The following is an 89,909-nucleotide window of genomic DNA, read 5'->3' on the forward strand; positions in this document are numbered from 1 at the left end:
GAAAAAAATGTGCCTCAAATTTTAAGACTGAGATGTGCGTATTTAAATAATGACATCAAGCTAGGTATTTCTACTTAGTCAAAAAGTGGGATGCTCCCAAAACACGTATTTGAATGAGCTGGTTGAAAAAGCAGGGGAGAAAATCTTCTTTATATCGGCTTATCAGTCAGCTTCCAAAGGATTGAATCCGATTATTAAAAATCCTAACGGCGATGAAAAAGATTTCGACTCTTTAGCTTTGTTAATGGACAGTTACTATACAGTAATGGGCCCATCGCTGAACAAATCAAAAGATTCTGGATTATCTATGACGCTTTACCATTTTGCGTTGATGAAAAGTATTGTAAACTTGGGAGACTCTAATATTGAAATCAAAGATTTCAACCAATACCTCAGCCGACCAGAAGCTGGAGAATTTCGACAGCAGCAACACCAGATTTTATTAGGGAAACAAGTTTTGCAAGCGATCGGCAGATCTGAGAGACGCGATTTTCCTAACCAAGTGGTAAAAATATTTGTTAATGAAGAAACCAGAAAAAATTTAGTGAATTTTTACAGATACCTGGAAGGGAAAGAAAAGGAGGAAATTCGTAAATTTTCCGTTAACAACCACAAAGTTTACTTAAGCGTTCGAGAAGAAGAAAAAAAACGCTCGATTAAGGATTATGAAGATCATATTCTTGATGAGATTGATGCCACTATGGCTTTCCAAGCGTTTAAAACACAAATGTTGGAGGAAATCGATCGCTTTCATCTTAATCAACATAGTTTTGACATCACAAAATCGTGGGATGCGTTGCGCGATCCAATTGTTTTCAAAGACCCAGCTAAGTATCTGGAAAAGTTGCGAGATTCAGGGCTATTTCCTGCTGATTTTATTGAGTCATTATTCTATCACAACCCAGAACAAGTTGAATTTACGCCCTATTTAGCTTCCGAGGAAGAAAGCGGTAAAAAATTCCAGATTATCAGCGATAGCATCAATGGGGAAAAAATCTATCCTTACCAGAAGCGGTTATATCCTGAATATCTAAAAATTAGCGAGCGAGGCTATGACTTAGAAGGTAATGAAATTGGCTCCCTAGATCCTTCGACTGATTTAATCTACAGACTCTACAACAATTTGATGCCACAACCTGAAGTTTTTAATACTTATATTCCGCGTCCGAATTTCTTTTACGATGTGTTGTATCCTTCACTGGCTGAAAATTTTGTGGAACGCTGGATTCAAGATGTAGTTTTCAAAGAAGGTAAAGACTGGAAAGCCATAAAATCCATCTATCGTTTTGAGCCATTGCGAGATTTAAAAAAATATTGTAAACTATACGAGCGGTTTGATTTGTACTATGTCAAGGAGAATACGTTATTTTGTATTGATGTTAAAGCTTGGAGCGTACCTTCGGGAAATCGCCTGTCAAAAAAGACGCTGGATAAAACCGAAAACAAGCTGAAGGAAATTGTTTCAGACTATCCAGAATTTAGCACCGCAAGGGGGTTACTTCTTAACTTGCACGCCGCCCAAGAAAAAAATCAACAATACTCACCCACGCTATTTTCGGGAAATTTAATTTTCTTTGACGATCGCAATTGTCCAGTAGAATCCAATATCCTCAAAGAGTTTTTGTTTACAAAGGAGAAATAAAATGAAAAATAAAACAGCAGCATTATCAGATATATCGCGAACCAATCAACTAAAAATTTTAGAAAATCCACAAGAAGTTGCCGAAAAACTGCGTAAGTATCTATTTAAAGAGGGACAAGGGATAGAACATTTTGAGCTTAAATATCCGATTGCTGAAGATAAAGATTCTGAAAATGAGGATTCACGGCCTACCTTTTATAAAGAGCGGCATAAATACATTAAAGCTCAAGTCCAAGAAAGACTTGCTGCACATGGGGAGAAACGAGAAAAATCAGAAATTCAATACTTCCTCTCATATACTGGGGGCAAAAAATATGTGTTCTTTTTATCCCCTAATAAAAATCATTCTGGATGGCAAAAGTTATTTACAGACAATTCTAGCGCTCGAGAAAGAATTTTCAACCTCATTTTCAAGTTTTATATTCTGTCTCAAGGCTTATACTTTGAGACACTGAATGGTTTTGAAGAATTACTGTTACTCCATTCCAGGGATCTCAGCAAATCGAAAGAGGCTCTTTTTGTGTGGGGACAAAACTTGTTAATCAAATACAATCAACATGGCGTACTCACATTAACCTTGTCTCGAAAACACCGACTCTTCTTACCAAAAGATAGCTACAGTACCATAGATGGTGATGATTTAGGAGATTTGTTGGTCTACAACGATAAGAACTACTACTTCGATCGTGACCTAGATGCTAGGAAAAAAAATAAAATAAATTTTATGCAATTTGGTAGCGATCCCAAAAATTATGACCAGTTCAAAAAGACTCAGCTTTATCATTACCAAAACCTCATGACAAAACTTGAGGACTTTTTAAGTGAGTGCCAGATTAAATTTAAATCTCTTGATTTTCACGCTGACCACTACTTAGAAAACCCTTTTATCAAAAACATAGAATCTGTAGAATCCTTAGAGATTATTAACAATACTGGAGTCGATTTAACAGAAGATGACCGACAATTTTTGCAATGCTTTCTGAAACATCAAGGGATATCTACGATCGCATTTTACAATGATGGAAAAACTGTTAGTACCTACGAACAAGTACCTGACGGTGAGGACGGGGTTTGCTGGAAAATTACGGAATCTATTAAATGGTCAGATATTCAACTCGAACCGAAAAAAAACTATTTGGTTTTCAATAAACTTTTGGAGGAAGAAGCGGGTTCGATGGCTTATCAAGCAAAAAACGATCTGTGGTATCCATCAACAACAATAGATAATAAATCGTCAGTAGATTTCTATTCACAGTTAAAGAAAAGATTTAACTATTTGGAGACGGGACTATTTTTTAGCACGCAGGGGATAGATATACCAAAATTTCGTGCTGTGGGAGATGATAAAACTGATTTTGCGGTTTTTAATTATACAAATTGGAAAATTGATAGAGATAGTCTCCACAAGGAGACGCAATCTTTTACAGAAGGGAAAATCTTGGATGTAGAGGGTTCTATTTTTTGTTATCTAAAAGAACAAGCAGATAGCAAACAATGGGAAAGTTTCTGCGATAAATACAAGATAAAGATTTCACCTAAATTTCAGAAAGTATTGATTGAGTTGGGAATTAAGAACTGGATCGCGCAGAGTCTTGCAAATCCGAACTTGGGCTTGCCTATTACTCATCAATCATTTCCTGAAAAACAATTTTTTAGTATTTATGTACGCAGCCCCAAAAACAAGGAACCTAAAGCGGTTGCGGTAGAATTTATCTACAAAGATGGTTGCATATATATAAAAAATGTAATGCGAGATATGAAACAAATAGAAACGAAATTTCGATTAATAAGGAAAAAAAATCAGTCAGAAAAATTAATTAACGATCAAAAATATTTTGTAGATGAATCAGAGAAGCTGTATATTAGTTGTTATACAGATGATAGGTATACGCCAACCTTAATTGGACGGATTGGTATTATTGAAGACTTGGAAAGCGGAGAATTAACAATAGACCGCAAAAACAAAGGTGAAAATAGTAGTAGATTGTTACCTTTGGTATCCCATTACAACAGCGAGATTAAACCTATTAACAGAATCCAAAATATGATAAGTTTGGATTTGAAGAACGAAACATTTATTCAGTATTATGTTCCTCCCGCACAAAATATCGGAGACTCGATTAAGAAAGGGTTTAAAGTCTATCATTTGATTGGGAAGAGAGATTCAGGAGAGTCAATTCCTAGATCTGAGCTTATCGAGCATCCCATCGCAGCTTTACATTTTAGTACGCTAACTCAAAATGTTTTAAAAATCGGTGATAACAGTCAATCGTCATTGTTACAAAAAGTAGCACAAGTATTAATTGAAAATTGAAACAAGGCTGAATTTGAATGCTGATTTCAGAAAAAATCCAGATATTTCAGCGATCGGAGAAGAGTATCGGATACACTCACATCTGGTGTGAGGCAGGAGAAAAGTATCAACGTCAGATAGCAAACCTGCTACTTAGAGCCGATCGCACTTCTCGATCGCCATTTAGACTGGTAACTGAGCAAACCATATGTGCCATAATCAGCCATATTATTTGAAGTGCGATCGCCCGAACCTATGGATGCGCTCATCGGCAAAACTTTACAGGGTGGAAAGTACACCCTCGAACAAGAATTGGGACGCGGTGGCTTTGGAATTACCTTCAAGGCAACTCACCGCTATTTAGGACAGCCTGTCGTTATTAAAACCCTCAACGAATCCCTGCGGCGACAACCAAATTTTGCCGAGTTCGATCGCAAGTTTCAAGACGAAGCAAGGCGGTTGGCTTCCTGCGTCCATCCGAATATAGTGCGCGTCAGCGACTTCTTTGTCGAAGACGGACAGCCTTACATGGTAATGGACTACATAGCCGGTCAGAATTTGGGCGATGTAGTCGGTACAAACAATCCCCTCCCCGAAAATCTGGCAATTCTCTACATCACTCAAATTGGGGCTGCTTTGAAAGCAGTTCATCAAAAGGGTTTGCTGCATCGAGATATCAAACCCCAAAACATTTTATTGCGCCAAGGTACTCAGGAAGTCGTGCTGATCGATTTTGGCATTTCCCGCGAGTTTACAGCAGGTGCAACTCAAAGTCACACTAATATGGTGTCCGACGGTTACGCACCACCAGAACAGTATTTCGCCCAAGGAAAATATACGCCAGCCACCGATGTTTACGGGCTAGCGGCGACGCTTTACACTTTACTCACAGCCAGGGTGCCCGTGGCTGCCATTTTGCGTACCAGTCAGCCGATGCCTTCACCCCGCGACTTGCGGCCAGACTTAAGTGTGACTGTGAGTCAAGCGGTGATGCGGGGGATGACGGTAGAGGCTCAAAATCGCCCTGCTAGCGTGGATGAGTGGCTGTCGCTGCTGCACGGGCAGGGTGCAGGGTCGGACACCGGGCCGACGCTGGCGGTGATGCCGGGACACGGCCCTCAGTCGCCTGCAACTCTTAAAACAGCGCCTGCTGTGGTGACGAATGGGGGCAGCAACCGCAAGGTTTGGTTGATTTTGGCGTTTGTGACGATCGCACTTATATTCGGTGGTTTAGTCGGGATTGCGAGGATTTTCTTCAACGGACAATCTTCGGAACCGGCACCGATGGCGAAGGACGATCGCACTTCCACCCCCGCAGATCCAGACGCGCGCACCAGCCCCGCACCAATTCCCACTCCCACACCCGCACCAATTCCCCCTCGCCGAGAAACTCCGTCGCCTGCTGCTGAAACTCCCGCGCCAACTCCAACTCGAACTCCAACTCCAACTCCCGCGCCAACTCCAACTCCGGCCCCAACTCCAGCACCAACAACAACTCCAACACCTGAGGCTGGGAAACCCACACCAGCGGAAAAACTGGTTGACAAGCAATTGCCGCCCGATCGATCGCCCCCACCCAGCGAACAACCAGGAACCGGTTATCAGAAGACTCCCACTATCCCAGGGTTTGCCGTTGGTACGCCGGAAAGTCAGATTGTAAGTGCACTGGGAGATCCCACAGACTCTCAATCCCGCGGCTATTGGCCGAATACTCGCACCGCACTTTATGAATTGCTGCCGAACCGGGTGACTCTGGGCTATATTTACGATCGCAATTCCGAACAACTCGTGCAAACAGAGGGTTCTTTTGCCCAGTCGGTGGACGATTTGGTAGTCCGAACCGCGTTAAACGGCATGGTGGGCGGCGCAGATAAGGAGATTTTGCAAGGGTTCCGGGACGTGCAGCAACGTCGCACCAATCGGTTTAATTTTCAGAAAGGTTCGCTGAAAGGGACGATCGAACGCAACAATCGCGATCGAATTTACATCGGCGTCTGGGACAAAACTTTGCATTAGAAATCTTCCACCGGTGTAGAGAAACCGGGTTTTTTAACGAAAATATTTGCCCAAAATGCTCATTCTCACAGTTGGCGATCGCAAGTGTCACAATACTTAAAGGTTTTTTAGGTACGTAGTTGCGCTTCAGCGCTCAAGCGCAACTACGTACCTTTTTGAATCTGTCTCGGTTAAAAAACCCGGTTTCTTGGTAGTGCGGCCTCTACTATTTGCCAAACAATCCCCAATCCCCAATCCAAAATCCCCAATCCTCAATTCAAAATCCAAAATCTTCAATCCAAAATCTAAAATCTAAAATCCAAAATCGATTGACGTTATACAAAATATTAGCTATGATTAGAGAACACGAGGGGCTGTAATGGTTTCGACAGGGTGGCGAAAGCTGCTCCGTGATGCAGGTCGAGAGGGAGTCTACTCTCGTTAATATCGGCTCAAAAAAAATAGTAAATGCGAACAACATCGTTCCTTTCGCTCGCAAAGCCGTAGCTGTAGCCTAAAAACTTCTCTAGCTTGGTTCAGAGTGTATGCCGCTTAACTCCGTTAAAGGCAGCATAACAACCCCCAACGGATGCCCTAGCTAAACGTTTCTAGTCGTCTAGCCGGGAAAGCAATCACTAGAAAATCCTCCCATTTAGGATAAAGATGGTTCCCGCCCCAAGGATCAGAGGGGATAAACCTGTGAACGATCGGAAGGTAAATACCCATTTTGGACGGCAGTTCGATTCTGCCCAGTTCCATAAAAAAGGTAGCGTAAAATCAATGGTTTAAGCCATTTGAAAGTTACCTTAAAGCATAAAAAGGGCAGAGAATTAATTCTCTGCCCTTTTTGTTTGGGCTATATCTCAAAGGAGTGATATCAAATCCGGTAGCATCGGAATTATTAGTAGCCAAAATCAGGAGACGGCAGTGCCGTGTCCCTACCGACAAATATTGTAGGGAGACGGCACTGCCCTGGACTCTATATCATTCTGGTGTAACCGGAATTGATATCATATCAATTTCATTAGTATCGCAATGATATAAACGGACGAAACGGCAGTGCCGTGTCCCTACAATTAATCATGGTAGGGACAGGGCACTGCCGTCTCCTCTTCATTCCTCAACCATAAGTTAGCAACCCATTAGTCAAGCTTGGGGATCAGATAACTATAACTTCCCCTCATCTATCGGTTCTTGGGGCCTGTCCGGCGATATACTGATATGCGGTAAAGCATTAAAAATCTTTACAAACACCCAAATCTCCAAGCCTACTCCTACTAAGGATGGGTGAAAAATTATATGGCGATCGCTCAAAAGCTGGAAACATGAACCCAGGAATTGACTTACAAGGAAGTTTTGTAGAAGCCCTGACGAATTTGGGCTTACCGGCGGACATCGCCCACGTGCTTTGGCTACCACTGCCAATGGTGCTGATGGTTGTCGGTGCTGTATTCGGGGTACTGACTAGCGTCTGGCTAGAGCGGAAAATTTCCGCCGCCGCTCAACAGCGGATTGGCCCGGAATTTCTCGGCCCCCTGGGAGTCCTAGCACCCGTTGCCGATGGCATGAAGTTGGTATTCAAAGAAGACATTGTACCGGCAAAAGCTGACGCGCTGCTGTTCACGCTCGGCCCGGTAATTGTCGTGATTCCAGTGTTTCTGTCCTACTTGATCGTACCCTTCGGAGAGCATATGCTCATCGCCGATATGGGGACAGCGATATTTCTCTGGATTGCTCTTTCTAGCATTCAGCCGATCGGCTTGCTGATGTCGGGCTATGCTTCTAACAACAAATACGCTCTCCTCGGCGGACTCAGAGCCGCTGCTCAATCCCTCAGCTACGAAATTCCCCTAGCTTTGGCAGTATTGGCAGTTGTGATGATGTCCAACAGCTTAAGTACGATCGACATCGTACACCAACAAGCCGGCTACGGCATCATCGGCTGGAACGTCTGGCGACAACCCGCAGGTTTCCTGATTTTCTGGATTGCAGCACTAGCCGAATGCGAACGTTTACCCTTTGACTTACCCGAAGCAGAAGAAGAATTGGTAGCAGGATATCAGACTGAGTATACAGGCATGAAATTTGCCTTATACTACATCGCTTCCTACGTTAACCTCGTCCTTTCTTGCCTGCTAGTAGCCGTTTTGTACCTCGGTGGTTGGGAATGCCCGATTCCCGTCGGAGTTATCACAAATGCCCTGGGATTGAGCGAAACAACTCCTTGGTTACAGGTAATTACCGGCACGCTGGGCATTACAATGACCTTGTTGAAAGCCTACTTTTTCCTGTTCTTGGCAGTTCTGCTCCGTTGGACTCTGCCACGAGTTCGGATTGACCAATTGCTAGATTTGGGATGGAAGTTTTTGCTTCCGGTTGCTCTAGTTAACTTGCTATTGACCGCAGCTTTGAAACTTGCCTTTCCCTTTGCTTTTGGCGGTTAATTCATAATAGGTAAAGGGCAACAGAAAAAATACCTGTTAACCAATTACCTATTATCAATTAGTAATTACCAAAAACTCAAGTACAGAGAGAGAACACGATGCTAAAATTCCTCAATCAAGTAGGCGCATACGCCAAAGAGACTGTTCAAGCTGCTAAGTATATCGGCCAAGGGCTAGCTGTGACCTTCGATCACATGAGACGCCGCCCGGTTACAGTGCAGTATCCTTACGAAAAACTAATTCCTTCCGAACGTTTTCGGGGCAGAATTCACTTTGAATTTGACAAGTGCATCTCCTGCGAAGTCTGTGTTCGAGTATGTCCAATCAACTTACCTGTGGTGGATTGGGAATTTAACAAAGAAACTAAGAAGAAGCAACTCAAGCACTACAGTATCGATTTCGGGGTGTGTATCTTCTGCGGTAACTGTGTAGAATATTGTCCGACTAATTGCTTGTCGATGACAGAAGAATACGAGTTGGCCGCCTACGAACGTCATGAATTGAATTATGACAATGTGGCACTAGGACGCTTGCCATACAAGGTTTCAGACGATCCGATGGTGACACCGTTGCGCGAATTCGCTTATTTGCCGAAAGGTGTGATGGACCCTCATGAAGTTTCCTACACCGATCGCCGTGCAGGCCTCCGCCCAGAGGAAATTCAGGAAAGTAAGTAATGGGAATGGGGAATGGGGAATCGGTAATTGGGAATGGGGAATGGGGAATGGGGAATCGGTAATAAGTTATTGGAACTAACAAACAACAAATTACCAACTACCAACTACCAATTACCAATTGCCAATTACCAATTGCCAATTACCAATTCTCAATTACCAATGCCCAATTACCGATGGCCAATGCCCAATTAACAAAGGATTAAATATTGTGAATCTAGCCGAAGGGGTTCAAATTGTTTCATTTGGCATACTCGCCGTAATGATGATTGGAGGAGCATTAGGAGTAGTCCTGTTCTCCAACATCGTTTACTCAGCATTTCTGCTGTGTGGCGTATTTACCAGCATTGCCGGCTTGTACCTATTGTTGAATGCTGACTTTGTAGCAGCAGCCCAAATCTTAATTTATGTTGGCGCTGTTAACGTCTTAATTTTGTTTGCCATCATGTTGGTAAACAAACGAGAAGAGTTCCGCACAATTCCTAACGCTTGGGTGCGTCAAGTCGCAACCGCAGTCGTTTGTGCTGGTTTGTTTGCACTTTTGGGCACGATGGTAGTGTCTACTCCTTGGGCAATTGTGACAACGACGGGAGCACCCGCCGAAAGTTCGATCGTGACGATCGCCAAACACTTCTTCACCGACTATTTGCTACCTTTCGAGTTAGCATCGGTATTTTTGTTGATGGCAATGGTAGGAGCAATTGTGTTGGCGCGCCGCGATTTCTTTGCGGATGAACTGTCCGTGAAGCAATCAGATACACCAGCTTTTAGTTTGCCTGAACGCCCCCGCGAATTAGTTTCAGCCGGTGATGTTTCTTCACCGGAAACAAAGTAATTGTAGGGTGTGCACTGCGTACCTATCTGTTCGTCAGGCGAGAAACCTGGTTTCTGTTCGCAGCCTCTGTATCTGCCTGTTTTGTAGTAATTTAGACTGAGAGCAACTCCCAAAAATTATGCAACTGCAACTCCAGTATTTCCTGTTATTAGCTGCTGCACTTTTCTGCATTGGCATTTACGGTTTAATTACCAGCCGAAACGCCGTGCGGGTATTAATGTCGATCGAGTTGATGCTGAATGCAGTCAATCTCAATCTGATGGGTTTTTCTAACTATCTTGACCCCGTACAGATTAAAGGTCAAGTATTTACTGTTTTTGTAGTAACCGTTGCGGCTGCTGAGGCTGCTGTTGGTTTGGCGATCGTCTTGGCGATTTACCGCAACCGCAATACCGTAGACATGGAAGAGTTTAATCTGCTGAAATGGTAATCAGCGGTCATTAAGCTGTCAGAATTAAGGTGGAGGGTTGACCAAATTGGGGAATTTCGGTGTTTTAGCTCAAATATCCCCAACCCTCAACCCAATAAATTAGAAGCAAAAGACCATCAAGGGCGATCGGCTAATAGAGATAAGCTTGAAATGTTTTCAGATGTCGCAAAACTATAAAATGTCTGAAAAGTATCGTGTAATACCACTTCAAACAACTTCAAACCAAAGCTCCCAGAGCAGTTGGTAAAAATCCTAATTACTGCCAATTCTCAATAAAGTCGCTGTAGAATACAGCAATACAGATAATTTTTCTCACCAATACTTCGGACGGGTGCATCTGGCGCAAGGCAAATATGTTTGTAGGGGCGAAGCATGACCGAAATCAATATGAGATGATAACTAATAACTTATATGCGGTCATGCTTCGCCCTCTTGAAAAGTGAGATGCACTCCTTCGGACAGTATTCGATCGCCAAGAAGAGCATCAAAGTTTCAAGGGGAGTCGGTAATCGAGTTGCCAACGGAAAATCAAGGGTTTCAGACTACAACTAAAAACTGTCCGGACTATTGCTCATAATTGTAGCTTATTTTAAATATCGCGATCCCGAAAGGGTGCAGTAGCGATCTGAATTTTGGAAACTTTGCTACTTGTAAGGAGTTTTTGTGTTACTTAAGTTCGGGTATCTTAAAAATTAGCAATTCCCGATTGTAACCTACCGAATTCATTGGGACTATCGTACCATTTTTTTAACTTATATTGAGTCATATCGGACAATCTAGTATGAGAAAAATTCAAAAACATACTGGTAAAGCCTTTGTAACTGCTGCGAGCGCAGCCTTATCAATTCTGGCGGCTACCATGATTCTCGATCGCTCGGAAACTCAGCGATTTCAGGAACAACAACAGGCAGATACTCTCAATCAACTAAGTACCGTGCGAGCCCGTTTGGAAGGGGCAATTAACACCAGACTTCTTCTCGTAGAAGCTTTAGTCACTCATGCTTCAACCCGTCCCGAACTCACCCAAGATGAATTTACCGCTATTGCTTCTCCTCTGTTGGAGAGGTATCGAGGGATTCGGAGTACGAACCTAGCCAAAAAATCGGCGATTAGTCATATTTATCCGGTTGTAGGCAACGAAAAAGCTGTTGGGTTAAACTTAGCAGCAACGCCGACCCAAAAAGAAGCTGTCGATCGAACTATTGCCTCCAAAAAATCGGTTGTTGCCGGCCCGGTTAAACTCGTACAAGGCGGTACTGCATTTATTAATAGATCGCCTATTTTTGTCAAATCAATAGAGGGAAAATCTGAATATTGGGGACTCGCGAGTATTTTGGTCAATCCCGAAACTATCTATGAAGAAGCCGGATTGTTACAAGAATCATCTAACTTAAAATATGTACTGCGTGGCAAAGATGGATTGGGGGAAAAAGGTGAGATTTTTTTCGGCAATGGGGCAATTTTTCAGGAAAAACCCGTTTTTCTTTCCGTCACGTTACCGAACGGTTCTTGGCAGTTGGCCGCCGTTCCTAAAACTGGATGGTATGACCATTCACCAGTTACTATTTGGTTGAGGGGAGGAGGTATGACGATCGCACTTGTGGGAAGCATCGGTGTCTTCATTTTAGCTAGCGAACCGGCACGGTTGCAATTGGCGATCGATCGCGCCACCGCCGCATTGCGCCAAAATGAAGAAACACTCAAACAGAAGAATACCGAGATGAAAGCCTTAAATTCAGCGTTATCTGAAAGCGAAGGCCGCCTATCGCAATTCCTCGATGCCATGCCCATTGGTGTTTTTGTCACTGACAGTCACGGAAATCCCTACTACACCAATCAAACTGGACAGCATCTTCTCGGTCAAGGTGTGGTAGCATCCGTTGCCGAACAAATTCAGATTCAATACAAAATTTACCAAGCTGGTAGCGATCGCATTTATCCTCAAGAATCAGATCCCCTGTTAAATGCGTTGCAAGGAAAAAGCGTGCGTCGCGAGGATATGGAAATTCATCATCCAGACAAAATTATTCCCATTGAAAGCGCAGGAACGCCGATTTACGATGCGGATGGAAACCTAAGTTATGCGATCGCAGCTTTCCAGGATATCACCGAACGCAAACAAGCTGAAAAATTGCGCGAAGATTACAATCGAACATTAGAGGAACAAGTTGCCGAACGCACAGCCGAACTATCCCAAACCTTAACCGAACTCCAACTAACTCAAGATGAATTAGTGCAATCGGAAAAAATGGCAGCATTAGGTCAACTCGTAGCAGGAGTTGCTCACGAAATTAACACCCCGTTAGGAGCAATTCGCTCTTCTGTTAGTTATATTACCGACTTTCTCAACGAAAACCTCAGCCAATTTCCCACATTATTTCGCGAACTTACCCCAGAACGAGAAACACAATTTTTGGAATTGTTGCAACGATCCATTACCAACACCACGATCGTATCCGGTCGCGAACGCCGACAACTCAGAAAAACAATTACTAGCCAACTCGCAGCCCAAAACATTGAGAAATCTGAAGGATTAGCCAATATCCTCCTCGACTTAGGAGTTCACGATCGCCTCGAACCTTTATTCTCACTTCTACGACAAAGCGACAGCGACCAATTTCTCAAAACTGTACGGGCCTTTGTGCGCTTGCAGGCCAGCACCCGAGATATTAACATCGCCAGCGATCGTGCCGCCAAAGCCGTGTTTGCCCTAAAAACCTACGCCCGACACGACTCTAGCGGTGAAACAATCGAAGCCAACATCCTCGACGGCATAGATGCAGTTTTGACCCTCTATCAAAGTCAGATCAGACAGGGTATAGAATTAACTAAAAACTACGAACATATCCCACCCATTCAGTGTTATTTTGACGAACTCAACCAAGTGTGGACGAATTTGATTCATAACGCCCTACAAGCGATGAATAACAAAGGATCTCTCACCGTTAACGCAATTCACAATCACGAAAATATCCAAATTAGCATTGCCGACAGTGGCACGGGGATTCCCCCAGAAATCCACTCGAAAATATTCCAACCTTTCTTTACCACTAAACCTCCAGGCGAAGGAAGCGGATTAGGACTGGATATCGTTCGCAAAATCGTTGCAAAACATCGGGGACAGATTACTTTTGAATCTCGTCCAGGTCAAACCACATTTACAGTTATCCTACCAATAGAGCGTTAAAAAAAAAATGAGTAAACCTATTGTGATTTGTATTGATGACGAGCAAATTGTTCTGGATAGCCTCATCCGAGAAATATCAGAATCTTTAGACAATGAATGCGATATTGAAACAGCACTGGGAGGTGCGGAAGCATTAGAGTTGGTGGATGAGTTAATCAAAGATGGTAGTGAAATTGCGCTGGTGATTTCTGACTATATCATGCCAGATATCAAAGGAGATGAAGTCCTACGATACGTTCACGAAAAACTCCCACAAACTCTAAAAATTATGTTGACAGGCGAGGCAACAGTTGAAGGAATCGTGAATGCGATTAACTCCGCAAAACTCTATCGATATATTTCCAAACCTTGGCACAAAGTCGATTTAAAATTAACAGTTAAAGAAGCAATTAAAAGTTACGTGCAGGAAAGAAAGCTAGCCGAACAGAATAAACGATTAATAGAAAATGAACAGCGATTGAGACATTTTTTAGAAGCTATGCCAATTGGTGTATCGGTTCATAACGCTCTGGGACAACTAACCTACGCCAATCAAAAATCTAAGGAATTGTTTGAAATCGCAGAAGGGACAATCTCGAATATCGAAAATTTACCCCATATTTATGCTTTGTATCAAAGCGAGCGCCAAGATTTGTGCCGATCGCCAGACTTGCCGATCGCGCGTTCTTTGTCAGGAGAAATAGTGCGAACTGACGATCTAGAAATTCATCAAGAAAAACGGATCGTTCCTTTAGAGATTTCTTCGACACCAATTCGCGATGAAACTGGAAAAATTTGTTATGCGATTGCCACTTTTTCCGATATTACAGAAAGGAAACAAGCCGAAAAACTTAGAGAGAATTACAATCGTAATTTAGAATCTCAAGTTTCCGAAAGAACGCAACAGCTACAGCAAAAAAACGAAGAACTTGCCAATACTTTAAAACAGCTAGAATCAGCTCAGCAGGAATTGATTCATTCTGAAAAAATGGCAGCATTAGGTCAACTGATTGCGGGAGTTGCCCACGAAATCAATACGCCTTTGGGTGCGATTCAATCCTCTGTTAAATATATTGGCGATTACTTCTCGGAAAATTTGGCTGCATTACCGACATGGTTTCGACAGTTGACACCCGAAAAAGAATTACAATTTAAGGAATTATTAGCGCGATCGCTGCTAAATCCTGCATTGATTTCTGGAAGGGAAAGACGACAACTGAGAAAAGCAATCGTCGCCCAACTAGAAACCCAAAATCTCAGTAATGCTGATACTCTTGCCAATTTGCTTCTCGATCTTAAAATCTACGAAAATATAGAACCTCTGTTCAATTTATTTCAAGAGCCCAGCAGCGAAATATTTCTCAAAACAGTCCGCTCTTTTGTGCGATTGCAAGAAAGCACTAGAGATATCAATACTGCCTCTGAAAGAGCTGCAAAAGTTGTATTTGCACTCAAAACCTATGCCAGACAAAATCTCAACGAGCAAAAAATTAAAGTCAATATTATCGAAGGATTAGAAGCAGTTCTGACACTTTATCAAAATCCAATCAAACATGGAGTAGAATTAATCAAAAACTATGAAGATTTGCCTCAGATCGAATGCTATTTCGATGAACTCAATCAAGTTTGGACAAACTTAATTCACAATGCTTTGCAAGCGATGAATTATCGGGGAATACTCAGAGTAGATGCCGCTCGATTGAATGGTAACATTGAAGTCAGTATTACCGATAGCGGTAATGGCATACCAGAAGAGATTCAAGATAAAATCTTTCAGCCATTTTTTACCACTAAGCCTCCAGGAGAGGGCAGCGGTTTAGGGCTGGACATCGTAAAAAAAATTATTGAAAAACATGGAGGGACAATTCATTTTCGATCGCTGCCTGGAAAAACTACTTTTATTGTGGCATTGCCAGCAGATCTTTAGAGTAATTTGATGTTAAATTGTTTGTAATTTCAGCAAAAAAAATAATTATGCCTAAGCTTGCAATTCTGTGTGTTGATGATGAAGTTGTTATTTTAAACAGCGTTTTGCGACAAATTCAAGAAGAATTTGATGACCAATATGTATATGAAACTGCCGAAAATGCAGAAGAAGCACTAGAAGTTTTAGACGAACTTTATGAAGAAGGAACTCAAGTCGTAATTATTGTTTCTGATTGGTTAATGCCGGGAATGAAAGGCGATGAATTGCTCGTTGAAGTCCAGAAAAGGTTTCCAGGAACGGTGAAAATTTTATTAACCGGACAGGCAGATGATGCAGCGATCGAACGAGCCCAAAAAGAAGCAGATCTTCATCATCTTATTCCCAAACCTTGGACAAAGCAAGAACTGATTAACTCCATCAAGTCGGGAATTGAAAAATTATAAATTAATCCCACCTTAGAGGAATATGAAAAAACCAGTCATTCTGTGTGTCGATGATGAGCAAATGATTCTTGATAGCCTCAGAAAAGAACTATCAGAAACCCTGGAAAATCAATATCAAATAGAAACAGCGCATGACGGGCATGAAGCGCTGCAAATGGTTGATGATTTATTAGAAGATGGTCATCAAATTGCTGTCGTGATTGCCGACTACATGATGCCCAGAATGAAAGGAGATGAAGTCTTAAAAGAAATTCACAACAAGTCTCCTTCAACAATTACAATCATGCTGACGGGGCAAGCGAGTATCGAGGGAGTCACCAATGCCATTAATACGGCAAAACTCTATCGGTACATAGCTAAGCCCTGGCAAGCTGAAGATTTATTTTTGACGATAACAGAGGCTACAAAAAGTTATATGCAAGCAAAAAATATAATTAAACAAAATATAGAATTAATTAAAATAAACCAAAATTTAATTTCTTTAAACACAGCTTGTTCTCGCTTCGTACCGGATGAGTTTCTAAAATTGTTGAACAAAGAAAATCTTGTCGATATTGAACTTGGTGATTCTGTGAAAAAAGAGATGTCAGTTATGTTTTCTGATATTCGATCGTTTACAAGTCTTTCAGAAACCATGCCTTTAGAAGATATTTTTAAATTTATTAACAGCTATTTTTCTATAATGGAACCCGCTATTATTGAGAATAATGGGTTAATTGACAAATATATTGGCGATGCGATTATGGCATTATTTGGTAGTGTTTATCATGCGGATTATGCCGTTAAGGCGGGAATTTCTATGCTCAAAAAACTTGCCGAATACAATCTAACCCGAAAAGCACGCGATCGCCCTCCCATTAAAATTGGCATCGGTATCAATACAGGAATGTTAATGCTTGGAACTGTCGGCGGAAAATTTCGTATGGACGGGACAACAATCGGCGATGCTGTGAATATAGCCTCCCGACTAGAAACTTTAACTAAGCTGTATGGCGTGCCTTTGTTGATTAGCGATTGCACATTTTTAGGGTTAAAAGATGCTAATCAATATTGCATTCGTTTAGTCGATCTTGTACAAGTTAAAGGCAAATCTAAAGTGGTATCCGTCTTTGAAGTCTTGGATGCAGATCCGCCGGAAATTCAAGAGCAAAAACTCGCTACTAAAACCGAGTTTGAGCAAGGGTTAGTATTTTACACAACAGAAGAATGGGAAGCTGCTTCCCGATGTTTTGAAAAATGCTTGCAGCATAATCCACAAGATACTGTAGCACAATTACACTGGAATCGATGCCAAAATAAATACTCGAATTAAAGGGCGATGAATGCTGGAAATAGTCGGATTATTGGTTATTTGAGAAGATATACCAATAACCAATAATCAATGATATCGTGTCCGATCAATTAACCGCAATTAGATTCGATCGCGCGTGGCCACGAAAGTCCGCAAAATGGAGCGGACTTGCGTGGGTACTACCAACTGTTTTTGTTATGGTAATTGACCGGAAATGATATGACTAATCACTAATGACTTCTAGTAATTTCTAGAGTGATTTTGCCTCCAAAATCAGGAATCGGGGCGGCAGGTTTTGAAAGTTGTAACTTAACTTTATCAACCAACGGTAGTTGTAAAAGCGCTTGGGCGATCGTATCTGCTAACCGTTCGATCAATAAAAACTTGGAGTTTTTGACTAACTCTTGAATCAGGGTAATGGCACTGCGGTAATCCAGAGTATGTTCAATATCATCACTTTTTCCAGCTTTCGACAAATCTAGCCAGAGAGTGACATCCACTTCAAACCACTGCCCCAAAACCTGCTCTTCCGGTAGGTAGCCCGTGTAGCCGTAGCAGCGAATTCCTGTAAGTTGAATACAATCCATTGTGAAATAAACTAAAAGTAAGTTGCCTATACCAAATTGTATTAAACCAGATAAAGTTATCCTGGGTGCATTTCAATTTGGAAAGGGCGAAGATATTTGCAAAAATGAGATGCACCCGTTCTCCTTCTCTTGTATCTCTTTCTTTCTCCCCTCTGCGCCCTCTGCGCCCTCTGTGGTTAAATAACTCTTATTCTATCTTAAATTTTACAACTGCCCTCCCTTCTCCAAATTATCCAGAAAATCCTCAGCAACTTCACACCATTTCTGCCTAATTTCTGCATCTTCGGGCTTGTCTGTCAATGTACGACCTTGTAATTCGGGATATTTATTGTAAAATAATTCATCTACTTTTTGATAGAATATATCTGGGTCAATGTTGAGATTTTTGCGACGCTTTCCAATTTTTTCTTGCCTAGCTATTTCTGCATCTAAAGACGTATTTGTGGGAAATTGTGGAAGTTCCGGAAACTTGGGTAATTCAGGCAGTTTGGGTAGGGTAAAACCAGATTTGACGGCACCAAAAGCTAACACTCCCGGCAATAAAACCACGCTTAAACTAGCGACAGTTTTCCAAGGAATTAATTTTAAAATATTGGTGTTTTTAACAATTTGAGGGTTTTGGTTGACAGGAGTATGATTGCTGGTAGGAGTTTGAGTGGCGTTTTTGAAGGGGCGGCCGACAAAATTCATTGTGACCATTTGGGAGATTATACTGCCAATTTGGGATAATTTTGGGTCTTTGAGTGCTTCACGGACTTCTTTTGCAGATTGGTAGCGATCGCCTGATCGATCTGCTAACATCCGATCCAATACCATCCCTAAGTTTTGACTGACACTGACGCGATCCCGCCAATCCCAAGTTTTTTGATTAACATCGTACAATTTCTGAGGCTTTTTCCCTGTCAGCAAGACTAAAGCGGTGACAGCCAAAGCATACAAATCGCTAGCCGGAGACACTTTACCCTGTCGCATCTGTTCCATTGGCGAATATCCCTGTTTGCCGATCGCCGTATCCGATTGTCCCTTAGACTGAAATAGAGCACTCGCTGCGATTTGTTTGACAGAACCGAAATCAATTAAAAATGGTAGTTTGTCAGCATCATGCTGAATAATATTGTCCGGCGAGATATCGCGGTGAATTAAATTTTTGGAGTGGATGTATTCTAAAACTGGTAAAAGCTGAAATAGCAGTTGAGTAACTTCGGCTTCGCTAAAATTTTTACCTTGTTGCTGGCGCGATATCAGTATTTCTTCGTAGGTTTGACCAGGGATATAATCTTGCACTAAAAATAAAGCTTGACTACCGCCGATATCAGTTCGCAGAAGCTCTCGAAAGCGGGGGATTTGCGGGTGTTGAAGGCTGTAAAGCATACTCGATTCGCGATCGAACAATTCGGCCGCTTTCGGGCTGTGAACCACCGGAGAAAACTCTTTGAGCACGCATTGTTCGCCGTAGCGGTTGGTATCTTCTGCGAGGTAAGTCCGCCCGAAGCCGCCGCGGCCTAATTCGCGGATGATGCGGTAGCGTTTTTCGAGGGTGGAACCTGGGGCTAGGGGGGAAGGGTTGGACATAAACCAGGGCGGATTGTTCGATTTGGGGAGTCGCGGGGGACGGTATAGCTTATTGTAGCTAAGTTTGGTTGGCTGTGAGGGCGATCGCACTTTGATGGTGTAGAGGTTTGTGATTTGATTAAATCAATTAATTAAATCATCTATATCTTCTATGAGAGTCATAGGAATAGATGATCGGAGAAGTTTGACTTAAAGTATAACTAAGAAGTAAGAAACGGCTTCACAAAAATACTAGATACCCGACTTTTTTTAAAGTCGGGTGTCTAACAGCCTACTCTTAAAATCATCCCAACTGCGATCGCGCTTATTCACCTGCTTTTTCTGCTAACTTATGCTCTTTCAAAGCTTCTAACTGCTTTCTGACTCTTTCCCGGCGACGCACGTAAAGCGGGCTATTTTGTAAATCGACTTCTGCTAGAGCCTGAGCCTGCGCCAACTTCATATTCAAATCTTCCAACATTAAATTCACTTCGCGCCAGCGAGCTATTGATTTTGCTCTCGTCTCTGCATCAGGAATTTTTTTTTCATTATTCATAATAAGTTCCAATTTCTTTTTGTTTCTTGAGCTGTTGCCTCTACAGCATAGGCTGTAGCGACTGCCTGTTCGATTGACTGATACAGTAAATTTAGTGTAGCAGAATTAGCTGCTGGTTGAGACTCAGCTATCTGCAACACTAACCCATAAATGCGATTGTACAAAGTCCTTAACCTTTCCTCTGCATTTCTGACTTGCTCTAGCTCATCAATCGTCTCATCTGTCTCGCCATATTGCTCAAACAAGCTAGACTCCGTTTCCGTCGCTAGGTTAATCACTTGAAACAAGCGAGGCAACAAGTTAGAGATTGTTGTTAAGGTTTCATCTGGTAAATTCGCCATAATGCAATTAGACTTTCACTCCTAGCACAGCACAGGTGATTTTACCATATAGCCGCGATTTCAAGCTCTAAATTCCCTCTCACATCCTGTGCTGTTCTTAATGATAACTCTGCGCGATTATTGACTTTTTACAAATCCCGATGAGTGAATTCCTTAGCTTCATTCCCCACATAACTAGCCGCAATATGACCATCTCCAACTACTCGATACTTATACGTCACCAACCCTTCTAAACCAACAGGGCCGCGAGGTGGCATTTGCTGCGTGCTAATCCCCACTTCTGCACCGAAACCGTAGCGGAAACCATCGGCAAATCGAGTCGAACAATTATGATAAACTCCGGCCGCATCTACTCCATTTAAAAATGTTTCGGCGGCTTCGCTATCTTCGGTGACAATCACATCTGTGTGTCTCGAACCGTAAGTGTTGATGTGATTAATTGCCTCTTCTACAGAGTCTACGATTTTGATTGATAAGATTAAATCACTATATTCTGTAGACCAATCTGTTTCTGTGGCTGCGGTAATATCCAGGATTTCGCGGGTGGTTTCGTCTCCCCGCAGTTCGGCTTTTTTCTGTTGCAATGCTTCGGCAACTATGGGCAGAAATTTGGGCGCGATCGCACTGTGAACTAACATAGTTTCAATGGCATTACACGCGGCGGGATATTGCGTTTTGGCATCGACGGCAATCTCTACTGCTTTGTTGATATCCGCAGCTTTGTCTGCATACAAATGACAAATTCCGTCGGCGTGTCCCAACACAGGAATTCGGGTATTATCCTGCACAAACTGGACAAAAGAGTTGGAACCTCTGGGAATAATTAAATCTATATATTCATCCATTTTTAGCAGTTCGATTGTTTCTTCCCGCGTGGTTAATAACTGGACTACTTCGGGATTGACTGCGGTTTCTGCTAATGCTTGGCGAATTACTTTTGTCAAGATTTCGCAGGAACGGACTGCTTCTTTGCCGCCTTTGAGAATTACGCCGTTGCCGGATTTGATTGCCAAGGATACTATCTGAATTAAAGCTTCTGGACGCGCTTCAAAAATAATCCCTAAAACCCCTAAAGGACAGGTGATGCGCTTCAGAATTAATCCTGTGTCTAATTCGCGGTGAATTTGGACGACACCGATCGCCTCTGGGAGCTTGGCAACGTCGCGCACACCCGCGATCGCACTTTGCAACTTGCTTTCGTCTAACTTCAGGCGATCGTACAGCGGTTTGGCAATGCCATCCGCCTCAGCAGCCTTGCAATCAGCAGCATTCGCCGCCAAAACATCCGGCGCAGCAGCTTCTAAAGCTTTAGCAATAGCTTCAATCGCTTGATTTTTGGCATCAGCGGACAAAACTGCCAATTTCCTAGCAGCTTGGCGCGTTTTTTGGGCAATTTCAATAATCGACATGGCGTTCATTCAGTTGACAGTTGACAGTTGACAGTTGACAGTTGACAGTTGACAGTTGACAGTTGACAGTTGACAGTTGACAGTTGACAGTTGACAGTTGACAGTTGATTGACAGTTGACAGTTGACAGTTGACAGTTGACAGTTGACAGTTGACAGTTGACAGTTGACAGTTGACAGCTTGAGGGCGACCTCGAATTGTCTGATTTTAATTTCTCCATACAAGGGTTCCGGCTTGAAACCAATTCTTTTTTGTAACTTTGAAATATAGCCTTTCTCAAAAAGATGAGGGATAACTGACAGCTTATATAACCAATTAAACCAAGAAGGGCCCAAGCCCAACAACGTACCTCATCTTTCTGATGACCGCTATAAATAGTTTTGATTGTTGAGTTTTGAAATGGGAATTGGATTTTTGGAAATAAATTGGGCGGGCGGTTTTCCATCTTAACAATTTACAGGAAATTATATATTTTTGTTGAGACTCCTTAGCGCGCTCCGTAGTGACAGGTTAAAACAGTGAAGTATAGATAAATTCCCACGGTAATTACCTTTTGTCAATAACCTTAGGAGAATATTATGTCATCTCAAGCTCCTTTACGCAAGGCAGGGCGATCGCCCAAAGCCGGGATTAAACTGATCCAGAAAACTGGCGGAAACCTCGTTTTAGCTTCCGGCGCCACTATCATCATGCTATTTGGTATGGTGTTCGTGTTATCCTTAGCCTCAGTTTTCATTCTCAACGGCCCCGATCCAGTTACCGGATTGGCGATCGCACTTCCCATAACTCTGATTTTTAACATTGCGGCTTTTTTCCTATCGCCTTACTTGATGGACTTAACTCAAAATTGGCTCTACAATACTCGCTGGGTTTCCCTAGCAGAAATTGACAGCCTGAGTCCAGAAACGGCGAAAGTTATTCAGAAGGTTTGCAAACAGAAAAACCTCAAACAGCCGCGTTTAGGAATTATCGACGACCAAAACCCTACTGCTTTTACCTACGGTTCCTTTCCTAACAGCGCTCGCTTAGTCGTCAGTCAAGGTCTTTTCACCTATTTAGACGACGATGAAATTGCCACTGTTTACGCCCACGAACTCGGTCACATCGTCCATTGGGACTTTGCAGTAATGACTTTAGCTTCGACTTTAGTGCAGATTACTTATTTAATTTACACTACAGCTCAAAGCCTCGGTCGAAGCGCTGGCGATAAAGCTAGAAGTGCGGCAGGTAGCGTCGCTGCTGTGGCTTATTTTTTTTACATCGCCGGCACTTATTTGCTGCTGTATCTGTCGCGGACACGAGAATATTTTGCAGACCATTTTGCCGCCGAAACTACCGGAAACCCCAACGCTTTATCGCGCGCTTTGGTAAAAATTGCTTACGGTATTTTGGAAGAAGGAGAAAGAGCAACGGAACCCAGCCGCTTGTTAGAAGGAACTCGCGCTTTAGGCATTTACGATGCAAAAGCTGCGGTATCTAGCGGTACTGCTTACCGGATTTCGTCGAAACCGGAAAAAATTGGACGAGTTTTTCTGTGGGATATGTTCAATCCGTGGGGTTGGTGGATGGAGTTGAATTCGACTCACCCGCTGACTGGTAAGCGAGTTCGCGCGTTGAGCACCTATGCGGAACAATTAGGCTTGGATATTGAGTTTGACATGGGTCGGATTGTGGGCGAGGGTCACCATTTGAGCAAGCGGAAATTGTACGGAAATTTCTTTTTTGATTTGCTGCTGTACAGTGCGGAAACTCTGGGTTTGGCGGTGGGTTTTGCGATCGGCATTTCCCTCTCGGCTGCGAATCCGATGATGATGGTTGCTTGTGCTTTAATCGGTTTGGGCGTGGGAATTTTAATCAAAGCTTTGGTGATGTTCCCGAATTACGCACAAGCAGAAGAGTTGGATGTTTTAACTTTAATGTCTGACCCTTATGCTAGTCCTTTACGCGGTCAACCTGCGAAACTACAAGGCGAATTAATTGGTCGCGGTGATGCGGGTTATGCGTTTGGTTCTGATTTGAAATTGCAAGACAGAACGGGAATGATGTATCTACATTATGCTTCTCGTTTTGGGCCGATTGGTAATTTTCTGTTTGGGATGAAACGGGTTAAAAGTTTGATTGGTATGGATGTTAGTGCTTTGGGTTGGTTCCGCCGGGGTGTGGCGCCTTGGATGGATTTGATTCAGCTTGAAAGCGATAGCGGTACGACGGTTAGCAGCTATCACCGTTTCTGGTCTTTTGTGATGGGGATTGGTGCGATCGCGATCGGTATTGCAGTTCTATTTGTGTAATTTCCAGCTTAACATTTGAAAGGACTGAAGTCCTTACTACAAACCTGGTTCGTAGTGAGGACTTCAGTCCTCTTAAGTCAGGGTTAAGGACTAGAGCATTAGTGTCAAATTAAGCAATATATGTCAGAAAGGGCGAGATCCCTACGGGATAGCTACGCTTCACGCTAAGAGTCTGCAATCAGTGCCCTTTGAGATGGTGGAAATCGATCGGATTGTCGGTGGAAAAAGAGGTTGGGGTGACACGAGCGTTAAGCGAATATGTAGGAAAGGGCGATGCCAAAGGTCGGCTTCGCCAACGCACTAATTTACCTCATCCCAGTTTGCACAAGCATAAAATCGCATTGCAATGACTGTGCAGCCTCTCTTCATTTCTGTATTGGGTAAACCTCAAAAGCTAACTCATGACGAAAAAAGCAGACATTAAACTCCGCAAAAAAGTTGAGGTGTCCAAGGATTACCGGCGCATCTGTCGATCGACTCCAGGCAAATGCAAGTAAGATCGGCGAAAATTGAGCAACTGTACCCGAAAGAACCAATCCCCTGGCCTCGCTGCTAGCCAAATTCCCGCTCAACTGAATAGGAACGGTTTGCTGTTCCCATATTGCCCCTAGTTGTAGACCAATCTCATAGGGCAAGACGTTGACACTCGCACCCGTATCCAATAATGCCATCACTTCTACAGAGTTGCTGCCATTGGAGAGTGTGATGGGCAAATATGGCAGAATGCTCGAACGGCCAAGGCTATCAATTCGTTCTGTAAATGCAAATCTTTGACGATTAAGCATTGGCTGATTCCTGGGTGGCAACTAGAAGTTCTGATAATGCTTTAACTCCTGCACTATCTGCCTGTGGAGACCATACAACTGCGCTGGTTGATGCTAGTTGATTCAGGAGTACATTTTTTGAATTACTATCTTCATTAGGTTCTAAGCTGCATCCTTCTTCCTTGGCAACTGCAAGCAGGAGAAAGTGAATAAGTCGAAGTTTATCTTGATGGGATAGTTGGTTGACGGTAGGTAAAAGTTCGCTGAGAGGCATATCGTTTATTTAAGATTATATACATCTAGTTTAGCCTCTAAACTCGCGTTCTCAGAATAATCGCCCTTTTTTTGCTGTGGCGATCGCCCTACGGGATAGCTACGCTTCACGCTAAGAGTCTGCAATCAGCGCCCTTTGAAATGGTGGAAATCGATCGGATTGTCGGTGGAAAAAGAGGTTGGGGTGACGCGAGGGTTAAGCGAATATGTCGGAAAGGGCCATTAAGCCAATACTAAGATGCTTTCTACTTCGCTATTCCAAAATTGAATTATAATGTCAAAATTATCTCTTAATATTTGAACAATCTTGGAGGTTGGACTGTTACCAATCCGAAGGTAGATAAATTTTGGTGGATGACCGTACAGCAAACTCCGTTGATGAAAATCAGAATCCTTGGAAACAATTACGAAATTATTCGCACGAGCATATTCCCAAATAATTGAATCATCAGTATTGGTAAGTGCCAAGGTTTTGACATGAGCGGAATCGGGATACAGATCGATAATCCTGTGAATAATTCCGTCTGATAAGTTTTCGTCCAGTAGTAGTTTCAAATCGATGCCAAAAATAATTTTCTCTCACGGTCAGCAGCAAAGGCAAGGCAAGCTTTGATATCTTGGGAAGTGAGTTCCGAAAAATCTTCTAGAACTTCTGCCTCTGTCATACCACCAGCTAGATACTCTAGGATATCGTACACAGTAATTCGCATTCCCCGAATACACGGCTTGCCGCTGCGTTTTCCAGGTTCAATCGTGATAATTTGATTGTATTCCATAGGTTTTTGAGAATAATTGCTTAAATCTATCATAGATCGTATTTTTCCCAATCTCCACTATCATCGTCAATATCTTTTTATAGGGCGATCGAGCAATAAAAAAGGGATCTCGCACTTTTTTGCTGTGGCGAGATCCCTACGGGATAGCTGCGCTTCACGCCCCTGTGTGCAATCAGCGCCCTTTGAAATGGTGGAAATCGATCGGATTGTCGGTGGAAAAAGAGGTTGGGGTGACGCGAGGGTTAAGCGAATATGTCGGAAAGGGCCGGGAACTTGAGCAAAGTCTCGTTGGTTGCGGGTGACAACGGTAGCACCGACGGACAACGCAATGGCTGCAATCCGCATATCTTTTTGCAGGCGATTTTTCCGCAGAGGCGGATGATCTTTTAACAGTTTCTTGAGACAACTATCAGCTTCTGCTGTAAAATCCAGTACCTCAATAGTTTGGAGATATTTTACAGTTGTCCAAAGTTTTGAATAGAGTGTAGGTAGGTTATGCAGCATCGACGGATCGTTAATCCTGCCAATCCAGCCATTAAAGAGTTCTTGAACCGTGACAATCGTGACAGAAACTTGATGCTTTGCGACGTTAGCGGTGACTTGGGGATGATTGTAAAGAATCAGCGAAACGCAATCGGTATCCAGAATATATCGACACACTTTAAGCCGCCTCTACAAGTAATAGGAAGGATCGACTTCCGAGTCATCATCTGAGGTTCGTTCGGCGCGAATTGATTCCATAATTGCCGCAAAATCGGAATCGTCTTTAAAGACACCTGCAAACTTCATCCAGGTTGGTTCTGAACCCTGAATTGGCACGTTCCAGGAAATCGCTTCTATATTTTTGAGCCGTTCTAAAAAGGTAGCTTGAATTTGGGCGATCGCCATTTCTCGTGTTTCTGCTTTCACTCGACAGTCTGGAAACTCTCTGACAGATGCCACAACTTGCCCGGATGTCAGTGCTTCTAGCAGGAGCGTCACTTTGAGGTTTGTGAATGGATCAGATGGCGGTAAGTCTATGTTTATCATGTTAATTTTTGAAAGACTAATCATGAGCTTTACGTTTATTGTAGCGCATAGGGCGAGATCCCTTTTTCGCTGTGGCGAGATCCCTACGGGATAGCTACGCTTCACGCTAAGAGTCTGCAATCAGTGCCCTTTGAGATGGTGGAAATCGATCGTCGGATTGTCGGTGGAAAAAGAGGTTGGGGTGACGCGAGGGTTAAGGGAATATGTCGGAAAGGGCGATCGCTCTGGTTTGAAAAAATAAGAAGGGCGCTGGCTCGCAGCCCCAGCGCACAACAACAATCAGGCTATCTGAAATTACCATCATCATATATTTTACACTTTCCTACTTCAATTTTTCCCATATCAACAATGCCTCCCAGCTCAATTGTCTTACCTCTACGCCGCACGGGAAATCCTCAGAGATTATGGATTAGCAGACATCGACAACTACTCAGCATTGATTCAGCGCTACCAAGGCAATCTCCTCTGGTTAAAAAGCGTCGCGACTCTGATTCAAGAGTTGGGCGGATGCGTCACAGAGTTATTACCAGATGATACTATATTGTTACCCGAAGATTTGAAAGATGTTTTACAGCAGAAGTGCGATCGCCTATCCGAACTAGAAAAACAAGTCCTCTCCTGGTTGGCGAAAGCAAGCGATACAATAAACCTCACCCAATTGCTAGAAAATAGCCGAATTCCCCCATCAGATTTGGTAAATGCGCTGCAATCTTTATCCCGGCGTTGTTTGATTGAACAACAAGCAAATTTTTACACAATTTCACCTGTACTGAGGCAATATGCGATCGCCCAGAATCATCGCAGTAATATTTGACCGTCAAATTAACTTTGATGAATAGTCCCTATTTAGGTTATACTAAGGCAGGGCTACTGATTTTTATTCGGAGCATTGCGCCCATGGTCGTACAAGTTTCAGAACCAATAACAATTGTTAAAGAAGAACGCTTTACCTTACCCGGTTATTATACTTGGGAGCAATTTGAGGCGCTACAAACCTTAATAGAAAATGCCCCAGGCTTGCGAATAACTTATTTAGATGGGTGTGTGCAGTTTATGACGCTAGGCGAAGACCACGAACAGATAAAAAGTGTTTTGGCTATATTTATAGGACTTTACTTTTTTGAGAAAGGGATTAATTTCATTCCTGTAGGGAGTGCAACTCGCAGAAACCAGGCAAAAGACGTATCCTTTGAACCTGACGAGTCTTATTATATAGGTTCAAGGAAAGAGCATCCCGATTTAGCCGTGGAAGTGACGATTTCTAGCGGTAGCACAAATAAACTAACTAAATATCTGCGACTTCGCATCCCAGAAGTTTGGTTTTGGGCAAATAATCAGTTGGCTATCTATCGGCTGCGCGACGATGATTACGAGCAAGTTTTAAGAAGTGAGTTTTTGCCGGAGTTGGATTTAGAATTGCTGGTACGGTGCGTTTTGATGCCTTCAATAATTGAGGCAAGAACGGAGTTTCTCAACGGGATTCAGCCGCAGTAATTCGGTTAATTAATAGGATTTACGCAACGGGCACCATTACTGAGGCAATATGCCACCATAAGACTCGGCGGTTGAAACCGTGGCTACTGTAAAAACGATCGCGATTGGGAAGCACTCGTTAACCGAATTCACATTTCGATTACAGTAGCATAATCTTTGCAAGGTAAACTGGTTCGTGTTGTGCGTCCTTCACATTCTTTCCCAATCTCAAATCTCAAATGGTATTAATTGCCCGCTTACACAAGTTTCTGACGGCGACTGTGGATGAAAAATCCCGATCGCGCACAATATTCTGGTTGATGCTGAGCTTGACATTTGCCGCAGTTTATGGTGTTTTAGGAATTGCTCAAGCTTTCAGCGCCGAGTATGTGGTGCAAGACGATGCGAGACAGCACGTTTTCTGGATGATGCGGTTTGTCGATCGACAATTGTTCCCCAACGATTTCATTGCTAACTACTTTCAATCAGTCGCCCCCGCCGGATACACCACGCTCTACAAAATAGCTGCAACCATCGGCATTCACCCGCTATTTTTTCACAAAATATTGCCGCTATTTCTCGGCTTAATCTCCACCTATTACTGTTTTGGGCTTTGCTTGGAAATGCTGCCAGTGCCGCTGACTGGATTTATCGCATCTTTGCTACTAAATCAGCATATGTGGATGACGGATGATTTGGCTTCCACAACGCCCAGAGCTTTTATCTATCCGATATTTCTCGGTTTTTTATATTATTTGTCGCGGAGTTCGTTGCTGCCCTGTTTGGGGACGATCGCCCTAATCGGATTATTCTACCCTCCCTACGCCTTGGTTGCTGCTGGCGTGTTAGTTTTGCGGCTGGTAAGCTGGAAAAACGGCCGTTTGCGCTTGTCGGGCGATCGCACAAACTACCTATTTTGCAGTACAGGTTTGGGTATAATCTTTTTAGTAATGCTGCCCTATGCCTTGGATAAATCGGAATTTGGCCCGACTTATACCGCAGCAGAAGCTAAGCAAATGGGCGTATTTGCAGCCGACGGCAGAAATGCTTTTTTTCGTCCAAATCCGGTAGATTATTGGCTGACTGGTAGGGGTAGCGGGATGTTTCCCAAGTCGCTGTTTACGCCTGTAACTCACTGTGTGGGGCTGTTTTTGCCGCTGTTGCTGTGGAGGCGATCGGCTTTTCCGTTAGCGAGTCGGATTAATAGCAAAATCTGGCTGTTGCTTCAGCTATTTTTAGCATCCTTGGCGATGTTTTTTGCCGCTCACGCTACCATTTTTAAGCTTTATCAGCCTGGACGCTATACTGCGTATAGCTTGAGGTTTATTGTTGTGTTTATAAGTGCGATCGCCCTGACGTTAATTATCGATGGCGTCGGTAACTGGGCATCAACAACCGAAACAAAATTTAAGTTAAAAAATCTAGTTGCACTAATTACAATGGTGATAATTGCGATCGCAGTTGTGCTTTATCCATGCTTAGTGGAAAAATTTCCCACAGTCGGGTATGTAGAAGGTAAAATGCCCGCTTTGTACAAATTTTTTCAGCAACAACCTCAAGATATTGTGATTGCTTCGATCGCCCCAGAAGCCGATAATCTGCCAACGTTTAGCCAGCGTTCGGTTTTGGTGGGAAAGGAATATGCAGTGCCGTATCAGAAAGGCTACTACAGCGGATTTCAGCAGCGAGCAAGCGATTTAATTCGCGCTCAATATACGGCTGATAAACCCGTATTGCTAAGCTTCATTAACAAGTATGGGATTGATTTTTGGATGCTCGATCGCAATGCCTTAACTCTTAAGTATGTAGAGGATTACGGCTGGATCGAAGACTTTGATTCTACACCGGAAGCTATACTTTCTCTCAAACAAGGGAAAGTTCCTATTTTAGCACAAACAATGACGAGTTGTGCGGTTTTTGAGAATCAACTTTTAGTAGTTTTGCAAACATCTTGCATTGCCAAATTAACCTCTTGAGTTGAAGCGGGCGGGCTCAGGGGCCTACCCCACAAGAAAACTAATTATTTGTGGAACAGGCCGGAAAGCCTGTTCTTGAGAACGGAGATGATATCAGTTATAATTCCCATATGGAGATAATGGTGCGGTTCAATGACACAAGTTCTCGATCGCGAAATTCTCGATGGGCGAGTGGTGCTCAATGGCACCTGGGAGCAATTCAAGTTAATCCAGAAGGGCTCCGAAGATTCCCCTGGGGTAAAATTGTCTTTTTTTGCAGGTGCGATCGAAATTATAATGCCGGGATTCCAACACGAAAATTTTTCGGAAATTATTGGTTACTTGGTGACAACTTTTTTGCTGGCGCAAGGCCTTAGGTTTTACCCTTCTGGTTCAATGACGCAGGAGAAAACGGGAGAAGTTTCAACCCAAGCTGATAAATCGTTTTGTTTGGGGCTACCTAAGTTGATTCCCGATTTGTCTATCGAGGTAGTTTATACTAGCGGTGGATTGAGCAAGTTGCCAAAATATCGGGCTTTGGGTGTGCCAGAAATCTGGTTTTGGGAGGATGGTACTTTGCGGTTGTATCACCTCCGCGAAGATGGATATGAAGAAGTAATTCAGAGTGAATTGTCAGGATTGGAAACCCTGGATATTGATTTGCTAAAACGCTGCATTTTGATGGGCGAAACTGATTTGGCTGAAGCGGTAAAGGTTTTTGGGCAGGGAATCTCGACTGTCTGCGATTGAAATAGAATACCCAGAACCCCGACTTCTTTAAGCAGTCGGGGATTTGCTATTTCTGGTAACGAGAAATCAAGTATTTTGTAGGGGCAATCCCCCAGGGGTTGTCATCCCCTATGGCTGTCTTCCCAATCAAAGCTAAATATATATCCGCAGTCAAATTCGTACAGAATGAAAATTGCCTAAAAGTCGATCGCAAATTATCCATACAGCAAAAACATGGCAACACTTTACGTTAACCCCCAAACAGGCAGCGATTCCGCAGCCGGCAGCCAATCAGCCCCATTCAAAACGATCGCCCGCGCAATCAGTCGCGCTGCATCAGGAACAGTTATTCAGCTAACAGCGGGAACTTACAGCGCAGCCAGCGGCGAACAATTTCCCTTAGACATTCCCTCTGGAGTCAAAGTTATCGGTAATGAATCCAACAAAGGAAGCGGTACTCTAATTCAAGGAAGCGGCAAATTTGTCAGTCCCACCGCTGCGAGTCAAAATATCACTCTACTGCTAGCAACTGATGCGGAATTGCGGGGAGTAACTGTCACCAATCTAGATATTCGCGGTACCGGAGTCTGGATGGAGTCAACTTCTCCTACTGTGGCCAACTGCACTTTTACGCTTTGTAAGCGCGAAGGTATTTTTGCTACAGGTACTGCTAATCCTGGGATTCTAGACAACATATTTCTGGAAAACTCAGCGGCTGGGGTAATTATGGCTGGAAGTGCTAAAGGTGTGCTGCGGCGCAATCTTTTTCAAAATACCGGTTTCGGCATTTCTCTACAAGCTCAATCGGCTCCTTTGATTGTTGACAACCAAATTGTCGCCAATCGCTCCGGTATCGTTTTAACGGGGAGCTCTAAGCCGGTTGTGCGGAAGAATCGCATTGAAAAAAATACCGAAGATGGTTTGACTGCGGTGGAAAAATCTCTGCCAGATCTTGGTACGGCTCAAGATTTAGGGGGAAATATTTTTGCTAACAATGGCGAATTTGATTTGCAAAATGCTACTACAGCTAAGATTTTTGCCCTGGGAAATCAGCTCAATCCTTCGCGGGTAAAAGGTTTATTTGAGTTGGGAAATGTGACGCCAACTCCAACTCCAACTCCGACTCCAACTCCGACTCCGACACCAACTCCGACACCTGGAGGTGTAAAGTTTAGCGATATCAGCACTCACTGGGCTAAGGATTTTATCGATCGCCTCGCTAAGATGAATATTATTAACGGGTTTCCCGACGGCACTTTTAAACCTGATGAGAGTTTAACTAGAGCTCAGTATGCGGCGTTGTTGGCGAGGGCGTTTCAGTTGGCGCCGCGCCGTGAGGCGACGGTTTTTAAGGATGTGGCGGCAGATTTTTGGGCCCAAAGTGCGATCGTCAAAGCGAATCGAGGCGGGTTTTTGGTTGGATATCCCGACAGCACGTTTCGCCCGGAACAGAATTTGACTAGAGCTCAGGCGATCGTATCATTGGTAAACGGCTTGCAGTTGGCGGGCGGCAATCCTAATTCTTTGAGCGTTTATGCCGATCGGGCTTTAATTCCCAGTTTTTCCACCGACTCCATCGCCACCGCCACAGAGCGCAAAATCGTAGTCAACTATCCCGCCCGCGACAAGCTTTCCCCCGCCCGCGACATCACGCGCGCCGAGATATCCGCCCTCGTCTACCAAACTCTGGTAGCCACAAACCGCGCAGAGCCCATTAACTCTCCCTACATCGTCTAAAGGTACGTAGTTGCGCTTGGGCGCTCTCTTTGGTACGTAGTTGCGCTTCAGCGCTCTTTGGGGATATCGGAAAAAACGAAGATAGCAAAACAGCGAATAGTGAAGGAGAGAGCCAGGGCTCAGGCAACTACGTACCTAAAAAATAGCCCCTCTCCTCCGATCCCCATCGGACAATCTCCGCAAGTCTTGCTTTCCGAGCGTCCAAATCGTTTTATGATAAAAATATTAAGAAATTCAGCAATCTTTAAGGTTCCACTCTCAGATTATGGCTAAAATTCAATTCTCCCGGGGTATAGACGAAGATACTGTACCCGAAGTCCGCCTAACTCGTTCTAAAAGCGGAGCTCAAGGCACTGCCACATTTATCTTTGAAAATCCGAAATCTCTCAGCAACGATAGTACCCAAGACATTACTGGAATGTACATGATCGACGAAGAAGGCGAACTTCTGACTCGCGAAGTTAAGGCTAAGTTCATCAATGGTCAACCTGCGGGTTTAGAAGCTCTTTATCTGATGAAAAGTGCCGCTGACTGGGAACGCTTTATGCGTTTCATGGAACGCTACTCGGAAGCAAACGGCTTAGGATTTAGCAAGGCATAATAGATAGTTAATAATTGGTAGTTGGTAATTGGTAATTGGCCGATAGCCGATTGCTGGTTGCCGATTACTTACGACAAGAAACAATGACGCAAATTCCTCACCCCGATTTATCTAAAATAACCGTAAATTGCGCTATCATGACTGTTAGCGATACGCGCTCTGCTGACACAGACAATAGCGGTTTGTTAACGAAAAAATTGCTAAAAGATGCAGGTCACTCTGTGGTAGCTTACACTGTTGTTAAAGATGATGCTGCAAAAATTGTATTGCAAATGCAGGCGCTTGCCCAGCGCGAAGATGTGGATGCGATAGTTTTGAGTGGCGGGACGGGTATTTCTCCACGAGATACTACCTACGATGTGATGGAGAGTTTGCTCGACAGGATTTTACCTGGATTTGGCGAGATATTTCGGTTTTTGAGCTATCAAGAAATTGGTTCTAGGGCGATCGCATCTCGCGCTGTTGCAGGCGTGTATCAAGGCAAGTTAGTCTTTTCTCTTCCTGGATCTAGTAATGGCGTGAAACTAGCTGTGGAAAAGCTAATTTTACCAGAGTTAGTTCACTTGGTCAAGCAGTTGAGGGGTGGATGAGGGCGGAAGTTGCTTTTTTCACTGAGGGGAGAGATTGGCGGTCGATCGAGCTTTACAGTCGATCGACCGCTTTGTTGTAAGTTAAGAGCGATCGGCTACACTTCGATTTTATAATTGAGTTGATGTTCGTCACCCGGTAAGCCTCGAAAACCCCAATTGTGTTTCGGATTCTCAAAAATCGTGATTTCTAAATCCTGTGTGGAAATTCCAAACGGCTGTAATCGCTCAAACAATAAACGCATCAACTGCTTTTTCATTTCGACACTGCGTCCTTCAATCATGCTCACCTCAATGATAGTGTAACGTTCTGTGCGCGCTGTAGGATAAAAGAAATCAGAGGAGTCGAACAGAAAGAATCGATGTGAACGTTTATCCGGTGGATATTGGAGTGCATCTACGACACAGGAATTAATGACATCAGAGAGTTGGGGCTTAATGGGATGGAGATGCTCTCTCAAGCCGGATATTTTGACCTGTACCATAATTCTATGTATGACAACAACTCTCTATTAAAACCTAATTGCCGCGCTTGAATTTGTCAAGATCACATAAATTTAAGGGTGCCAATAAGTTGGTAGTGAGGACTTCAGTCCTCATAGTTTTATGTTTTCTGAGGACTGAAGTCCTCACTACCAACCTGGATCTGACATCATGCTATGAAAATCCCAGCAACCTTGTCTCCATTCATAGTCATGCGTGCCACAAATTCATCTCCACCATCTGCAAAACTCAGCTTCCACAAATAAATCTGAAAACCATCTTGTGTCAACTCACCAAAATAACTAATTGAATATCCGTTTTGCAGGCGGGAACCGAGTTCATCGCTAACATTATCGAACATTTCTTGTGCAATTCCCGTTTTGTAGTCTGCATCGCCCACCGTGGTAAACAGCTCGTAATTTTTTGAGGCTGTGGCATCCAAAATAACCTGCAAACAATCAATGACCTTTTGAGGGGGGGCTGTCGGGTTCATGATGATATCCTTTTTTTAGGTTTCTCTCAACACGATCTAACTAAGACTGCTGTCTAAGTATTAATTCTACCACATTTGCGATCGCATCCAGTTTTAGAGCCTCATTGACCGCAACATTTTTGACATTAAAATACAGTAGGGACACAGCACTGCCGTGTCCTACCCAAGCATCTCAAATACAGTCAACTAAAAACCGCTATATTGCTTGAGCAACAATAGTCCGATGTCTGAGAGTATTGCAAGTGATTGTCGGCACCGCAAAACCCGAATCAACCAAAGCCTGCTCAATATCCAACCCAAAATACTGATCCAAATAAGGCTCCGTACTCTTGAGCAAAGTCAAAATATAAGGAGGCATTTTGGCATAAACTTCCGACTGAGGATTCATATCCATAATTGTCAAATGTCCGCCAGAGCGCAGCAAACGCCTCGCTTCCCGAAATACTTCCTTACTTGCTTTTTGTGGCAGTTCGTGACAAACTAAACAAATAGAAACTAAATCAAAAGAAGCCGCAGGTAAACCAGTAGATTCAGCAGCAGCGTGCACCCAAGTCGGAGATTTTTGATTAGAAAATTCCGCTTCTCGCTGTTGTGAACGGTATTGAGCAACCGACAAAAAATAAGGCGACAAATCCACCCCAGTCATCTTTGCTTCCGGGTAAACATCCCCAAGCGCAAACGTACTCATTCCCACACTGCATCCCAAATCGACAATATCTTGCGGTGTTTGGGAAATTTGAGCTTTGACGATTTCGTGATAGCTAGCGCGGAGTTTAGCATCGCCTTCTGCACCCGCTTCTGGCCAAATTCCCGCATGAACTGCACGGGCTGCAACTTCAACTTCTGTGGCAGCTTCCCAACTCATATTACCTTTTTCGTAAGCGTGGAATGAAGTTAGATAATATTTCGGGTAAACCAAATCGGGATTTTCTACGCTGAGCAATTCTGCATCCCAATTCCGGGACAAAAGTGTTTGCGCTTCTTCTCGCCAATGCACTCCGATTTTTTCGGCTCTGTTTATCATCATTTCCCGCGCTTGGTGCTTGGCTAGAGCGGCCAAAGGTTTGATGGAGAGTACGCCATTTACTAAACGCGATGCTAATCCCGGAGTTTTGTTAACTGCAACAGTCATATTTTATTGTTTTCGATTTAGCGCTATCGATTTTAACACACTTGGGTCATTTTTACTTATTTGATATAAGGAAACTTTACAAGGTTCGTAGTGAGGACTTTAGTCCTTTCTTGGATGCGGACTCGCATTCCTCACTACAAACCAATCTGTCCTTTCTTGGATGCGGACTAAAGTCCTCACTACGAACCAATCTGACTATTAGCATTAGATCTCAGATGAGATGGCCGGGAAATCTGGAATCGGATTTGTCGAAGTTGGAGTATTTGGAAGAACACTATCAAATATGGTTATTTAGGAGTTTGTTGTGAGCAAGTCAATTGTGGAATTGGTTGATAATTTGCCGGATTCTGGGATTACTGTGATGATGCTCAAATCCCTGGATTTTGTGGTTCCGGGAGAATGGAATAATTTATCTGGTTTTGATAATACTATTCGATCGCTCACAGGGGAAACCGATCGCGCTTTAGTGGAAAAAATTCGCGCCCGGGCGATCGAGCTTTACGCCAACTCCAACGAACCCTATCAAGGCGCAGTCAAGCTTTACCAGCTTGCAGACAGCGCTGACAGTGCCTTAGGAGCGACTGCTATGGCGAATAAAATCGGCGAAAAAATCGGCTTTCTGTCGTTTATGAGCCGCCTGACTCCCAAGGCTGACACCACTCAAACGATCGACTTATGCGTCAAAGTGGCGATCGAGCTCATCGTCTTCTGCAAACTCAACAAAATTTCCCTTGACAACGTGGGAAGCTTTGCCAATTACTTATCAGAATACAAAAGCGAATCTCTAATGCGGATGGCTGCATTAGTATGCGCTGATGGCTTAATTCCCCTCGGCCCGGACTTTATCAAAGTAGCGCAAAATACCCTAAGCAGCTTAAATCCTGGAACCTTGCAGCAAAACTCAACCTTTCAAAACATCAGCAACCTAATTCCCGGCGCCAACAATGCCCAAAAATTCGGATTCGTGACAGCAACCTTCGCCTCAGCCCAAGGTTGGATGAACAATTTAGTGGTATCTCGCGGCTTAACTCCCGCCACAGTTTTAGGCAATCTCAAGCAATACGTCGATGTTACCGATGACAAATTGGATTATGTCGCCGCGTTTTTGGACATGACTACCAATTATTACGAGCATACCGGAATTCAGACGGTTGCTCGCCAATTGATCGATCGCGCTTACGCCGAAACATTATCCGCCCGGATTTCATTCAGTTGACAGTTGACAGTTGACAGTTGACAGTTGACAGCAACCTCTACCTGGAAGTCCGAGGATTGGAGCAATGAATCGTCTGATTTTAATTTCTCCCTAAAACGGAGACGCTTTCAATCAATTATTTCTGGTAATCTCGTGAGATTAATCAAATGCGAGGAGCTATTTCAGGCACCTCGCATCTTTCCAGGATTGCTTATTATCCGTCTTATAAAAATAGCTGGACAGGCAAGATGCCTATCTCACATTTTTGTTGTGGGATGGGCATCTTGCCCGTCCCCAAAATTAGAGCAACGCACTAGCCAATCAAATTAAAAATTCAAGCAAAAACAACAGTGCGATTGCCATAAACCAAAACACGATTTTGTAAATGATATCGAACCGCCCTTGCCAAAACAATCCGTTCTAAATCTTTACCTTTCCGAACCAAGTCCGACACTTCATCGCGGTGACTCACCCGCACAACATCTTGCTCAATAATCGGGCCAGCATCTAAATCGGGCGTCACATAATGGGCAGTGGCACCAATAATTTTCACTCCTCTTTCATAAGCCCTTTCGTAGGGATTTGCCCCCACAAACGCGGGTAAAAATGAATGGTGAATATTAATCACATTGGGGAATTTACTCATAAAATCTTGACTCAAAATCTGCATATATTTTGCTAAGACTACTAAATCAATGTTATATTTTTTGAGAGTATCTAACTGTTGTGCTTCTTGAATAGCCTTGTTCTCTTTATTAATGGGAATATACTCAAAATCGATACCATATTGTTCGGCAATGGGCTTTAACTTTTCATGGTTACTGATAATCAGGGGGATTTTCCCAGGCATTTCTTTAGAGCGTTCTCGCCAAATCAAATCTAACAAGCAATGATCTTGGCGGCTTACCCAAAGCGCAATCCGTCGAACTTCCTCAGAGAAATGTAATTGCCAATTTGCTTGTAAATCCTTGGCAAGTTCACTAAAAGCATCTGTCATGTCTTCGATGCTTAAGTCAAAACCGTCTAATTGCCATTCTAGACGACTTAAAAATAATCCTGCGGTAAAATCAGTATGGTGATCCGCGTGGATAATATTGCCATTATGGGAAGCGATAAAATTAGCAAGTAAGGCGACAAGCCCTTTGCGATCGGGACAGGAAATCAAAAGAGTTGCAGTAGGGCTAGTCATGATCTAATGGCAAGGGTATTAATTTTTAATTGATTATATCAGGTCGGTCGTCCTATGGAGCATCTCAGTTTTACTTTTGTAGTGCTGTCGCGAGCTGGTGACAGCTTGCACTGTAAAAAATGATTTTTGTTAAAATGAGATGTTTCCGGTTTGATGTCTGATATTTAATTGCCAGTGAGCTCCAGGTAAGCATCGCGAATTAAATAATTTACACATATTTGTGGGATGGGCGTCCCGCCCGTCTAGAAAGGACGGGCGGGACGCCCATCTCACAAGAACAATAAAAACTGTAAGTTATTTAATTTTCATTCGTTAGTATCAACTTTCTACGCGACTGCGGCACTATCCGGCAGGGGTTTAAACCCCTGCTTCATACATAGCGAAAGTCGGTTTCAACGGACTGATTTTAAACATAAATTAAGGAGAGTAAGAGCGCAATTTCATAAAATAGTGGCTGTTAATTTGTGGGGTGTTTTAATACTACCAGTCCGTTAAAACGGACTTTAGCTAAAAGCCCCGTGGGTTTAAACCCCTGGCGGGCTTTCATAAGGACGAACTAACTGACTTTTAGGTAAAGAGAAATATTCAAGTTTGCACCGAAAACTCCTCCGGTTCAATTCCCCAGTTTACCCAACGAATTGCTTCTTGTGCAGAGGTCACATTTGGAGGAACTCGCAGCGCATGAACAAACCCGGTACTCGGACAGGTCATCTTTAACAAAAAAACTGGTAATGGCATCCCATCGGCGTCGAAATCGTCCTCAAAATCCATTTTTAACAGGGTATATTCCTGCCAAGTGTCTAACTCTGTGGCTGCTAGTTCTTGACAAATACGATCGCACCCGATGCCCTGAATTAAGGCTCGCCGAACCTCTGCGTTGTGCTCCTTCAACAGCCATTTAGACTGCCACTCGTGCGGTTGCAGCCTGCCGTACCATTCGGGTAAAATCACGCCGTGATAGGCGTAAATCGCAAAACCGTCGGCAAATTGTACGGCGGGTGCTGCTTCCGGCGTGCAAGCGGTGGTTGTTGTCTGCGGAAAGTGCGATCGGCTTTTCGCACACTACACAAACTTTGTCATAGGGAAAAATCCAGCCGCAAGTCTTGACAAGCGATTGAAAAATTGTCCAGATATTGCCGTAGGAGTGCGCGCAATTCAACACGGAAATGCAAAAATCTAACAAACTCCCGCCACTAGCCCACAATTCCGGTTGAATGCAATTATCTAGTTGTTTGTTGAGATGGGTGTAGTGCAAATACCGGGCCCGCTGTCCCCTTAAATCGATCGGCAATTTGCTCGCTATTTCCATCGCTAAATGATCGCGCAGGGGACTCCACAGTTGGCTTTGCAGTTGGGTGTAAAGTTCATTTTCGAGTTGATTTTGCAGTTGACGTTTTAGCTGGTTTTCTAGTTGTCCGCGCAGACAAGTCAGCAGTTGTTTTTCAAGTTCGCTGCGAAGTTTGCTCTCTAATTGGCTCCGCAGGTGACTCCTGGGCTTGTCTGCGTGGCTGGCGATGATGTTAGCGGCTTGGTAGGGACGATCGCAAAAAATGATTTCCGGTGCTGGTTTGCCGATCGCCCTGTAAGCTAATGTAATAGTTTCCGCAGCTTGAGAGCGATCGATCGGGCCAGTCGAAAGTGCGATCGCCTTCCACTTGTCGCGATAAACTCGAATCAGAGCCTCTTGTGCTGGCGTGAGTTTTTTAACCTTAGTCTGCGACATACCTCCAGCCTTGGGGTTCGTATTCGCGCTGAATCCGCACCATCCAATTACCTTCAGGAATTGCGATCGCTTTGTGCTCTTCGTGACTCAATAAAGCTGTCGGCGAAAGCACTCGCAAGTACAGGGTGCCGTCTTTTTCGTACAGTTCAGCTTGCCCCTCAATAATCTGGTGAGAATGTCCGGTGACTTCACCTTCGGCGAGGGTGAGATGAGGTTTTTTGTCACCTTGGATTTGCGGTACGGGGGTGAGAATTACGTCGCCTTGTCGGATTGGTTGCATAGGTTTTTATTAATTTTGTTTGCTGGTTTTGGTAAGTCGATCGGGCTTTTCTACCGTAATTATATACTACATTGGTAATACAGGAACGTCAATGGCGATCGATCGACCATATTCCATAACTGTTTGCTGTACTGACAGGGGTTAGGTTCGAGGGTGAAAGTGCGATCGACAATAGAAATGCTATAATTGATGCCAGTTTCGAGAAAGTCGCCTGGGTGGGGGCGGGTTTATAGATATTGTCGGTGTGAATGAAAGATTGTTGGTGAAACCCGCCCCTACATGAATTACGGTTAATTTACAATGAGCCAAGTAGATTATACTGCAATGGGCGATCGAGAATTGAAGCGTTATTTCCTGAAAAATCGCGGGGATAAAGCAGCACTGCAAGCTTACTTAGACAGGCGGAAAGAGCGATCGAATTCAATCATCACGAAAGTGGGAGATCCGGATTTCGATACTAAGATTGAGGCAGCCATTCGCCAGCAAATGAAAGAATACAAAGATTAGTCTTCAGTCCCTCGCTCGCTCGGACATTGTTTGTATAGATGCGGTTTCAACCGCCGACTCTTATCAACGAGGTTTCTAACTTCCCCAAAACTTCAAGTTTGCACCGAAAACTCCTCATAATCGACATCCCAATTCACCCAACGAATTGCTTCCCTTGCAGATTGTATATCGGGCGGAACTCGCAAAGCATGAATGAATCCGGTGCTCGGACAAGTCATTTTTAACAAATAAATTGGCTCTTTTTCATCGGTATCGAAGCCATCAATATCAGCATCGATTCTTAGCAGCGTGTATTCTTGCCAAGTATCTAAATCTGTTGCTTGCAATTCTTGGCAAATTCGATCGTAACCAATTCCTTGAATTAACACTCGCCTGAGTTCGGCATTTTCTTCTTCTAAAATCCAGGTAGCTTCCCATTGATTGGGGTGAATTTGTCCGTATTTTTCGGGCAAAGTTACGCCGTGGTAGGAGTAGAGTTTGTAACCGTCGCTAAATGCGATCGCGCTTTCCCCTTCTGCGTGGAGGCGGTACTCGCTGTCGAGGGAGAGTTTGGTTGGGCGATCGCACACATAGCAGACATTCTCAAACGTCAAAATCCAGCCACATTCTACTAAAATCTGTTTGAGGCATTCCAAAGCTTTTTGTGCCTCTGGCTTCAAAACAATGCCCAAGGCAGAAACACAAAATTCAGCAACAGTGACAGCATCAACGGCATATCTCGGATTAACTATCGACATTAAGTGGTTCTTATAGTTAGAAAAATCTGCTCTTAATTGTTGTTTAAGCTGTTCCTCCCATCTAAGAAAATATGAAGAAGATAGCTGCTGGAATTCTGTTGTGAATGTCAAAGGTAATAGTGGATCTTTTACTTGTTTTTTAAGTCGATCGATCAAATCATTATTATTAGATTTTTTCAACATGGGTAATTGTACTAATGCAGAGTGAGGGCCACTGCAAAAAGTGATTTCAGGGGCTTCTACACCGAGGAGTTCGTAGCCAGCTTTAAGGGCGGCTGCGGCTTTGCGGTAAGAGATGGGTTCCGTAGAGTGGGCAAGAGTTCCCCACGAATTCTCATAGGCTTCTATGAGAGCCTTCTGTTCAGGTGTAAAGTTTACATACAAAGAAGTCAAATTAGTCAGAGATTGCAGCAGTATGATGTCTGATATTCGATTGGAGTCCAGATTCAGATAAGTCAAATTTTTCAGAGATTGTAGCGATGTGATGTCTGATATTTGATTGCCCATCAGATCGAGATGAGCCAAATGAGTCAGAGATTGCAGGAGTGTGATGTCTGATATTTGATTGTAGCTCAGATTCAACTCAGTCAAATGAGTCAGAGATTGCAGTGGTGTGATGTCTGATATTTGATTGTTGTCCAGATTCAACTCAGTCAAATGAGTCAGAGATTGCAGTGGTGTGATGTCTGATATTTGATTGCGGTACAAATACAGCCTAGTCAAATTAGTCAGAGATTGCAGTGGCGTAAGGTCTGATATTTGATTGTTGCACATAGACAGCTTAGTCAAATTAGTCAGAAATTGCAGTGGCGTAAGGTCTGATATTTGATTGTTGTCCAGATTCAGCTTAGTCACATTAGTCAGAGATTGCAGTGGCGTAAGGTCTGATATTTGATTGTTGCCCAGCGATAGCTTCTTCTTTTTCCTACTTGACAGTATGCGGTTCGCTTCATTAATATCAGAATTCCCAGCATAATTTAACAACATTTCAACAGTATGTCTGGCTTCGGGAGAAAGGCTTTTTTTGTGCAAGCACCAATCGGCAAAGCTGCTGAATTCTGCGGGATTGGGCTGTTGTTCTGACATGGCAATAAGATTTTAAATTTTTTACGAAAATAAGAATTCTTGGTCAACTTTTCCTCTAAACCCCAGAAATCCCGCGCCGAAACTCCTTAACCGCTTCAATCCTAGAAGCCATCAGCAAGCACCGAGACAATAAATTAATATCTAAGTCTGGCAGAACTTCGCTTTGGGCAATTTTTTCATAGCCGTGCGATCGCAAATGATACAGACCAAATAATCCATCCTCCCAAAACCAAACTTCGGGGACTCCCAAGGCTTGGTAGCGATTCAATTTGCTCTCTCCCCCACTGGTAAATACTACTTCGATGGCAAGATCGGGGGTTTTACCTGTTGATTTTCCAATTAAAAAAGATTCATCAGCTTGTACTGAGACTTCCTGTCCTTTCTCTTGAGTAAAGCTACCCAAAGGGTTAAACTCGATGTCTTTTTCCACAAAGTAGTCCATCAGCAGACCTGCGATCGTCCTGCTGAATGATTCGTGTTCTTGCGAAACTGCCAAAATTTCTACCTCGCCTTTGAAATAAAACAGTCTAATGCCGGGGGAGTCGGAGAATCCCTGTTCGATTAGTTTGAATTGTTGCCAATCAATCCCGGAGTGAGTTAACCGTTGGTCTTTGGGCTTATCTAATATTAGTGTCATGGCGCGACCTCCTTTAACTATTATATTATCCTAGAAATGCGGCAACCGAAACCCGATCGCGCCCAGCAGCTTTCGCGCGATACAGCGACTCATCGGCGATCGCAATTAACGTCGCAGGCTGCGACATCGGCGCCGGAATGCAGCAAGCCACACCCAAACTCAGCGTGACATATTCGCTGACACCAGACTGCGCGTGAGGTATCTGCAAACCCCGCACCTGTTGAGCGATCCTTTCAGCAACGCAAGCCGCACCTTCAATATCCGTATTCGGCAAAACTACCGCAAATTCTTCTCCACCGTAACGCGCAACTAAATCAGCCGATCGCTTTACCGAACACTGGAGAACCTGCGCCACTTGCCGCAAACACTCATCCCCCGGTTGGTGGCCGTAAGTGTCGTTGTAAAGTTTGAAGTAATCGATATCGCACATAATCAAAGACAGCGGCGCTTCTTCCCTCGCCAAACGCCGCCATTCCGCATCCATATAATCATTAAAAAAGCGGCGGTTTCTTACCTCAGTCAAACTGTCGTAAGTTGCCAAATACTGCAAGGCTCGATTCACTGTTTCTAACTGCCGTTTCTGCTGCTGCAACTGGCGGTTGAGCACCGTCAACTGCTGTTCGGCTGCGTGGGTTCTCAGCAAGTTTCTAACCCTCGCCAACAGTTCCCTCTCGTCAAAAGGTTTGGAAATATAATCGTCAGCACCAGCATCCAAACTTTCGATCCGAGCTTCCATGCCCGATCGCGCTGTCAAAAAGATTACCGGAGTCGAACTCAACTCCGGCGTATTCCGAATCTCTTTGAGCAAATCCAGTCCGTTTTGTCGGGGCATGATTTGGTCGCTCAAAATCAAATTCGGCTGCAAACTTTTGGCTTTTTCCAAACCTTCAACCCCGTCCATCGCCACCGCAACTCGATAGTACGGACTCAATAAAGTTTGGAGGTAAGCCAGCAGAGAATAGTTGTCTTCTACTACCAGCAACAGCGGTAATTCTCGGCTGTCAGGCGTTAATTGTCCCCCATTATTTTTGTCGTCACAACTGTTAGAGTCCGGCATCGGGGCGATCGCCCCAACATTTCCCTCGTCTGAGCAGCCAAATTCACTCATCCCTGCCAATTGGACGATCGCGCTTACCAACAGATTCGCCTCCACCGGCTTCGACAAATGCCTCTGAAACCCCGCAGAGAGGGCCGATGCCGAATCCTCCTCACGGACGCCTCCCGTCAGGGCCACCGCCGGCAGCAGTTCCCTTTGCTCGGACATTTCCATGGCTCTGATGCGGCGGATCAAATCGGAGCCGTCTGTTTCCGACACCGCCATATCGCTCACCAACACGTCGGGCCGCGACTGTTCCAACTGCGCCATCGCTTCGCAAGCGCTACTCACCGCTGTTACCTTGGCTCCAAATGCTTCCAGGGCAGTTTTGAGAAATTCCCGAATCTCGGCGCTGGTTTCCACCACCAGCACTTGCTTTCCGGCTAAGGGTTTGGGAACCGATTCCGCGTGGTTTTCGGTGCGGCCGATCGCGCTTTTGCGATCGTCGCGCGAATTGTTGCTGTGCGCTACGGGTAGCAGCACCCCAAACGTCGTCCCCATACCCAGGCCGGGACTGGAAGCCCAAACAGTTCCCCCGTGCAATTCCACCAAATGCCGCACAATTGAGAGCCCCAACCCGAGCCGATTTTGTTCCTTCGACTGGAAGCTATCTCCGGGGCGGAAGTAGTCAAAGATGTGCGGCACAAATTTGGGTTCAATCCCGCAACCGCTGTCGCTGACCCGAATCAAGGTACCCGACTCTGTAGGCTCGATCCGCACTTCAACTGGGTCTGGTGTCGATTCTGGGGTGAATTTGATGGCGTTGGCCAGGAGGTTCCAGACTATTTGCTGCAAGCGCTCTACATCGGCCACAACGTAGCTGACGCCCGGGTAGAACTGTGTTTCTACGCGGAGGTTTTTGGCCTCGGCGGCGGGGCGGACGGTCTCAATAGCCGATTCTATGACAGATGGGAGGTGAACCCGAGCCAGGTTCAGGCGGACTTTCCCCCGCAGCAGCCGACTCAAATCGAGGAGATTGTCTATTTGGCGGTTTTGCAATTTGGCGTTGCGCTCGATGATTTCCAAAGCGCGGTTGGTGGTAGCTTCGTTTAACTTGCGCGATCGAGCTAGCTGCACCCATCCCAAAATCGCGCTCAGGGGCGATCGCAGTTCGTGTCCCGCAATGCCCAAAAAATCGTCTTTGGCGCGGTTGACTGCGGCTTGGGCTGCTTCAACGGCTTTGCGATCGGTGATGTCAAATCCGATCGCCAAATACTGACAGGGTTTCCCGTTAAAGTCCAAAAGCGGAACTACTGCTGCGTGCACCCAATAATCGCTGCCATTCTTGGCTTGGTTCTTCATTTCTCCTTGCCAAACTTCATTTTTGGCAACTGTTGACAGCAGATTTTTGATTAATTCCGAAGACTTATATTCCGAATGGAGGATGCAAAAATGGCTGCCTATTAGTTCAATACGCGAATAGTTAGAGATGCTGCACAGTCGATCGCTGACATAATTGATAATTCCTCGGGCGTCGGTTCTCACCGCCAGTGCCGATTGGTCGATCGCTACTTTAAAATCTAAACCTTCTTGCAGCGACGAATCTAGTTCTTTTATCGTAGAAATTTGACTGAGGCGATCGCGCCGCTCCTGGCTCCGCTCTTGAATTTCCATTGCTTCTATTGTCCCCTGATGACTGACACCTAATCTACTCGCATCCTGATTAATTATCACTGTTTTTTCCGCACCGGCAGGTGTAATATTTTGTATATTTTTATTTTCATGAATGCTCGGCAAACAGCACATCCACTCAGGAGTCATACCATTTGAGATTCGAGATTTTAGATGAGGAATGAACAAGAACTATCGGGGTTGGGGATAGCTGCCTACAGTGGCACTATTTTGGAAAACTGGAGTCACCTGAAATTTTATTTGAAGTTTAGACTAAAATTGGTCAATCTGAAGACAGATTTTCTCAGATCTGCCCGCTGGGCCGCTGGCTGCAAAAACCCAACTTTTTTCTGAAAATTACCCTGCCGCATCTGGCACAAAATCTCTGCCCCAGGCTTTCGAGTCTCCCGCATTCTGCCTCACCTCCACATCCCAGATATATGTGCAGGGCTTGACAGTTCCCAAATAATTGGCTGGGAAATGGCTAACAAAGTCTGTGTTTTGCGATCGTCAGTAACTTCAGTTAAATTATTTTCTCCTACCTCTTGACAGGTCTGTAAATATTTTGTATTATAAAATGTAATACGACATTTAACCAAAGAGCAGCCCAACTGCATTAACGCACTCAACCATTAAAAGTTTGAGGAAAAGTTTCTGTGAATTTATCTATGAATTTAGACTTAGTACGCGAGCAATTTGAACAAAGAGCATTTGATTATGACGGTTTAATTCCCCGCCTCATTCCGCAGTATCGCGAGCAACACGAAATAATATTGCAATTAATTGATTTTGAAACCCATGCCAACATAAAAGTTCTAGATTTAGGCGCGGGAACTGGCATACTGTCTGCAATGATTTTGCAAGCATTTCCTCAAGCAAAAGTCACAGCCTTCGACATGGCGGAAAATATGCTAAAAGTTTGTCAAACTAACTTGTCCGCTTTCCAAGAACGCCTGACATTGCAGCAGGGAAACTTCGCCGAAGATGATTTCGGCAGCGGCTACGATTTAGTAGTTTCAGGGTTGGCAATCCACCACCTCGACGGCGAACAAAAAAAACAGCTATTTCACAAACTTTTTCACTCAATGAATGCCGGGGGAATCTTGCTAATCCGAGATATTGTCACAGGTGCTACCCCAAAGCTAACCGAGCAATACGAACATTTGTGGCGGCAGTACATAAAAGCTAATGGAGAAGACGATGCAGCGTGTTTTAACAGCTATCTAAAAGAAGATATTCCTTCCTCTGTCGAAGAACAAACAAAGTGGCTTGCAGAAGCTGGTTTTGCAGACGCAGCTTGTCACTGGCGCTATCTCAATTTTGCTATTTTTGGCGGAATTGTCCCCATGTAGAAGGCAAAGTTTTTCTAAAAAAAATACCCCTTAATAAAGGTACGTTGTTGGGCTTTAGCCCTCTTTATATATATGTCGAAAGAGGGCTAAAGCCCAACAACGTACCTATCTCTTTCCCAACAATAAAACCACGCTGCGACCTAAGGGGGATTTAGGGGGAGTGAGATTCAGCTATAAACGAGAGATACAAAAAAAATCATACTTGAGTTGACCGCATAATTTCACTCAATCCCTCTCCCAGTAAAAACAGATTAAATAAACCCGATATACCCACAAAATAACTCAATAAATTAAGTAAAAGGATGAACGATTCCCGATTAATAAAAATTAGCCGATATCTCAGCAAACACCTGCGCCACGCGCCCTCGCGCATCGGCATTCAACTCGCGCCGGGGGGCTGGATTGCTGTTAGCGAACTCCTCGATGCTTGCCAAAAAAATAACTTTTCTGTTCAGCCTTACGAACTCAAGGAAGTAGTCGCCCAAAACGACAAACAGCGCTTTTCCTTCGACTCGACAGGCACTCTAATTCGGGCCAACCAAGGACACAGTGTAGAGGTTGACTTGCAGTTAGAACCTGCTGTTCCCCCAGATATTTTATATCACGGAACAGGTAAGACTGCCGTCGAGTCTATTCTCAGTGAAGGAATTCGGAAAATGTCGCGGCATCACGTTCATTTGTCGGCGGACATTCAAACAGCCCGTAAAGTAGGTGCCAGACACGGCATCCCGGCAGTCTTGATTGTAGATACCGCAGCAATGCAATGCGACGGCCATACATTTTACTGTTCGGATAACAAAGTTTGGTTGGTAGATATGGTGCCGCCCAATTATCTAAAAGTATATTGAGAAAATCCTGTTTGGTTCTAGCAAGTGTGCGGCAAATATTTTAAAATAAGAGTAACTAGGAGTTTTACAAGATGAGTGCGGAAGATATGGGCGATCGCGACAACAATTTTAATCAAAACAACCCTCAAAATCGAGGGCTGCTAGGATCGGGCTGGCGACCTCTCTACCGTCAATTTGATTGGGAACACCTGCTGCACTTAGCATCTAGCGACCCTGTAGAACTCGCTCAAAAAACTTTAGATGCAGCCAGCGATATCGCCGATGCCATGGGACGACACCAGTATACTTGGTGGGCGAATATCTTAAATGTATTTTCGGAAAATACTCGCTACGAAATAGACGAGTTTTGGGATTACATTACTCCGCAGCCAGTTTACCCGGATTACCGTTACAAAGATGTTTTAGTCACCGAAACGCCTGTTGTTCAATTGGTCAGCCGCGCTAGCATTCCCATCGACTACGTTCTCAACAAACTCCAAGAGATTGCTGTTTTCAAAGTTCTGGATTTGCTGGGGAAACCGGATGTGATTACCCAGTTTTTTATGGAACGGCATTTTTCTTATCCGCGGGAGCGATTTGTTAGCTGGGAACGCTTGGAAGTTTTGGGTACTGTTTATGCTTATTGGGGACAAGCAGGCTGCTGGCTGCAAATTGACAGCTACGACAGGGGTCGGCGGTGCTACACTCTGATCTGCAAAGATATTGCGCCGTTAGTTAGCAAGGCTACTTATAATTTAGCGGTGATTCTCAGCGGGTACAAAAGCCGTGTCGGACAGGTTCACAGTTACTTCCCTATTCGGACTTTTTCTGCGGAAGTTCAAAGTTTTACTGATACTGTTCAGCAGGCAATTCTCGACCAAAATCAGTTGGCTGTGTTGGTTAGTGGCGAACCGGGGACTGGCAAAACTGCTTGGACTCAAGCGGTAGCAAAGGAGATTTTAGTGCCGCTGGGTTATGTGATCTTTATCTTAGATCATGATGCTGTGGAAAATTTTGTGCCGCCGAGTTATTTGGAGCGGATTTGCATTATTATCAACGAGGCTGATAATTTGGCTCAAGATCGATCGACCGCAGCGGCCCAACGCAGTAACAAAACTGAACATATTTTGAGTTTGCTGGATGGAACTCTGTATCAAAGCGTGATGGACGAGCACGGGATTCAATTTCAGCAGAAACTCGTAGTGTTACTCACTTGCAACACGATTGAAAGATTAGATCCTGCGATGCTGCGGAAAGGAAGAGTGGATTTTACCAGTGAATTTACGCACAAATTTGTTTGACGAGGCACGTAAAGTCTCACACACTTTGGGCTATTCACGAAGGGGGATAGCCTTGCCGCGCGTACTGCTGCGCCACCTCAAATGTTGAATAATTATGAGGAAATTTCCTGAATGTCAAAGTTTCGGGAACAATTTATTAAGTACCTATGGACACATCCCCTAAAAAATGATATTACTGATGGGTGAGACCCTCCAAGGGTATCACCCAAAACAGCCAATCAGGGGAAGAGTGTTTTAGGTCTGAAATAGATTTTTCAAACTTGACAGCTATGGAGGAAATCCCAAATCGTGCAAACTAAGCCAGTTAAGCAAGAAATTCGACTGGGAAGGTATGCCGGGGGGAAAATCCCGATCGCCCACCAACCCCCTGATGCAGCCATGTCCGAAAATAAAGAGGGATTTCGGCGGTTTGTGGAGCGATCCGCCGACGCCGTGGCAATGGTAGATTGTGAAATGCGCTATCTGTCAGTTTCTCGTCGCTGGGAAACAGATTGCGGGTTTGGTTGCGGTGAGGCCCTTGGTCGGTCTCATTGGGAACTGTTCCCAAATCTCCCGGAATATTGGCACCAAAATGCTCGCGCTTGTTTGGCGGGAGTTTTGGAATATAGCGAGTTTGTCGTAGGGCAATCGCCCGTATCTGTAGCAGGAAAAATCGAAGTTGGGGTCAGCGCTTCGGAAAAATGGGTATTTTTGCCGTGGAAAAATAACGAGGGTGCGATCGGCGGTTTGATCCTGTTTGCCGAAAAGATAACAGAAAGAAATTTCTACAATATATGGAGGCCCGGTGGCAAAAGCCAGCAGTTAGAAACAAAACTACAACTAACTCAAAATGCCCTCGACAATGCTGCTGATACAGTTTTTTTTACCACCTCCGACGGTCAAATTTGCTATGCGAATAAAGCGGCTTGCGATCGAGGAGGTTACTCGGAATCGGAACTGCTAAACCTGAGATTGAGCGACATCGATTCGCAATTGTCAGCATCGGATTGGCCAGATCGCTGGGTTGAACTCAAGCAGCAAAACAACCTTACTTTTGAAACCAGTTATAGAACTAAAAACGGCACCAGTTTTCCCGTCGAAGTTCAAGTCAATTATTTAGAATACGACGGCTGCGAATACTGCTGCACGATCGCCCGCGACATTTGGGCTCGCCTCGCAGCAAAATCTGCGCTTTTAGAGGCAAAAGAGCAACTTCAAGCCGTCTTGGATGCGGTGCCCGGATTAGTTTCTTGGGTAAGTTCCGATTTGCGCTACTTGGGAGTAAACCGACATTTAGCTTCCGCTTACCAAATGCCTGCGGAACTATTTACAGGTAAAAAAGTAGGTTTTTTAGATACAAGTCCCAAATTTAACGACTTAGTATACGATTTTTTTGTCGGCTCGAACCATAAGACCTCTCAAGAAGTAACAGCGAGCATCAGAGGAGAAAATAAAACTTATTTAATTGTGGCTCAAAAATATCAAAAAAATACGGCAGCAGTATTTGTGGGATTGGACATTACAGAAAGCAAACAGTCTTTGTTGGCTTTGCAAGAATCGGAAGAACGCCTGCGCCAGCAAGCGGCAAAATTAGAGCGGACGCTGTTAGTTTTGCAGCAAACTCAAACTCAACTGATTCAAACAGAAAAGATGTCATCTCTAGGGCAGTTGGTAGCAGGAATAGCGCATGAAATCAACAATCCAGTTAGTTTCATTTCTGGCAACGTCAGCCACGCCACTGGCTACATTCAAGAACTGCTGCGTTCGATCGACCTTTACCAAAAAAATTATCCCGATCCAGCTCCGGAAATTCAAGATTTGATGGAAGAATTAGACTTAGACTTCATCAAAAAAGACATACCAAAACTGCTAAATTCAATGAAAGTCGGTTCGGAGAGAATTCGGGATGTTGTGCGATCGCTCCGCTTGTTCTCGCGTACTGACGAACCTGAAATGAAGCCTGCGGATATCCATGAAGGTTTGGACAGCACTGTGCTGATCTTGCAAAATCGCCTCCAAGCTAAAGGGGGACGGCCGGGTATTTCTCTAGTTAAGGAATACGGGAATTTGCCGCGAGTCCGCTGCTATCCGGGACAGTTAAATCAAGTGTTCATGCACTTGTTGACAAATGCGATCGACGCTTTGGAAGCAGAGGGAAGAAATCCGGAAAAGTATGGTACAATCCAAAATCAGTCTTTGTTGTCTGCCGGTAGCTCGGGAACTGAAATATTCAATCCCGAAATTCGGATTCGGACAGAAGTGATAGGGGAGAGCGAAGTGGCGATCGCCATTAGCGACAACGGCCCTGGAATGACTGAAGAAGTTCTCTGCCGTATCTTTGACCCTTTATTTACCACTAAATGTCAGGCCACGAGCACAGGTTTGGGATTGGCAATATCCCAGCATTTGGTAGTAGAAAAGCATGGTGGTGACTTGCTGTGTATTTCTCGTCCGGGAGAGGGAACTGAGTTAATCGTTAAAATTGCGATCGGTAACGATTAATCGATTCGATCCAAACCTGGAATTATTTGAGGGTGCTTTTCCTATCAGAATGTGGCGACTAAGGACTAATGTTTTTTCACTAAGTTTTGTAGGTGCGTCAGGAATGAATCTTATACGAGATACCAATCATTTTTTGCCTGAGGCACCCTACAAAATCTACAATCTACAATCTAAAATCTAAAATAATATGGTAATTGAATGGCTGAGATTTAAAGTACCTCGCGAAAAATGGGAACAGTTTATTCTGCGAGATGAAGAAGTTTGGACGGCCGGACTCAAAAGTTTTCCCGGTTATTTGGGCAAAGAAGTTTGGGTGGATGCGGTGGAAAATGAGGTGCTGATGTTGATTCGCTGGGAAACTAGGGAACAGTGGAACTCGGTGCCGCAAAGCACAATCGATGAGTTGGATGCTAAAATGGGGGATTTGCAAATGCCGATCGTCGAAAGTCGCGAATATCAAGTTCGCAAGTTTTTGCATTAGTATCGCAACTCGTACAATCATCGCAGTGTTTGGTATTTGGTATAAAGGGCGATCGCTCTTTCATTTTAGGCGATCGGTCGTCAGAAACCAGAAAGGGTGATCGCACTCCGTACAATGATCGCAGTGTTTGGTATTTGGTGTGAAGGGCGATCGTCTGGTGGTTCAGTACCTAGAGGGGCTTGACGACGGTGACGAATGTGTAATATCGCGACGGTATCGCCCTCCACCACAAACAGAATCCGATAGTTTCTTCCTTTACCAACCCACAGTTGTCGAATTTCCCGACCAATGATGGCAGCTTCGGGTGCGACTGAGCAACGGTAAGGAAACTCTTGTAGGGATGCGATCGCGTCTTGGATATCGTAGTACCACTGATTTGCCGCATCAGCACTCAGATAATCGCACATCCAACGGTAGGCAGTTTCAATTTCTTGAAAGGCAGGTGGCTGAATTAGAACTTGATAACTCATAGACGGGGAGGAATGTTGAACTGCTGCTGTAGGGCTGTCATAGCTCGATCGACTGGGATTCCTTCACCTCGATCGAAGCTTTCAAGTCCTTTGCGGATGCCGATGATGGCTTCGAGGTAGTCGATGCGCTCTAGCAGTTGTTCGTAGGTATTGAGTTGGGGGTGTGGAGGCGATTTGAGCGATCGCACCAAACTGAGAAGATCCGCAAGCAGTTCGTCAGGGGTGCTATCGATTTCTTGGATGAGGAGTTCTTTGATAGTCATCGCGGCATCTCAGGAGGATTGATACTTTGATTATAACAAGTGTCGATCGCTCTTTTTTAACTCAAGCATCGCGCTCCGTACAACGATCGCAGTGTTTGGTATTTGGTATGAAGGGCGATCGCAACTCGTACAATATCACACTGTTTGGTATAATGTTATAACTGAATCTAAAACATAGACAGAGATGATTAATCTGATTCAAGAGCGTGCGACTCAAGAGCAACTTGAAGAAATGTTAGAAATCCTTAACAGTTATATTAAACTAGCAGTGGATATCGAACGGGGAATTTTGGCAGGTGGTGGAGAACTTCACGCTGATTGCGAAGCTGTGTTGCTTGAAAATGGAAGCAAACAGGTAGATATTTGGGGAGCAGATTGGTATCCGCTGACAGAAGAGGTAGGATATGAATCTCTAATCAATATCCGTCCCCGTCAAAACAATCGTTCGATGGAAATTCAAGATCCGATGATTCGAGAACAAGTTGCTCAGATCGTTCAACAGTTATTAGGAGGATTATGAGAGATTGGAATGCTTTAAAGGAACGCTATTTGCGAGACGAATTACCCATTCGTTTGGGAAATTTAGCATCGAATTTGGCACGAATTAAATCTCGATGTCAAAATGTAGCTAATGGCGCAATAATTGAAAGTCTGCTGCAAGAAAGTAAGCTGTTTATTGAATGGACTGCTCAAGATGCAGAGATAGAAATAGCTGCTGAGTTAGTTGAGTTGCAGATTCAGTTAGCTTGCTGGCAGTATTCTTGGGCAGGGATTTGGGAGGATGCGGAACAACGAATGAGGGTTGGAGAAGAGGGAAGGATTTGGTCAGAAAAAGTGCTGAATATGTCGGGTTTATTGGCTGGGAATTAGATAAATGCGATCGCTCTTTCATTTTAGGCGATCGCTCGTCAGAAACAACAAAGGGCGATCGCTCTTGATGCGCGATCGGGCGAGATCCTTCATCCTTACTCTGGCGATATTAAAATCCAGGATTCCAACTCAAATGGCTGAACTGATTTAATACGCTGGAAATCTCGATCTGCTGTCACTAAGGTGAGTTGATGCTGGAGTACAACGGCGGCAATCCACAGGTCATTTTCGCCGATGCCCAATTGAGTCATGTTGGTTCTACGGCGCTGGGCTTTGTCTTTTGGGGCGTAGCGATCGAAAACTGCCGCTTTGAGGTTGCCGTAAATTTCGGCGGTTGTTTCGTCGATGGGGTAGATGTATAGCCCAAGCAGAAAGCGTTGAACTAGGGCAAGATTAGCCTGTCGTTGTTGCGATCGCGCCGCCATGTCAATCAGTTCACCCTTGACAATGGTGCAGGTGGCGATCGACTCATCCCCAAGGCTTGCAAGGCGATCGAGTATTTGAGTGTTGCCTAGTAAGGCATAGCTACAATGGTTGGTATCTAGGAGAAACATTATTCAAAGGGATTGGGGCTGTAGTCAAATTGTGCTTCACCGCGTGAATTTTGGACGGCTTCTAGACATTCATGGAAGTCGTCGCCTGACCAAGTGCCGATTGTCTTGAGGTGAGCGAGGAAGGATTTAGCAGATGTGATAGAAGGTTTGGTGGAGAGAGATTTCATGAAGCTGAGGGCTTCGACAAGCCTTGTGCTGGGCAAAGCTTCGATTGCTTCCAAGAGTTGTTCTTTGATGGTCATAGGGTGTGCTGGGGTTCTTGACTTACGGGCGATCGCTCTTTCATTTTAGGCGATCGGTCATCGGAAATAACAAAGGGCGATCGATCTTGGTAGAATCATCGTACTGTTTGGTATTTGGTGTGAAGGGCGATCGCTCTTTCGTTTTAGGCGATCGCTCGTCAGAAACAACAAAGGGCGATCGCTCTTGATGCGTGATGGCGATCGCACTCCGTACAATCATCGCAGTGTTTGGTATTTGGTGTGAAGGGCGATCGCCCTTTCATTTTAGGCGATCGGTCATCAGAAACAAGAAAGGGCGATCGCTCTTGATGCTTGATGGGGCGATCGCAAGTATAAACTTTTTGCTTTTTTCATCACCACACCCGCTGAATTGGATAAGCATCAAAAGCCTCATCGCAACTAATCAAAACCAGCGGATGATTCATCGTCTGTGCTACCAGAATGCGATCGAACGGATCTCGGTGATGCAGAGGAAGACTTGTATAAATCTCCGTGTCTTCAAATGTAATTGGTAGAATTTGAACGTTAATGTATTCCAATTCTTTCGGAAGGTCTTCAAACGCTCGATTCAGTTGAAGCTTGCCCACATTAATTTTAATTGAAATTTCCCACAGGCTGGCAATACTAAAATACAAAACCTGTTTTAGTATCGATCGCTTCTTTTGCTTTACTACCTAGATTGGAATCACCAAGCAAGTACCACAGAAAGGCATGAGTATCTAAAAGGGATTCCATGTTACATATATTCCTTTAAATCTTCCAGCGGTTCATCGAAATCATCAGACATAACGATCTGACCTGCCCAACTACCATAACCATGAGGTTGTTCATGTTGTTCTGGAGATGATTCAGTTTTTGCGTGTTTCTCAAGTAAATATTTTGCATAATGCAATATCTCTTGTTTGAGAGATTCTGGCATCTTGACGACAGTTTGAAAAATCTGTAGATCGATAGTCATGATTTTTCTGAAATTTTTACGCTTATCATGCTTACTCATTATACTGTAATTGCAGTCAGAAGGTATTTGGTGCGAGGGGCGATTCCCTACGGGATAGCTACGCTTCACGCATTCCGTACAACGATCGCAGTGTTTGGTATTTGGTGTAAAGGGCGATCGCTCTTTCATTTTAGGCGATCGGTCATCAGAAACAAGAAAGGGCGATCGATCTTGATGCGTGAAGGGCGATCGCACTTTGTCACCATCTTCATCAAGTTTAGATATCTTCTAAACGCTCACGAATTTCAGTTACAGTTGTTATCGCACCATCAAGGGCTTGAAGCAGCTTACTTAAACTTTCACCTTCACGTCGAATTACTTGAGCAATACTATCGACCGACTTTTGAACAGAATCCCGAAGTTTGTCAGCAACTTGTTCTTGCAAATCAGCAGATGCCTCATCAGCTATACGCAAAATTTGTTCCTCAATCTCTTGTTTAGCCTTTTTTTCTTCTGCTTGACCACTCATCCAGCGTCGAATAGCAAAGAAGACAGCACTTCCTAAAGGATTAAGAATAACACCTAGTAAGGAAGCTATAATTGCATCAAAAGTAAAGATGCCAATAATATCGTCCACAATACTGTATTGAACCTCAGACACTGCTCTATTAAGTGCATTATCAAGCGCTTGACCAGAACCCGTCAAATTGAGACTACTGCTATCAAACGATTCAAGAGATACCCCCTTTGACAGCCTTTCCCTTACCGCTTGCTGCTGAAGTTCAGCCAATTGTGATTTAAAGGTTGCTTCTAGCAGCTTGCTGATCGAATCAGCTTCATCATTGATTGTGCGCTTAATATCTTTAGGCTTAATACTTTCACGCAATAAATCTTCGACCTCTGTTTTCCAACGATCTCTCAATTCTTCCTGAACAGCTTTAGCACCGAACTTTTCAGATCCCCACCACTCTTTCGGCCACAAACCCTTAATTCGATCCTTCACAGATACACTAGGTTTCCATCCGTCAAGTCCATCTTTGATTTGAGAATACAAGTCGCGTTTTAGACGATTTTTTAGGCTTTCTAATCGAGAGCCTAAAAGTGTCATTATGGAGTTAGAATTGACAGAAACTTTGATTCCTAATTTCTCTAAATCAGCCACCAATTCATCAACCGCTCGCTTTGTTCGCTCATTTTTTAGAACCTCTGCTGTATTAGTTAGAGAGCGTTTGAGAATTATTTTAGGACGATCCAATTTGATTTGAATGCCCTCTTCCAAAAGGATACTTTTCAGAGCATCCCTCACTTCGGTAAGCTCAATTTTTCCGTAACGTCCATAGGTTCCTGTTTCTTCATCCAAAATCCTTTGGGTTGTAGTAGCCGGAACAATTGTTAGCGTTCGCTTGAATAGGTTACTTAATCCACCGAAAGTTTTACCTCCCCAAAGAATCCACTTCTTTTTTTTCTCCCATTCCTTTTGCTGCTTATCAATTTCTGGGATATTCTGAGTTACTGTATTCCACTTGTTGACAACAATCAGGGCTTTTTTGTTAGAAGCATTTTCACGTGTTAGCTCACTCGCATCTTTGAGTCCAACTATATGCCGCATAACAAAGTCATAATCATTAGCGGTGAGATCGGATTGAGCATTAGATAGAAAAATTAGACAATCAGCCTTGTTAATAAAAGGAGCAATTGTAGTATTATCGTGAACAACACCCCCTGTCCCTGGAACGTCAACCAGTCGAATGTGGCTAGATTCAACCAAGAATTCATATACATTTGTGGTTGCAACTTCACCAGCAATAATGACAGCATCTTCAGTCGGTTGAAAGTTACTGCTGGAGCGAAGCCATTGATTAAGTTGATCGGGATTAACATTAAGGAAATCGCAGATCATTGATGTTTTACCAGCACTTACGGCTCCCATGAATACCAATGTGAAATAGTTGACATTCTCTTCACAATCTTTGAAATCATCTTTCACTTCTCGAATGTACTCACGAAGTCTAGTAGTAAGGGCAGTAAACTCAGAGAAAGTCTGAAGCTTGTTGCAATGCTGTAACAGTTGTTCGCAATAACTTTCTTTCAACTGGAAGATAGGTTGAAATTTTTGGGAAATATCGTTGATTAAAATCGGAGCAAAATCATCAAGCAGAGTATTTGCATTGATGCTAACGCGGAAAGTCTTGTAAGCTGGTTGTTGTGTCATTTTTTTTCTCCTGTGTTACTCGAATATATACATTTGTAAGAAAAATCGAGCTGAGTCAATCAATAGAGGTGAAAACATCATAAAAAGATTCTAGGGAATCCGCATGATTTTTGTAAAAATAATATTCTTCAACGATGTTAATTTTTGTCAAATTTGTAAAGATATTTTCGGAAATATTTTTTTGGAATTGAGCAAGCCAGTTATCAATTTCATTGGCTGCCCTATTGTAATATTGATTAGATTGTTCAATACTTTGATTGTAGCTATCTTCATCTTTATCAAGAAACCAATAATCATCGAAAGCATCCCAAATTTCGTAGACGGAGCTTCTCAAATTAGATGTAATCGACTCACTACTTGGTTCGCTAATTTGAAAGCTTCCGAATAAAATTCTTGCAATAATTAAAATATTACTTCGCAAGTTACTAACAAATATCTGAAATTCAGAGACTATTTCATTCTGATATCTATCTCGGCATTGAGTAGACTTATTCTTCTTCCATTTAAAATTCTCACCTAGCCAGAAACGCTCATCACTTGTAGTTTTATAATTCCGTAACTCCTGAAGACAAGATTCTCTAATTTTCCCAATGCGGTTAGATAATGTATCCATTTCTCTATTAATTGATTCATTTATTTGTCCGATTACTGTTTGAATTTTAGCTGTCATTTGTTCACCCAGTTTTTCTTCACTTTTTCGTAATGCGATGTAACTAGCAATTACAATTGAATATTTACTGGCAACTTCAAGTAATTCAACTTCAGCACGATTGATAGCACTGTTAGAGTTAACTTCAAGAGATTCGTAAATCACTTGCCTTAATTGACGCTCTCGATCTCTATCTGAATGTCTTCTTGCTTCGGCTACTGAAAATGATACAATGGGAATCTCATAGTCGAACAGCCTAGCAATTCCTTCAAATTCCATCTTTTCATTACCATCACGCAGAAAGTTGATATAGCTCTGAATTTGCTTCTGTTTCAGTCTTTCAGGTAAATCAGACAGACAATCTATTTTGTTGATGACAATAACAATCCGTTGTAATGCTTTGCTTTTGAGTACCTCGTTGCTTTTGAGAAACTCGTAAAAATGTCTCGGAATCGGATAGCTAACATCAAATACAAGTAGTAAAAGATTAGCTCGACGTATGATGCCTTTAACGATTGTGTCATCCTCTTCGCAAAGAACAGAACCTAAACCAGGCAAGTCAATAATCACTGTTTCTTCATCAATTTTGGCTTCTTGTGCTTCAGAGGTTTCACGAATAGATGCTTCTTGGAAAACGCCTGATTCTCCACGATTTAGAAGGTGATTACCAAGAGCAGATTTGCCTGCATTAACCATTCCAACTAATGCAATAACTTTTGTATTGCGATAATCGTGAAGAAACTCCCAAAAACTTTCAAGTCGCTGGATGTCTTGCTGAACAATTTCGGCAAGATTAACTTTTGTGAAGGTAGAATCCGTCTCATCATCCAGAAGTATTGTCTCTTCAGGAAGATTCTCTAAAGCCTCGATTAATGAATCCTTAGTGTCCGAAAGGCTTGTGAAATCAGTCAAGTCTTTCCTCCTTACAATATACTTATATTGAGGTTAGAGTAACTTTCTAGGAAAATTTTCTTACCGTAAGGGGTAGCGCTTGTCATTTTTTGTCATCTTTGCCCTTTCCCATTCCCACAACGGCTGCACCTACGATAAAGAATGCAATAATTGCCCCTAAAGGCCCAAGGGTTGCCAAGAGAGTCAAAACTATTGCGCCAAGCACCATAACTCCCAAAAACTTTAAAATTGCATCCATACCCTCTCCCCGGTCTAAAAATTACTTATTAGTCTGCTCTCATTTTCTTGGGAAATCAAAGTTTTGCCAACTCAAAAATGTTCGATTTTGTTAGTAATTTTGTCAGCTACTCCAACTGACCCTATGTGACAAATGTTAGAAAATGTTAGACAATGTTAGAAAAGGTTAGGTATAATACGGAAAATCACGACATCCACAATACTGCATGAATCTTAAGGAAGTGTTAAAAATGGTGGACGAGATGGTGTTTGCCAAGACGGGTCAGCACCTCGATAACTTACAAGAGGCAATTCTGCGAGGAACCATGCAAGGTGAGAAATATACCAAAATTGCCGAGGATATTCACTGTAACGAGACTTATGTTAGGCAAGTTGGTTCGCAATTATGGCAATTACTTTCAGAAGAGTTGGGAGAAGATGTCAATAAAAAGAATTTTCGATCGGCAATTCACAGGTTTCAAGTCTCTAATGTTTCAAACTTTGCAAAAGATGTTGTTGTAGGAATTGGTATCTTTAACCTGTGTGGAGAACCTAGACACCCGCCAGATATATCAAACTCACATAATGACGAAAAATCTAACCCAAAACAAACTAAAACTCTACATCAAGATTTAAGCGAAATGCCGGAGTTGGGTAATTTCTTCGATCGCACTTCCGAACTCCAAACCCTCACAACCTGGATTCTACAACAAAACTGCCGCCTCATCACCCTCACCGGCATCAGCGGTATCGGCAAAACATCCCTAGCAGTACAACTCGTACAACAAATCAAAGACGAGTTTGAGTACGCAGTTTGGTACACCCTAGACGAATTTCCCACCATCGATAAATTTCAATCTAACCTAACACAGCTTTTTTCCCAGTCAGAAAACCTAGATTCATCCCCAACAAACCAGAAACGCTTACCACTAATTAAATATTTACAAAACCATCGCTGTTTAATAGTCTTAGATGACGTTCACAACCTTTTATGTAGTGGCGAATTAGCAGGAAAATATAAACCAAAATACGAAGAATATCGATCTTTATTCAAACAAATACAAAAATTATTCCATCAAAGTTGCTTTCTGCTAATCGGTTGGGAACCACCCAAAGAAGTTCCTCAACTCACCAGCGAAAATACTCCCATTCGTACCTTACAACTGACTGGTTTAGACACCGCAGCCGCACGGGAAATCCTCAGAGATAAAGGATTAACAGAAATCGATAATTGCGAAGCACTCATTCACCGCTACCAAGGCAATCCGTTATGGTTAAAAAGCGTGGCGACTTTGATTCAAGAGTTGGGAATCGGCGCGGCAGAGTTATTAATAGATGATACCATATTGTTGCCGGAAGATTTGAAAGATGTTTTAGATGAGCAGTTCGATCGCACTTCCGAACTAGAAAAACAAGTCCTGTCATTGTTGGCGAAAGAAAACCAGCCAGTCAACCTAGCAAAATTGCTCCAAAATGGACAAATATCATCATCAGATTTGCTCAACGCCTTGCAATCTCTATCGCGGCGTTGCTTGATCGAAAAACAGGAAAGTCTTTACACTCTGTCACCTGTACTGAAGCAGTATATCAAAGGATTGTAACCGAGATGTTGTACTAATATCAATAAGCCTTTTATTTCTTAGTCTGCGGAGGCAGACTTTGTTTGTGTAGTAGCGGTTTCAACCGCCAAATCATAAAAGAGGGTGACTGTGCTATCATAAAATACAAAACATATTGAGTCGAGTTATATGACAACAATAACTACAGTCACAACAGCCTCCCAACTCGCTGATTACTACATCTGGTTCGCGAATGATGTAGGCTCCTACCTCAGCAACCACAAGCTACAAAAACTCTTGTACTACGCCCAAGCATGGTATTTAGCCTTTGAAGATACACCGCTGTTTGATGAAGATTTTGAAGCTTGGGTACACGGGCCGACTATCCCGGCTTTATTTTATGAATACAAAGAACAATTTGACTTTAAGCCAATTCTGAAAGAAGTCGAAAAACCAGAGTTTCCCAAAGAAGTACAAGAGTTTTTAGACGAGTTATCCGATGATTACCTCTTTCGGGATGCCTATGAGTTAGAATTGATGGTGCGACGCGAAGATCCTTGGATTAATGCTAGAGGTGAGTTGCCAAAAGATGAACCTTCTCATGCTATTATTACCAAGGAATCAATGAAAAAATTTTACAAAAGCCGTGTCATCGAAGAAGCATAAAAAAAGACAAGATACAGAGATTCGCAGTCAACCATCTTCGGCAAGGAGAGAGGTTGTCAATATCCAAATTCCAGAAGGAATTAGTTTTTCTTTCAGGTATTATCAGGATGAGAAAAATAAGTTCTCAATTGGCGGTAGAGATGCTAAGTATCTAGCATCTCTATTGAGACGGCTGCGGGATTTGTCGCAATTGAATGCTCAAGAAGTTATCAATAATCAGAGTAAAAGTTTGCGTTGTCATGGCATAGCTTGGCAAAATACTACCGAACCTAATGGCTTCGGAATTCCCAATGAATCTGCGCTAGTAAATATGCCCTACCAGTTTCAAATCTCTGCTAATGAATACGGCAGGGTACATGGATTTTTTAGTGAAAATGTTTTTTATATTGTCTGGCTAGATCCAGAGCACAATCTTTACAGTTGAAATTATAATAAACTACCCACGGTCAGGACACGACACTCCCGTGTCCGACCTTGATATTGTGCACTTCGACTAAAGAAACCGGGTTTTTTACCGATTCTGTGGAACTCACGAAATATTATCGCAAAAAACCCGGTTTCTGAACCCCATGCGTAAGTCCTAATTTTAAGCAAATTTAGCATAGAGAGCTGAAATAAAATTAACGCTTAAAAAGCCGACTGCTAGGACGAGGATGATAAAGATTGTGATACTGAGAATAGACTTGAGCCGATCGGCATTTTCGGGTTTTTCTGATTTCATTTGTCAAGTCTTGCTGTAAATTATATCTGAGAAATTGAGAAAAAGTAAATTATACCAATGCACGAACAAAAACGCAACTACCGATCGCCTAAAAGCTTCGATCGCCCTCAGTAGGTGGCAGTTTTAATCTCAAATCGAAAAATGGAAAATCTAAAATCGACTGGCCTGTGCAGCAATTGTCGATCGCCTGCCTGCGATCGCGCCCCCGTCCTGTAAAATAGAGGGCGCCTTGGGGCTCAGCTTTTAACAGCCCCAATTGTGGGCGACAGCAAGACCACAAGCAAATACATAATAATGTGTCAATCATCCTTAACTTACTGAATTAGGTAAAAATAGAAGAGTGCGCGGCAATAATCAAAAACATATAACTGAAAAAAGGATATAAATGAATGCTCCACCCAGTCTCGCAACCTTACCAACAACGAGAAAATACTATGACCCAAAGAGCCGTGCGGAAGCCAAACCCCTCTGTTAGAAACCGCTTGAGGCCAAGTTTTCCTCAAAGGCACTGGCTGGAGGTGGCAGAGTACGCCTCTCTGGCGGCCTCTGGTTTGGGTTCCTTGGCGGTGGCAGTGTCTGGTCAAGCTTTTTACGGGGTGGCTCCCCTAACCTTGGCTTTGTCGCTGAATGTGGCTAATCGGTATCGGTTCGAGCAGCAAGTGCGGGTTCATCAAACTTCGGAATTGGCCCAAGTACAAAAGTCTGTAAATAAGGTCGAAAAAACGGCGGTAACGGTAATTGTTAAATTGCGGAGGCATTTGTCAGCAGATATTGCAGCGCTGCGCCAGCAAATGGCTGCATTGCCTAGGAATGCAGCTTTTGAGGAGTCGATCGATATTGAGCGGCAATTGCTGAGTTTGGGAGAGTCGGTAGCTTCTTTGCAAGAAATTGTGGCGTCTGCTGTGCTCGATGTTCGCCAGCAGGTGAGGGAACAAATGCAAGATTTATCGGTGGGCCAACCGACAAATATCGAAGCTGTGGAACAGGCGATAGAACAACTGCAAAGTGCGATGAAGAGCTTGACAGAAACTGCTCTCACCCGAGATGACTGGGAATTAGTAAATACTCGATTTTTGGAAATCCAGAAAGTTATGGCTAATCTGCAAAGCCAAGTGCAAGCTCCTGCGTACCAATCGACTCCGGATTTGTCTGTAGTTCAAGCTCAAATTCACCGTTTGGAACACGAGCAGCAAGAAGTTGTCAAACCTCATCTCAAGCGCTTAATCTCGGTTGTCAAGGAGTTGCAAAACAGTTGACAGTTGACAGTTGACAGTTGACAGTTGGCAGTTGGCAGGGGAGCATCTGGTTTTGGCAAAAAGCATTTTTTTTTACAGTGCTGTCCCCACTCGCGTATTGTACAATACGCGAGCGGGGACAGCACTACAAATGCAAAACTGAGATACACCCGTTGGCAGTTCGCAGTTGTAATTGTTCATTAGGAATGAGAATTAAATAACTTACAATTTTAATTATTGTGGGATGGGCGTCCCGCCCGTCCCGAAAAGACGGGCGGGACGCCCATCCCACAAATATCTATAAGTTATTAAATTTTCGTTCCTTAGTCAGTTGTAATTGATCGTTAGTCATCACTCAGAAGGAAGATTTTCCCCCTCTCCCCCCTCTCTCCCTCTCCGCCTCTCCCCTTCTCCCCCCTCTCCCCTTCTCCGCCTCTCCCCTTCTCCTCCTCTCTCCCTCTCCCGGCTGGAGTCGAATTTTTTAGACAACTGTGTTACAAATTGAAAAGGTAATCTGTCTAGTTCACCTGTTTTCAACCTGTTACAAGAAAATTAAATGACCGCAACCGTAACTGTTACTGATAACCCGTTATTAATTGGCAAAGGATTGCCACCGTTTGATGCGATCGCACCAGAACACGTAGTCCCCGCCGTTACGCAACTGCTGACGGAACTAGAAGCCGAGTTAGCTGCCTTAGAAGCCTCTGTTGAGCCGACTTGGAGCGGCTTGGTAGAACCATTGCAGCGGCTCGGAGAGCGTTTAAATTGGACTTGGAGCATTGTCGGACATTTGATGGGGGTGAAAAATAGTCCGGAATTGCGATCGGCTCACGAAACAGTGCAGCCAGAAGTAGTAAAATTTGCGAGCAAGCTCAGTCAGAGCAAACCGCTTTATGAAGGTTTTAAAGCGCTGCGGGCCAGCGAAAATTGGGACAGTTTAGAGCCAGCTCAACAACGAATTGTCGAAGCCTCACTCCGAGATGCTCAACTCTCCGGCGTCGGTTTAGAAGGCGAGCAAAAAGAGCGTTTCAATGCCATTCAATTAGAAATGGCAGAAATTACTACTCAATTTTCCAATCATGTCCTCGACGCTACCAAAGCTTTCAGTATCACCCTCACAAACAAAGACGAAATTGACGGTTTACCGCCGAGTTTGTTGAGTTTAGCAGCTCAAGCAGCTCGCAGTGCCGGCGCCGAAAATGCCGATGCCGAAAATGGCCCTTGGCGGATTACTTTAGACTTTCCGAGTTACGGGCCTTTCATGCAGCACAGCACTCGCCGCGATTTGCGCGAAAAGTTGTACAAAGCTTTGATCGGCAGAGCTAGCAGTGGAGATTTGAATAACTGGCCTTTGACCGATCGCATTTTAGCACTGCGCCACGAAAAAGCTGCTTTGCTCGGGTTTAGCAGTTATGCCGAATTGAGCTTGGCGAGCAAAATGGCTCCTAACGTTACAGCAGTGGAAGCTTTGTTAGAAGAATTGCGCTTAGCTAGCTACGATGCTGCTGTCAAAGATTTAGAAGAATTGAAAGCTTTTGCTAGCTCTAAAGGTGCGCTGGAATCTGCGGATTTGAAGCACTGGGATATTGGTTTTTGGTCGGAAAGACAGCGGGAAGAAAAGTTTGCTTTTAGTGCCGAAGAATTGCGTCCTTATTTTGCTTTGCCGCAGGTATTGGAGGGGTTATTTGGATTAGTAAAGCGGCTGTTCGGCGTGACGGTAACGGCGACGGACGGTCAAGCTCCTGTCTGGCACAAAGACGTGCGCTATTTTAGAATAGATGATGAAGCCGGAAATGCGATCGCCAATTTCTATCTAGACCCCTACAGCCGCCCAGAAGAAAAGCGCGGCGGTGCTTGGATGGATGAGTGCGTGGTGCGCGCTAAGTTTGTGGAAGCGGGAAAAACAACAACGCGCTTACCTGTGGCGTATTTGGTGTGCAACCAAAGCCCTCCGGTTGATGGGAAACCGAGTTTAATGACTTTTGTGGAAGTAGAAACTTTGTTTCACGAATTCGGCCACGGTTTGCAGCATATGCTAACAACGGTAGACTATCCGGGGGCTTCTGGCATCAATAATGTTGAGTGGGATGCGGTGGAATTGCCCAGTCAATTTATGGAAAATTGGTGTTACGATAGGGCGACTTTGTTCGGGATGGCAAAACATTACCAAACTGGGGAAACTTTGCCGGAACACTATTACCAAAAGCTGTTAGCAGCGCGCCACTACATGAGCGGCAGTGCCATGCTCAGGCAAGTACATTTTAGCAGTGTTGATATTGAATTGCACCACCGCTATCGATCGGGCGGCAGCGAAACTGTGGCGGATGTTCGCAACCGCATCGCTAAAACGACAACTGTGTTGCCTCCTCTGGAAGAAGACGCATTTTTGTGCGCTTTCGGGCACATTTTTGCGGGCGGCTATGCGGCGGGCTATTACAGCTATAAATGGGCGGAAGTCCTTAGTGCTGATGCTTTTGCGGCGTTTGAGGAGGCGGGTTTGGAAGATGAAAGTGCGATCGCCTCTACAGGTAAACTCTTCCGAGATACAGTGTTAGGATTGGGCGGCAGTTTGCACCCGATGGAAGTGTTTAAAACATTCCGAGGACGCGAACCGAGCACTAAAGCTTTGTTGAGACACAGCGGTTTAGTTGCGGCTTAACAAACTGTCCAATAATTGAGGATTAATGCAGGTAAATTTATCTGCATTAATCCCGCTAAAAAGCGGGATTAAAAAGTTTGTAGTGAGGACTTTAGTCCTATAATTTTTATTTACATATAATCCAATACAGTTCACTTAAGGTAGATTCCCCCTAATCCCTAATCCCTTAAAGTTCGGATGGCGTATTAGACGCAACTTTCATATTAATAAATAAAGGTACGTTGTTGGGCTTGAGCCTCCTTTATCTATACTTCTAAAGAGGGCTAAAGCCCAACAACGTACCTAATTTTATAAGAACAATATCGAAGGGTTATAGTAACACTTTTAAATTGGTATTAATAGGACTAAAGTCCTCACTACGAAACATTTTTTTTGTAGAACATCATGCAACAAACATCTGTAGTTTGGCACATCATCCCCAATCTTTTTGTGAAAAATTGGGGATGATGTATGCGCCACGTGGCTATCCCGTAGGTAATCGCCAGCAGCTTTTGGATTAGCTTGAAGGCCCATCAAAGCAGCATCAATCTCAATACTGTCAGTATAAACTGCCTTTCGTGAATATTTTCTATCATTAATCAGTGATGGTACTTAACTTTCCCTCCACCTGAAACTTCCTTTATATTTCGCAACATTTACTGGCGGTTTTCTCCATACAGCTAAAGCTTTTATTCGCAACGAAAAATTGAGAATTTTACCGAATCTTTAACATCCAGCGGTCACCAGCGGTAGTTTTTTAAAGTTTTGATAAAGATTGGCAGACTCTGCTTCAAAAAAGAGCAAAAAATGAAGGTGAAAATTTAAAACTTTTTGTTATGAATAATTTTAACTTGCCAGAAAAAATGTATTTATATATGATAATAAGTAAGGATTGATAGTTACTTGTTCACCTATAGATTGAGATATTCATGGATATTCAATTAATTAATATCGGCTTTGGTAATATTGTGTCGGCTAACCGAGTGATTGCCATTGTCAGTCCCGAGTCAGCGCCAATTAAGCGTATAATTACTGATGCGCGGGAGCGCGGACAACTGGTTGATGCTACTTACGGCCGCCGCACGAGGGCGGTAATTATTACTGATTCGAGTCACGTTATCCTCTCGGCGATTCAGCCGGAAACGGTTGCTAATCGTTTTGCGATCGGCAAAGACGGTCAAGGTCGGGATGATTGAGGTTTGTTGGTTGCAATTTGAGCACTTACAGTCTAGAGTAAGCGAAAACTCAAATTGTGACACGTTTCTCTTCTAAAAATGAAATCCGGTAAATTAATTGTTCTGACGGGGCCTAGCGGTGTGGGGAAAGGCACCCTAGTGCGATCGCTCCTCAACCGCCATCCCGAATTATATCTTTCGGTATCGGTGACAACTCGTAAGCCCCGCGAGGGAGAAATTGAGGGACAACACTACTATTTTGTCAGCCGCAGCCGTTTTGAGGAAATGGTTGAGGCTGGCGAATTGGCTGAATGGGCTGAGTTTGCTGGCAATTTTTACGGTACTCCATTTTTTGCTCTCAAACAGGGAATCGGCGAGGGAAAATGGGTAATCCTGGAAATTGAACTCGAAGGAGCAAGGCAAATTAGAAATAAGTTTTCTGAAGCTTTGCGAATTTTTATTTTACCTCCTTCTTGGGAAGAATTGGAGCGCAGGCTGCGGAGTCGGGGTCAAGATTCCGAAAGTGCGATCGCCCGTCGGTTGCTGCGGGCTAAAGAGGAGATTGAAGCTGCGGGCGAATTCGACTTCCAAGTTGTCAACGACGATTTAGAAGTTGCTTTAAAAAAACTAGAATCCGTGTTGTTTGTCAGCGACCGGAAATGAGGGGATGATGATGTGATATTATAGCCTTTCGAGCGAAAGATTCGCGGACGATTGGGCATAGGGCAAACCGGGCATAGGGCATACCTCACTTTTTTGAGAACCAATTACCAATTACCAATTACCAATTACCAATTACCAATTACCAATTACCAATTACCAATTACCAATTACCAATTACCAATTACCAATTACCAATTAACTTCGGTACTTTTCTTGATAGCAACACAAGATTTTAAATTCAATTCTAGAGTTTCGGACGCAGGCGAAAATTTCCTGAGCGGTTCTATTTCGCGAGCAGAACATCCCAACATTTCCATATAAGCTAGTGTCCAGCCAATAGCTGCAATGTCGCTGACATTGCCTTCTCCGGCGCACAGGTGACAACCCGATTCGCCCTCGGGGCTGCACTCGGGACAAACCCAATTGTTGAGTTGTGAATTTAGCTGAATTGTGCGGGATGCTGAGGAAATTGTCAATGCTTTAATGTGGTTTTGAACTACTTGTTTAAAACCTCTGTTTGGGTTGGTGCGGTAATCGGAATTGTTGGGCGATCGCCCGTTAGCGAAGCCCTCGAAGAGGATCGCCATTCCTGGCTGTTGCAACGAAGCCCCAGATGCTGTTTTGTTATCTGTTTTGACTCCAGATTCACCCAGGTTCGCCGTTAGCTGAATGCCGTAGTCTTTCGACTCTTCAGTCTGAGAGCGGCTGAGTGCGCTGTCAGAATCGGATGCTGTGCGATCTTCTTCGAGGGCTTCGCGATCGGCAAAATCTTGCATCGAGAGGTGATGTTCGATCGCCAAAGACCAAGTTCTTTTATGTCTGAGATCGCCATATTTTCTGGCTTCGGCATCAGTAATGCCGATCGCCGCAGCCTCTTGGCGCAGCACATTCATCGAAGTCATGACATCTGATATCATTAGTTTGTTTGCTGTTAATTTACCTTCGCCGGTAGAGAAGCCCTCGCAGAGGATAGACCTACAAATAAATACCTTAGATATAGTAGCCTAAATCTCAAATCTCAAATCTCAAATCTACAATTGTTTAATGAATTCAATTTTCCCTGACACAACGTTATCGGTGGGCGGACTAACATCATACCTGAAAGAATTGCTGGAGGGCGATCGCAACCTGCGATCGATTTGGCTAACGGGCGAGGTGTCGAACGTTTCGCGGCATTCCAGCGGCTGTTATTTCACTCTACGCGATCCCGACACAAGCGCTGCGATTACCTGCGTGGTGTGGACTTATCAACAGCAAAACTTGCGACGAATGCCCGTAAAAGGCGAGCAATTGCTGGTTTTCGGAAGCATTCAGGTTTACGAACCTCGCGGGGATTACAAGTTGATTGTTTCCAAATCGCTACCGGGTGGGGAAGGATTGGAGGCTTTGCGGTTGCAGCAATTGCGATCGCGCTTGGAAGCTGAGGGTTTCTTCGATCGCGCCAGAAAGCGCCCGATTCCCGCACACCCGCAGATTGTGGCGGTGGTGACATCGGATACTGGTGCTGCTTGGGGGGATATTCAGCGCACGTTAGCGCAGAGATATCCGGGTTTGCAGGTGTTGCTGTCGCCGACAGGAGTGCAGGGGGATTTGGCTGCTGCTGCGATTGTTAGGGCGATCGCCCGTGTAGAATTGGACGGTAGGGCGGATGTCATAATTTTAGGGCGGGGCGGCGGTTCTGCGGAGGATTTGGCTTGTTTTAACGATGAAAGAGTCGTCAGGGCGATCGCGAATTGCACAATTCCAATTATTACAGGCATCGGCCACGAAAGAGACGAATCTCTGGCAGATTTAGTAGCAGATAAACGAGCGCATACTCCGACGGCGGCCGCTACCCAAGCCGTACCAATTTTGGCAAATATTTACTGGGAACACAGGCAGAGAATGCTGAATTTAGCAAGTGTTGTGAGGGCAAGATTTCAGCAAGAAGAACAGCATTTGCAACAGCTACAAAATCGCTTAAAACGGTTGCCTGCGACATCGCGAACTTTGCGGCAAGCAACTGGTAAACTGGAGATATTGCAAGAAAAGTTAGCGGCGCTAAATCCGGCGGCGGTTTTGGAAAGGGGTTATGCGGCGGTAATCCAAGGTGACGGTACGATTGTCCGCCAAACTGAGGGTTTGGAATTGGGCGAGGAGTTGACGGTGAGGTTGAGTCGCGGTGTGCTGAAGGTTAAAATTGTGGAAGTTTTGGATGCTGAATAAATATTATGGTTAACTCGCAGTTGCGTCAGTCTGGCTGGAATTATGAGGAAACGGTCGATCGCATTGAGGCGATTATCGATCGAGTGGAGTCGGGAGAGTTGCCTCTAGAGGAGGTTTTTGAGCAGTTTGCGGTGGCTGTGGAGTGTTTGCAGGAGTGCGAAGGTTTTCTGGCGCGGGGGAAGGATAAGATGGATTTGGCGATCGAACTTTTAGCTGCGGAACCGGATTTTTAACCGCAGATTTAGGCGCTTCGCCTTTATAAATAAACAAGTAATAGCAAAGTATCAAGCACGAATAGGACTTTCAGCAATGCACCAGTTCATCACAACCTGTCCCATCTTTTCCCAATCAGAAACCATGGACTTATCAATTATTCTGGCAATCTCATGAGGACTTTTTTGTTTAAGATATTCAACGGTATTGCTGAGCGTACTTTCTCCAAATCCCAGTGAGATTTTACATTGACATTCTCCACTACTACTGCATTGCCAGTTAACTTGACACCAATTATCTATACAACTTAATATATGGGGACTCATAGAAATCTTTACTTCCCAAAAAGACTTAATATTAGGGTTACTTGATTGAATAACTTCCTTCATTCTAGTTCCTTTTTTTATATCTAAAAAATACCTAATATCGACTGCACTACTACTAATATCTTCAAAAAATTTTAATGCTTTGAGTCTTTCCTGATTTTTGGAACACAGTTCAGATAAAATTGAATTAGGTATTAAGTTTTCAACTTCACGGCAATCAAGAATAAAATTTTCCGTATTTATACAAGTAGAATCGCTCAAAGCTTGGAGGCGAGATGCCGTCGAGCCTAGATTTCCATCAGGAGCAATTTTATCGCTATCTACAATACAAAGGCAAAAGCGTTTTTTAAATTTTTGAATATTAATATACTCACTAGAAATTGTATTACCACCACCACCTCTAGGTTCGCATACTATTTTTACATTCATCTTTTTCCATATAAGATAAACTTTTGCTATAATTTCGTATAAAACAGCATCATCACTATTTTCACACAAGAGTATGGTTTTCTGTACAGACTCTGAATCATTAAAAAAACGTGGGCCAACTTTAATAATTTGCTTACCTGAATCAGAAATCACTGCTGGTTCATAACAAGGATTAACAATTTCAATATATCTTGTTACCGCCGAAAGATAGGATTGAAATTGTGTAGATTGGTTGTATAACTTATGGTAAATTTTTCTAGCAAATTGAGATAAACGAGAGCATTGAGCAATTTTTTTAAAAGTTTCTCTCTTAGCCATTACTATATGCTTACCTTCCCGACGGGCAGATGCAAGATTTTCTAAAGCCAAAACAGTCTCATCGTCCCAAGTATTTTCATCTCCCTTATCTACTACAGAGCTATCAATCAAAATTAGCATTTATACAAGTTCCATCTCGAAAAAATCTAGCGGCCAGTTTAAAAGATACCCATCTGAATTGAATTGAGAGTTTCTTATTCTTACTTCTCCTGGTTTATCGCATGGCTCAAATAAAACAATGTTGATTTCATCAGGAGAAATTTTACCTTCGGAAACTAATTGTCCGAGGCGATTTACCAATACTTCACTATGGGTTTCAATCATTAAACGTAGCTGAATCTTCTTCTCCTTAGCTGCTTTGATTGACTTAACCAATGCATCTGTTAAAGTTCCTTGCAGACGGGGATGAAGATGTAACTCAGGTTGCTCAATAGCGTAGGTTATTGTTCCTCGGTTTACTCGACGAAATGAACTTAGTAACCATAATTGAGTAATAACAGGAAGAATTTGAGAAAAACCAAATCCAGTATCAGCAACATTCAGGTATTTATCAGAATTTTTAGAACGAATTTTTACTGAAATGTGACCAAGGCTAGATTTAATTGATGGCTTAAATCCAAAATTATCTAAAGTCCAGGTAGAAAAGTTTTTCATTTCTGAATCAGTTAGATTGCGTAAAAACATTGCAAGATTATTACCTTGGTAATCCACTTCATCAACAGCTAAATCTTGAGTTCGGTAATAACGCTCTGCTGTAGCTCGTACTGGCCCAATATAGCTAATATTCTTTGAGAAGTTCGCTAGTGTATCATCACATTTTTCAAGAATAAAAGGTATCGCATTTGCGATAATCAGATCCCTTAAATCTTTAAAATCTTTTGTCTCAACTGTCCAATTCTTAGTTTTATTCTTCCAAGATTTGCCAGCAATATTATTTTCTTGAATATCTTTTAACATATTTTCTGAGTTGCCGAGACCAAAAGAGAGTGCCATTTGAATAATAGTCTCTAACTTAGTTGCATGATGAGCCGTCTCTTTGGTTTTGTCTATCAAAGCTTGAAATAAAGCTCTGAAGCGAGAACGATATCTCACAAAACCAGGAGATAGTGAGGATGATTTTTCAAATTCATATTCTTTTTTTTGCTCACTTTCAGTAATAGTTGGCAGAATCAGACTCCTGTCAAATTTTCTAGTAACATATTTATTACCCAAATTTAAAACGTTAAATGAATTTACGAAAAAGTCCGTTAGAGAATCATCCTCACCAAAAGATAATTGGATTTTTGAATCTTCAAGCTGCAAAAAGATTCTACTTGTTCTTGTTGTTTCTTTCTTTTTATTTTCTGAGACTTGGAGAGTTAACGTTATATCACAAGTGTTTAAAATCTTTGCTTCTCCCGAAAAAAGAAAGTAAGAAAAATCTCTAGCAGAGGGAAACTGTCTTGATTCGAGCTTGAAGTTAAAAGAAAATTCAATATTATCTTCTGCTCCTGTTTGATGAGCATCCTCAAAATTACCGAAGTCAACTAGGCGACCTGACCAAAGTATTGGCCCAGTTGTTCTAGATTCTAGGCTTTGTTTCAATAGAGGAAGAATACGCAGAAAACTACTCTTACCTGAACTGTTTTGCCCAAGAAGAACAGTTATAGGCTTTAACTCAATATAGCCAGTGTCAGCCAGACAGCGTAATCTTTCCACTCTAATAGAATCCATTCATACCTCTTAATAAGGAATAGCTTTAATATTTTATCTGCCCAGACGCCTCTAAATCTTAGATTTAATTTTGATTAAAATCTTTTGGGGCGGGCGGGAAGCCCGCCCCAAAAATACAATCTAGATGCCCGACAGCTTACAATTTGTCGATCGCCTTTTTGGCCTTATCCGTCAGATTTTTTACCGCATCTTTCACATCTTCTGCTGCGTGGCGGGCGGCGGATTCCGCTTGTTTTGCTTTGCCTTCTGCCTGGTCTTTCTTATTGCCCGTGATGTTACCGAAAATTTCCTGAGCTTTGCCTTCTACGTTTTTGCCGATCGCCTTTGCTCTGTCTTCTGTACTCATAATCAGCTCCATTGAGTAGTTGAACGCTACTACCACCCTAACATTAGCTCAACAGAAGTTGCTCGCTAACTTCACATTAATTTATGTTGATTTTGATTTTTATTGGTTTTCAGTAGAGTTTTTGCCCAATATTTTATTGATACAGAAACCGCAGTAGTAGGGTGCGTCAGAATGACTTGATTATTCAGATTTACTCTGATAAAAACTGAGGCACGCACCCTACAGTTATACTCAAATTATTGTGGGGTGGGCTTCTAGCCCGCCCAAAAAGTTACAAACTATTTTAAACTCGCCGCTGCAACTTTAATCGGTTCGAGCAATTCTAACGGTATATGCAGCATATTCAAGTGAGTAGTTTCAACACCTTTCCTTTCATTTCTTTCTACTTCGGGGCCGTGATAATCGCTGCCACCTGTCATCAGCAAACCGCGATCGAGGCACAATTGTTTTAACTTATGAATTTGGCTGGAACTGTGGCTGGGATGGTATACTTCAACTCCCATTAAACCAGCATCTACTAATTCTTTCAAGACTTCCTCAACAGCGCCGCCGCGAAACAAATAAGGGTGAGCCCAGACTGGTACTGCGCCGCAACTCTTGAGTAAATCGATGCCTTCTGCGATCGAGAATTTCTCGTAATGCACGTAAGCCGGGCCGTCATCTCCCAGCCAGCGATCGAAGGCTTCCCGGGATGATTTGGCGTAACCGGCTTTTACCAGCGCGCTAGCAATGTGAGGCCTTCCCGGTGCCATTCCTGGGGATGTTGTTGGCAGTTCGATCGCGTATCCCATTGCTGCTAGTTTTTCTACCATTTCCTGCGATCGCCGAAACCGTCCTTCCAGGCGCGCTTTCAAAGGATCTCGCAGCTTATTTGCATCGGGATAAAAACCTAAAATATGCAGCGATCGACCGTTATGTACCGTACTGAGTTCTAGCCCTGGTACTATTTCTAGATTGTACAAGCTAGCGGCGGCGAAGGCTTCGTCCCAACCCGACATCGTATCGTGATCCGTGATGGCTAAAGCCCTAACTCCTGAGGCAGCGGCGGCTGCTACGAGTTGGCTGGGGGTGAGAGTACCGTCGGAGTAAGTTGTATGGCAGTGAAGCTCTAGCATATTGACCTGATTAATTATCGATCGACTTTGCAAACTGTACTGAAACTAACCCCCTCAGCAAGTATAACCTTAGTCCGTGATTCCTAACTATGGGTTCCAGCTTCGCCCTTGTGCCAGTTGGCGAATTGGCTGAATTTAGCGTCTGTTGCTTGTACGCAGAAACACACTCTCAAGTTATACAGGACAAACGTTTGAGTGCGATCGCCCGTCATCCGCGATCGAGCGAAAAAGTGTGAAGGTACGGATAGTGGCATTTGGCGAACACCATGACTCAGGGATTTTTTCTAAAGTAACAACATGACATTCAGGAAATACATATGAAATCTACTCTTTGCTTCCCCGAAACTTCCGTACACTCTCAAAAAATTAATTCCAACAATCATGGGATGAATTCTCACAGTAACATGGACTATTGTATCGCTGCTGCTTGGATCGACTTAGTGGGAGGAGATTACAGCAGTTTGGGAGGAGATGATTGGCTGGCTGTATGCGCCGATATTGATGAAGGCGAAATTTACCGCGAATGGTTTATGTGGCAAGACCGCGAAGTAACTCAAGAATGGGAAGCTTACGATCCAATTACTAATTATCGACACGTTGCTTGTAGCCGAGAAATGTTGATTGCTCAAATTGACAGAATCGAAGATACAAGACTATTTTAAAATCATAACTAATATTTAAATTTGATTGGCAGCAAACGTAAATTCAGCTTGCCCTCTCTGATTCCCGACTTCTTAAAAAAGCCGGGAATTTCGTTATTATTTTTTGATTTATTTTTGCTTCTCCCGTTCTAACTTGCGCTGCTTCAACGCTTCCAGGTTTTGTTTGATGCTGTCGATCGCACTTCCATTACCCTGCTCTTGGTATAATTCGCTAGCACGGATCAAATCTGCAACAGCCTCACCATCCGATCGCAAATTCGCAAAAATCAAACCGCGATTGTGGTAAGCCTCTGCCGTTGAAACCTCTTGTATGGCGCTAGTAAATTTATCTTCAGCTTTGCGGTAATTTCCCGACTGATAAGCCTCAATTCCAGCTTGGAAATAAGCCGCAGCTTTCCTACCGCTGTCAGTATCGGGAAATTCTGGCGAGTTTAAAATAGGTTCTTTAAACAGTACCGAAATGCTGCCCTTACCGGAGTAAGCCCAAGTCATTGTTCCCATGCCAATCCCCAGGGCAGCCACAACAATCACAGACAGAGCAATAAAATTGGTGAGTTCCATAGAGAAATATTTGTTGTATTACAATATGATAAGATAATTTCTAGCTTCTGGAACAATGGCTGCGCGAATTCACCTCAACGGTCAATGGTTTTTGGGCTCGCTAGCTTTAGTATTGTCGATCGGCATAATCAATGCAACTGCAACTTCTGACGCAGCAACCAACGCCGAGACTCAAGCCGGATGGCAATTGTTGCAGCGGGGCGAGACAGGGTTGGTGGTGGCAATGCGACACGCGATCGCCCCTGGAACCGGAGATCCTGCTAACTTTAAATTGGGCGACTGTTCCACCCAGCGCAACTTATCAGCCCAGGGAAGAACCCAAGCCCAGCAAATTGGAGCCGAATTTCGCAACCGCAACATCAAAATTGCCAGAGTTTTATCAAGTCAGTGGTGTCGGTGTCTGGAAACAGCAAAACTAATAAATTTAGGCAAAGTCGAGCCATTAAGAACACTTAACTCGTTCTTTAGCGACAGCAGCCAAGAAGCCCGACAAACAGCGACAATCCGCAAATTAATTGTTGACAACCGCAACACAAAAGGCGCGGTTATTCTGGTAACTCATCAAGTAAATATTACAGCAATTACAGATATTCTTCCCCCAAGCGGCGAAGCTGTGATTCTTAAAAGCGACGGACAAGGGAAAATTCAAATAGTCGGACGAATTGGCGGATTTTAAGAATGTGTAGCAATCCTTGCCGAATTTTTCGCGAACTCTTGCTTTCCTCTTCCTTTGTCTCCTTCGCAGCACGAGAAAAAAAATCGTTGAGTCTTGCTATCTAAAGTGATAATGTATAATTTTCCAGCAAATTTATGACTGCAAAATTATTGTGAGCGATAGTGCAGAGACTAAGCAAGAGAGAAGAAAAAGGTGGAAAGATTGTTTAGAAGCCGGAATCGATCGAGCTGAAGATCCGATAATTATCATTACCTTTCATTCAGGGTGGGCTTCTGCCGCACGTCCAGTTTTAGCACGGGGCATTGATAAGCGGGAATATGTCATCAAGGGGCAACAAGCAGGGCGTCAAATCGTCAACGATCAGGTGGTAGCAAGACTCGGTATCGCAATCGGAGCACCTGTGGGAGAACCTTGTATTGTTGAAATTTATGAGGAACTAATTGCTGAAGATTCTAGATTTTCTTATCTTACTCCTGGAACGGCTCATGCTACGCTTTACATCCCTAAATGTTCTGCCGAAAGAGAAGAAATCAAGCACACAAACCAGCCCGAAAACCGCGAAAGGTTTGCTTTGCTGATTTTGCTGTACGGATGGGTATATGCTAATGACTGTCAATTCATCTATCAAAATTTTCGTCCCAATTTAGTTTACTCTGTAGACCACGGTCATTTCTTTCCAGGCGGCCCAAAGTGGAACCAGCGCGACTTGCTCGAAGCTGCTAATGCTGAGATAAACCCCCACCTTGTTTCTAAATGTCAACTAAAGCCAGAGGAGATTAGCCAGGGACTTATGCTTCTCGATGCTGTCAGCGAAGAAAGCATTATTCAAGCTGTGGCTGCTCCGCCCAGGGAATGGGGATTTACAATTGACGAGCGTGTTACCATGGTAGAGTATATTGTTAAAAGAAGACAGGATTTACTGGCGCTCTTATAGCCACTGTCAGACAAAAAGGCGGAAACAATGGCAAGCAAGTATAGTATCGTTCAATACGTTCCCAATCCAATTGCTAACGAACGGATTAATATTGGCGTTGTTGCTTTTAACGAAGAACAGGTGCGCGTTCAGTTTCTCACAAACTGGGAGCGGGTGCGGCATTTTGGCATGGAAGATGTTACTTTCTTGAAAGAGTTTGCTCAGCGAATGTCCCAAGCTGCTGACTGTGGATTGATTTTTCCTGGGGATAACCCAAATGCTCCTTATCAGGAACGTTTAAATAAAATTGCCCAGGATTGGCTCAATAGTATTCAGTGGACAGAACCTCGTGGCTCCTTAGCAGATGTCGATAGTTTACTAGAAGATATTGCTAGTAATTTTTTGGTAGATTTGAATTCCCAAAAGCCGCATCGACGTGACCGCCAAGATGCTGCAAGATTGACCACTTCTAAATTTAGAAATGTTTTTCAAAAGTACGTGAAAAATGATGCTAAAGAACTCCTAAAAACAAGTTATTCCGTGCAGGGTAGTCGAGACTCTCACAAGTTTGATGCAGTTGTTGCTAATGGGCAACCTTACTTGGCAGCACACGGTGTATCATTTGAGGTGAAGATACCGGAACACCTGCAAAAATCTCTGTTTTGGATGATTACTGATGTAAAACAGTGTCAACCTAATTTTCCTATTGCAATCATGGCACTACCGCCAAAAAAAGACGCTGATAACTATCAAGAATCTCAGCAAAATTATCAGCAAGCTACCTCGACGTACTCAGAACTTGGTGCAAAGGTTCTTCAAGAAGAAGATGTTGAAAGTTGGGTAATCGAAAGACTTGAGAAGGGGAATCTATTGCATAGGTAAAGCGATTTTCCCATTGCCAATTCCCCCAATCTCCAATTACCAATTACCCATTACCCATTTATATGAGTTTCCAATACAGCGCCGCCCTAGTAACTTTAGCCGACCTTGACAAAGAAGTTCTAGTTAAATTTTACACCAAATTTCTCGACCTAGAACCAAACCCTTACATTCCCAATAATTATGCTGAATTTCAACTCCCCGGTCTGAGACTCGGCATATTCAAACCCAAAGATTCCCACAAATCGGAATTTGCAAATCGAGCCAAAACAGGCATGAGTTTGTGTTTGGAAGTCAGCGATATAGAAACTGCGATCGCCCGAATCTGGGCCTTAGGATATCCCCCCGCCGGAGAAATTATCAAAGCCTCACACGGTTTAGAAATCTATGCCTTCGATCCCGCCGGAAATCGCCTAATTTTGCATCAATCCCATTAGAATCTAAAATAATCCTCCCGCCTGTAGTCTGTGGTGGAACAGGCGTCTCGCCTGTGATTCTGTGGTGGTGATTCTGTAGTGGAACAGGCGTCTCGCCTGTGATTCTGTGGTGGTGATTCTGTGGTGGAACAGGCGTCTGGCCCGCCGGTGGTTCCTTCACAACCCCTCAACTATCTAATCAATTCAGCAAAACTATAAAAACTGATAATTAACAATAACAAAGCAGTGAAATGAGTCCACTGAAATTGAGGCCGCGGCCCGATATATTCCCGCACCAAAATTGAGAAAGAGGAACCAATGATATAACTCAAAGACAGCGTTAAATACTGCCACTGCAACGTTACACTCCACAGCCCGAGAAAAATCATCGCCAAAGTCAACATCACCAACTCAACAAACCGAGGCGGATTTTGCTGGCTAGACAGAATCACAGTGTTCAACCAATATTCCCAACTTCTCATGTTTTAACGATCGAGCTTTTGGATTTAGCCTTCTAGCTTAACTCACGATCGCCATTCAATCTGTCGCTGCAAACACACCAAAGCCTCCGCCGTCTCCACCTGCGGAAACTGGGCGTAAAAGCGGCTGACACTGTAAAAAGGGTGAGGAGTCTCCAGAATAATCGACTTATCGGCGATTTGCGCCAAAAATCCCATCAACTCTGGCGGGGCGACGGGCGCGCAAATCCACAAAGCCATCGGTTGCTGCGACTGCAAAGCCTGCGCCGCCACAGCCACCGTCATCCCCGTCGCAATCCCATCGTCCACTAAAATCGCCAAAGACCCCGCTGCGCTGACATTGGGCCGTCCCGAAGCCAAATCTGCCAACAGAGATTGAGCGCTATTTTCAGCCTGCTGGAGTGCTGATTTTTGCAAGCGTAAATTTTGCTGATTTTGCTTTTGCCAGAGAACCTGGCCGTCAGCAGTTGCAGCCCCGATCGCCAATTCCAAATTATCTGGGCGAGTAATTTTCTTGGCAACAACCACATCCAAAGCACAGCCCAAGCGGCGCGCAATCGGTACAGCAACCGGCAAACCCCCGCGTGGCAAGGCGTAAACAATCGGTTTAATAGTATCCTGTGTTGTTAAATTCAACTTGCCGAGCTCGCCTGCAACTGCCTCGGCCAGTTTTTCGCCTGCATCGGCGCGATCGTCAAAAAACGGGTTAGAGAACATATTTTTGCCTGTACGAGCAAACCCGATCTAAACTATAACTCTAGCTTCCCCAAAATCCCCTCTATCTTTAACAGCGGACAATTGACGGTGCACAATTAGAGCAAAAACCTAGATCGGATTTTCGCTGTCAACTATCAACTATCAACTATCAACTGTCAACTATCAACTATCAACTATCAACTATCAACTATCAACTGTCAACTGTCAACTATCAACTGTTTAAACATATGTCCAGCGACTTGCAACTCAGCCTTTTTGACAGCAATCAAAGTGCTGCTTTCCAAAACGACTCAATACCAGCAAATGCCAAAATTCCCATTCCCGCCGGCACCTATCAAAACATGGAACAAATCGGCGAACACTGCAACCGCTGTCACCGCTGCGAATTGGGAAATACCCGCACTCACGCCGTCATCGGGCGCGGCAATCCTCAAGCCTCGATTTTGATTGTGGGAGAAGCGCCCGGACAAAATGAAGATGAAACCGGATTACCCTTCGTAGGGCGATCGGGCAAACTGTTAGATAAGATTTTAGAATCCGTAGAATTGAGCACAGAAACCGACGCATTCATAGCCAACGTCATCAAATGTCGCCCTCCCAACAACCGCCCTCCCACAGCAAAAGAAATCGAAGCTTGCAAACCATACTTGCTCGAACAAATTCGCATCTTAGACCCCAAAATCATTTTATTAACTGGTGCTACAGCCCTAAAAGGTTTGTTAAGCGACAAGCGACCAATTAGTAAAATTCGAGGTCAATGGATTGAATGGGAAGGACGTTTGTGTATGCCAATTTTTCACCCATCATACTTGTTGCGAAATCCCTCCCGCGAACCGGAAACACCAAAATGGTTTATGTGGCAAGATATGCAGGCAGTAAAAGCTAAATTGGATGAATTCAAAGCGGTAAGTTAAAGAGAGCATGATAAATCTCGCTTTTACCAGAGTCTCGATCCCCCTAAATCCCCCTTAAAAAGGGGGACTTTGATGTTCACTCTTGTCCCCCCCTTATTAAGGGGGGCTAGGGGGGATCGAGGGTCTAATCGTCAAACAGTAGCTTGTTGGCAACTGGTATTAAAATAGGTAAATTATGTTAATCTAAAAATATTAAACCAAAAAAAATTATGAGTCAATGCCTTAATCCCGACTGCCTCCATCCCAACCCACCCATCACCCAATTCTGCCAAAAATGCGGAAACAAACTGCTACTCGGAGACAGATACCGTGCAGTAAAATACATTTCCGAAGGAGCTTTCGGCCGTACATTCAAAGCCGTAGACGAACATCGACTCGATACAATTTGTGTAATCAAACAATTTCTCCCGCAACTACAAGGGAATGCCGCCATCCAGAAAGCGACGCAGTTATTCAAACAAGAAGCAGTCAGACTGCGAGATTTAGGCAAACATCCTCAAATCCCCGATCTATTGGCATTTTTTGAACAAAATAAACGCTTCTATCTAGTACAAGAATTTATAGACGGTGAGGATTTATTAAAAGAATTAGAGCAGCAGGGAAAGTTTAGCGAAAAACAAATTAAACAATTACTGAATGAATTGCTACCGATATTAGATTTTGTTCACAACCAAAAGGTAATTCACCGAGACATTAAGCCGGAAAACATCATTAGAAATTCTCACGGTTCTTTAGTATTGATTGACTTTGGAGTTGCCAAGGAATTGAGCGGTAGTGTTTTGACTAAAGTGGGAACTGTAACTGGCACTCCTGGTTATGCGGCACCGGAACAAATGCAAGGTCATGTTTTTCCAGCGAGTGACTTGTACAGTCTTGGTGTAACTTGCATTCGGTTATTAACCGGATGTTTCCTGAAAGAGATAAATGGAATTTTGTTTGATGAACTTTTCGATCCGATGCAAATGCAATGGAACTGGAAAAACAAGACAGTTCATCTCAACAAGGACTTGGCAAAAATTTTAGATAAAATGATACTATTTCCAGTTGGTGCGCGCTATCAATCAGCAGGAGAAGTATTGCAAGCTCTTGATTCAATCTCAGTATTACCCAATCAAATATTAGCACCACTACCGCCAGCAAAACCCGTTCATTCTTCAGCAGCAGCTAATAAAATATCAGCTAAATTTAAACCAAAAGCCTCTTACTTCAAATCCTTTACTGAAGACTTGGAAAATGGCGTGCAGTTAGAAATGATAGGAATTCCCAGTGGAACCTTCACAATGGGTGCGCCAGACATTGAAGCAGAAAGCCAATATAAAGAAAAACCTCAACATCCTGTCACAATTCAACCTTTCCTTTTCGGAAAATATGCGATCGTACAAGCACAGTGGAAAGCCGTTGCTAAATTGCCACAAATTCAATATCATCTCAACCCAGACCCCTCTAAATTCAAAGGCAATAACCTACCAGTAGAAAATGTCTCTTGGTATGAGGCGGTGGAATTTTGTGCTAGGTTATCTAAACATACTGGACGCAATTATCGCTTGCCCACTGAGGCAGAATGGGAATATGCTTGTCGTGCTGGTACGACTGCACCGTTCTATTTTGGTGAAACAATTACTACAGATATTGTTAACTATAACGGTAATTACTCTTACAATAATTCACCAAAAAGTCAGTATCGAGAACAAACTACAGATGCAGGCAGTTTTTCTCCCAATGCTTTTGGTTTATATGATATGCACGGGAACGTCTGGGAGTGGTGCGTTGACCCCTGGCACGGTAGCTATTACGGAGCACCAACTGATGGTAGCGCCTGGGATGAAAAATGTAATGATAATCGCTATCAAAATTCTATTGAATTATTAGTAAAATCTCAAAATAATAAAATAGCAAGGGTGCTGCGCGGGGGGTCGTGGCTTTACCATCCGAGGAATTGCCGTTCTGCTTTTCGCTTTTTCAATACGCCGGAATTTGACTATCATGACTGTGGTTTTCGAGTTGTATGTGTTGGTGTATGAACTTCTCAACCCTTGATACTTTCTCATTTTGCATAACAATCTCGCAACCACAAACGAATCGCCTCAGCAATTGCGCTTTTTTCGTTTTCTGCCGGCGACAACGGACTAACATCCGCCACTGTACCAAACCTAGAAACAATTTTTACTAATTCCCAGCCCTTCTCTGTTTTAGCTAAAAACAGCCAGTGATATTGCTGAATCTCGACTCGCTTTCCTCCGCGATATTGCAGTTCCAAAGTAGTAATAAAAACTTGACTGGCATTTTCGGGAAGTGCTTCTGCAAAATTTAAAGGTAGCGGTTCAAACTCCGGGCGACCTGCTAAAATTATTTGACGCTGCACGTCACCGATCGCCCTAGAATTGTTAGGAGCAAAGCCCGATCGCACAATTACCCGGTTAGCATAACTCGGCAAATCCTGCAACAGGCGATCGACTAAAGCTTCCAAATCAGCCGGACAGGGCGATCGCGCTAACAAACTGTACCGACTTGCGTTTATACTGCGATCGGCATTTGTGACAAAATTAGCAGCCAAAGTCGGACTTGCGATCGCAGATGTTAGCAGATAAACACAGATGAACGCTGATAAAATTTCATCTGTGTTCATCTGTACTTATCCAATCTCTTCACAAATGCGCGCAAAAGCCGCCACCGGATCGTCGTTCGCCGTAATCGGCCGCCCAATCACCAGATAATCAGCACCAGCTTTTAAAGCAGCCTTCGGAGTCATCGATCGCCTTTGATCGCCTCCATCAGCCCATTTTGGACGAACCCCCGGACAAACCAACAAAAAATCATCCCCGCAACTCATTCTTAACTGTTCCGCTTCTTGGGGAGAACAAACAGCACCAGCTAAACCTGTTTCCTTAGCTAACAATGCCATGTGCAAAGCATATTCCGGCAACTCTAAAGGTATCTTTAACTCGAAAGCCAACTGTCGCGAATTCAAACTCGTTAACAGCGTAATTGCAATCAATTTAGGAGTCGGTTTCTCAACCGCCGCCGCCCCTTCTACCAAAGCTGACTGTGCCGCTTTCAAAGCATCTTTACCACAAGTAGAATGGATGGTCAATAAATCTACATTGTATTTAGCAGCAGCACGACAAGCACCCGCCACAGTATTCGGAATATCGTGAAATTTCAAATCGAGAAAAATCCGTTTTTCCCGTTCTTTCAGAATCTCGATAATTGCCGGCCCGCAGCTAACGAATAACTCTAAACCGACTTTCCAAAATGATACATCTGGCAGTTTGTCGATCAGGGCGATCGCACTTTCTTGACTGGGGACATCCAAAGGAACAATAATTTTATCTGCGATCATAGTACCGTTCGTAGTAAGAACTTCATAGTAGATTGGTGTCAAAACATCAAACGTAGTCACAGACTGCTGTTTGAGGTTCGGGCCTAGATCCCCCCTAACCCCCCTTAAGAAGGGGGGGACAAGAGTATTCTCAAAGTCCCCCTTCTTAAGGGGGATTTAGGGGGATCTGGCCTCGGAGCAAAGCGAGATTTATCAAGGGTTATAGACTTAAGTTGACACCAATGGCGGTTAACAAATCCCAACTCAATCCACTAAGCGGACAAACTTATTTTTGCCTACTTGCAAAACTTTACCGCATAAATCACCTGGTGATTCAAAGGTAAGATTAACATCCGAAACTTTCTCACCCTCCAACTTCACTCCGCCGCCCTGCATCAACTTCCGTGCATCGCCGCTGCTCTTACAAAGCCCGCTAGCACTCAGAATATAAAACAACTTGGCCGGAAACTCCACGCTTGCTAAAGAAAACTCCGCCACAGCATCAGCTTGTCCCGCCGCACCTTTGATTAGCGCGATCGCATCTTGTTGTGCCCGATCGCCCGCTTCCTTCCCAAAATACTGACTTACCACATCCACAGCCAAAAGTTTCTGTTTTTCGCGCGGATTTTCTGGCAATTCATCAAGCGGCAAATCTGTCAATAGCTCGAAATACTGGGCGATCGAGCGATCGGCAATTTTCTCCAACTTAGAATACATCGTCAGCGGATCTTCCGACAAAGCTACATAATTACCCAAAGACTTCGACATCTTTTGCACGCCGTCAGTCCCGATCAAAATCGGCATCAGCAAACCAAACTGCGGTTTCATCCCAAAATGCCGCTGCAAATCTCTTCCCACCGCAATATTAAACTTTTGGTCAGTTCCCCCCAACTCCACATCGGCTTCCAACACTACTGAATCGTAACCCTGCATTACTGGATATAGAAACTCGTGCAAATAAATCGCATTTTCCTGCTGCATCCTGTTATCAAATCCCTCTTTAGCGAGCATCTGCTGCACCGTCATCGTGCCTAGCAGTTCCAAAATCTTCGCCATGTCCAATTTTGACAACCACTCGGAGTTATAGCGAATTTCCAAACGTCCGGGCGTGTCAAAATCTAGAATCGGACGCACTTGGTCTAAATAAGTCTTGGCATTTTCCGCCACTTGTTCGGCTGTCAACTGAGCGCGCGTCTCCGACTTCCCAGTCGGATCGCCAATTCTTGCGGTAAAATCTCCGATGACCAGTACCGCCGTGTGGCCTGCATCCTGAAAAGCTCGCAGCTTGCGGAAGCAAATACTGTGTCCCAAGTGAATGTTCGCCCCTGTGGCGTCGATTCCCAGTTTGACTCGCAACGGTCGATCGACTTTTTCCAGCAGTTGGGCCAGATTTTCGTCAGGGTTGCTAGAATCAGGTCGATCGGGAAAAATCTCGCTGATGCCGCGGTAAATTCCAGAAAAGTTAGGAGAAATCATAAAAGAGCGATCGTCCATCATTATATTTTGCAAAAGTGCAGCAGAATTAGTTACACTCACTGATTGACACATAAACACACAACTATCAAGCTACTATAATCTCAAAGCTGACCAGCTTTTATTAGCAAACCCATCCAGAAAGGGATACCAGCCCCGACAAGAGTCGCGGACATCCCACAATTTTAGACTAAGGTTCAAACTCCTAAATTTATCAGTGGAGTAAATCTAAAATCTAAAATCTAAAACCTAAAATCTAAAATCGATCAACTGACAGCCTCCAGCCTTGCCATCTAAAATTAAAAGTCTTAAACCCCAAATCGAGTGAGGAAGTGAAATCCACGTGTCAACCAACGCAGTCCGCAAAAATACGGAAAACCCAGCCCCTGTATTCGAGTTTGTTCAGTCAGTCAGCAAAGTGACCGCCGGAACCATACTCAGCATGACCATGCTTGCCAGTTCCGTAGTCGCCGGCGGACTGGTTGGCCTAGCGATCAGCTTCCGCAATTTGCCAGATGTTCGCATCTTGCAAACCTACTCTCCCACCGAAACTACCCACATTTATGACATCAACGGCCGCCCCCTAGCCAGCATCCACGATGAAGCTAACCGGGATGTCGTACCCCTTGAAAAAATCTCCCCGAACCTGAAACGGGCTGTTCTGGCGATCGAAGATAGCAACTTCTTTACCCACAAAGGTATCAACCCCGGCGGGATAGCCAGAGCTCTCATAGTCAACCTAGAGAAAGGTAGAACCGTTGAAGGCGGCTCGACTATGACGATGCAGCTAGTCAAGAACTTGTTTCTATCTCCCCAATCAAAATTTAGTCGCAAGATAGCTGAAGCGGTAATGTCTATCCGCTTGGAGCAAATTCTTAACAAAGACCAAATTATGCAACTGTACCTAAATCAAATCTATTTAGGTCACAACTTGTACGGCGTAGAGACAGCTTCTCGAAGCTATTTCAACAAGTCAGCCGAGAATTTGAGCCTTGCAGAATCAGCGATGCTGGCCGGCTTAATTTCCGCTCCCGAAGAATACAGTCCTTTTGTCAACTACAAGTTGGCAAAAGAACGGCAGGAAATCGTTTTAACCCGGATGAGAGAACTCAAATGGATTACAATAGCTGAAGAAGCAAGCGCCCGAGCGCAAAAAATTAAGCTGGGCAAAATCACTTCTTTTGGCGGCTCTCAAGTTCCTTACGTCACACAAGCCGTAGTCCAGGAGTTGACACGGCGTTTTGGGCGAGATGCCGTCCTCAAGGGTGGAATGCGCGTTCAAACTACGATCGACCTCAAACTACAGCGCATCGCCGAAGAAACCGTCAAAGCGTGGCACGATCGACTTTACTATCAAGGACTTTTTTACGATCGCGACCAAGGTCAAATTGCCCTAGCAGCCGTCGATCCCCGCACCCACTTCGTCAAAGCAATGGTTGGTGGCGTCGATTACCAAAAGAGTGAATTCAACCGCGCCATTCAAGCACGCCGCCAGCCCGGATCTTCCTTTAAGCCCTTCATCTACTACGCTGCCTTTGCTACAGGCAAATACGGCCCCGATTCAGTTGTCTACGACTCCCCCGTCGGCTACCGCGACGGCGACGGATACTACTACCCTCAAAACTACGGCGGCGGCTTCTCCGGTGCCGTCAGCATCCGCAGAGCTTTGGAAGTATCACTGAACATTCCCGCTGTCAAGCTCGGCCAAGAAGTCGGATTGAATAAAGTAATTGAAATTTGCCGGGTGCTCGGCATCAGAAGTCCCATGGAACCCGTAGTTTCTTTACCCTTGGGTGCAGTTGACCTCACTCCTTTAGAAATGGCCGGAGCTTTTGCTACCTTCGCCAACAACGGCTGGCATTCCGACACCACATTTATCGTGCAAGTCACCGACAGCAGCGGCAACGTCTTGCTTGACAACACGCCCAAACCAAAATTAGTTCTCAACGCCTGGGCTGCGGCATCCGTCAACAGCGCCCTGCAAGGAGTAATTTACAACGGTACTGCCAAGGCTGCCCAAATTGGGAGGCCCGCTGCTGGGAAAACTGGCACAACTTCCTCAGAAAGGGATATCTGGTTTGTGGGTTACGTGCCGCAGTTGTCGGTGGCTGTTTGGATAGGCAACGACGATTACACACCGATGAGCTACGGTGCTACTGGCGGTACAATCGTTGCCCCTGTTTGGCGCGATTTTATGAGCCAAGCTTTGCAGGGCGTTCCTGAAGAAGATTTCAAACCTGCTTCATCTTTTGAACGACCGTGAACGAACCTGACGGTCAACTGAGTACAGTTAGACCGCAGGCTTCTTTTTCCTTTTTTGCAAAGGCTTTTTTGAGTGACGGAGTTCCCCCGCCACTTTGATCGCTCAGACCAATTTTCTTGATAAGTTTGGCTGAATTTTCATCTCGATCCAAAGACTCACCGCACTGACAAGAATGCCATCTTTCCGATAACTCTTTTGGTACTTTATTGAGGCAATTCCAACAATACTGAGAAGTTCCCTTCGGCTCGACAAACAAAAGATTTTTACCCAATTTCCAGGCAACATACTTGAGAACATTAGCAAACTGACCGTGAGCAGCATCAAGCATTGATTTATTCAAGCCGCTTTTGGCAGATTGACCGTTTGGCAAATAAACTAAATTACCATTGTCGATCTCGGTTTTAGTTTTAGCGCGTCTTGTCAAATTCTTGATACTCAAATCTTCAGCCACCAAAACATCGCATTTACGAAACAATTCATGTGCCGTCTTGAATTGAAAATCAAGTCTCGCTCTAGCTACAAATTGATGCAGTCTAGAAATCTTGCTTTTTATAACTTGCCAAGGTTTAGAACCCTTGACTCTACTAGCTAGCTTCGCCTGAAGTTTTGCTAATTTCTCGGCAGATTTCCTCAAGAATCTAGGATTTTCAATTCTTTCGCCATTAGAAAGGTAAGCGTAATTAGTAATTCCCAAGTCAATACCAAGAGTGTTTTCATCAGTCGGTTGAATTTCTGCAACCGGCACGGGAACCGTCTTATCTTCTAGCGTCAGGGAAATATACCACCCGTCCGCTTCTCTAATAACTGTCCCCGTCTTAACCGTTAATCCTGTTGGTATTGGACGATGGAATGCCATCGGTATTTGACCTATTTTGGCAAGGTTAATGCAAATCCTATTTTGCTCATCCTTGGCGATATCTAAATTATCTAATTGAGGATAAGTAAAAGATTTGTAGTAGTGAAATCCTTTAAATCGGGGCTTGCCTCTACGATTGCCATTTTTGTCGGGTGTGGTGAAATTTGAAAAGGAAGTTTCCACTCGGTTAATCACATCCTGCAAAACTTGAGAATTCAAAGTTTTGTAATCAGGAAATAGCTTTTTAGTATTTTTTAGATCGGCTAACTGGATGGTTTGCCACTGCACGTATCCGCCTTCAATATTCGAGAAAACATCACCTTTCCTGGTCAAAGGATTGCCTGATTCATCTTTCTTTCTGCCATCTCTAGTTTGCACTCTAGTCAGAGGAATATTTTGGTAAATTTCCTCAACAGGCACTATGGAAGCAATTAAAGGGCAGGCATTGACAGGCGTTCTTGTGGACTCCCACCATCTGAATCTTTCACTCAATCGGTAGTTGTACTGCCGGCGACAAAGCTCTAGATGAGTCGAAATTGTTGCTAGTTGGGCTTTCGTAGGTTTGAGGCGGTATTTGTACGTCAGTTGCATGAAAACTTCCTTTTTTTCGACCTTCCCACAGTATAGAGTAAGGAACCCCACGCTTAAAAGCGGGGGCTTTTGGAAAGTCCGGCTCGTTTCGAGCGGTTCGAGAAGAAAGCCCGAACCTTACCAGAGACAGGATT

At 43.8% G+C, this 89,909-nt stretch carries 94 protein-coding genes and 1 other RNA gene; 50 read left to right on the top strand and 45 right to left on the bottom strand.

Annotated elements, in window-relative coordinates:
• Nucleotides 1-109 precede the first annotated feature (109 nt).
• From JGK36_RS22670 to JGK36_RS22730, 13 genes are all read left to right on the top strand, one after another.
• A complete protein-coding gene (locus JGK36_RS22670) occupies nucleotides 110-1,642 on the top strand; it encodes a hypothetical protein (RefSeq protein ID WP_293197064.1) in 1,533 nt (510 codons plus the stop codon).
• Nucleotide 1,643: 1 nt separating this feature from the next.
• Nucleotides 1,644-3,956 (top strand): hypothetical protein, encoded by a 2,313-nt coding sequence (locus JGK36_RS22675; protein WP_293176255.1) that lies wholly within the window; start codon nucleotides 1,644-1,646, stop codon nucleotides 3,954-3,956.
• Nucleotides 3,957-4,190: 234 nt separating this feature from the next.
• Nucleotides 4,191-5,951 carry a serine/threonine-protein kinase gene (locus tag JGK36_RS22680; RefSeq protein ID WP_293197065.1) on the top strand — a complete coding sequence of 587 codons (1,761 nt, stop codon included), beginning with the start codon at nucleotides 4,191-4,193 and terminating at the stop codon, nucleotides 5,949-5,951.
• Nucleotides 5,952-6,300: 349 nt separating this feature from the next.
• Nucleotides 6,301-6,691, top strand: a transfer-messenger RNA (tmRNA) gene (ssrA, locus tag JGK36_RS22685).
• 564 nt (nucleotides 6,692-7,255) lie between these two features.
• Nucleotides 7,256-8,374: an NADH-quinone oxidoreductase subunit NuoH gene (gene nuoH / locus JGK36_RS22690; RefSeq protein WP_293176334.1), complete on the top strand. Its 1,119-nt coding sequence runs from the start codon at nucleotides 7,256-7,258 to the stop codon at nucleotides 8,372-8,374.
• Between the two features lie 98 nt (nucleotides 8,375-8,472).
• The gene (gene ndhI, locus JGK36_RS22695; protein ID WP_293176251.1) at nucleotides 8,473-9,051 is read left to right on the top strand and encodes an NAD(P)H-quinone oxidoreductase subunit I; all 579 of its coding nucleotides are present in this window, start codon (nucleotides 8,473-8,475) and stop codon (nucleotides 9,049-9,051) included.
• Nucleotides 9,052-9,084: 33 nt separating this feature from the next.
• On the top strand, nucleotides 9,085-9,243 hold the full coding sequence (locus JGK36_RS22700) for a hypothetical protein (protein ID WP_293176249.1): 159 nt from the start codon (nucleotides 9,085-9,087) through the stop codon (nucleotides 9,241-9,243).
• A gap of 16 nt (nucleotides 9,244-9,259) precedes the next feature.
• The gene (locus JGK36_RS22705; RefSeq protein WP_293176247.1) at nucleotides 9,260-9,883 is read left to right on the top strand and encodes an NADH-quinone oxidoreductase subunit J; all 624 of its coding nucleotides are present in this window, start codon (nucleotides 9,260-9,262) and stop codon (nucleotides 9,881-9,883) included.
• A gap of 124 nt (nucleotides 9,884-10,007) precedes the next feature.
• On the top strand, nucleotides 10,008-10,313 hold the full coding sequence (gene nuoK, locus JGK36_RS22710) for an NADH-quinone oxidoreductase subunit NuoK (RefSeq protein WP_228042566.1): 306 nt from the start codon (nucleotides 10,008-10,010) through the stop codon (nucleotides 10,311-10,313).
• Between the two features lie 781 nt (nucleotides 10,314-11,094).
• Nucleotides 11,095-13,500 (top strand): ATP-binding protein, encoded by a 2,406-nt coding sequence (locus JGK36_RS22715; protein WP_293197066.1) that lies wholly within the window; start codon nucleotides 11,095-11,097, stop codon nucleotides 13,498-13,500.
• 7 nt (nucleotides 13,501-13,507) lie between these two features.
• On the top strand, nucleotides 13,508-15,406 hold the full coding sequence (locus JGK36_RS22720) for an ATP-binding protein (RefSeq protein WP_293176243.1): 1,899 nt from the start codon (nucleotides 13,508-13,510) through the stop codon (nucleotides 15,404-15,406).
• A gap of 47 nt (nucleotides 15,407-15,453) precedes the next feature.
• Nucleotides 15,454-15,849 (top strand): response regulator, encoded by a 396-nt coding sequence (locus JGK36_RS22725; RefSeq protein ID WP_293176241.1) that lies wholly within the window; start codon nucleotides 15,454-15,456, stop codon nucleotides 15,847-15,849.
• Between the two features lie 22 nt (nucleotides 15,850-15,871).
• Entirely contained in the window at nucleotides 15,872-17,161 is a 1,290-nt protein-coding gene (locus JGK36_RS22730; RefSeq protein ID WP_293176239.1) for an adenylate/guanylate cyclase domain-containing protein, read from the top strand.
• A 209-nt stretch (nucleotides 17,162-17,370) separates the two neighbouring features.
• Here the strand turns inward: JGK36_RS22730 and folB are convergent, their stop codons facing one another.
• From folB to JGK36_RS22755, 5 genes are all read right to left on the bottom strand, one after another.
• Complete coding sequence (folB, locus tag JGK36_RS22735) at nucleotides 17,371-17,727, bottom strand: dihydroneopterin aldolase (RefSeq protein WP_293176237.1); 357 nt, start codon at nucleotides 17,725-17,727, stop codon at nucleotides 17,371-17,373.
• A gap of 204 nt (nucleotides 17,728-17,931) precedes the next feature.
• Nucleotides 17,932-19,299, bottom strand: a complete 1,368-nt coding sequence (locus JGK36_RS22740; RefSeq protein WP_293197067.1) for a serine/threonine-protein kinase — start codon at nucleotides 19,297-19,299, stop codon at nucleotides 17,932-17,934.
• 304 nt (nucleotides 19,300-19,603) lie between these two features.
• Entirely contained in the window at nucleotides 19,604-19,834 is a 231-nt protein-coding gene (locus JGK36_RS22745; RefSeq protein ID WP_293176233.1) for a hypothetical protein, read from the bottom strand.
• Entirely contained in the window at nucleotides 19,831-20,175 is a 345-nt protein-coding gene (locus JGK36_RS22750; RefSeq protein ID WP_293176231.1) for a hypothetical protein, read from the bottom strand. Before JGK36_RS22750 ends, JGK36_RS22745 begins: the two co-directional genes overlap by 4 nt.
• Before the next feature lie 128 nt (nucleotides 20,176-20,303).
• On the bottom strand, nucleotides 20,304-21,584 hold the full coding sequence (locus tag JGK36_RS22755) for a glutamate-5-semialdehyde dehydrogenase (protein WP_366516568.1): 1,281 nt from the start codon (nucleotides 21,582-21,584) through the stop codon (nucleotides 20,304-20,306).
• A 577-nt stretch (nucleotides 21,585-22,161) separates the two neighbouring features.
• On the opposite strand from JGK36_RS22755, the gene JGK36_RS22760 reads away from it, so the two are divergent.
• Both JGK36_RS22760 and JGK36_RS22765 read left to right on the top strand, forming a co-directional pair.
• The gene (locus JGK36_RS22760; RefSeq protein ID WP_293197069.1) at nucleotides 22,162-23,874 is read left to right on the top strand and encodes a zinc metalloprotease HtpX; all 1,713 of its coding nucleotides are present in this window, start codon (nucleotides 22,162-22,164) and stop codon (nucleotides 23,872-23,874) included.
• A 188-nt stretch (nucleotides 23,875-24,062) separates the two neighbouring features.
• Nucleotides 24,063-24,224, top strand: a complete 162-nt coding sequence (locus JGK36_RS22765; RefSeq protein WP_293197070.1) for a hypothetical protein — start codon at nucleotides 24,063-24,065, stop codon at nucleotides 24,222-24,224.
• 15 nt (nucleotides 24,225-24,239) lie between these two features.
• On the opposite strand, the gene JGK36_RS22770 is transcribed toward JGK36_RS22765, so the two are convergent.
• The 6 genes from JGK36_RS22770 to JGK36_RS22795 all read right to left on the bottom strand — a co-directional run bounded on the left by JGK36_RS22770 (nucleotide 24,240) and on the right by JGK36_RS22795 (nucleotide 26,716).
• Nucleotides 24,240-24,659, bottom strand: coding sequence for a hypothetical protein (locus tag JGK36_RS22770; protein ID WP_293176223.1), 420 nt, complete (start codon nucleotides 24,657-24,659; stop codon nucleotides 24,240-24,242).
• Nucleotides 24,652-24,912, bottom strand: coding sequence for a hypothetical protein (locus tag JGK36_RS22775; protein ID WP_293176221.1), 261 nt, complete (start codon nucleotides 24,910-24,912; stop codon nucleotides 24,652-24,654). The genes JGK36_RS22770 and JGK36_RS22775 overlap by 8 nt, the downstream gene beginning before the upstream one ends.
• Before the next feature lie 221 nt (nucleotides 24,913-25,133).
• Nucleotides 25,134-25,466, bottom strand: a complete 333-nt coding sequence (locus JGK36_RS22780; RefSeq protein ID WP_293191128.1) for a DUF5615 family PIN-like protein — start codon at nucleotides 25,464-25,466, stop codon at nucleotides 25,134-25,136.
• Nucleotides 25,463-25,687 (bottom strand): DUF433 domain-containing protein, encoded by a 225-nt coding sequence (locus JGK36_RS22785; RefSeq protein ID WP_293191190.1) that lies wholly within the window; start codon nucleotides 25,685-25,687, stop codon nucleotides 25,463-25,465. The genes JGK36_RS22780 and JGK36_RS22785 overlap by 4 nt, the downstream gene beginning before the upstream one ends.
• A gap of 66 nt (nucleotides 25,688-25,753) precedes the next feature.
• A complete protein-coding gene (locus JGK36_RS22790) occupies nucleotides 25,754-26,347 on the bottom strand; it encodes a type II toxin-antitoxin system VapC family toxin (RefSeq protein WP_293201116.1) in 594 nt (197 codons plus the stop codon).
• A 12-nt stretch (nucleotides 26,348-26,359) separates the two neighbouring features.
• Nucleotides 26,360-26,716, bottom strand: coding sequence for a hypothetical protein (locus tag JGK36_RS22795; protein WP_293176211.1), 357 nt, complete (start codon nucleotides 26,714-26,716; stop codon nucleotides 26,360-26,362).
• Between the two features lie 364 nt (nucleotides 26,717-27,080).
• On the opposite strand from JGK36_RS22795, the gene JGK36_RS22800 reads away from it, so the two are divergent.
• The 7 genes from JGK36_RS22800 to JGK36_RS22830 all read left to right on the top strand — a co-directional run bounded on the left by JGK36_RS22800 (nucleotide 27,081) and on the right by JGK36_RS22830 (nucleotide 33,801).
• Complete coding sequence (locus tag JGK36_RS22800; protein WP_293176209.1) at nucleotides 27,081-27,530, top strand: hypothetical protein; 450 nt, start codon at nucleotides 27,081-27,083, stop codon at nucleotides 27,528-27,530.
• Nucleotides 27,531-27,613: 83 nt separating this feature from the next.
• Nucleotides 27,614-28,210 carry a Uma2 family endonuclease gene (locus tag JGK36_RS22805; protein WP_293176207.1) on the top strand — a complete coding sequence of 199 codons (597 nt, stop codon included), beginning with the start codon at nucleotides 27,614-27,616 and terminating at the stop codon, nucleotides 28,208-28,210.
• Nucleotides 28,211-28,428: 218 nt separating this feature from the next.
• Nucleotides 28,429-30,165 (top strand): hypothetical protein, encoded by a 1,737-nt coding sequence (locus JGK36_RS22810; protein ID WP_293197073.1) that lies wholly within the window; start codon nucleotides 28,429-28,431, stop codon nucleotides 30,163-30,165.
• Nucleotides 30,166-30,297: 132 nt separating this feature from the next.
• The gene (locus JGK36_RS22815; RefSeq protein ID WP_293191140.1) at nucleotides 30,298-30,894 is read left to right on the top strand and encodes a Uma2 family endonuclease; all 597 of its coding nucleotides are present in this window, start codon (nucleotides 30,298-30,300) and stop codon (nucleotides 30,892-30,894) included.
• A 213-nt stretch (nucleotides 30,895-31,107) separates the two neighbouring features.
• Nucleotides 31,108-32,610 carry a DUF1565 domain-containing protein gene (locus tag JGK36_RS22820; protein WP_293197074.1) on the top strand — a complete coding sequence of 501 codons (1,503 nt, stop codon included), beginning with the start codon at nucleotides 31,108-31,110 and terminating at the stop codon, nucleotides 32,608-32,610.
• 265 nt (nucleotides 32,611-32,875) lie between these two features.
• Complete coding sequence (psb28, locus tag JGK36_RS22825) at nucleotides 32,876-33,211, top strand: photosystem II reaction center protein Psb28 (protein ID WP_293149588.1); 336 nt, start codon at nucleotides 32,876-32,878, stop codon at nucleotides 33,209-33,211.
• Between the two features lie 83 nt (nucleotides 33,212-33,294).
• Nucleotides 33,295-33,801 carry a MogA/MoaB family molybdenum cofactor biosynthesis protein gene (locus JGK36_RS22830; protein ID WP_293149586.1) on the top strand — a complete coding sequence of 169 codons (507 nt, stop codon included), beginning with the start codon at nucleotides 33,295-33,297 and terminating at the stop codon, nucleotides 33,799-33,801.
• A gap of 95 nt (nucleotides 33,802-33,896) precedes the next feature.
• On the opposite strand, the gene JGK36_RS22835 is transcribed toward JGK36_RS22830, so the two are convergent.
• The 3 genes from JGK36_RS22835 to JGK36_RS22845 all read right to left on the bottom strand — a co-directional run bounded on the left by JGK36_RS22835 (nucleotide 33,897) and on the right by JGK36_RS22845 (nucleotide 35,906).
• Nucleotides 33,897-34,283, bottom strand: coding sequence for a tautomerase family protein (locus JGK36_RS22835; RefSeq protein ID WP_293176199.1), 387 nt, complete (start codon nucleotides 34,281-34,283; stop codon nucleotides 33,897-33,899).
• 167 nt (nucleotides 34,284-34,450) lie between these two features.
• Nucleotides 34,451-34,774, bottom strand: a complete 324-nt coding sequence (locus JGK36_RS22840) for a hypothetical protein (protein ID WP_293176197.1) — start codon at nucleotides 34,772-34,774, stop codon at nucleotides 34,451-34,453.
• Nucleotides 34,775-34,970: 196 nt separating this feature from the next.
• Nucleotides 34,971-35,906, bottom strand: a complete 936-nt coding sequence (locus JGK36_RS22845; RefSeq protein ID WP_293191146.1) for a class I SAM-dependent methyltransferase — start codon at nucleotides 35,904-35,906, stop codon at nucleotides 34,971-34,973.
• Nucleotides 35,907-36,210: 304 nt separating this feature from the next.
• Between JGK36_RS22845 and JGK36_RS22850 the strand changes: the two genes are divergently transcribed.
• Nucleotides 36,211-37,122, top strand: a complete 912-nt coding sequence (locus tag JGK36_RS22850) for a hypothetical protein (RefSeq protein WP_293176193.1) — start codon at nucleotides 36,211-36,213, stop codon at nucleotides 37,120-37,122.
• Nucleotides 37,123-37,435: 313 nt separating this feature from the next.
• Here the strand turns inward: JGK36_RS22850 and purU are convergent, their stop codons facing one another.
• The 4 genes from purU to JGK36_RS22865 form a co-directional block, all read right to left on the bottom strand.
• Nucleotides 37,436-38,290 carry a formyltetrahydrofolate deformylase gene (gene purU, locus JGK36_RS22855; protein WP_293176191.1) on the bottom strand — a complete coding sequence of 285 codons (855 nt, stop codon included), beginning with the start codon at nucleotides 38,288-38,290 and terminating at the stop codon, nucleotides 37,436-37,438.
• A gap of 585 nt (nucleotides 38,291-38,875) precedes the next feature.
• Nucleotides 38,876-39,241, bottom strand: coding sequence for a DUF6745 domain-containing protein (locus tag JGK36_RS33960; protein WP_363319116.1), 366 nt, complete (start codon nucleotides 39,239-39,241; stop codon nucleotides 38,876-38,878).
• Complete coding sequence (locus JGK36_RS22860) at nucleotides 39,189-40,013, bottom strand: DUF6745 domain-containing protein (RefSeq protein WP_366516569.1); 825 nt, start codon at nucleotides 40,011-40,013, stop codon at nucleotides 39,189-39,191. Before JGK36_RS22860 ends, JGK36_RS33960 begins: the two co-directional genes overlap by 53 nt.
• Complete coding sequence (locus JGK36_RS22865) at nucleotides 40,000-40,293, bottom strand: hypothetical protein (protein WP_293176189.1); 294 nt, start codon at nucleotides 40,291-40,293, stop codon at nucleotides 40,000-40,002. Before JGK36_RS22865 ends, JGK36_RS22860 begins: the two co-directional genes overlap by 14 nt.
• A gap of 300 nt (nucleotides 40,294-40,593) precedes the next feature.
• Here JGK36_RS22865 and JGK36_RS22870 point away from each other — a divergent pair, with 300 nt between their 5' ends.
• Nucleotides 40,594-40,800 carry a hypothetical protein gene (locus JGK36_RS22870; RefSeq protein ID WP_293176187.1) on the top strand — a complete coding sequence of 69 codons (207 nt, stop codon included), beginning with the start codon at nucleotides 40,594-40,596 and terminating at the stop codon, nucleotides 40,798-40,800.
• 92 nt (nucleotides 40,801-40,892) lie between these two features.
• On the opposite strand, the gene JGK36_RS22875 is transcribed toward JGK36_RS22870, so the two are convergent.
• Genes JGK36_RS22875 through JGK36_RS22885 form a run of 3 tightly spaced genes read right to left on the bottom strand, consistent with a single transcriptional unit; the run spans nucleotide 40,893 to nucleotide 46,117 of the window.
• Nucleotides 40,893-42,623, bottom strand: a complete 1,731-nt coding sequence (locus JGK36_RS22875; RefSeq protein WP_293197075.1) for a leucine-rich repeat domain-containing protein — start codon at nucleotides 42,621-42,623, stop codon at nucleotides 40,893-40,895.
• Nucleotides 42,624-42,678: 55 nt separating this feature from the next.
• Complete coding sequence (locus JGK36_RS22880; protein WP_293176183.1) at nucleotides 42,679-43,260, bottom strand: Uma2 family endonuclease; 582 nt, start codon at nucleotides 43,258-43,260, stop codon at nucleotides 42,679-42,681.
• Between the two features lie 25 nt (nucleotides 43,261-43,285).
• Nucleotides 43,286-46,117: a diguanylate cyclase gene (locus tag JGK36_RS22885; protein ID WP_293197076.1), complete on the bottom strand. Its 2,832-nt coding sequence runs from the start codon at nucleotides 46,115-46,117 to the stop codon at nucleotides 43,286-43,288.
• Nucleotides 46,118-46,635: 518 nt separating this feature from the next.
• Between JGK36_RS22885 and JGK36_RS22890 the strand changes: the two genes are divergently transcribed.
• The 5 genes from JGK36_RS22890 (at nucleotide 46,636) to JGK36_RS22910 (ending at nucleotide 52,409) form a co-directional block, all read left to right on the top strand.
• Nucleotides 46,636-47,319 (top strand): class I SAM-dependent methyltransferase, encoded by a 684-nt coding sequence (locus JGK36_RS22890; protein WP_293201118.1) that lies wholly within the window; start codon nucleotides 46,636-46,638, stop codon nucleotides 47,317-47,319.
• A 302-nt stretch (nucleotides 47,320-47,621) separates the two neighbouring features.
• Nucleotides 47,622-48,167 carry an RNA 2'-phosphotransferase gene (locus JGK36_RS22895; protein ID WP_293176177.1) on the top strand — a complete coding sequence of 182 codons (546 nt, stop codon included), beginning with the start codon at nucleotides 47,622-47,624 and terminating at the stop codon, nucleotides 48,165-48,167.
• A 71-nt stretch (nucleotides 48,168-48,238) separates the two neighbouring features.
• The gene (locus JGK36_RS22900; protein ID WP_293191152.1) at nucleotides 48,239-49,447 is read left to right on the top strand and encodes an AAA family ATPase; all 1,209 of its coding nucleotides are present in this window, start codon (nucleotides 48,239-48,241) and stop codon (nucleotides 49,445-49,447) included.
• Nucleotides 49,448-49,735: 288 nt separating this feature from the next.
• Nucleotides 49,736-51,928, top strand: a complete 2,193-nt coding sequence (locus tag JGK36_RS22905; protein ID WP_293197077.1) for a PAS domain S-box protein — start codon at nucleotides 49,736-49,738, stop codon at nucleotides 51,926-51,928.
• Between the two features lie 187 nt (nucleotides 51,929-52,115).
• A complete protein-coding gene (locus JGK36_RS22910) occupies nucleotides 52,116-52,409 on the top strand; it encodes a TIGR03792 family protein (protein ID WP_293149554.1) in 294 nt (97 codons plus the stop codon).
• Between the two features lie 80 nt (nucleotides 52,410-52,489).
• Here JGK36_RS22910 and JGK36_RS22915 read toward each other — a convergent pair whose 3' ends face one another.
• Together JGK36_RS22915 and JGK36_RS22920 are read right to left on the bottom strand one after the other, a co-directional pair.
• Nucleotides 52,490-52,879 (bottom strand): type II toxin-antitoxin system RelE/ParE family toxin, encoded by a 390-nt coding sequence (locus JGK36_RS22915; protein WP_293201120.1) that lies wholly within the window; start codon nucleotides 52,877-52,879, stop codon nucleotides 52,490-52,492.
• Nucleotides 52,876-53,142, bottom strand: coding sequence for a hypothetical protein (locus JGK36_RS22920; protein WP_293197079.1), 267 nt, complete (start codon nucleotides 53,140-53,142; stop codon nucleotides 52,876-52,878). The genes JGK36_RS22915 and JGK36_RS22920 overlap by 4 nt, the downstream gene beginning before the upstream one ends.
• Nucleotides 53,143-53,326: 184 nt before the next feature.
• On the opposite strand from JGK36_RS22920, the gene JGK36_RS22925 reads away from it, so the two are divergent.
• Together JGK36_RS22925 and JGK36_RS22930 are read left to right on the top strand one after the other, a co-directional pair.
• The gene (locus tag JGK36_RS22925) at nucleotides 53,327-53,662 is read left to right on the top strand and encodes a DUF5674 family protein (protein ID WP_293197080.1); all 336 of its coding nucleotides are present in this window, start codon (nucleotides 53,327-53,329) and stop codon (nucleotides 53,660-53,662) included.
• Nucleotides 53,659-54,012, top strand: a complete 354-nt coding sequence (locus JGK36_RS22930; RefSeq protein ID WP_293197081.1) for a hypothetical protein — start codon at nucleotides 53,659-53,661, stop codon at nucleotides 54,010-54,012. Before JGK36_RS22925 ends, JGK36_RS22930 begins: the two co-directional genes overlap by 4 nt.
• A gap of 95 nt (nucleotides 54,013-54,107) precedes the next feature.
• Here the strand turns inward: JGK36_RS22930 and JGK36_RS22935 are convergent, their stop codons facing one another.
• From JGK36_RS22935 to JGK36_RS22970, 8 genes are all read right to left on the bottom strand, one after another.
• The gene (locus JGK36_RS22935; RefSeq protein WP_293197082.1) at nucleotides 54,108-54,566 is read right to left on the bottom strand and encodes a type II toxin-antitoxin system VapC family toxin; all 459 of its coding nucleotides are present in this window, start codon (nucleotides 54,564-54,566) and stop codon (nucleotides 54,108-54,110) included.
• Nucleotides 54,566-54,808, bottom strand: coding sequence for a hypothetical protein (locus tag JGK36_RS22940; protein ID WP_293197083.1), 243 nt, complete (start codon nucleotides 54,806-54,808; stop codon nucleotides 54,566-54,568). Before JGK36_RS22940 ends, JGK36_RS22935 begins: the two co-directional genes overlap by 1 nt.
• 40 nt (nucleotides 54,809-54,848) lie before the next feature.
• Entirely contained in the window at nucleotides 54,849-55,028 is a 180-nt protein-coding gene (locus JGK36_RS22945) for a hypothetical protein (RefSeq protein WP_293197084.1), read from the bottom strand.
• 133 nt (nucleotides 55,029-55,161) lie between these two features.
• Entirely contained in the window at nucleotides 55,162-55,443 is a 282-nt protein-coding gene (locus JGK36_RS22950) for a type II toxin-antitoxin system VapC family toxin (protein WP_293197085.1), read from the bottom strand.
• A 101-nt stretch (nucleotides 55,444-55,544) separates the two neighbouring features.
• Nucleotides 55,545-55,805: a DUF2281 domain-containing protein gene (locus tag JGK36_RS22955; RefSeq protein ID WP_293197086.1), complete on the bottom strand. Its 261-nt coding sequence runs from the start codon at nucleotides 55,803-55,805 to the stop codon at nucleotides 55,545-55,547.
• A 217-nt stretch (nucleotides 55,806-56,022) separates the two neighbouring features.
• Complete coding sequence (locus JGK36_RS22960; protein WP_293197087.1) at nucleotides 56,023-57,957, bottom strand: hypothetical protein; 1,935 nt, start codon at nucleotides 57,955-57,957, stop codon at nucleotides 56,023-56,025.
• A gap of 55 nt (nucleotides 57,958-58,012) precedes the next feature.
• The gene (locus JGK36_RS22965; protein ID WP_293197088.1) at nucleotides 58,013-59,518 is read right to left on the bottom strand and encodes a GTPase domain-containing protein; all 1,506 of its coding nucleotides are present in this window, start codon (nucleotides 59,516-59,518) and stop codon (nucleotides 58,013-58,015) included.
• An 82-nt stretch (nucleotides 59,519-59,600) separates the two neighbouring features.
• The gene (locus JGK36_RS22970; RefSeq protein ID WP_293197089.1) at nucleotides 59,601-59,756 is read right to left on the bottom strand and encodes a hypothetical protein; all 156 of its coding nucleotides are present in this window, start codon (nucleotides 59,754-59,756) and stop codon (nucleotides 59,601-59,603) included.
• A gap of 205 nt (nucleotides 59,757-59,961) precedes the next feature.
• On the opposite strand from JGK36_RS22970, the gene JGK36_RS22975 reads away from it, so the two are divergent.
• From JGK36_RS22975 to JGK36_RS22985, 3 genes are all read left to right on the top strand, one after another.
• Entirely contained in the window at nucleotides 59,962-61,335 is a 1,374-nt protein-coding gene (locus tag JGK36_RS22975) for an NB-ARC domain-containing protein (protein WP_293197090.1), read from the top strand.
• Between the two features lie 147 nt (nucleotides 61,336-61,482).
• Complete coding sequence (locus JGK36_RS22980; RefSeq protein WP_293176157.1) at nucleotides 61,483-61,959, top strand: Panacea domain-containing protein; 477 nt, start codon at nucleotides 61,483-61,485, stop codon at nucleotides 61,957-61,959.
• Nucleotides 61,940-62,383 (top strand): hypothetical protein, encoded by a 444-nt coding sequence (locus JGK36_RS22985; protein ID WP_293191166.1) that lies wholly within the window; start codon nucleotides 61,940-61,942, stop codon nucleotides 62,381-62,383. The genes JGK36_RS22980 and JGK36_RS22985 overlap by 20 nt, the downstream gene beginning before the upstream one ends.
• Nucleotides 62,384-62,545: 162 nt before the next feature.
• Here JGK36_RS22985 and JGK36_RS22990 read toward each other — a convergent pair whose 3' ends face one another.
• Both JGK36_RS22990 and JGK36_RS22995 read right to left on the bottom strand, forming a co-directional pair.
• A complete protein-coding gene (locus JGK36_RS22990; RefSeq protein ID WP_293191168.1) occupies nucleotides 62,546-62,680 on the bottom strand; it encodes a hypothetical protein in 135 nt (44 codons plus the stop codon).
• A gap of 88 nt (nucleotides 62,681-62,768) precedes the next feature.
• Nucleotides 62,769-62,987 (bottom strand): hypothetical protein, encoded by a 219-nt coding sequence (locus JGK36_RS22995; protein WP_293191170.1) that lies wholly within the window; start codon nucleotides 62,985-62,987, stop codon nucleotides 62,769-62,771.
• 127 nt (nucleotides 62,988-63,114) lie between these two features.
• On the opposite strand from JGK36_RS22995, the gene JGK36_RS23000 reads away from it, so the two are divergent.
• From JGK36_RS23000 to JGK36_RS33965, 5 genes are all read left to right on the top strand, one after another.
• A complete protein-coding gene (locus JGK36_RS23000; protein ID WP_293191172.1) occupies nucleotides 63,115-63,936 on the top strand; it encodes a hypothetical protein in 822 nt (273 codons plus the stop codon).
• 535 nt (nucleotides 63,937-64,471) lie between these two features.
• Complete coding sequence (locus JGK36_RS23005; RefSeq protein ID WP_293176147.1) at nucleotides 64,472-66,574, top strand: M3 family metallopeptidase; 2,103 nt, start codon at nucleotides 64,472-64,474, stop codon at nucleotides 66,572-66,574.
• 908 nt (nucleotides 66,575-67,482) lie between these two features.
• On the top strand, nucleotides 67,483-67,749 hold the full coding sequence (gene remA, locus JGK36_RS23010; protein ID WP_172193250.1) for an extracellular matrix/biofilm regulator RemA: 267 nt from the start codon (nucleotides 67,483-67,485) through the stop codon (nucleotides 67,747-67,749).
• 78 nt (nucleotides 67,750-67,827) lie between these two features.
• Complete coding sequence (gene gmk, locus JGK36_RS23015) at nucleotides 67,828-68,391, top strand: guanylate kinase (protein ID WP_293176145.1); 564 nt, start codon at nucleotides 67,828-67,830, stop codon at nucleotides 68,389-68,391.
• Nucleotides 68,392-68,494: 103 nt separating this feature from the next.
• Nucleotides 68,495-68,590 (top strand): hypothetical protein, encoded by a 96-nt coding sequence (locus JGK36_RS33965; RefSeq protein WP_363319166.1) that lies wholly within the window; start codon nucleotides 68,495-68,497, stop codon nucleotides 68,588-68,590.
• Here the strand turns inward: JGK36_RS33965 and JGK36_RS23020 are convergent.
• Entirely contained in the window at nucleotides 68,580-69,308 is a 729-nt protein-coding gene (locus tag JGK36_RS23020) for a hypothetical protein (RefSeq protein ID WP_293201123.1), read from the bottom strand. The genes JGK36_RS33965 and JGK36_RS23020 overlap by 11 nt on opposite strands.
• A 127-nt stretch (nucleotides 69,309-69,435) precedes the next feature.
• Between JGK36_RS23020 and xseA the strand changes: the two genes are divergently transcribed.
• Together xseA and xseB are read left to right on the top strand one after the other, a co-directional pair.
• On the top strand, nucleotides 69,436-70,596 hold the full coding sequence (gene xseA / locus JGK36_RS23025; protein WP_293197092.1) for an exodeoxyribonuclease VII large subunit: 1,161 nt from the start codon (nucleotides 69,436-69,438) through the stop codon (nucleotides 70,594-70,596).
• Nucleotides 70,597-70,601: 5 nt separating this feature from the next.
• Nucleotides 70,602-70,829: an exodeoxyribonuclease VII small subunit gene (gene xseB / locus JGK36_RS23030; protein ID WP_293176136.1), complete on the top strand. Its 228-nt coding sequence runs from the start codon at nucleotides 70,602-70,604 to the stop codon at nucleotides 70,827-70,829.
• Between the two features lie 51 nt (nucleotides 70,830-70,880).
• Here the strand turns inward: xseB and JGK36_RS23035 are convergent, their stop codons facing one another.
• The 4 genes from JGK36_RS23035 to JGK36_RS23050 all read right to left on the bottom strand — a co-directional run bounded on the left by JGK36_RS23035 (nucleotide 70,881) and on the right by JGK36_RS23050 (nucleotide 75,056).
• Entirely contained in the window at nucleotides 70,881-72,002 is a 1,122-nt protein-coding gene (locus tag JGK36_RS23035) for a hypothetical protein (RefSeq protein ID WP_293191179.1), read from the bottom strand.
• Nucleotides 72,003-73,595: an AAA family ATPase gene (locus JGK36_RS23040; RefSeq protein ID WP_293176132.1), complete on the bottom strand. Its 1,593-nt coding sequence runs from the start codon at nucleotides 73,593-73,595 to the stop codon at nucleotides 72,003-72,005.
• A gap of 136 nt (nucleotides 73,596-73,731) precedes the next feature.
• A complete protein-coding gene (locus tag JGK36_RS23045) occupies nucleotides 73,732-73,941 on the bottom strand; it encodes a CsbD family protein (protein ID WP_293197093.1) in 210 nt (69 codons plus the stop codon).
• Nucleotides 73,942-74,219: 278 nt separating this feature from the next.
• On the bottom strand, nucleotides 74,220-75,056 hold the full coding sequence (locus JGK36_RS23050; protein ID WP_293176128.1) for a PHP domain-containing protein: 837 nt from the start codon (nucleotides 75,054-75,056) through the stop codon (nucleotides 74,220-74,222).
• A gap of 89 nt (nucleotides 75,057-75,145) precedes the next feature.
• On the opposite strand from JGK36_RS23050, the gene JGK36_RS23055 reads away from it, so the two are divergent.
• Both JGK36_RS23055 and JGK36_RS23060 read left to right on the top strand, forming a co-directional pair.
• Entirely contained in the window at nucleotides 75,146-75,292 is a 147-nt protein-coding gene (locus JGK36_RS23055; protein ID WP_293176126.1) for a hypothetical protein, read from the top strand.
• A gap of 81 nt (nucleotides 75,293-75,373) precedes the next feature.
• Nucleotides 75,374-75,718 carry a hypothetical protein gene (locus tag JGK36_RS23060; RefSeq protein WP_293197095.1) on the top strand — a complete coding sequence of 115 codons (345 nt, stop codon included), beginning with the start codon at nucleotides 75,374-75,376 and terminating at the stop codon, nucleotides 75,716-75,718.
• Nucleotides 75,719-75,826: 108 nt separating this feature from the next.
• On the opposite strand, the gene JGK36_RS23065 is transcribed toward JGK36_RS23060, so the two are convergent.
• Nucleotides 75,827-76,279, bottom strand: coding sequence for a hypothetical protein (locus JGK36_RS23065; RefSeq protein ID WP_293176122.1), 453 nt, complete (start codon nucleotides 76,277-76,279; stop codon nucleotides 75,827-75,829).
• 55 nt (nucleotides 76,280-76,334) lie between these two features.
• Between JGK36_RS23065 and JGK36_RS23070 the strand changes: the two genes are divergently transcribed.
• The 4 genes from JGK36_RS23070 (at nucleotide 76,335) to JGK36_RS23085 (ending at nucleotide 79,184) form a co-directional block, all read left to right on the top strand.
• A complete protein-coding gene (locus JGK36_RS23070; RefSeq protein ID WP_293197096.1) occupies nucleotides 76,335-76,955 on the top strand; it encodes a histidine phosphatase family protein in 621 nt (206 codons plus the stop codon).
• Nucleotides 76,956-77,106: 151 nt separating this feature from the next.
• Nucleotides 77,107-77,889 (top strand): HipA family kinase, encoded by a 783-nt coding sequence (locus JGK36_RS23075; RefSeq protein ID WP_293197097.1) that lies wholly within the window; start codon nucleotides 77,107-77,109, stop codon nucleotides 77,887-77,889.
• Nucleotides 77,890-77,916: 27 nt separating this feature from the next.
• Entirely contained in the window at nucleotides 77,917-78,750 is an 834-nt protein-coding gene (locus JGK36_RS23080) for a DUF3037 domain-containing protein (RefSeq protein ID WP_293176116.1), read from the top strand.
• Between the two features lie 62 nt (nucleotides 78,751-78,812).
• Nucleotides 78,813-79,184, top strand: a complete 372-nt coding sequence (locus tag JGK36_RS23085) for a VOC family protein (RefSeq protein ID WP_293197098.1) — start codon at nucleotides 78,813-78,815, stop codon at nucleotides 79,182-79,184.
• A gap of 170 nt (nucleotides 79,185-79,354) precedes the next feature.
• Here the strand turns inward: JGK36_RS23085 and JGK36_RS23090 are convergent, their stop codons facing one another.
• Together JGK36_RS23090 and JGK36_RS23095 are read right to left on the bottom strand one after the other, a co-directional pair.
• Complete coding sequence (locus JGK36_RS23090) at nucleotides 79,355-79,645, bottom strand: hypothetical protein (protein WP_293176112.1); 291 nt, start codon at nucleotides 79,643-79,645, stop codon at nucleotides 79,355-79,357.
• 42 nt (nucleotides 79,646-79,687) lie between these two features.
• Nucleotides 79,688-80,359, bottom strand: coding sequence for a phosphoribosyltransferase (locus tag JGK36_RS23095; protein WP_293176110.1), 672 nt, complete (start codon nucleotides 80,357-80,359; stop codon nucleotides 79,688-79,690).
• Between the two features lie 227 nt (nucleotides 80,360-80,586).
• Between JGK36_RS23095 and JGK36_RS23100 the strand changes: the two genes are divergently transcribed.
• Nucleotides 80,587-81,273 (top strand): uracil-DNA glycosylase, encoded by a 687-nt coding sequence (locus tag JGK36_RS23100; protein WP_293176108.1) that lies wholly within the window; start codon nucleotides 80,587-80,589, stop codon nucleotides 81,271-81,273.
• A gap of 209 nt (nucleotides 81,274-81,482) precedes the next feature.
• The gene (locus JGK36_RS23105) at nucleotides 81,483-83,294 is read left to right on the top strand and encodes a bifunctional serine/threonine-protein kinase/formylglycine-generating enzyme family protein (protein ID WP_293191182.1); all 1,812 of its coding nucleotides are present in this window, start codon (nucleotides 81,483-81,485) and stop codon (nucleotides 83,292-83,294) included.
• Nucleotides 83,295-83,317: 23 nt separating this feature from the next.
• Here the strand turns inward: JGK36_RS23105 and JGK36_RS23110 are convergent, their stop codons facing one another.
• From JGK36_RS23110 to tyrS, 3 genes are all read right to left on the bottom strand, one after another.
• Complete coding sequence (locus JGK36_RS23110; RefSeq protein ID WP_293197099.1) at nucleotides 83,318-83,899, bottom strand: hypothetical protein; 582 nt, start codon at nucleotides 83,897-83,899, stop codon at nucleotides 83,318-83,320.
• Nucleotides 83,900-83,905: 6 nt separating this feature from the next.
• On the bottom strand, nucleotides 83,906-84,613 hold the full coding sequence (gene pyrF / locus JGK36_RS23115) for an orotidine-5'-phosphate decarboxylase (protein ID WP_293197100.1): 708 nt from the start codon (nucleotides 84,611-84,613) through the stop codon (nucleotides 83,906-83,908).
• Nucleotides 84,614-84,856: 243 nt separating this feature from the next.
• Nucleotides 84,857-86,089, bottom strand: coding sequence for a tyrosine--tRNA ligase (gene tyrS, locus JGK36_RS23120; protein ID WP_293197101.1), 1,233 nt, complete (start codon nucleotides 86,087-86,089; stop codon nucleotides 84,857-84,859).
• A 319-nt stretch (nucleotides 86,090-86,408) separates the two neighbouring features.
• On the opposite strand from tyrS, the gene JGK36_RS23125 reads away from it, so the two are divergent.
• Nucleotides 86,409-88,328 carry a transglycosylase domain-containing protein gene (locus JGK36_RS23125; RefSeq protein ID WP_293176100.1) on the top strand — a complete coding sequence of 640 codons (1,920 nt, stop codon included), beginning with the start codon at nucleotides 86,409-86,411 and terminating at the stop codon, nucleotides 88,326-88,328.
• A 13-nt stretch (nucleotides 88,329-88,341) separates the two neighbouring features.
• Here the strand turns inward: JGK36_RS23125 and JGK36_RS23130 are convergent, their stop codons facing one another.
• Nucleotides 88,342-89,775 (bottom strand): transposase, encoded by a 1,434-nt coding sequence (locus JGK36_RS23130; RefSeq protein WP_293176098.1) that lies wholly within the window; start codon nucleotides 89,773-89,775, stop codon nucleotides 88,342-88,344.
• Nucleotides 89,776-89,909 lie beyond the last annotated feature (134 nt).

Source organism: Microcoleus sp. PH2017_35_SFW_U_B (assembly GCF_020737865.1).
Taxonomy (GTDB): Bacteria; Cyanobacteriota; Cyanobacteriia; order Cyanobacteriales; family Microcoleaceae; genus Microcoleus.

What these genes read in the sequence shown, in the direction of transcription:
- nuoH (WP_293176334.1), top strand. Translation starts at nt 7,256, where the DNA reads ATGAACCCAGGAATTGACTTACAAGGAAGTTTTGTAGAAGCCCTGACG.
- xseA (WP_293197092.1), top strand. Translation starts at nt 69,436, where the DNA reads ATGAATTCAATTTTCCCTGACACAACGTTATCGGTGGGCGGACTAACA.
- JGK36_RS23065 (WP_293176122.1), bottom strand. Translation starts at nt 76,279, where the DNA reads ATGGAACTCACCAATTTTATTGCTCTGTCTGTGATTGTTGTGGCTGCC.
- JGK36_RS22940 (WP_293197083.1), bottom strand. Translation starts at nt 54,808, where the DNA reads ATGACCATCAAAGAACAACTCTTGGAAGCAATCGAAGCTTTGCCCAGC.
- purU (WP_293176191.1), bottom strand. Translation starts at nt 38,290, where the DNA reads ATGACTAGCCCTACTGCAACTCTTTTGATTTCCTGTCCCGATCGCAAA.
- JGK36_RS22840 (WP_293176197.1), bottom strand. Translation starts at nt 34,774, where the DNA reads ATGAACCCGACAGCCCCCCCTCAAAAGGTCATTGATTGTTTGCAGGTT.
- JGK36_RS22740 (WP_293197067.1), bottom strand. Translation starts at nt 19,299, where the DNA reads ATGTCCAACCCTTCCCCCCTAGCCCCAGGTTCCACCCTCGAAAAACGC.
- JGK36_RS22995 (WP_293191170.1), bottom strand. Translation starts at nt 62,987, where the DNA reads ATGATTGACACATTATTATGTATTTGCTTGTGGTCTTGCTGTCGCCCA.
- JGK36_RS23130 (WP_293176098.1), bottom strand. Translation starts at nt 89,775, where the DNA reads ATGCAACTGACGTACAAATACCGCCTCAAACCTACGAAAGCCCAACTA.
- JGK36_RS22725 (WP_293176241.1), top strand. Translation starts at nt 15,454, where the DNA reads ATGCCTAAGCTTGCAATTCTGTGTGTTGATGATGAAGTTGTTATTTTA.
- JGK36_RS22795 (WP_293176211.1), bottom strand. Translation starts at nt 26,716, where the DNA reads ATGATAAACATAGACTTACCGCCATCTGATCCATTCACAAACCTCAAA.
- JGK36_RS22745 (WP_293176233.1), bottom strand. Translation starts at nt 19,834, where the DNA reads ATGAATAATGAAAAAAAAATTCCTGATGCAGAGACGAGAGCAAAATCA.
- JGK36_RS22715 (WP_293197066.1), top strand. Translation starts at nt 11,095, where the DNA reads ATGAGAAAAATTCAAAAACATACTGGTAAAGCCTTTGTAACTGCTGCG.
- JGK36_RS22830 (WP_293149586.1), top strand. Translation starts at nt 33,295, where the DNA reads ATGACGCAAATTCCTCACCCCGATTTATCTAAAATAACCGTAAATTGC.
- JGK36_RS22805 (WP_293176207.1), top strand. Translation starts at nt 27,614, where the DNA reads ATGGTCGTACAAGTTTCAGAACCAATAACAATTGTTAAAGAAGAACGC.
- JGK36_RS22990 (WP_293191168.1), bottom strand. Translation starts at nt 62,680, where the DNA reads ATGAAATCAGAAAAACCCGAAAATGCCGATCGGCTCAAGTCTATTCTC.
- JGK36_RS23105 (WP_293191182.1), top strand. Translation starts at nt 81,483, where the DNA reads ATGAGTCAATGCCTTAATCCCGACTGCCTCCATCCCAACCCACCCATC.
- JGK36_RS23045 (WP_293197093.1), bottom strand. Translation starts at nt 73,941, where the DNA reads ATGAGTACAGAAGACAGAGCAAAGGCGATCGGCAAAAACGTAGAAGGC.
- JGK36_RS22815 (WP_293191140.1), top strand. Translation starts at nt 30,298, where the DNA reads ATGACACAAGTTCTCGATCGCGAAATTCTCGATGGGCGAGTGGTGCTC.
- JGK36_RS22810 (WP_293197073.1), top strand. Translation starts at nt 28,429, where the DNA reads ATGGTATTAATTGCCCGCTTACACAAGTTTCTGACGGCGACTGTGGAT.
- JGK36_RS22770 (WP_293176223.1), bottom strand. Translation starts at nt 24,659, where the DNA reads ATGCTTAATCGTCAAAGATTTGCATTTACAGAACGAATTGATAGCCTT.
- JGK36_RS23070 (WP_293197096.1), top strand. Translation starts at nt 76,335, where the DNA reads ATGGCTGCGCGAATTCACCTCAACGGTCAATGGTTTTTGGGCTCGCTA.
- JGK36_RS22875 (WP_293197075.1), bottom strand. Translation starts at nt 42,623, where the DNA reads ATGTCAGAACAACAGCCCAATCCCGCAGAATTCAGCAGCTTTGCCGAT.
- gmk (WP_293176145.1), top strand. Translation starts at nt 67,828, where the DNA reads ATGAAATCCGGTAAATTAATTGTTCTGACGGGGCCTAGCGGTGTGGGG.
- remA (WP_172193250.1), top strand. Translation starts at nt 67,483, where the DNA reads ATGGATATTCAATTAATTAATATCGGCTTTGGTAATATTGTGTCGGCT.
- JGK36_RS23060 (WP_293197095.1), top strand. Translation starts at nt 75,374, where the DNA reads ATGAAATCTACTCTTTGCTTCCCCGAAACTTCCGTACACTCTCAAAAA.
- JGK36_RS22955 (WP_293197086.1), bottom strand. Translation starts at nt 55,805, where the DNA reads ATGAGTAAGCATGATAAGCGTAAAAATTTCAGAAAAATCATGACTATC.
- JGK36_RS22970 (WP_293197089.1), bottom strand. Translation starts at nt 59,756, where the DNA reads ATGGATGCAATTTTAAAGTTTTTGGGAGTTATGGTGCTTGGCGCAATA.
- JGK36_RS22960 (WP_293197087.1), bottom strand. Translation starts at nt 57,957, where the DNA reads ATGACACAACAACCAGCTTACAAGACTTTCCGCGTTAGCATCAATGCA.
- JGK36_RS23035 (WP_293191179.1), bottom strand. Translation starts at nt 72,002, where the DNA reads ATGCTAATTTTGATTGATAGCTCTGTAGTAGATAAGGGAGATGAAAAT.
- JGK36_RS23040 (WP_293176132.1), bottom strand. Translation starts at nt 73,595, where the DNA reads ATGGATTCTATTAGAGTGGAAAGATTACGCTGTCTGGCTGACACTGGC.
- JGK36_RS22760 (WP_293197069.1), top strand. Translation starts at nt 22,162, where the DNA reads ATGTCATCTCAAGCTCCTTTACGCAAGGCAGGGCGATCGCCCAAAGCC.
- JGK36_RS22675 (WP_293176255.1), top strand. Translation starts at nt 1,644, where the DNA reads ATGAAAAATAAAACAGCAGCATTATCAGATATATCGCGAACCAATCAA.
- JGK36_RS22860 (WP_366516569.1), bottom strand. Translation starts at nt 40,013, where the DNA reads ATGTCGCAGACTAAGGTTAAAAAACTCACGCCAGCACAAGAGGCTCTG.
- JGK36_RS22895 (WP_293176177.1), top strand. Translation starts at nt 47,622, where the DNA reads ATGAACGATTCCCGATTAATAAAAATTAGCCGATATCTCAGCAAACAC.
- psb28 (WP_293149588.1), top strand. Translation starts at nt 32,876, where the DNA reads ATGGCTAAAATTCAATTCTCCCGGGGTATAGACGAAGATACTGTACCC.
- JGK36_RS22870 (WP_293176187.1), top strand. Translation starts at nt 40,594, where the DNA reads ATGAGCCAAGTAGATTATACTGCAATGGGCGATCGAGAATTGAAGCGT.
- JGK36_RS23050 (WP_293176128.1), bottom strand. Translation starts at nt 75,056, where the DNA reads ATGCTAGAGCTTCACTGCCATACAACTTACTCCGACGGTACTCTCACC.
- JGK36_RS22785 (WP_293191190.1), bottom strand. Translation starts at nt 25,687, where the DNA reads ATGGAATACAATCAAATTATCACGATTGAACCTGGAAAACGCAGCGGC.
- JGK36_RS22730 (WP_293176239.1), top strand. Translation starts at nt 15,872, where the DNA reads ATGAAAAAACCAGTCATTCTGTGTGTCGATGATGAGCAAATGATTCTT.
- JGK36_RS23085 (WP_293197098.1), top strand. Translation starts at nt 78,813, where the DNA reads ATGAGTTTCCAATACAGCGCCGCCCTAGTAACTTTAGCCGACCTTGAC.
- JGK36_RS22925 (WP_293197080.1), top strand. Translation starts at nt 53,327, where the DNA reads ATGATTAATCTGATTCAAGAGCGTGCGACTCAAGAGCAACTTGAAGAA.
- folB (WP_293176237.1), bottom strand. Translation starts at nt 17,727, where the DNA reads ATGGATTGTATTCAACTTACAGGAATTCGCTGCTACGGCTACACGGGC.
- ndhI (WP_293176251.1), top strand. Translation starts at nt 8,473, where the DNA reads ATGCTAAAATTCCTCAATCAAGTAGGCGCATACGCCAAAGAGACTGTT.
- JGK36_RS22890 (WP_293201118.1), top strand. Translation starts at nt 46,636, where the DNA reads ATGAATTTAGACTTAGTACGCGAGCAATTTGAACAAAGAGCATTTGAT.
- JGK36_RS23020 (WP_293201123.1), bottom strand. Translation starts at nt 69,308, where the DNA reads ATGATATCAGATGTCATGACTTCGATGAATGTGCTGCGCCAAGAGGCT.
- JGK36_RS22975 (WP_293197090.1), top strand. Translation starts at nt 59,962, where the DNA reads ATGAATCTTAAGGAAGTGTTAAAAATGGTGGACGAGATGGTGTTTGCC.
- JGK36_RS22700 (WP_293176249.1), top strand. Translation starts at nt 9,085, where the DNA reads ATGGGGAATGGGGAATGGGGAATCGGTAATAAGTTATTGGAACTAACA.
- pyrF (WP_293197100.1), bottom strand. Translation starts at nt 84,613, where the DNA reads ATGATCGCAGATAAAATTATTGTTCCTTTGGATGTCCCCAGTCAAGAA.
- JGK36_RS22900 (WP_293191152.1), top strand. Translation starts at nt 48,239, where the DNA reads ATGAGTGCGGAAGATATGGGCGATCGCGACAACAATTTTAATCAAAAC.
- JGK36_RS22915 (WP_293201120.1), bottom strand. Translation starts at nt 52,879, where the DNA reads ATGAGTTATCAAGTTCTAATTCAGCCACCTGCCTTTCAAGAAATTGAA.
- JGK36_RS22755 (WP_366516568.1), bottom strand. Translation starts at nt 21,584, where the DNA reads ATGTCGATTATTGAAATTGCCCAAAAAACGCGCCAAGCTGCTAGGAAA.
- JGK36_RS22920 (WP_293197079.1), bottom strand. Translation starts at nt 53,142, where the DNA reads ATGACTATCAAAGAACTCCTCATCCAAGAAATCGATAGCACCCCTGAC.
- JGK36_RS23005 (WP_293176147.1), top strand. Translation starts at nt 64,472, where the DNA reads ATGACCGCAACCGTAACTGTTACTGATAACCCGTTATTAATTGGCAAA.
- JGK36_RS23100 (WP_293176108.1), top strand. Translation starts at nt 80,587, where the DNA reads ATGTCCAGCGACTTGCAACTCAGCCTTTTTGACAGCAATCAAAGTGCT.
- xseB (WP_293176136.1), top strand. Translation starts at nt 70,602, where the DNA reads ATGGTTAACTCGCAGTTGCGTCAGTCTGGCTGGAATTATGAGGAAACG.
- tyrS (WP_293197101.1), bottom strand. Translation starts at nt 86,089, where the DNA reads ATGATGGACGATCGCTCTTTTATGATTTCTCCTAACTTTTCTGGAATT.
- JGK36_RS22775 (WP_293176221.1), bottom strand. Translation starts at nt 24,912, where the DNA reads ATGCCTCTCAGCGAACTTTTACCTACCGTCAACCAACTATCCCATCAA.
- JGK36_RS22945 (WP_293197084.1), bottom strand. Translation starts at nt 55,028, where the DNA reads ATGATTGTACGGAGTGCGATCGCCATCACGCATCAAGAGCGATCGCCC.
- JGK36_RS23080 (WP_293176116.1), top strand. Translation starts at nt 77,917, where the DNA reads ATGGCAAGCAAGTATAGTATCGTTCAATACGTTCCCAATCCAATTGCT.
- JGK36_RS22845 (WP_293191146.1), bottom strand. Translation starts at nt 35,906, where the DNA reads ATGACTGTTGCAGTTAACAAAACTCCGGGATTAGCATCGCGTTTAGTA.
- JGK36_RS23000 (WP_293191172.1), top strand. Translation starts at nt 63,115, where the DNA reads ATGACCCAAAGAGCCGTGCGGAAGCCAAACCCCTCTGTTAGAAACCGC.
- JGK36_RS22820 (WP_293197074.1), top strand. Translation starts at nt 31,108, where the DNA reads ATGGCAACACTTTACGTTAACCCCCAAACAGGCAGCGATTCCGCAGCC.
- JGK36_RS23110 (WP_293197099.1), bottom strand. Translation starts at nt 83,899, where the DNA reads ATGAACACAGATGAAATTTTATCAGCGTTCATCTGTGTTTATCTGCTA.
- JGK36_RS22935 (WP_293197082.1), bottom strand. Translation starts at nt 54,566, where the DNA reads ATGTTTCTCCTAGATACCAACCATTGTAGCTATGCCTTACTAGGCAAC.
- JGK36_RS22910 (WP_293149554.1), top strand. Translation starts at nt 52,116, where the DNA reads ATGGTAATTGAATGGCTGAGATTTAAAGTACCTCGCGAAAAATGGGAA.
- JGK36_RS22880 (WP_293176183.1), bottom strand. Translation starts at nt 43,260, where the DNA reads ATGACACTAATATTAGATAAGCCCAAAGACCAACGGTTAACTCACTCC.
- JGK36_RS23055 (WP_293176126.1), top strand. Translation starts at nt 75,146, where the DNA reads ATGGGTTCCAGCTTCGCCCTTGTGCCAGTTGGCGAATTGGCTGAATTT.
- JGK36_RS22865 (WP_293176189.1), bottom strand. Translation starts at nt 40,293, where the DNA reads ATGCAACCAATCCGACAAGGCGACGTAATTCTCACCCCCGTACCGCAA.
- JGK36_RS22680 (WP_293197065.1), top strand. Translation starts at nt 4,191, where the DNA reads ATGGATGCGCTCATCGGCAAAACTTTACAGGGTGGAAAGTACACCCTC.
- JGK36_RS22750 (WP_293176231.1), bottom strand. Translation starts at nt 20,175, where the DNA reads ATGGCGAATTTACCAGATGAAACCTTAACAACAATCTCTAACTTGTTG.
- JGK36_RS22885 (WP_293197076.1), bottom strand. Translation starts at nt 46,117, where the DNA reads ATGACTCCTGAGTGGATGTGCTGTTTGCCGAGCATTCATGAAAATAAA.
- JGK36_RS23090 (WP_293176112.1), bottom strand. Translation starts at nt 79,645, where the DNA reads ATGAGAAGTTGGGAATATTGGTTGAACACTGTGATTCTGTCTAGCCAG.
- JGK36_RS23095 (WP_293176110.1), bottom strand. Translation starts at nt 80,359, where the DNA reads ATGTTCTCTAACCCGTTTTTTGACGATCGCGCCGATGCAGGCGAAAAA.
- JGK36_RS22835 (WP_293176199.1), bottom strand. Translation starts at nt 34,283, where the DNA reads ATGGTACAGGTCAAAATATCCGGCTTGAGAGAGCATCTCCATCCCATT.
- JGK36_RS22980 (WP_293176157.1), top strand. Translation starts at nt 61,483, where the DNA reads ATGACAACAATAACTACAGTCACAACAGCCTCCCAACTCGCTGATTAC.
- JGK36_RS22720 (WP_293176243.1), top strand. Translation starts at nt 13,508, where the DNA reads ATGAGTAAACCTATTGTGATTTGTATTGATGACGAGCAAATTGTTCTG.
- JGK36_RS22930 (WP_293197081.1), top strand. Translation starts at nt 53,659, where the DNA reads ATGAGAGATTGGAATGCTTTAAAGGAACGCTATTTGCGAGACGAATTA.